The organism is Paenibacillus tianjinensis, from assembly GCF_017086365.1.
GTDB classification, from domain to species: Bacteria; Bacillota; Bacilli; order Paenibacillales; family Paenibacillaceae; genus Paenibacillus_AQ; species Paenibacillus_AQ tianjinensis.
The window spans coordinates 6,111,215-6,226,557 of record NZ_CP070969.1 but is presented as its reverse complement, the minus strand read 5'-3'; the positions used below and the strand labels follow the sequence as shown (position 1 = coordinate 6,226,557).

108 protein-coding genes and 1 riboswitch (2 of these 109 running past the window's edge) are annotated in these 115,343 nt (G+C 49.3%); of the genes, 80 read left to right on the top strand and 28 right to left on the bottom strand.

All coding sequences use genetic code 11. The features are described 5' to 3' along the window. On the top strand, nucleotides 1-389 hold the 3' portion of the coding sequence (gene cydC / locus JRJ22_RS28800) for a thiol reductant ABC exporter subunit CydC (protein WP_206102581.1). The gene continues 1,411 nt to the left of window position 1, outside the view; the window shows 389 of its 1,800 coding nt (coding positions 1,412-1,800); its start codon lies off the left edge, out of view; its stop codon occupies nucleotides 387-389. 94 nt (nucleotides 390-483) lie between these two features. Here cydC and JRJ22_RS28795 read toward each other — a convergent pair whose 3' ends face one another. Then, entirely contained in the window at nucleotides 484-1,821 is a 1,338-nt protein-coding gene (locus JRJ22_RS28795; RefSeq protein WP_206102580.1) for a DUF2252 domain-containing protein, read from the bottom strand. Nucleotides 1,822-1,923: 102 nt separating this feature from the next. Here JRJ22_RS28795 and JRJ22_RS28790 point away from each other — a divergent pair, with 102 nt between their 5' ends. Together JRJ22_RS28790 and JRJ22_RS28785 are read left to right on the top strand one after the other, a co-directional pair. Continuing rightward, on the top strand, nucleotides 1,924-3,702 hold the full coding sequence (locus tag JRJ22_RS28790) for a M3 family oligoendopeptidase (protein ID WP_206102579.1): 1,779 nt from the start codon (nucleotides 1,924-1,926) through the stop codon (nucleotides 3,700-3,702). Between the two features lie 103 nt (nucleotides 3,703-3,805). Further along, nucleotides 3,806-3,973 (top strand): CxxH/CxxC protein, encoded by a 168-nt coding sequence (locus JRJ22_RS28785; protein WP_082452016.1) that lies wholly within the window; start codon nucleotides 3,806-3,808, stop codon nucleotides 3,971-3,973. 90 nt (nucleotides 3,974-4,063) lie between these two features. On the opposite strand, the gene JRJ22_RS28780 is transcribed toward JRJ22_RS28785, so the two are convergent. Beyond that, the gene (locus JRJ22_RS28780) at nucleotides 4,064-5,488 is read right to left on the bottom strand and encodes an MFS transporter (protein WP_206102578.1); all 1,425 of its coding nucleotides are present in this window, start codon (nucleotides 5,486-5,488) and stop codon (nucleotides 4,064-4,066) included. A gap of 168 nt (nucleotides 5,489-5,656) precedes the next feature. Between JRJ22_RS28780 and JRJ22_RS28775 the strand changes: the two genes are divergently transcribed. From JRJ22_RS28775 to JRJ22_RS28740, 8 genes are all read left to right on the top strand, one after another. After that, entirely contained in the window at nucleotides 5,657-6,007 is a 351-nt protein-coding gene (locus JRJ22_RS28775) for an ArsR/SmtB family transcription factor (protein WP_206102577.1), read from the top strand. A 300-nt stretch (nucleotides 6,008-6,307) separates the two neighbouring features. After that, entirely contained in the window at nucleotides 6,308-6,787 is a 480-nt protein-coding gene (rlmH, locus tag JRJ22_RS28770; RefSeq protein WP_206102576.1) for a 23S rRNA (pseudouridine(1915)-N(3))-methyltransferase RlmH, read from the top strand. A gap of 107 nt (nucleotides 6,788-6,894) precedes the next feature. Further along, nucleotides 6,895-7,617, top strand: a complete 723-nt coding sequence (locus JRJ22_RS28765) for a response regulator transcription factor (RefSeq protein ID WP_062526036.1) — start codon at nucleotides 6,895-6,897, stop codon at nucleotides 7,615-7,617. Beyond that, complete coding sequence (locus tag JRJ22_RS28760; protein ID WP_062526034.1) at nucleotides 7,607-8,527, top strand: sensor histidine kinase; 921 nt, start codon at nucleotides 7,607-7,609, stop codon at nucleotides 8,525-8,527. Before JRJ22_RS28765 ends, JRJ22_RS28760 begins: the two co-directional genes overlap by 11 nt. 132 nt (nucleotides 8,528-8,659) lie before the next feature. After that, nucleotides 8,660-11,137: an ABC transporter permease gene (locus JRJ22_RS28755; protein ID WP_062526031.1), complete on the top strand. Its 2,478-nt coding sequence runs from the start codon at nucleotides 8,660-8,662 to the stop codon at nucleotides 11,135-11,137. An 8-nt stretch (nucleotides 11,138-11,145) separates the two neighbouring features. Beyond that, nucleotides 11,146-11,874: an ABC transporter ATP-binding protein gene (locus tag JRJ22_RS28750; RefSeq protein ID WP_232380997.1), complete on the top strand. Its 729-nt coding sequence runs from the start codon at nucleotides 11,146-11,148 to the stop codon at nucleotides 11,872-11,874. Continuing rightward, nucleotides 11,871-12,776, top strand: coding sequence for an ATP-binding cassette domain-containing protein (locus tag JRJ22_RS28745; protein WP_062526029.1), 906 nt, complete (start codon nucleotides 11,871-11,873; stop codon nucleotides 12,774-12,776). The genes JRJ22_RS28750 and JRJ22_RS28745 overlap by 4 nt, the downstream gene beginning before the upstream one ends. Nucleotides 12,777-12,783: 7 nt before the next feature. Further along, the gene (locus tag JRJ22_RS28740; protein ID WP_062526027.1) at nucleotides 12,784-13,509 is read left to right on the top strand and encodes an ABC transporter permease; all 726 of its coding nucleotides are present in this window, start codon (nucleotides 12,784-12,786) and stop codon (nucleotides 13,507-13,509) included. 191 nt (nucleotides 13,510-13,700) lie between these two features. Here the strand turns inward: JRJ22_RS28740 and JRJ22_RS28735 are convergent, their stop codons facing one another. Continuing rightward, a complete protein-coding gene (locus JRJ22_RS28735; RefSeq protein ID WP_206102575.1) occupies nucleotides 13,701-14,540 on the bottom strand; it encodes an SDR family oxidoreductase in 840 nt (279 codons plus the stop codon). Nucleotides 14,541-14,675: 135 nt separating this feature from the next. On the opposite strand from JRJ22_RS28735, the gene JRJ22_RS28730 reads away from it, so the two are divergent. Then, nucleotides 14,676-15,254, top strand: coding sequence for a TetR/AcrR family transcriptional regulator (locus JRJ22_RS28730; RefSeq protein WP_232380996.1), 579 nt, complete (start codon nucleotides 14,676-14,678; stop codon nucleotides 15,252-15,254). Between the two features lie 425 nt (nucleotides 15,255-15,679). Next, nucleotides 15,680-16,123, top strand: a complete 444-nt coding sequence (locus JRJ22_RS28725; protein WP_206102574.1) for a cell wall hydrolase — start codon at nucleotides 15,680-15,682, stop codon at nucleotides 16,121-16,123. Nucleotides 16,124-16,575: 452 nt separating this feature from the next. Here JRJ22_RS28725 and JRJ22_RS28720 read toward each other — a convergent pair whose 3' ends face one another. The 4 genes from JRJ22_RS28720 to JRJ22_RS28705 form a co-directional block, all read right to left on the bottom strand. Then, nucleotides 16,576-17,373, bottom strand: coding sequence for an SDR family NAD(P)-dependent oxidoreductase (locus tag JRJ22_RS28720; protein WP_206102573.1), 798 nt, complete (start codon nucleotides 17,371-17,373; stop codon nucleotides 16,576-16,578). Nucleotides 17,374-17,466: 93 nt separating this feature from the next. Beyond that, nucleotides 17,467-18,327, bottom strand: coding sequence for a helix-turn-helix domain-containing protein (locus JRJ22_RS28715; RefSeq protein WP_206102572.1), 861 nt, complete (start codon nucleotides 18,325-18,327; stop codon nucleotides 17,467-17,469). A gap of 356 nt (nucleotides 18,328-18,683) precedes the next feature. Then, nucleotides 18,684-19,154: a pyridoxamine 5'-phosphate oxidase family protein gene (locus tag JRJ22_RS28710; protein WP_206102571.1), complete on the bottom strand. Its 471-nt coding sequence runs from the start codon at nucleotides 19,152-19,154 to the stop codon at nucleotides 18,684-18,686. A gap of 142 nt (nucleotides 19,155-19,296) precedes the next feature. Continuing rightward, entirely contained in the window at nucleotides 19,297-20,595 is a 1,299-nt protein-coding gene (locus JRJ22_RS28705) for an MFS transporter (protein WP_332461361.1), read from the bottom strand. 207 nt (nucleotides 20,596-20,802) lie between these two features. Between JRJ22_RS28705 and JRJ22_RS28700 the strand changes: the two genes are divergently transcribed. The 10 genes from JRJ22_RS28700 to JRJ22_RS28655 all read left to right on the top strand — a co-directional run bounded on the left by JRJ22_RS28700 (nucleotide 20,803) and on the right by JRJ22_RS28655 (nucleotide 34,125). Continuing rightward, nucleotides 20,803-21,834: a LacI family DNA-binding transcriptional regulator gene (locus tag JRJ22_RS28700; protein ID WP_206102569.1), complete on the top strand. Its 1,032-nt coding sequence runs from the start codon at nucleotides 20,803-20,805 to the stop codon at nucleotides 21,832-21,834. 388 nt (nucleotides 21,835-22,222) lie between these two features. After that, complete coding sequence (locus JRJ22_RS28695) at nucleotides 22,223-24,295, top strand: sugar-binding protein (RefSeq protein WP_232380995.1); 2,073 nt, start codon at nucleotides 22,223-22,225, stop codon at nucleotides 24,293-24,295. 127 nt (nucleotides 24,296-24,422) lie between these two features. Then, nucleotides 24,423-25,220 carry a MerR family transcriptional regulator gene (locus JRJ22_RS28690; RefSeq protein ID WP_332461360.1) on the top strand — a complete coding sequence of 266 codons (798 nt, stop codon included), beginning with the start codon at nucleotides 24,423-24,425 and terminating at the stop codon, nucleotides 25,218-25,220. A 5-nt stretch (nucleotides 25,221-25,225) separates the two neighbouring features. Beyond that, nucleotides 25,226-25,852, top strand: a complete 627-nt coding sequence (locus tag JRJ22_RS28685; protein WP_232380994.1) for a GNAT family N-acetyltransferase — start codon at nucleotides 25,226-25,228, stop codon at nucleotides 25,850-25,852. Between the two features lie 7 nt (nucleotides 25,853-25,859). Further along, complete coding sequence (locus JRJ22_RS28680; protein ID WP_206102568.1) at nucleotides 25,860-26,873, top strand: alpha/beta hydrolase family protein; 1,014 nt, start codon at nucleotides 25,860-25,862, stop codon at nucleotides 26,871-26,873. Nucleotides 26,874-27,181: 308 nt separating this feature from the next. After that, nucleotides 27,182-28,090: an ABC transporter permease gene (locus tag JRJ22_RS28675; RefSeq protein WP_232380993.1), complete on the top strand. Its 909-nt coding sequence runs from the start codon at nucleotides 27,182-27,184 to the stop codon at nucleotides 28,088-28,090. A gap of 14 nt (nucleotides 28,091-28,104) precedes the next feature. Then, nucleotides 28,105-29,019 (top strand): carbohydrate ABC transporter permease, encoded by a 915-nt coding sequence (locus tag JRJ22_RS28670; protein WP_206102566.1) that lies wholly within the window; start codon nucleotides 28,105-28,107, stop codon nucleotides 29,017-29,019. 68 nt (nucleotides 29,020-29,087) lie between these two features. Further along, on the top strand, nucleotides 29,088-30,683 hold the full coding sequence (locus JRJ22_RS28665; protein WP_206102565.1) for an ABC transporter substrate-binding protein: 1,596 nt from the start codon (nucleotides 29,088-29,090) through the stop codon (nucleotides 30,681-30,683). A gap of 78 nt (nucleotides 30,684-30,761) precedes the next feature. After that, a complete protein-coding gene (locus tag JRJ22_RS28660; protein ID WP_206102564.1) occupies nucleotides 30,762-32,498 on the top strand; it encodes a sensor histidine kinase in 1,737 nt (578 codons plus the stop codon). Between the two features lie 7 nt (nucleotides 32,499-32,505). After that, on the top strand, nucleotides 32,506-34,125 hold the full coding sequence (locus tag JRJ22_RS28655) for a response regulator (protein WP_206102563.1): 1,620 nt from the start codon (nucleotides 32,506-32,508) through the stop codon (nucleotides 34,123-34,125). Nucleotides 34,126-34,186: 61 nt separating this feature from the next. On the opposite strand, the gene JRJ22_RS28650 is transcribed toward JRJ22_RS28655, so the two are convergent. After that, the gene (locus JRJ22_RS28650; RefSeq protein ID WP_206102562.1) at nucleotides 34,187-34,612 is read right to left on the bottom strand and encodes a DUF3995 domain-containing protein; all 426 of its coding nucleotides are present in this window, start codon (nucleotides 34,610-34,612) and stop codon (nucleotides 34,187-34,189) included. Nucleotides 34,613-34,621: 9 nt separating this feature from the next. Further along, complete coding sequence (locus JRJ22_RS28645) at nucleotides 34,622-34,936, bottom strand: hypothetical protein (RefSeq protein ID WP_206102561.1); 315 nt, start codon at nucleotides 34,934-34,936, stop codon at nucleotides 34,622-34,624. A gap of 283 nt (nucleotides 34,937-35,219) precedes the next feature. Between JRJ22_RS28645 and JRJ22_RS28640 the strand changes: the two genes are divergently transcribed. Further along, complete coding sequence (locus tag JRJ22_RS28640) at nucleotides 35,220-36,110, top strand: DegV family protein (protein ID WP_206102560.1); 891 nt, start codon at nucleotides 35,220-35,222, stop codon at nucleotides 36,108-36,110. 368 nt (nucleotides 36,111-36,478) lie between these two features. Then, entirely contained in the window at nucleotides 36,479-37,315 is an 837-nt protein-coding gene (locus JRJ22_RS28635; RefSeq protein ID WP_206102559.1) for an alpha/beta fold hydrolase, read from the top strand. Between the two features lie 135 nt (nucleotides 37,316-37,450). Here the strand turns inward: JRJ22_RS28635 and JRJ22_RS28630 are convergent, their stop codons facing one another. Next, nucleotides 37,451-37,936, bottom strand: coding sequence for a peptidoglycan recognition protein family protein (locus JRJ22_RS28630; protein WP_206102558.1), 486 nt, complete (start codon nucleotides 37,934-37,936; stop codon nucleotides 37,451-37,453). A gap of 10 nt (nucleotides 37,937-37,946) precedes the next feature. After that, nucleotides 37,947-40,355: a tetratricopeptide repeat protein gene (locus JRJ22_RS28625; protein WP_206102557.1), complete on the bottom strand. Its 2,409-nt coding sequence runs from the start codon at nucleotides 40,353-40,355 to the stop codon at nucleotides 37,947-37,949. Nucleotides 40,356-40,531: 176 nt separating this feature from the next. Between JRJ22_RS28625 and JRJ22_RS28620 the strand changes: the two genes are divergently transcribed. Beyond that, the gene (locus JRJ22_RS28620) at nucleotides 40,532-41,371 is read left to right on the top strand and encodes a DUF2268 domain-containing putative Zn-dependent protease (RefSeq protein ID WP_206102556.1); all 840 of its coding nucleotides are present in this window, start codon (nucleotides 40,532-40,534) and stop codon (nucleotides 41,369-41,371) included. 89 nt (nucleotides 41,372-41,460) lie between these two features. On the opposite strand, the gene JRJ22_RS28615 is transcribed toward JRJ22_RS28620, so the two are convergent. Next, nucleotides 41,461-41,901: a DUF1259 domain-containing protein gene (locus JRJ22_RS28615; RefSeq protein ID WP_206102555.1), complete on the bottom strand. Its 441-nt coding sequence runs from the start codon at nucleotides 41,899-41,901 to the stop codon at nucleotides 41,461-41,463. 260 nt (nucleotides 41,902-42,161) lie between these two features. Between JRJ22_RS28615 and JRJ22_RS28610 the strand changes: the two genes are divergently transcribed. Beyond that, entirely contained in the window at nucleotides 42,162-44,312 is a 2,151-nt protein-coding gene (locus JRJ22_RS28610) for an S-layer homology domain-containing protein (RefSeq protein ID WP_206102554.1), read from the top strand. Nucleotides 44,313-44,419: 107 nt separating this feature from the next. Here the strand turns inward: JRJ22_RS28610 and JRJ22_RS28605 are convergent, their stop codons facing one another. Continuing rightward, nucleotides 44,420-45,910 carry a peptide MFS transporter gene (locus JRJ22_RS28605; RefSeq protein ID WP_206102553.1) on the bottom strand — a complete coding sequence of 497 codons (1,491 nt, stop codon included), beginning with the start codon at nucleotides 45,908-45,910 and terminating at the stop codon, nucleotides 44,420-44,422. Between the two features lie 273 nt (nucleotides 45,911-46,183). Between JRJ22_RS28605 and JRJ22_RS28600 the strand changes: the two genes are divergently transcribed. From JRJ22_RS28600 to JRJ22_RS28570, 7 genes are all read left to right on the top strand, one after another. Continuing rightward, nucleotides 46,184-46,606: a VOC family protein gene (locus JRJ22_RS28600; RefSeq protein WP_206102552.1), complete on the top strand. Its 423-nt coding sequence runs from the start codon at nucleotides 46,184-46,186 to the stop codon at nucleotides 46,604-46,606. A 145-nt stretch (nucleotides 46,607-46,751) separates the two neighbouring features. Continuing rightward, the gene (locus JRJ22_RS28595; protein WP_206105351.1) at nucleotides 46,752-47,285 is read left to right on the top strand and encodes a P-loop nucleotide/nucleoside kinase family protein; all 534 of its coding nucleotides are present in this window, start codon (nucleotides 46,752-46,754) and stop codon (nucleotides 47,283-47,285) included. Between the two features lie 97 nt (nucleotides 47,286-47,382). Next, on the top strand, nucleotides 47,383-48,216 hold the full coding sequence (locus tag JRJ22_RS28590; RefSeq protein WP_232380992.1) for a DUF4405 domain-containing protein: 834 nt from the start codon (nucleotides 47,383-47,385) through the stop codon (nucleotides 48,214-48,216). A gap of 242 nt (nucleotides 48,217-48,458) precedes the next feature. Further along, complete coding sequence (locus tag JRJ22_RS28585; protein ID WP_206102551.1) at nucleotides 48,459-49,019, top strand: RNA polymerase sigma factor; 561 nt, start codon at nucleotides 48,459-48,461, stop codon at nucleotides 49,017-49,019. Next, nucleotides 49,019-49,327 (top strand): hypothetical protein, encoded by a 309-nt coding sequence (locus tag JRJ22_RS28580; RefSeq protein WP_206102550.1) that lies wholly within the window; start codon nucleotides 49,019-49,021, stop codon nucleotides 49,325-49,327. Before JRJ22_RS28585 ends, JRJ22_RS28580 begins: the two co-directional genes overlap by 1 nt. Nucleotides 49,328-49,374: 47 nt before the next feature. Next, nucleotides 49,375-49,746 carry a PLDc N-terminal domain-containing protein gene (locus JRJ22_RS28575; protein WP_206102549.1) on the top strand — a complete coding sequence of 124 codons (372 nt, stop codon included), beginning with the start codon at nucleotides 49,375-49,377 and terminating at the stop codon, nucleotides 49,744-49,746. Between the two features lie 15 nt (nucleotides 49,747-49,761). Next, the gene (locus tag JRJ22_RS28570; protein ID WP_206102548.1) at nucleotides 49,762-50,148 is read left to right on the top strand and encodes a hypothetical protein; all 387 of its coding nucleotides are present in this window, start codon (nucleotides 49,762-49,764) and stop codon (nucleotides 50,146-50,148) included. A gap of 105 nt (nucleotides 50,149-50,253) precedes the next feature. On the opposite strand, the gene JRJ22_RS28565 is transcribed toward JRJ22_RS28570, so the two are convergent. Continuing rightward, nucleotides 50,254-50,685 carry a MarR family winged helix-turn-helix transcriptional regulator gene (locus JRJ22_RS28565; protein ID WP_206102547.1) on the bottom strand — a complete coding sequence of 144 codons (432 nt, stop codon included), beginning with the start codon at nucleotides 50,683-50,685 and terminating at the stop codon, nucleotides 50,254-50,256. Nucleotides 50,686-50,862: 177 nt separating this feature from the next. Between JRJ22_RS28565 and JRJ22_RS28560 the strand changes: the two genes are divergently transcribed. The 23 genes from JRJ22_RS28560 (at nucleotide 50,863) to JRJ22_RS28475 (ending at nucleotide 72,060) form a co-directional block, all read left to right on the top strand. Further along, on the top strand, nucleotides 50,863-52,140 hold the full coding sequence (locus tag JRJ22_RS28560; RefSeq protein ID WP_206102546.1) for an amidohydrolase family protein: 1,278 nt from the start codon (nucleotides 50,863-50,865) through the stop codon (nucleotides 52,138-52,140). A gap of 162 nt (nucleotides 52,141-52,302) precedes the next feature. Next, nucleotides 52,303-52,382: riboswitch (glycine riboswitch) on the top strand. 140 nt (nucleotides 52,383-52,522) lie between these two features. Beyond that, the gene (locus tag JRJ22_RS28555; RefSeq protein WP_206102545.1) at nucleotides 52,523-53,896 is read left to right on the top strand and encodes an amino acid permease; all 1,374 of its coding nucleotides are present in this window, start codon (nucleotides 52,523-52,525) and stop codon (nucleotides 53,894-53,896) included. 314 nt (nucleotides 53,897-54,210) lie between these two features. Beyond that, nucleotides 54,211-56,658: a hypothetical protein gene (locus tag JRJ22_RS28550; protein WP_206102544.1), complete on the top strand. Its 2,448-nt coding sequence runs from the start codon at nucleotides 54,211-54,213 to the stop codon at nucleotides 56,656-56,658. Between the two features lie 17 nt (nucleotides 56,659-56,675). Continuing rightward, nucleotides 56,676-58,001: a daptide-type RiPP biosynthesis aminotransferase gene (mpaD, locus tag JRJ22_RS28545; protein WP_206102543.1), complete on the top strand. Its 1,326-nt coding sequence runs from the start codon at nucleotides 56,676-56,678 to the stop codon at nucleotides 57,999-58,001. A 153-nt stretch (nucleotides 58,002-58,154) separates the two neighbouring features. After that, nucleotides 58,155-58,271 (top strand): daptide-type RiPP, encoded by a 117-nt coding sequence (locus JRJ22_RS29605; protein WP_332461358.1) that lies wholly within the window; start codon nucleotides 58,155-58,157, stop codon nucleotides 58,269-58,271. A gap of 44 nt (nucleotides 58,272-58,315) precedes the next feature. Beyond that, nucleotides 58,316-58,432: a daptide-type RiPP gene (locus tag JRJ22_RS29600; protein WP_332461358.1), complete on the top strand. Its 117-nt coding sequence runs from the start codon at nucleotides 58,316-58,318 to the stop codon at nucleotides 58,430-58,432. 44 nt (nucleotides 58,433-58,476) lie between these two features. Beyond that, on the top strand, nucleotides 58,477-58,593 hold the full coding sequence (locus JRJ22_RS29595) for a daptide-type RiPP (RefSeq protein WP_332461358.1): 117 nt from the start codon (nucleotides 58,477-58,479) through the stop codon (nucleotides 58,591-58,593). Between the two features lie 44 nt (nucleotides 58,594-58,637). Further along, complete coding sequence (locus tag JRJ22_RS29590; RefSeq protein WP_332461358.1) at nucleotides 58,638-58,754, top strand: daptide-type RiPP; 117 nt, start codon at nucleotides 58,638-58,640, stop codon at nucleotides 58,752-58,754. A gap of 73 nt (nucleotides 58,755-58,827) precedes the next feature. Further along, the gene (locus tag JRJ22_RS29510; protein ID WP_269751863.1) at nucleotides 58,828-58,962 is read left to right on the top strand and encodes a daptide-type RiPP; all 135 of its coding nucleotides are present in this window, start codon (nucleotides 58,828-58,830) and stop codon (nucleotides 58,960-58,962) included. 59 nt (nucleotides 58,963-59,021) lie between these two features. Next, complete coding sequence (locus JRJ22_RS28540; protein ID WP_167347633.1) at nucleotides 59,022-59,159, top strand: daptide-type RiPP; 138 nt, start codon at nucleotides 59,022-59,024, stop codon at nucleotides 59,157-59,159. 112 nt (nucleotides 59,160-59,271) lie between these two features. Further along, on the top strand, nucleotides 59,272-60,429 hold the full coding sequence (gene mpaP / locus JRJ22_RS28535; protein WP_206102542.1) for a daptide biosynthesis intramembrane metalloprotease: 1,158 nt from the start codon (nucleotides 59,272-59,274) through the stop codon (nucleotides 60,427-60,429). 35 nt (nucleotides 60,430-60,464) lie between these two features. Beyond that, complete coding sequence (locus JRJ22_RS28530; RefSeq protein ID WP_206102541.1) at nucleotides 60,465-61,367, top strand: ABC transporter ATP-binding protein; 903 nt, start codon at nucleotides 60,465-60,467, stop codon at nucleotides 61,365-61,367. Next, nucleotides 61,364-62,602 carry an ABC transporter permease gene (locus tag JRJ22_RS28525; protein ID WP_206102540.1) on the top strand — a complete coding sequence of 413 codons (1,239 nt, stop codon included), beginning with the start codon at nucleotides 61,364-61,366 and terminating at the stop codon, nucleotides 62,600-62,602. Before JRJ22_RS28530 ends, JRJ22_RS28525 begins: the two co-directional genes overlap by 4 nt. Before the next feature lie 17 nt (nucleotides 62,603-62,619). Next, entirely contained in the window at nucleotides 62,620-63,456 is an 837-nt protein-coding gene (locus tag JRJ22_RS28520; protein ID WP_206102539.1) for an SDR family NAD(P)-dependent oxidoreductase, read from the top strand. 26 nt (nucleotides 63,457-63,482) lie between these two features. Next, a complete protein-coding gene (gene mpaM / locus JRJ22_RS28515; protein ID WP_206102538.1) occupies nucleotides 63,483-64,334 on the top strand; it encodes a daptide-type RiPP biosynthesis methyltransferase in 852 nt (283 codons plus the stop codon). Further along, nucleotides 64,306-64,893: a TOMM precursor leader peptide-binding protein gene (locus JRJ22_RS28510; RefSeq protein ID WP_206102537.1), complete on the top strand. Its 588-nt coding sequence runs from the start codon at nucleotides 64,306-64,308 to the stop codon at nucleotides 64,891-64,893. Before mpaM ends, JRJ22_RS28510 begins: the two co-directional genes overlap by 29 nt. Then, a complete protein-coding gene (locus tag JRJ22_RS28505; RefSeq protein ID WP_206102536.1) occupies nucleotides 64,890-66,263 on the top strand; it encodes a YcaO-like family protein in 1,374 nt (457 codons plus the stop codon). The genes JRJ22_RS28510 and JRJ22_RS28505 overlap by 4 nt, the downstream gene beginning before the upstream one ends. A gap of 41 nt (nucleotides 66,264-66,304) precedes the next feature. Beyond that, entirely contained in the window at nucleotides 66,305-67,048 is a 744-nt protein-coding gene (locus tag JRJ22_RS28500; RefSeq protein WP_206102535.1) for a nitroreductase family protein, read from the top strand. Between the two features lie 125 nt (nucleotides 67,049-67,173). After that, on the top strand, nucleotides 67,174-67,572 hold the full coding sequence (locus JRJ22_RS28495) for a GntR family transcriptional regulator (RefSeq protein WP_206102534.1): 399 nt from the start codon (nucleotides 67,174-67,176) through the stop codon (nucleotides 67,570-67,572). Nucleotides 67,573-67,713: 141 nt separating this feature from the next. Then, nucleotides 67,714-68,634: a polyprenyl synthetase family protein gene (locus tag JRJ22_RS28490; protein WP_206102533.1), complete on the top strand. Its 921-nt coding sequence runs from the start codon at nucleotides 67,714-67,716 to the stop codon at nucleotides 68,632-68,634. Nucleotides 68,635-68,800: 166 nt separating this feature from the next. Continuing rightward, nucleotides 68,801-68,977 (top strand): competence pheromone ComX, encoded by a 177-nt coding sequence (gene comX / locus JRJ22_RS28485; RefSeq protein WP_206102532.1) that lies wholly within the window; start codon nucleotides 68,801-68,803, stop codon nucleotides 68,975-68,977. Between the two features lie 41 nt (nucleotides 68,978-69,018). Further along, nucleotides 69,019-71,379 (top strand): sensor histidine kinase, encoded by a 2,361-nt coding sequence (locus JRJ22_RS28480; RefSeq protein ID WP_206102531.1) that lies wholly within the window; start codon nucleotides 69,019-69,021, stop codon nucleotides 71,377-71,379. Between the two features lie 21 nt (nucleotides 71,380-71,400). After that, a complete protein-coding gene (locus JRJ22_RS28475) occupies nucleotides 71,401-72,060 on the top strand; it encodes a response regulator transcription factor (RefSeq protein WP_206102530.1) in 660 nt (219 codons plus the stop codon). A gap of 471 nt (nucleotides 72,061-72,531) precedes the next feature. On the opposite strand, the gene JRJ22_RS28470 is transcribed toward JRJ22_RS28475, so the two are convergent. From JRJ22_RS28470 to JRJ22_RS28460, 3 genes are all read right to left on the bottom strand, one after another. Next, nucleotides 72,532-73,647: an IS110 family RNA-guided transposase gene (locus JRJ22_RS28470; RefSeq protein ID WP_206100438.1), complete on the bottom strand. Its 1,116-nt coding sequence runs from the start codon at nucleotides 73,645-73,647 to the stop codon at nucleotides 72,532-72,534. Between the two features lie 236 nt (nucleotides 73,648-73,883). Then, a complete protein-coding gene (locus JRJ22_RS28465) occupies nucleotides 73,884-75,500 on the bottom strand; it encodes a type 2 periplasmic-binding domain-containing protein (RefSeq protein ID WP_206102529.1) in 1,617 nt (538 codons plus the stop codon). 12 nt (nucleotides 75,501-75,512) lie between these two features. Beyond that, nucleotides 75,513-77,858 carry a helix-turn-helix domain-containing protein gene (locus JRJ22_RS28460; RefSeq protein WP_206102528.1) on the bottom strand — a complete coding sequence of 782 codons (2,346 nt, stop codon included), beginning with the start codon at nucleotides 77,856-77,858 and terminating at the stop codon, nucleotides 75,513-75,515. Nucleotides 77,859-78,065: 207 nt separating this feature from the next. Here JRJ22_RS28460 and JRJ22_RS28455 point away from each other — a divergent pair, with 207 nt between their 5' ends. From JRJ22_RS28455 to JRJ22_RS28435, 5 genes are all read left to right on the top strand, one after another. Further along, a complete protein-coding gene (locus JRJ22_RS28455) occupies nucleotides 78,066-80,639 on the top strand; it encodes an S-layer homology domain-containing protein (RefSeq protein WP_206102527.1) in 2,574 nt (857 codons plus the stop codon). A gap of 188 nt (nucleotides 80,640-80,827) precedes the next feature. Beyond that, nucleotides 80,828-81,610 carry a GNAT family N-acetyltransferase gene (locus JRJ22_RS28450; RefSeq protein WP_206102526.1) on the top strand — a complete coding sequence of 261 codons (783 nt, stop codon included), beginning with the start codon at nucleotides 80,828-80,830 and terminating at the stop codon, nucleotides 81,608-81,610. Between the two features lie 56 nt (nucleotides 81,611-81,666). Continuing rightward, nucleotides 81,667-82,614, top strand: coding sequence for a helix-turn-helix transcriptional regulator (locus JRJ22_RS28445; protein WP_206102525.1), 948 nt, complete (start codon nucleotides 81,667-81,669; stop codon nucleotides 82,612-82,614). 64 nt (nucleotides 82,615-82,678) lie between these two features. Then, nucleotides 82,679-83,224, top strand: a complete 546-nt coding sequence (locus tag JRJ22_RS28440; protein WP_206102524.1) for a DinB family protein — start codon at nucleotides 82,679-82,681, stop codon at nucleotides 83,222-83,224. An 81-nt stretch (nucleotides 83,225-83,305) separates the two neighbouring features. Continuing rightward, entirely contained in the window at nucleotides 83,306-83,902 is a 597-nt protein-coding gene (locus JRJ22_RS28435) for a Crp/Fnr family transcriptional regulator (RefSeq protein ID WP_206102523.1), read from the top strand. Here JRJ22_RS28435 and JRJ22_RS28430 read toward each other — a convergent pair. Together JRJ22_RS28430 and JRJ22_RS28425 are read right to left on the bottom strand one after the other, a co-directional pair. Beyond that, the gene (locus JRJ22_RS28430) at nucleotides 83,859-84,566 is read right to left on the bottom strand and encodes a DUF4386 domain-containing protein (RefSeq protein ID WP_232380991.1); all 708 of its coding nucleotides are present in this window, start codon (nucleotides 84,564-84,566) and stop codon (nucleotides 83,859-83,861) included. The genes JRJ22_RS28435 and JRJ22_RS28430 overlap by 44 nt on opposite strands. A gap of 168 nt (nucleotides 84,567-84,734) precedes the next feature. Next, entirely contained in the window at nucleotides 84,735-85,535 is an 801-nt protein-coding gene (locus JRJ22_RS28425) for an AIM24 family protein (RefSeq protein WP_206102521.1), read from the bottom strand. A gap of 183 nt (nucleotides 85,536-85,718) precedes the next feature. On the opposite strand from JRJ22_RS28425, the gene JRJ22_RS28420 reads away from it, so the two are divergent. After that, the gene (locus JRJ22_RS28420) at nucleotides 85,719-87,110 is read left to right on the top strand and encodes an SMI1/KNR4 family protein (RefSeq protein WP_206102520.1); all 1,392 of its coding nucleotides are present in this window, start codon (nucleotides 85,719-85,721) and stop codon (nucleotides 87,108-87,110) included. Between the two features lie 147 nt (nucleotides 87,111-87,257). Next, nucleotides 87,258-88,766: a malate dehydrogenase (quinone) gene (gene mqo, locus JRJ22_RS28415; protein WP_206102519.1), complete on the top strand. Its 1,509-nt coding sequence runs from the start codon at nucleotides 87,258-87,260 to the stop codon at nucleotides 88,764-88,766. A 145-nt stretch (nucleotides 88,767-88,911) separates the two neighbouring features. Here the strand turns inward: mqo and JRJ22_RS29380 are convergent, their stop codons facing one another. Together JRJ22_RS29380 and JRJ22_RS29375 are read right to left on the bottom strand one after the other, a co-directional pair. Beyond that, nucleotides 88,912-89,313 (bottom strand): helix-turn-helix domain-containing protein, encoded by a 402-nt coding sequence (locus tag JRJ22_RS29380; protein WP_232380990.1) that lies wholly within the window; start codon nucleotides 89,311-89,313, stop codon nucleotides 88,912-88,914. Beyond that, a complete protein-coding gene (locus JRJ22_RS29375) occupies nucleotides 89,283-89,948 on the bottom strand; it encodes a PocR ligand-binding domain-containing protein (protein WP_232380989.1) in 666 nt (221 codons plus the stop codon). Before JRJ22_RS29375 ends, JRJ22_RS29380 begins: the two co-directional genes overlap by 31 nt. A gap of 321 nt (nucleotides 89,949-90,269) precedes the next feature. On the opposite strand from JRJ22_RS29375, the gene JRJ22_RS28405 reads away from it, so the two are divergent. After that, a complete protein-coding gene (locus JRJ22_RS28405; RefSeq protein ID WP_206102518.1) occupies nucleotides 90,270-91,406 on the top strand; it encodes a glycerol dehydrogenase in 1,137 nt (378 codons plus the stop codon). A gap of 1 nt (nucleotide 91,407) precedes the next feature. Further along, a complete protein-coding gene (gene dhaK, locus JRJ22_RS28400; RefSeq protein WP_206102517.1) occupies nucleotides 91,408-93,162 on the top strand; it encodes a dihydroxyacetone kinase subunit DhaK in 1,755 nt (584 codons plus the stop codon). Between the two features lie 83 nt (nucleotides 93,163-93,245). On the opposite strand, the gene JRJ22_RS28395 is transcribed toward dhaK, so the two are convergent. Next, nucleotides 93,246-94,898 carry a histidine kinase N-terminal 7TM domain-containing diguanylate cyclase gene (locus JRJ22_RS28395; protein WP_332461412.1) on the bottom strand — a complete coding sequence of 551 codons (1,653 nt, stop codon included), beginning with the start codon at nucleotides 94,896-94,898 and terminating at the stop codon, nucleotides 93,246-93,248. A 156-nt stretch (nucleotides 94,899-95,054) separates the two neighbouring features. Between JRJ22_RS28395 and hprK the strand changes: the two genes are divergently transcribed. The 9 genes from hprK (at nucleotide 95,055) to JRJ22_RS28350 (ending at nucleotide 105,375) form a co-directional block, all read left to right on the top strand. Then, nucleotides 95,055-95,972 (top strand): HPr(Ser) kinase/phosphatase, encoded by a 918-nt coding sequence (hprK, locus tag JRJ22_RS28390; RefSeq protein WP_206102515.1) that lies wholly within the window; start codon nucleotides 95,055-95,057, stop codon nucleotides 95,970-95,972. 141 nt (nucleotides 95,973-96,113) lie between these two features. Continuing rightward, nucleotides 96,114-97,856 (top strand): sensor histidine kinase, encoded by a 1,743-nt coding sequence (locus tag JRJ22_RS28385; RefSeq protein WP_232380988.1) that lies wholly within the window; start codon nucleotides 96,114-96,116, stop codon nucleotides 97,854-97,856. A gap of 3 nt (nucleotides 97,857-97,859) precedes the next feature. After that, on the top strand, nucleotides 97,860-99,434 hold the full coding sequence (locus JRJ22_RS28380) for a response regulator (RefSeq protein WP_206102514.1): 1,575 nt from the start codon (nucleotides 97,860-97,862) through the stop codon (nucleotides 99,432-99,434). Between the two features lie 152 nt (nucleotides 99,435-99,586). After that, nucleotides 99,587-100,507 (top strand): ABC transporter permease, encoded by a 921-nt coding sequence (locus JRJ22_RS28375; RefSeq protein ID WP_206102513.1) that lies wholly within the window; start codon nucleotides 99,587-99,589, stop codon nucleotides 100,505-100,507. 39 nt (nucleotides 100,508-100,546) lie between these two features. Further along, nucleotides 100,547-101,428 (top strand): carbohydrate ABC transporter permease, encoded by an 882-nt coding sequence (locus tag JRJ22_RS28370; RefSeq protein ID WP_206102512.1) that lies wholly within the window; start codon nucleotides 100,547-100,549, stop codon nucleotides 101,426-101,428. A gap of 61 nt (nucleotides 101,429-101,489) precedes the next feature. Beyond that, on the top strand, nucleotides 101,490-103,082 hold the full coding sequence (locus tag JRJ22_RS28365) for an ABC transporter substrate-binding protein (protein ID WP_206102511.1): 1,593 nt from the start codon (nucleotides 101,490-101,492) through the stop codon (nucleotides 103,080-103,082). 214 nt (nucleotides 103,083-103,296) lie between these two features. Continuing rightward, complete coding sequence (locus tag JRJ22_RS28360; RefSeq protein ID WP_206102510.1) at nucleotides 103,297-104,316, top strand: hypothetical protein; 1,020 nt, start codon at nucleotides 103,297-103,299, stop codon at nucleotides 104,314-104,316. Between the two features lie 34 nt (nucleotides 104,317-104,350). Next, entirely contained in the window at nucleotides 104,351-104,842 is a 492-nt protein-coding gene (locus JRJ22_RS28355) for a GNAT family N-acetyltransferase (protein WP_206102509.1), read from the top strand. Beyond that, entirely contained in the window at nucleotides 104,839-105,375 is a 537-nt protein-coding gene (locus JRJ22_RS28350) for a hypothetical protein (RefSeq protein WP_206102508.1), read from the top strand. The genes JRJ22_RS28355 and JRJ22_RS28350 overlap by 4 nt, the downstream gene beginning before the upstream one ends. Here JRJ22_RS28350 and JRJ22_RS28345 read toward each other — a convergent pair. Then, on the bottom strand, nucleotides 105,372-105,950 hold the full coding sequence (locus JRJ22_RS28345; RefSeq protein WP_206102507.1) for a class I SAM-dependent methyltransferase: 579 nt from the start codon (nucleotides 105,948-105,950) through the stop codon (nucleotides 105,372-105,374). The genes JRJ22_RS28350 and JRJ22_RS28345 overlap by 4 nt on opposite strands. Nucleotides 105,951-106,425: 475 nt before the next feature. Next, nucleotides 106,426-106,962 (bottom strand): MerR family transcriptional regulator, encoded by a 537-nt coding sequence (locus JRJ22_RS28340; protein WP_206102506.1) that lies wholly within the window; start codon nucleotides 106,960-106,962, stop codon nucleotides 106,426-106,428. A gap of 379 nt (nucleotides 106,963-107,341) precedes the next feature. Between JRJ22_RS28340 and JRJ22_RS28335 the strand changes: the two genes are divergently transcribed. Next, entirely contained in the window at nucleotides 107,342-108,052 is a 711-nt protein-coding gene (locus JRJ22_RS28335) for a DUF421 domain-containing protein (protein ID WP_206102505.1), read from the top strand. 104 nt (nucleotides 108,053-108,156) lie between these two features. Here JRJ22_RS28335 and JRJ22_RS28330 read toward each other — a convergent pair whose 3' ends face one another. Beyond that, the gene (locus JRJ22_RS28330) at nucleotides 108,157-108,867 is read right to left on the bottom strand and encodes an SDR family NAD(P)-dependent oxidoreductase (protein WP_206102504.1); all 711 of its coding nucleotides are present in this window, start codon (nucleotides 108,865-108,867) and stop codon (nucleotides 108,157-108,159) included. Between the two features lie 93 nt (nucleotides 108,868-108,960). Between JRJ22_RS28330 and JRJ22_RS28325 the strand changes: the two genes are divergently transcribed. Then, the gene (locus JRJ22_RS28325; protein WP_232380987.1) at nucleotides 108,961-109,326 is read left to right on the top strand and encodes a MerR family transcriptional regulator; all 366 of its coding nucleotides are present in this window, start codon (nucleotides 108,961-108,963) and stop codon (nucleotides 109,324-109,326) included. Nucleotides 109,327-109,383: 57 nt separating this feature from the next. Here the strand turns inward: JRJ22_RS28325 and JRJ22_RS28320 are convergent, their stop codons facing one another. Beyond that, nucleotides 109,384-111,012, bottom strand: a complete 1,629-nt coding sequence (locus tag JRJ22_RS28320; RefSeq protein WP_232380986.1) for a copper amine oxidase N-terminal domain-containing protein — start codon at nucleotides 111,010-111,012, stop codon at nucleotides 109,384-109,386. Nucleotides 111,013-111,188: 176 nt separating this feature from the next. Here JRJ22_RS28320 and JRJ22_RS28315 point away from each other — a divergent pair, with 176 nt between their 5' ends. Genes JRJ22_RS28315 through JRJ22_RS28305 form a run of 3 tightly spaced genes read left to right on the top strand, consistent with a single transcriptional unit; the run spans nucleotide 111,189 to nucleotide 113,730 of the window. Then, entirely contained in the window at nucleotides 111,189-111,770 is a 582-nt protein-coding gene (locus tag JRJ22_RS28315) for a sigma-70 family RNA polymerase sigma factor (RefSeq protein ID WP_232380985.1), read from the top strand. Further along, entirely contained in the window at nucleotides 111,763-112,569 is an 807-nt protein-coding gene (locus JRJ22_RS28310) for an anti-sigma factor (RefSeq protein WP_206102502.1), read from the top strand. The genes JRJ22_RS28315 and JRJ22_RS28310 overlap by 8 nt, the downstream gene beginning before the upstream one ends. Nucleotides 112,570-112,602: 33 nt before the next feature. Then, on the top strand, nucleotides 112,603-113,730 hold the full coding sequence (locus JRJ22_RS28305; RefSeq protein WP_206102501.1) for an SGNH/GDSL hydrolase family protein: 1,128 nt from the start codon (nucleotides 112,603-112,605) through the stop codon (nucleotides 113,728-113,730). 70 nt (nucleotides 113,731-113,800) lie between these two features. On the opposite strand, the gene JRJ22_RS28300 is transcribed toward JRJ22_RS28305, so the two are convergent. Then, entirely contained in the window at nucleotides 113,801-114,580 is a 780-nt protein-coding gene (locus tag JRJ22_RS28300; protein ID WP_206102500.1) for a sporulation protein, read from the bottom strand. Nucleotides 114,581-114,651: 71 nt separating this feature from the next. Then, a protein-coding gene (locus JRJ22_RS28295; protein ID WP_206102499.1) for a sensor histidine kinase crosses the window boundary here: on the bottom strand, nucleotides 114,652-115,343 show its 3' portion. 622 nt of this gene lie beyond the right edge of the window; 692 of the gene's 1,314 nt are visible here — the last part of the coding sequence; its start codon lies off the right edge, out of view; its stop codon occupies nucleotides 114,652-114,654.

Here is a 115,343-nt window from a genome sequence, read left to right as displayed (position 1 = left end):
TCTCTTCGCTGCCCGAAGGCTACAACACTCCGGTACGCGAAGCCGGGCAGCGTTTCTCCGGCGGCGAACGCCAGCGGATAGCCCTGGCCCGGATTCTGCTGCAGAATACGCCGGTGGTTGTACTTGATGAGCCGACGGTAGGCCTTGACCCGCGCACGGAGCGCGAGCTGCTGGCCACCATGTTCGAGGCGATGGCAGGCAAGACGCTGATCTGGGTCACACATCATCTGGTAGGCGCAGAACAAATGGATGAAGTGATTTTTATGGAGCACGGCCAGGTGGAAATGCGCGGCACCCATGCCGAGCTAATGGACAGGGAACCGCGCTACCGCAAGCTGTATGAGCTGGATCGGCCAAGCGCGTTTATGAGTGCAGCCCCCGGGGAATGAATATAGCACACCAAAAGGCTCTTTTTGTCCGGTTGTGGACAGAAAGAGCTTTTTTGAAATATAAGAATCTATGTGTATTTCGTTCTTCTTCCTGTTATAGACCGTACCGTTCCACTACCCAATCTTTAAACATAGCGTAATCCTTCTCTACCTGTCCGGCGTAACTGTAAGCCCACTCTGCAATGTACCGGGTAAAGGCATCAGGATCGGGACCCATGGCTTTGGAAATCTCCTGTTCGCTATGATAGTTGAGGATTCCCTTGTCGACGTCGGCATCAGCGCGGGCATGCATTTTGGCGGTCAGGCTGCCCATCACCTCAACCACCCGGATCAATTCCCCGGAGTCTGTGATATCCTCTAGCTTGAGTCTTTTTTTGTACGGGGAACGCTCCCTGACGTAGAAGTCCCGGCCGCCCAACGTCAGGAAGCCAAGATAGGGATCAGCTTTGTGGTGCATGGCCTGCTGGGTAGCGGATACCCGTTTGCCCTGATGGGTAAAGGATTGCCAGAATGACTCCGAATACGGCATGAAATAGGCGGGAACCGGCGCGCGGACCTCTTTTACTTCCAGTACGGTATCATCCTCGCCAGCCTGCTCCAAACCGCCTTCAATTAGAATATAATAGCGGTCCAGTCCAATCGATGCCGTTCCCGAACCGCGTTTGACCGCAATGTCCTTGATCCGGAAATGCTCCTCATTCAGGCTGCGTGTGACCACCGTCTGCGTATAGAAGCTCCAGGCTTGTTCAAGCTCGGCCTGCTCGGCAGCACCGGGAATCAGCAGCTCGGAGGTCTCAAGGAACACCCGGCTGCTCTGCATTTGGGCGGTAACCTTCTCCAGAAAGTGGCTCTGCCGGCGCTTTTCCAGCTTGCGGAGCAGCTTCTTCACCGGCCCTTTGGCGGTATCCTCATTGATGACGAAGTTAGCGGGATTGTCTTTGCCTTGGGCGAAGCGGCGGATTTGCCGGGAATAGGCAGCTGCGTAGCTCTCAATCAACTTGTGCTGCTCTGAATTACTGTAGCCAAGCTGCCTGCCGACAAGGGCAATACTGACGGCCATGCGCAGCAGATCGTAGAGATAAGAGCCGACATACCCTTCGTCAAAATCATTCACGTCATAGACGATATCCCCGTCTTCACTGCGGAAGGCACCGAAATTCTCGAAATGCAGATCCCCTTGGATCCAGGTAGGACGGGCGGGTGAGCTATGGTAAGGGAAGTACTGCCTGGTCGTATCAAAATAGAACAGATAAGCGCTCCCGCGGTAGAACGAAAAGGCGCTCTGCGCCATTTTGCCGTATTTCTCCGACCGGTTGACCGGGCTTAGGGCCATAATACCGCCGTCGAACTCATCAAAAATCGAAATTAGCAGATCTCTGCGCAGCTTTGAGCGTGTGCGGATGACCCCTTCAGTAATGGACTGATTGACCATGAGCGGTGCTCCTTTCCGGATAGTATGATTATATCTATTATTTCCATGGACCTCCAAATTTGCAAGCGTGATATAATTGAAGAGTTAAGGAGAGGGTTGAAAATGCAGTTAACATGGGAATTGGACTCGATTTATCCTTCCTTTCGGTCGGAGCTGTTTCAGCAGGACCGCAGGCTTGTGGAGACACTTGCCGGGGAGCTGAGTACATGGTCAGCCTCACAGTTACATAATGGACAAGATGCCGCCGCAGTGATGGAACAGTTCCTTACACAATATAATGCTTACAAAAGCATCTACCTCCGCCTGTTCAGCTTCGCCGAATTAAGCTTCAGCGCCGACAGTAGTCATACCGAAGCGATGAATCTGATGGATGAGCTGGAGGAGGTCACCCTTGGCGCAGGAGAAGCCTTAGTAAGCTTCAGCAAATGGCTGGCCAGAATCCATCCGGATATGCTGGAGACAAGTATCGCTTCCAATGCCTATCTTGAGCAGCACAGCTTCTATCTGCGTGAGCTGCAGGGCAAATCTCAGTATTTGCTGAGTGAAGAAGGTGAAGCCGTGATTGCCCGGATGCAGGCTACCGGATCTAAAGCTTGGGAACGCCTGTATATGCGGACGTTGTCCACCTTGCGGACAGATGTGGAGCTGGACGGGAAAATGCAGAGCTTGTCGCTGGCTGAGCTGCGGAATCTCGTCTATGACCCGGATGCTGCGGTACGGAAGGCGGCGGCAGAAGCCGAACATCAAGCCTGCCGCAGTGTAGCGGAACAAAGCGCAGCCTGTATCAATGCCGTATGCGGTGAGGCAGCGGCAGTGTATGAATTGAGAGGCTATGCTTCACCGCTGCATAAAGTGCTGGCCGCTTCGCGGATGGATCAGGAGACATTGCAAGTAATGCTGCAGGCGATCCGGGAGAGTCTGCCGGTATTTCACCGGTATTATGCCAAGAAAGCCGAACTGCTGGGTTATCCCGGGCAGCTGCCGTTTTATGATGTGTTTGCACCAATAGGCGGGGAGTCTCCGGCTAACATCTCTTATGCCGAAGCCCAAGCGATGATTATTAACGGCTTCAGCAGGTTTAGCAGCGAGCTTGGCGGATTCGCCCGCAAGGTGTTCGAACAGCACTGGATCGATGCCGAGCCGCGGAGCGGCAAAGGGAACTTCGGCATGTGTGTTGATATTTTCCCGATCGGGGAGAGCCGGATGATCACGAGCTTTAACGGCAATTATATAGATGTGAGCGTGCTGGCCCATGAGATCGGACATGCCTACCACAGCAGCCGTCTTGCCGGGCAAAGTATGGTCAACACGGAATATCCGGTGCCGATTGCGGAGACGGCATCGATTTTTTGCGAGAGTCTGATAGGCTATGAACTGCTGCAGTCTGCGCCCGCCGGGGAAGCGGAAGCTATTCTGGAACGGGGACTGTCGGATGCCGGGTATTATATTGTAGATTTCTATGCCCGGTATTGTTTTGAGAGCAGGCTATATGCCCGCAGGAAATCCGGTCCTCTCTCCGTGGAGGAGCTGAATGACCTGATGCTGGAATCCATGAATGCCGCTTACGGAGACAGTGTACTGCCGGATTCGATTCATCCGTACCAGTGGATCAGCAAGGCCGGGTATTACATGTCAGGCAATGAATTCCTGAACTTCCCGTATTCCTTCGGGCTTTTGTTCTCCAAAGGGCTCTTTGCAGAGTACAAGAAGCGGGGAGCAGACTTCGTAAGCCGCTATGAACAGTTCCTCTCGGCAACCAGTACCCGGAGTATCGCAGATGCCGCGAAGCTGATGGATATTGATGTACATTCTCTGGCGTTTTGGCAGGATGCGCTCATGCTGATTGCCGGGGATATCACGAAGTTTACAGGACGGGAATAAAGCTGGATTTTTACGCTGCGGAAGGTTCCTTTTTACGGGAAAGTGTGGTAGAACAGTAGTAGAAGTATACACCGCAGCGGCACAGAAAGGGATGCTTGATTGAATGTACGTAGTGTGTAAGGAACACGTAGAGCTGGCCATCGACAAATTTGTGGACGAGTACGAGGATGCACCGGATGTTGTGGATCTGAAGGAGACCGAGTTCTCGGACTGGGACCCGCCGGCGAAATGTGCGGAATGTGAGAAGAATGCGGAATATCTGGTAGTCTAAAGGACTGCTGTATTAAAAACACCCTGCAGCCGTGAGAACGGTCTGCGGGGTGTTTTGGTGTGGGCGGAAGGATCCGGCAGGATGGGGAGATTATGCGTCTGCTGCATCCGCCATATCGGCTAGCGAGCTGCTGCGGTTACTGCGATTGCTGCCGCGCCGGTAGGCAACTGCTGAGACAATGGCAATCAGAGCGGCAATCGACAGCCCCCAGTAGATGTTGGAGTAGGCCGTGGAGAGCGGCAATCCGCGCTGCCATTCCAGGGCGCTCGCGGCCATCGCCACGCTGAAGGCTCCGCTGAAGAACTGCAGCAGCTGGAACAGCCCCATGCCCGAGCCGATCTGTGAAGAAGGCAGAATCCGCGAGATTTCGTTCGATACGCTGCTGGACAGCACGGTAAAGGAGAGGCTCATAATCATGTAGACCAACATGACGGCAATCCAGGACTGTCCGGCGAAGAAGGCAAACAGCACGGTTGCCGCCAGCACCAGCAGCGGTGCGAAGCGTAAGATGCCGCCATTGCCGTAGCGGTCGATGACCCGGCCCACGGTGCGGGAGACGAAGATCGCCAGCAGCGAGCCGGGGAAAATCACCAGCCCGGCATGGCTGGCGCTGAAGCCGAAGCGGTGGGTCAGAATCTGCGGCAGCAGGAACAAGGTAGCGAAGCTGCACAGGTAGGAGGCGATTCCCACCAGCGCCAGCACGAGATACGAGCGGTTGCGGAACAGCGCCGGCATCACAAACGGATCCGGTGTGCTGCGGATGCGGCCTACGAATAAGGCAATCGCGGCCATGCCGGCGATTAGGGCAACCCACAGGCCGCTGGTCAGAAACAGTAGGAGGCCTGTGGTGCCGACGCCGAGGAACACCCCGCCAAGCACATCGAACGAGCCGCGGGCAGGTATTTCTCTGGGCAGCAGGATCAGGAATAATGGCACCAGCAGCAGAATTGCCGCCGTTACTGCGAACAACCAGTGCCAGCCGAGATACTCGACAATGGAACCGCCTGCGACCGGGCCAAGTCCCAGTCCCAGCGAGACAGCGGACATGATTGTCGCCATTGCTTTGCCGCGGCGGGCCTGCGGGACATAACGGGTGAACAGGACAAGCGATAGAGACATGACCGCCCCTGCACCTGACGCCTGCAGAATGCGCACGATAAGCAGGAAGATAAAGTTAGTGCTGAAAAAACCGGCCACAGCCGCAAGCCCCAGCGTAAGCAGGCCGATGATCAGCAGCCGCCGGATCGGCAGAAAGTCAGACAGCCGGCTGTACGTGATCGAAGCGATCGAGAACATAATGGAGTACCCGGTAACAATCCAGGAGGCGGATGCAGCCGAGATGCCGAAAGTCTCCGTTACATCCGGCAGCGCCAGATTAAACATTGCCGTATTCATAATGACGAGAACTACAGCGATACTGAACAGCAGGGTCAGCAGCCCTTCGCGTGGAAGAGTGGCTTCCACTGCAGCGGTTGAATTGCCCGCATGATCCTCAGAGGTATGTAATGAGCTCATGTGATTGCCACTCCTTTGTTATTAATGTTTAATAGTTCGATTATTTACGAACAATTGAAATATAGCATGCACTGATGTAAAATGCAATTAGGAAGATGCAAAATTACAAAGATCTAGATACGAAGATACAATTTAAGTACTCATCTGTCTTTCAAAGGAGTCTTATTTATGAAGCTGCTTCATCATCCGGACCGCAAGGACATTCAGCTCGCTTCCGTGTTGTATGCGCTTAGTGATCCCATCCGTTTATACGTAGTATCGGAAATTCGCAAGCATGGAGAGCAGGCCTGCAACAGCTTTAAGGTGCCGATTGCCAAATCCACGATGTCCCATCATGCCCGGACACTCCGCGAAGCGGGCGTAGTCTATACACGGGCACAGGGCACCCAGCGTATTCTGTCGCTGCGCACCGATGACCTGAACGAGCGGTTTCCAGGCCTGCTTGATTCGGTCCTGCAGGCCTATGACTCCTCAGAGCAGCCCGAGCTGTTCGCCGAGCAGGAGGAAGGGCTGGAATAGCCTTACCGCGGGAAGAGTGGAAGGGGCTAGAACACAGCGGGAACAACAGGAACAGTTAGAGGACTGAAATAGCAGAGGGAACCAGTCAACAAGGACCGCTGAAATAAGGCGGGTTTTGGTTTATTTTTACCCGGAAATATGGTAAACATAAGAGGATATCAATAAGCGGAAAGGACGTAACGGATACGTCCTTTTGCTGTTTCTAGAGGAACAACGAAGGCCGGGCAGAGGACATGCATAGGGTTACGGACATTCCCAGCGGCACGATGTTTATATAGGGTTATCCCACAGGAGGAAGATATGTTCATTCAAATCATCGGCGTAGGCAAATTGAAGGAAAAATATTTGGTGAGCGGCATCGCGGAGTACGCCAAGCGATTGACCCCCTACCTCAAGTTCCAGATGATTGAGGTGGCGGATGAGAAGGCCCCGGACAATCTCAGCGACGCTGAGGTTGTCCAGGTGAAGGTGCGCGAGGGCGAGCGCATCCTCGCGCACATTAAGAGCGAAGCGCATGTCATTGCGCTCGCGATCGACGGCAAGCTCTGGAGCTCCGAGGAGCTTGCCGCTGAAATCGACCGGCTCGGCACCTACGGGACGAGCCATGTCGTCTTCGTCATCGGAGGCAGCCACGGCCTCTCCGATGACATCATGCGCCGCGCCCAGCAGCGCATGAGCTTCGGCCGCATGACGCTGCCCCATCAGCTCATGCGGCTGGTACTGGTGGAGCAGATTTATCGTGCGGTGAAGATAAATCGGGGGGAACCGTACCATAAGTGAGGCGAAAAAATCGGCATTCGGCGGAGCGGTGTGGAGAAGGGCAGTTCTCGACCTGATCTATAATGGCCTTTGAACCTGCTAGATGGATTACAAAATGGGGGGGCAATATGAATAGTCTAAAAAGAGTTATCATCGTTGATGATGATATAGAATTATGTACGGTACTGAAAAAATGCCTTGAAAGTGAAGGCTATTCTGTAGATGTGGCTCATTCTGGACGCGCAGGAATAAGCATGGTGAGAAACAATCATTATGAACTGGTTGTGTTAGATGTGATGTTGCCAGAAGTAGACGGATTACAGGTTCTCGCTGAGCTGCGTAAGATTTTTAATATGCCGGTGCTTATGCTATCAGCGAAGGATCAAGAAATGGATAAAGTATTAGGCCTGAAAGCAGGCGCAGATGATTATCTTACCAAGCCATTCAGTCTTTCTGAATTGAATGCCCGTGTGAATAGCTTGATCCGAAGGTTTACAGTATTCGGGGGTCGAGAGGATGACAAGGGGAGTCATCATGTACTTACTTTTGGAAAGTTAACAATAGATCGTGAAAGACATCTTGTTTCCAAGAATGAAACAGAAATATTATTAACTGCAAAAGAGTTTGAACTGCTAAACTTCCTGGCCAGCCATCCTGAACAAGTATTCAGTAAAAGACAAATTTATCAGAACGTTTGGAACGAGGAATATGTGTATGACGATAACAATATCATGGCGCTAATCCGTCGTACACGTAAAAAAGTGGAGGACAATTCGGACAATCCTCAGTATATTCAAACCGTTTGGGGAGTCGGATATCGCTTCCATTATGAGGCAGCCTATGACGAATAATTTAATACTTATCTTTTTCATTATTTTATTGGTTGTTTCAGTGGTATTAATAGTTCGCCAATGGCAAACTCGTAAACGTATCAAAGAAATGGAATACATTTTAGAAAAAGTATTGGATGGTCATAATAAATTACATTTATTTGCCATACCGGGAAAAGAAACGGCGAACTTATCCTTGCAAATTAATCAACTCATGGAATCCTATCAAAAGGAACGTATTCTAGTGAACCGGGAACAACAGGCCAGAAAACAATTGCTGGCAAACCTTTCACATGATGTTCGCACTCCTTTGGCTTCTGTTATTGGTTATTTAGAAGCTGTTACTGGGGAACTGGTTCATGGCAATGATCGGGAGCTCTATCTGCAAACAGCGCTGCAAAAATCATACGACTTAAAACGCCGCGTTGACCAGTTGTTTGAGCTCGTGCGGCTTGATGCCAATGAAATTCAACTGAAAGATGAAAAACTAGATATTTGTGAACTTATTCGCGGTGTTGTCATCGATTTCATCCCCCTGCTTGAAAAAAACCATTTCGATGTGGAAACGCAAATTCCTGATGAGGAATACCCTGTAAAGGTAGATCCATCTGCTTTTATTCGTGTGATACAAAACTTAATTCGTAATGTGCTTATTCATGGGAAATCAGGTTGTTATTTAGGAATCCACGTATATGTAGAGAATAAGTATGTTTTTGTAGATGTCATCGATCATGGAAACGGCATAGCTGCACAAGATATGGAGTTCATTTTTGATCGATTGTATCAAGGTGACGCGGCTAGAACAGAACATGGCGGGCTTGGTCTTGCGATTGCTTACGAACTTATAAAGAAGATGGGCGGCAACATAAATGTAAGTAGCCTGCCATCTTCACAAACGTTGTTTAAGCTGCAGCTGCCATTAGCAAGATAAGAGGAGGGAATGCTTAGAGCATTTCCTTCTTTTTGTATGACTATCAGAAAAAAATCAGAATTATATCAGTGGCGTATAGAATTTACTCCTTACAATGAAATCATGAAGTACAAATGTTAGGAGTGGAATGTTGTGGGATTATTTCTGAAATTTGTTATAACATCAGCGATGGAGAAGAAAGGGAAGTTTATCATGCTTCTATTTGCTATCCTGATGAGTGCTACTTTGTTCATTGCCAGCTTGGGAGTCACAGACGTTATGATGAATAACTACATCGAGTCCTATACTCAGGTAATGGAGAACAAAGAAATTTCAATTACAAGCAAAGATCCAACCGTTGGAATTAAATTAGATGAGGTGAATTTAAAAGGGGTACAAGATATCGTTCCTCAATTAGAGTTGAAGGGGATTTATCGCCATGATTTGGATAACAGCACTGTGACAGTCCTCGGCAGGAACACACAAGATATCATCACCAAAAACGCTAATGAAAAAAGAGTACTGGACCATTTCCAAGGTGCAACATGCATTATTTCACAGAAGGTGGGCCAAGATCTTCATTTGAAAGTGAACGATACCCTACAGCTTAGTGTGAATCATCAGGACATAACCGTTCAAGTAGTGGGCCTATTCCTGAATGAGGGGATCTTTTTTGGAGATACCAACGAAGCGTTCCAAATGATTGTACCCTACGATTTTTTGGTTGGGCAATCGAATATGCCGGGATTGTACAACAACATTATCGCTACAGGAACAGGTCCATATACTCAAGCTTCAATTGATGAGTTTAACAGTGCCAATGAAAACTATGTTGCAAGAACAAGTTTCACAGATCAACAAGGAATGCTGGGTGCAATTAAAGAAGGGAGAATCATCTGTTTTGCCCTGTTAGCCGTTGTAATGTTGCTCAGTTCGGTGATTATCTCCAGTTCTTTCAAACTCATTATTGTAGAAAGGATGCCTGTGATTGGTACTTTTTTTAGTCAAGGAGCTACGAAACCTAACATTATTAACGTTCTACTATTGGAAAGTATCCTTTTTGGCGCAATTGGCGGTGTTCTATCATTTTTAGCTGGTAGTGGAATCATCTATGGAGCAGCTTACTTTCTGTCCCTGCATAGAGAGTATGGGATATTCAAATTACCCACAATCCCCATCTATTACTTAGTATTGGCAGTTCTGTTTGGGAGCTTGTTGTCTGTTATTTCATCGATCCTCCCCATTCTGCAAATCAATAAACTATCCATCAAGGATGTCATATTGGGAGTAGCTGTAGAGAACAGAGCAGGCAATAATACAAGAACGCTATTAGGTAGTGGCTTTCTTGTCATTTCTCTCTTATTGTTTCTTGTGCAAATAGACGGGATCGTAAGCATTCAGTGTATTCTGCTCATTGCGGGGATTTTATTAGTTCTCCCGAATCTGATTCATGTGGTAACAGCTAAGCTATACGGGATTCTCAAGGACAAAGTACCTGTATCGGCTCTAGCCCTTAATAATATCCGGACTTCAAAAGAACTGTTAGGCAACATTACCTTAATGCTGATCGCAGCATTATCGGTAATTACGATCACATCCGTTGGTGATAGTGTTCAAACAGCTATGACAGATGGTTTTAACAGAAATAACTTTCAGATACAGATTACGGTTCCGTCAGAAGCTGGCAATATTGCGGATACTCTAATGAAAAATGAGCTGAACCGCAGTGATATTGAACAAGATACGCTTCAGAAGCTAAAAGTATTTGGAGGCCAGCTTAACGGAACAGCTTTTCAGATTGCGGGAATAGATAAAGATAAGTATTTAAGCTATGACGGGTATATTGACTGGACAAAGCCTAAGAACCTAAACATATATGAGGAATTCAAGAATGCCAAAGTACCTTCGGTCATTGTCTCAGAAAGTATGGCCAAAGCCCTCGATATACAAGCTGGAGATAAGCTGCCGTTAACGGTTAATCAAACTGAAAAGGAACTGTATGTTACAGGAATTGTAAATATGAAGGTGCTGTATGGGGGCTATGTTGTATTAGTAGATAATGATGTGTTGCTGCAGCAATTTAATTATGTTGGTACGAACATGATTAATGCTAAGGCAACGGGAGACGATGTGAAATTAAGAGATGACCTGCGGAAGCAACTAAGTAATTATAACGTAAAGGTAGTGACATATGAGGAACTGGAAAGAGCCAATATTGCTGAAAACGAAAAGACCATTGCGGCATTTGGCCTGTTCTCATTGATGGCCATGGTCATTGCGTCGTTCGGTGTATTAAACAACACCAAAATCAGTTATTTAAACGCAAAGAAGAACATCGCTCTGTTGCACGCAATAGGGTTAAGCAGACAACAGAAGAATAGGTTATTGCTGTTCCAGTCTATTTTCGTGGTGCTTTGGGTGACGCTCCTGCTTATCCCTTGTTCCTATGCGATGATATTTCTGACCAAAGACTTACTGAGCCTCATCGGAATGATATATGATATCAGGCTAAATCTAATGTATTTACCGTTAGTAATAGGATTCTTGCTAGTGCTAATTGTCCTTTTCACACTTCCAGTTATCTTAAATGGCAAGAAGTTTTCAATAATTAATGAAATGAAATACGAATAGAAGGATAGGTGAATGTGGTGAACAACAGCATCGAAATCATAAATTTAAATAAATCATTCTATATGGGCAAAGAAGAGGTTAAAGTATTAAATGATCTGAGCTTTTCGGTAGAAAAGGGTAGTTTTCTCTCTATCATGGGACCGTCAGGCTGCGGGAAGTCTACATTGCTATATTTGCTTGGTGGCCTGGATGACCCTACTTCTGGACAGATTATCATAAATGGAAAAGACATAGGTAAATTAAAGGAAGACGAAAAAGCAAAGATGAAACGCAGGGACGTAGGCTTTGTATTTCAATTTCATAATTTGGTGCCAAATCTGTCGGTTGAGGATAATATCCTCCTGCCCATTATATTAGATGGTAGGAGTGTAAAGGATTATCGTATAGAATTGAAGGGAATTCTTGATTTGATAGAACTGTCTCATAAGAGAACAGCAACGCCTAGAGAATTATCAGGTGGGCAGCAACAAAGAATTGCCGTCGCAAGAGCCTTGCTGTTTCAACCGGAAATTATTCTGGCTGATGAACCTATAGGTAATCTGGATTCCCGCAATGGTGCTACTATTATGGAGCTGTTTCAGAGTATTAATAGGGAATTTGGAAAAACGATTATTCAGGTTACCCATTCAGAAGCATCCACGCTATATGGCGACTCCGTTATTCATTTAAAAGATGGCGTAATTGAATCGCAGAAAACCCTACAACCCTGCGGGAGAGGATTGATCACTACTTTATGATGGTGTTAGAAACCAACGGATTGACCAAAAAATATAATAACCAGCTTGTAGTAAATAATCTCAATATGCATGTCCGGCAAGGGGAGATTTATGCTCTGCTTGGTCGTAATGGTGCCGGAAAGACGACAACTTTAAAGATGGTGATGGGTTTGGTAAAACAAACCCGCGGAGAGATTACCGTTTTCGGCGAAAAGCTGACTAGGTCCAATACAGGAGGATATAGAAGGATCGGGGCACTTATTGAAGCCCCGGCCTTTTATGAAAACTTAACTGCTGTAGAAAATTTGAACTTGATTGCTTCTTTGCGGGGTATCCATAACAAAAATGCAGTGAACAACACATTGGAATTAGTAGGATTGGAGAACGATACAAACAAGAAATCAGGAAAATTCTCTTTGGGCATGAAGCAACGCCTTGGAATTGCATTAGCCTTAATGCATGATCCTGAATTTATTATTTTGGATGAACCAACGAATAGCCTTGATCCAGCAGGTATTCAGCAAATGCGTTCACTCATTCTCAGTCTAAGCAAAGAAGCAGGAACGTCCATACTCATTTCTAGTCATATTCTAAGTGAGGTGGAACAGCTTGCCGATACCATAGGAATTATTCATCAAGGATGCCTAATTGAAGAAGTCCCCATGAATGAAATAAGGCTGCGTAATCGCCATTTTATAAAAATGGTAGTATCCAGTACAGCCTTAGCCGTACCCATTCTAGAGAAGCAGTTAGGGATTACCGATTTCGATGTTGAAAGCGACTATATTCTAAAAATTTATGAAATAGAAAGAAACATGGAGGACGTAAACAGGTACTTTCATGATGCCCATATTGGTGTTAGCGAAATCAGTATGAACAAAGGGAATTTGGAAGAATACTTTATGAAAATAACAGGGGGGTGAACTAATATTGCTTAGATTCATTCGAGCTGAGTTTATGAAAATCAAAGGCTCCAGTATAATCTGGGTTTGCCTTGCTGGTTGTTGTATTCTTCCGTTAATCGGTTTTGTTGTAAATCTAGAGGCATCTGCTCAAACCACATGGAGCTCCTATGCCGCTCAAAATTTATGGTTGGCAATATTGCTGTTGTGGCCCTGCATATTTGGACTTATTGGTACTTATATCTTCACAAGGGAATCCATAGAGAATACATACCGGAATCTGTTTATAATCCCTGTTGGCCGTGTACGATTAGCCATAGCAAAATTAGCTGCACTACTTCTGATTATTTTAGCGATGGCCTCTCTATCCTACTTGCTCAACTTTCTTGGCTTGTTTATTGGAATACCTTTTGAAACGGCTTCATTTTGGGATGGGTTGATAACCTATTTGAAGTCTGGCTTACTTATGTTCTTTAGCCTTTTACCAGTCCTATCAGTCGCGGTAATTTGCCGTAAAAGTTATCTTATTGCTATTTGTGCAACGATTATGTACGCAGTGTTATCCTTTGTTGGAGTCTGGTCATCTGTGCTATCCTCTATCTTACCCATCGTTACTATTCTGAGGGTTAGCCAGGTTACATCCATCAATATTGATTTTGCATTTCCCATGAGTGTTTCATATTCTAGTATGGCGGTTATTGGCGTTGTTTCCGTGGTCAGTATTTTATGGGTATCAAAAAAACAGGATTTATAGGTTATTTTTTCAACAATAAACCCTTGTGAGAACATACGTATTTATCAAGGGCACCCAATTGAGCACCCGAAAATTTCGCCCTATAAATGTTACGGTGAACCGTATCATAAGTGAGGCAAAGTTTAATCCAGGCTTCTTTTAGATTTTATGAAAAGGGGCTCTATTATTTTTGTGCTGGGCAACCTGAAGATTCACTTTATAGAGGAATCGGTGGAGAAAGCGAGATCTTTTTGTGCTTCCAGCGCTGCGAGCCTCTCGGTAAGCGCTTTGTGAATCGTATAGAAGGCGTCGCTGCCCAGAACAATTCTTTTCGGCGCCGGATTTTGATCGACACTCTCGATCATGATGGCAACCATTTTTGCCGGATCGCCCAGCGAAGGTGCTTTGGCTTCTTCAAGAATCCGGCGTGTATGGAAGGCCGGGGAGGCTTCATAATCATCGATTTTTGGAGCAAGCTTGGAGCTTTGGTACCGGAAATTGGTGCTTGCGCTACCAGGTTCCACAATGGTAACGCCAATATTAAAAGGGGCAACCTCATACATCACGGATTCAACAAAGCCCTCAATTCCCCATTTGCTCGCGTGATACATAGATCCGCCAGGGAAAGCGGTTTGACCACCTACAGTGGATAGCTGAATGATTCGTCCATTACCTTGCGCCCGTAGATGAGGAAGAGCCTCGCGGATCACTTGGATTGAACCAATCAAGTTCGTTTCCAGTTGATGGCGTATCTGCTCATCCGTCAATTCTTCTGCCGCACCAAATAGTCCATATCCTGCATTGTTAACTACGACATCAATATGACCAAGGGAGTGAAAAGCGTTTTTCACCACCTGACGAATAGCAGGTGTATCTGTAAGATCGAGTTTGGAAATCCATAATAACTCGTCATATTTTGCTTTGAGATCATACACAGCCTCCATATTACGGACTGTGCCGGCTACACGATCCCCGCGTTCTAAGAGTTGCTCCGCCATATGACGCCCAAATCCGCTGCTTATTCCTGTGATCAACCAAGTACGTTGAGTCATCCCAAAAACCTTCTTTCAAGTAAAATCCAGGCATCTTATAACTGTCTGGTTAGTTATAAGATATATCTATCTAACTGGTTTGTCAAATGATATACTTATTGAAATAGTGCTTTTCCCCGAAAGGATGACTCAAATATGATAAGGAACGCTGAAGCAACCCGAGAACGAATCCTGGAAGCAGCTATGGCGGAATTCTCTGCTCATGGCATTGCGGGCGCGCGGGTTGATCGCATAGCCAAGAATGCTGATTGCAACAAAAACATGATTTACATTTACTTTGAAAATAAAGAGATGCTCTTCACCACGATTCTTCAAAAGAACCTTACCCGCGTTTATGAGGAAATAACTTTTACTCCCGACGACCTTCCAGGCTACGCCGTGCGTGTGTTTGATTTCGCTATGTCAAATCCTGATTTGATGCGGCTTATGGCATGGTTTAGCCTAGAACAGAAGGCGGACAGTCCGGTAGAACGCGGACAGGTTCATGACCAGAAAGTTAAATCTTTGACTGAGGCCCAAAACTCGGGGCAGGTTGGTGCGGCCTTCCCTCCAGAATTTATACTAACAACTATTATGACGATCGCTACGGCTTGGACAGCGGCAAACCCCTTTGGACCGTTGCTCGATCCAAAGAGCATTAAAAATGTTGAACCTTTAAGAGATGCAATTTCCAGAGTTGTTCGGTTGATTTCCCTCGAGGGACTACAGAATTGAATGGGAAGCGTATAAGAGGCAGGGTGGTGAGAATAGCCCTACCCTTTTCACGGGGGGATTTTAATTTGGTTAGTATAATAATCGAAAGCAAACATCATGAAGGTTTTCGCCGTTAACCCCGTTACGCCGAACCCTACCACAAGTAGGACACTTCATGAAAGCGGGCGATTTGGAACCGTCTGCTCCAACTACTTGTAATAGTTCAAAGGCCATCCTCTGCGGGATGGCCTTTGATGTATTCGTAGGAAAGAACGTTAAGCAGCCCGGTCTCAAAATTGGCAGTAAACACCTCACTCTGGCTTACGTTTGATGCAGGAGAAGTTCTTAGGCGTAGGCAGGTAATTATTGTTTTCTTTATTTTGCCGAAGTAACACATCCGCTTCACCTAAAATATGATGAGTTTAGAAATGGAATGAGGTGAGCTAATGGCAGTGGTAAAATCCAGGAAACAGGATATCGATATGTTGGCAAGGCTGCTCCGAGCTGAGGCTGAAGCCGAAGGCGAAATGGGCATGCTCCATGTTGGAGCTGTCGGGATTAACCGGATAAGAGCGAATTGTTCCGATTTTGAAGGGATTCGGACAATTCCCCAAATGATTAACCAGCCGCATGCGTTCGAAGCGCTGCAACATGGTATGTACTATCAAAAAGCAAGAGATAAAGAACGTCGTCTAGCGCAACGGGTTGTGAATGGGGAACGGAGTTGGCCAGCCAAATACTCGCTATGGTATTTCCGCCCGGGGACGTATGACAATCCCGGACCATGTCCGCCAACTTGGTATAATCAGCCGTTTGTAGGTCGATGGAAGAAACATTGTTTTTATCAACCAACTGCAGAAGAATGCGCTAATGTATATAATACGTATTAATATCTGCATGATTTCATGAGATCAAGTATTTCGGTGGATCCCAATGAAAGAAAATACGGCAGCCACGGACAAGAGAAAAAAGTCCTAGGCGGCCGCCTTTTTTATTTAAATGATATTTTCAAATATAGAGTAAATACCAATAGACGTATTAACTTAAGGGAGCTAAACTAGGTGAAGTGAAAATGAATAGGTATATAGGAGCATACATAACGTGACAATATCAGATCACATTCCATCATGGAAAAAACTTAGTCTTTTTGCCGTTACATGGCCTATATTCATCGATTCTGTGCTTCGGATGATGCTCGGTACGGTGGATGTATTTATGTTAACCTAATGGTACTCCGATTGCGTAAAAATAAGACTCTAGCATTATATGAAACAGAACCATGAGTTAAGAGAGCATTGTGATTAGCGCCCCAAAGCGTAAGAATCGCAGCTTAAGTGGGTTCTCAATGTTTTTTGGGGCGCGAGATGCGTTCCATTATCATAGCTACTCTATGACGGGGAAGAAAACGACCCATCTGAGCTGCCATGTGATTATTTCGCCCGTCGATGATATAAATGCTGCCTTTGTCGATTCCGCGAAATCCAGCTTGCACGACTTTCTCTGGAGTGGACAATGCGCTACCCGCCGCCATGTCCCTGCTGCCGACAGCATCGAAAAAGCCTGTATCCGTCGCCCCCGGACACAGGGTAAGGACGCGCACACCGCGTCCACGGGTTTCGGCCCACAACGCTTCGGAGAAAGATAACACGAAAGCCTTGGTTGCACCGTAAACAGCCGAATAGGCGCAAGGTGCGAACGCGGCCATTGAAGCCACGTTGACGACGACTCCATCCTTGCGCTGCAGCATACCGGGCAGAAAATGATGCGTCAGGTCGACAAGAGCAGCGGTGTTCAGCATAATTTCCTCCTGCTCGCGCTCCGGATCGATCTCCTCAAAGCGGCCATGCGTGCCAACGCCTGCGTTATTGATTAGAATATCTACCGTTAGGCCGAGCTCGGCGATGGATTCGGCTAGTTGGCGCGGGGCACCTGCTTTGGACAAATCGCAGGGCAGGGCATACGCCTGCACTCCATACTTACGTTGAATTTCGCCGGCCAATGCGTTCAGCTTCTTTTCTGAGCGTGCGGCTAGTACGACATGGCAGCCTTGTGCAGCCAGCGCCCCAGCATACACTTCGCCAATTCCGGATGAAGCACCGGTGACCACTGCCAGCTTGCCCTGATATGCATATGTATTCATGACACAGCCCCCTCGTCTTGATATTGTTAAGATAATACCAACGATAGAAGGGGATAACCACTGTGTCTTTATACTATTAACGGAACTAACAGGCTAAGATTGCGGCGGCCACCCGGCGTCTTGCTCCAGCAATTTTGCTAGTCGCTCTTCCGTTCCCGAACCTGGTGTAGGAACGAAGAAGCACCATTGCAGTTCCGGATTATTGTCGAGGGCAGCGCAATGGATCGTGAACGCCAATTCCTGTCCGTCTGGAAGAAGATAATGAATCGGGGCAGAGCTTTTTTGCCGGATCTCATGCCACTCCCACAAACGTACGAAGTCTTCGCTATTCCGTCTAAGATGCTCATAGCGTTCCATGTACATGGGGTTGTTTTTGTTACTGTCGAAGCCTGCCCGGATTAACGCCGTCATGTGACGAGCAAAATCTTCCCAGTTTACAAGCTTCTTTGGGTACTCCGGATCCAGAAACACCAGCGCCACCATATTTCGTTCGCTTTCGGGCAATTGGCTGAAGTCCGCGACAACGAGCTCCACTCCTCGATTCCAGACGATCAAATCGGCAAACTCATTGGCAATGAAAGAAGGATAACGCATTTGATCCACAAGGTTTTGCAAAAATCCGTTATCGGGTTTATCTGATCTCTGGGTCATGCTGAAGCTGATTGGATCGGGTGCGGCCAGGTCGAATAAGTGCTTCCGCTCGTCTGTATCCAGTTGCAGCGCTTGGCTGATGTGGGACAAGATTTCTGGGGAAGGATTCCTCTCTCGGCCCTGTTCTAGCCAAGTATAATAAGTTACGCTGACATTGGCCAGATAGGCGACTTCTTCCCTTCGAAGTCCCGGAGTACGCCTCCTGCCAGGCAAGGGTTTGATTCCCGCATTTTCAGGTTGAAGCCGATGTCTGCGCGATTTGATGAATTCCCCCAAAGCGGATGAAAAATCATGTTTCCCCATATAGGCTCTGCCTCCTCTATTAACTAATACAATTTCGTGGATATGAGTAGAAGTCACCACTTTTGCTGATCGAACCATGTTGCGTTCCATTTTTAGTGTGGCATACATAGAGTATACTCGTTGAAATAAGGTCAATTATAAGAAAAGTTTCAAGATTTCTCAAAATTGTTGTTCAAGAGAGGATCATCCCATAAAGGGTGTCCTTAGAAAAAAACTTGCTGCTAAAGAAAGTGCGGTGAACCGTACCATAAGTAACGGCGAAAAAAGGAGTGTACGGACACTCCCTTTGAGCTAACACTGTCTATTATCAAATGTTTACTTCTCATTAATCCAATAAGGCGAACCACAAAGATCCCTTAACTTACCGTCTTATGGACAAAATCAATCTCATTTCTGATCCCTTTATGGGCGTCATTCCAGAGGCCCTTTATCAGGCGAATGCGCAGCAGGCATGTGTTAGGGTCTTCGTCGTTATTGGCTTCGTAATACCAATCGGCGAATATGGTACGCAGCTTTGTCATCATCTCCGCGTTTTGCTCGTCACATACCCAGCCCAGGTTCTCACCGATACCATCGGCCGTAAAGTTCTCGACGATGATACAAACGGCGACTTCGGGGTTCTCTGCGATCTGCTGCATCTTGCCTGAGGTCGCGTAAGTGACGGTGTAAAACGCACCGTCCTCATAATAGGCGTCCACAATGCGGGCGGCGGGGCGGCTTTTGCCATTGGCCCCCGGTTCCAGCGCGATAGTAGACAGAGTGATCAGGCCGTCCTTATTACCCACTTGTTCTTCCAGCAGCTTCATGGCTTCGTCGTACTTGCTCATTGAATTACCTCCTAAAGTGTCATAAGGCATCTATTATCAAGCTTATCATTGTAAAATTTTGGCGCATGTGAAGAATGATACGTTAAAGAGCCGCTATTCTACACGATTGTATCCTGTATACTCATCAAGGAACATTGAGATCTCATTCTTTTGACTGTGCTGCGAGCGTAGTTCCCTCATTGCCATATGGCCGCACCTGTTGTTCTGCTTGAACGGAACCCAGATTATAATCAATGCGGCATAATACTGAGACTAGCAGAAGTATGAAGGGTAAGCATCCGGCTATTATGTAGATCCACTGGATACCAATGGTATCGGAGACCCATCCCCAGACCGCCGCGCCGGTCCCGATGCCAATATCAAGCGCAAGGTAGAACATGGCACTTGCCTGCCCTCTGCGGTTGGGTGCAGCACTAAGTACAGCTAGAGCATTTAGCTCAGGCATCAACAATCCATTAGCGAATCCGAAGAGCGCGGCGGCCAATAGAATCGCCCACAGGGTGGGGCATAGACTAATGACCATGATAGAGGAGCCCAGGGCGAGCAAGCTGCAGCGGATCACCATAACCGCCCCCCATTTCTTAGAAAGATGGCCGATCACTATGCTGGATGCGGCCAGGGCAGCTGCCTGCACCAAGTAAAAAAGGCCAATACCGGGGATTCCGACAGCTCTGGAGTAAGTGGGCAAGAAAACAGTAACAGCGCTCGTCGCGATGGTTATAGAGAGCATGGTGAGCACAGGAGAAAAAGCTTTCCTTACAATAAACGAGTTCCATATGGAGTATTTAGCCGGTATCGAATCCGTTCTCGTCTCCAACTCTGCCCTGCTTTGATGTTCAGCAATTTTGGAGAGACGGCTTCGCTCGGAGGTAACGACAAGGCTAATCAACAATGCAACAACACTAAGCCCCGATGTTACACTGAAGAGTGTCGTATAGGTGGCGTGATCAATGAAATAAAGAGTCATGGAAGGAGCCAAGGCAATGGACAGGGTGCCGAACATACCGTAATAGGCCAAGCCTTGTGTCATGTGCTTCTCAGGGAGAATATCGGTAATCATAGCACTGGTGGAGGTAGAACTGGCCGAGAATGAGGCTCCGTGAATGATGCGGAGAACAATCAGGAGCGGAATCATGGTAACCAAACCGTAAGCAAAGGTGGAAAGGGCATATAGAAACAATCCTATGATCAGGAGCGGCTTCCTTCCCCGTTGGTCCAATAACGCTCCGACGAACGGACGGAAGAGCATAGCAGCGATGGTAAAGGCGGTCATGGACAGTCCGGCCACCGTAATGCTTGCCCCGAGGTGTTGGAAATAAAGAGGCATGGATATGGTCTGTACCTGGGTGCAGATACGCGTAAGCGTCATGACGGCGGTAACGAGTACGAAGTCTGTGGTCCACAGTGAGGGCGAGGTGGAAATGACGGTTTTGTTCTTCATTTTCTGGTCTCCACAACTAATAAGGTTATGCATTGCAATTTCGTTTTAACAAGCATCCTAAACGTATCACTTGGTAGTCTTAGTTGTCAAACCGAAAGGAAACTCAAACCGGTGAGATGAAGGATGGAATAGGTTAAAGCTGCGGTTTCTGATAAAATAGTAGGAGATACGCGGATAGTCGTAATCAATAAGAACAGGGTGAGATCAATGTCCACCATTAAAGAGATAGCTGAGAAAACAAACTTATCTGTTGGAACTGTGTCCCTGGTATTAAACGGCCGCGGTGATGAGATGAGGATCTCCAAGAAAACCCAAGAGAGAGTGATGGAGGCAGCGAAGAGCTACGGGTATTTACCCAATGTGGCTGCGCGGCGCCTGCGGCAGTCCGGTAACAAGAATGTCCCGGTCATTGCTGCATTCTGGCCGAACGACCTGTCCGCCGACATGCTTGGACGTTTCTTTATGGGGGCGCAGGGCGTTATGATGCGGGAGGAGAACGAGTTTGAGATGACGATCCATCCCTACCGGCGTTCCCAGATTCATAAGATGAGAAGCAAGTGCGAACAAGGATTGTTCAACGGCGTGATCTTGACAGGGATTTCTCAAGAGGATCAAGAATATCTGGAACTTAATCCATTAGGCTTGCCCACAGTCATCTTCAACCGGGAGAGCAATGTCTATACCAATGTCCATGTCGATAATTTTGAAATCGGGCGAAAGACCGCCGAGCTGTTCGCAATCCGTGGACATAGACGGGTTGGTATTATCATGCCTGATTATATGGAAAAGACCAAGAACAGCCAGCGCCAAATGGGATTCATCGAATCCTGTTCACGGTATGGATTAACACTGGATGAAGCGCACATCCAGAGTGCCCCCATGACCATGGAGGGGGGCAATAGAGCCGCTGTGCGAATGCTTGAAGGGGAGGGAGAACCTCCAACGGCTGTCTTCTTCCCAATCAGCATTATGGCAGTCGCGGCGTTGTCTGTCTTTCACGGAGCCGGCATTAAGATTCCGGACCAAATGGAGATCATGACGTACGGTGACCATGAGATCGAACGATATACGGTGCCGTCATTATCCACAATTAAGCTGCCAGTGGAGGAGATGGCTCGTGTGTCCATTAACTTGATCTTGGAGGCTATACGGGGAACGGCAGGTCACAATTCTTCGGTCGTGTTCGAGACCCCGTTCATCTTCCGGCAATCCTGCGGGGGATATACAAATGAACTGTAGTGACTTGTCAGCTGCCCTGAACAAACACAGCCAAGTTAACAGAAAAGTAACAGCAGGTCTTATGAACGAGACCTGCTGTTTTTTTTACCTTACCACCCTGAACGATATAGGAAGCTATATCAAATTCAAGGCACTTGCTTGAATCCGCAATTTGCAAACGCTTTCTGCATGTTGATTTTTAAGTTGAAATGAGATAAAATGAAGCAGCTTTGCTAAAACGTTATTGCAGTGAGGGTGGATAAGCAATTCTCGTATGATATCCCTTGTAGAAAGCGAGGTGTCATAAGCGGTGTGTATGAAAGGATAGGGTCTGTTCGATGATGAACTGGCCGCTGATTGTATGGATCTACATTCAGAACTACCAATTTCATTAACGGAGGCGATATTGTTGAAGAAAGGTACAAGACAATTCCGATTACCGATTGTGCTCCTGGCTGTTGTCGCCATGCTATTTGCGAATTTTCTAGGCTTGTGGTCCAATGCGACAGCAGCTGCAGCCAAGAAGAATCAACCTGCATTCATACACAAAGGAACCAAAGTATTGTCCGTAGGGGAAACGTTCACTTTGATGATCGCTAATCAGCCGTCCAATTCGACCTATCAATGGAGCAGCAGTGATCACTCGGTGGCCTCGGTAAATCAGACCGGAATTGTGAAAGCGCTTGCGGTTGGTGCTGCAACCATTACATGTAAGATCATTAGATATAATGAGGAGCCAATAACCTTGACTGCCAAAATTAAGGTGAACAAGAAAAACACAAACCCGCCGCCAGAGCCTAAGAAAATACCGGTAGACAGTAATGGATTAGACTCCCAAGGGAGAATGGTTGCCTACTTCGGTTCGCCGGTCATGGACGGTTCAATCGATAAGGCTTGGAATAACGCGCAGATGATTAAGCCGAAGTATGTATCAGGCAATACCGATACCACGGCTGAGTTTAAAGCATTATGGGACGATAACGCCTTGTATATTCTTGCAGAAATCAAAGATAAGGACTTGTCCGTGCAATCCGGGACGCCGTACATGCAGGATTCATTGGAAATTTTCCTGGACGAGAATAATGACAAGTCACAGGAATATGGTGTCGATGATTTGCATTTCCGGGTAAACTACGAGAATGTTCAATCTGTTGACGTTGGCAATGCCCAGCGGTTCTATACTTCTACTAAGAAAATGAAGGACGGCTATATAGTAGAGGCAAGAATCGCCTTGCAAAAGAAACCTGAAAACGGGAAAGTGATCGGAATCGAGTTACAGGTTAATGATGCTAAAGGGACGGAGCGGGTTGGGGCCATCAATGCATTTGATTCAACAGGCACTGCATGGAACGATACAGGGAAGTTCGGGAGTGTCCTGCTCACAGGCAAGACCAAAAATGACGTCAGCGGACTGAACCCTTATGACCTCCTGAACCTGATCAAGAGTACGCAAAAGCTGGATCTCACACGTTACCAAAATGCAAGCATTGTGACGAATGCTATTAAAGCTGCAGAAGGCGTTATTAACGGGAAGAAGGTTACCCAGAGCCAAATCGACACACAATACGCTGCGATCAAAGAAGCAATCGGCAAACTGGTGTTAACAGAGGAAGCGGCAAATGAGAAGGAATTCAAAGCGGTTCCGGATGAATACCGTTTAGAGAGCAGCAAGCCGGGTACAATCGAAAGCTTGTCCTACACGGCTACTAATCTTAATAATGGCAAAGACGCAAAGAAGCTGAACGTTTATCTTCCATACGGTTACAATGCTTCTGATGCCAGCAAGAAATATAATGTGCTATATCTGATGCACGGCGGCGGCGAGAATGAGAATCTCATATTCGGCGGCCCCGGCGAAAGCAAAGAGATGAAGAAGATCCTGGACAATATGATTGCCAAGGGTGATATAGAGCCGCTTATTGTAGTGACTCCTACCTTCTATGGAGGAAAGAATGAACCGGAGTTCTTCCACGAGGAGCTGATGAAAGAAATAGTTCCAATGGTAGAAACCAAATATCGTACTTATGCGGCATCCGCAAGTGTGGCCGATCTGAAGGCATCCCGGGCGCATCGGGCATTCGGCGGGTTCTCTATGGGATCTGTAACAACTTGGTACACGTTCATCAATTGCCTCGATTATTTCAAGTATTATATGCCATTGAGCGGTGACAGCTGGATTATGGGCCAGAGAGGCGGCGGAACCATGCCGAAAGAAACTGCGGCATACCTTGCCAATGTAGCCCGGCAATCCGGGTACACGCCTAAGGATTACTACGTGTTCAGCGCCACAGGCAGCCTGGATATCGCTTATCCGAATATGAAGCCTCAGATCGACGCTATGAAGCAGATCAAGGAGAGTTTCATTTACTCATCGGATACGAAGAAAGGGAATTTCTATTTTATCGTCAGCGATGGCGGCACCCATGCATGGAACTGGGTAAACCAATATATTTACGACATATTGCCGGATTTGTTTAAATAATAAATGCGACACAAGGACAGCCCCAGGATAATGGGGCTGTCTATTTTTTAGTATTTTTAGCATGACACTTGACCTTAGGTCAGACCTAGGGTGTATCGTTGAGGTATTCAACGCCGCATCCTTGGGAGTGATCGTTATCAAAAGCGAAATTACGATTAGTGAACTTGCTAAGCTGATGAATGTGTCGGTTCATCAAATCCGTTATTTTGAAGAGAAGGGTGTCCTTCAGCCTGCTTACACGGATACAAACCAGTATAGGAAGTATGGTATGGATCAAATCTACGAGTTAGCCCGTATCCTATTGCTCCGCAAATTGGAGGTACCTGTCCAGTCCATTAAAGAATGCATGATTTCCCATTCTGCAGATCAGCAACGGCAGCTGCTTCATCATTCCTTGCAGGAGATCGAAGCGGAGCTGCTGCGCCTCCAGGAACTTCGGCAGTTCATTCTTAAAGTGTTACATGAGCAGCAAAGCTACAGCTTGCAGCCCGGCCCATTCCACATTAAGAAGCGTAATTCCACATTTCTTACAAGCTTTATTCAGCTGGATTCACATATGAGGCTTAACGCGGCAGTACTTGCTGAGCAGGCCAACCACATCCTGAACTTGTTTGAAGCGGATATCCATTACTTATATGACGGTTCAGATACCGTTACCTTATATCTGGAAACTCAGGTTCCGGGAGATACTACATTACCTGAAGGAGAGTACCTTACTCTGCAATGTAATATTCAGGAGGAAGAGCTTGAGCACTGGATTGAACAATTTTTTGACTATGCTGCTGCACAATCTATCCCTTTATTGGGGCCTTTGGTTGTCATAGAAAGATCCTATTTATCTCTATTCAGTCCTGGTATGCTGCACTATGAGCTGCAGGGCTTGATCGCGCCGGCTGCAAAGTCTGAAGGGGGAGATCCATCATAGGGACAGTGCCGATTACGATAGTGCCCATGCAGTCCCGGTATAATAAACAGGTCGGACAATTACTGGCTCAAGCGTTCCATGGAAAATTCAACATGCTGACGAAGAGGAATGAGGATGAACTAGCTCGATTTTTCGAAAAGCTGCTGGAATACATCCCAACTGAACCGTCCACTCAAAGAATGGTCGCCCTGCAACAGGGAGAGGTGATTGGGAGTATAGCGATTAAACGTAAACCGATTGTTGACACAAAAAAGAGCAGGCAGAAGCTGCCGTCATGGAGGATGCTCAGCCAATTTGGCAGTTGGAGCCTGATCAAAATGCTGATCGGCCTATATGTACTAGATCATAAACCTGAGCCTGGTGAATGTTATATAGCAGACCTTGCTGTTCATCCGGACCAGCGAAGCAAGGGCGTTGGAAGGCTGCTTTTGCAATGGGCACAGCAGGTTGTGGAGATGGATCCGGGTCTGGATCGCCTAAGCCTGTACGTATCCGCTAGTAACCCGCGCGCCCAGCAGTTATATGACCAATTATCGTTCCAAACGCTGTCCCGGGAGAACCGATGGATATTGCATCTGTTATTCAACGAATCGAAGTGGGATTATAGGGTACAGAGGAGGGAGGGATTTTAAAGAAACAATGAGGAACAAGAAAATAATGATTTATGCGATGATCGTCGTACTGCTTATTGGCGGTATAGGCTTATATATTTTGGAGCAAAACCGTTTTGACATGGTAGAGCAGAGGGTGGAGATACCATCGTCCACAGGTAAACTAACGGGAACTTTGGTGCTGCCTAAGAACGCTAAGGGTAAGCTGGGGTTAGTCCTCTTTATCCATGGGGATGGACCGATAAATGCAACCCACGATGATGGATACAAGCCGCTATGGGAGCGGTTAGCTGGCCTTGGCTATGCCTCGTTATCCCTGAATAAAAGAGGGATCGGCGGGTCTGAAGGAAGCTGGCTGGAACAGAGCATGGATGATCGGGCAGATGAGGCTCGTGAGGCGATTAGATGGGCAAAAGGGCATCCGTTGATCGATCCGGACAGGATCGGGGTATGGGGCGCCAGTCAGGCGGGATGGGTCATTCCAAAGCTTGCCGGGAAGGAGCCGTTAGCCTTTAGTATTCTTGTATCGCCCGCCATTAACTGGATACGGCAAGGAGCCTATCATACGCGTGAGCAGATGATCAAGGACGGTTATTCGGAGAAAGACATTCAAGCCGAAGAAACGTATGACTACCGAGTACGACAGCTCTTAGCCAAACAGGCCGGCTATGACGAATATCTTAAGATAGCGCAGGGAAGCAGCGTGATGCCGGAGGACAGATGGACCTTTGTCAGTAAAAACTTCTTGTCGGATGCAACGGACGATCTTCGTCATTTTAATTCGCCAGTACTCCTGCTTCTGGGCGAAGAAGATATCCATGTGGATTGGAAGGAAACGGAGCGGGTGTATCGCAATAAGGTAAAGCCGGAACTGCTGACGGTTGCGGTCTTCCCTGACGCGGAGCATTCGATGTTGAGCACGAAGACAGCTGATTCCGATTTTCGGGCCGTAATGATCAGTCTCTTCATGCCCAGGCAGATCACGGTGCCGGGTTACATGGATCAAATAGAACAATTTCTCAAGAGACTCACTGCGGGCTGAGAGTGTGCCATTGACGGAGGAATCACCTTATTGAAAAAGCCAGAAGCGAACTCTTTTGAGTAAGCTCCTGGCTTTTTCTTGTATTGGCGCAGATACGTTTAAACCCAGGTATAGCAACATCCGGCTGGAACATGAGGTAACTTTTGAATAAAGGAGGTCATCTGGAAGAGAGAAGTGGTGTACCCGCGCCAACTATAATAAACTCATCCAGATTATGTAGAGCGAGGTTAGAACCTATGGCAAATTCATCAACCGTAAAAGCTTTGGTCCGGAAGCCCCTTCCACAGCAACAGAGCGGCCTTAACCGTTTGTTGCGGAATATTGTGAAATATCGTGTGCTGCTGCTCATGCTTCTGCCGACATCCATTGTTTTCTTTATTAACTGCTATATCCCAATGTTTGGATTATTTATTGCCTTCAAAAACATCAACTACGTTGATGGCATTATGGGCAGTCCGTGGGCGGGGTTTGACAACTTCCGGTTCCTCTTTGCCACATCCGATGCCCTGCGGGTGACGGCCAATACTGTAGCCTACAACGTTGTTTTTATTATTTCAGGCTTGATTCTCTCCGTATCCCTTGCCATTGCCATCAATGAAGTAACGAGCAAGCTGGCCTCACGCGTTTATCAGACGGTGATGATTATGCCGAATTTCTTATCCATGGTTGTCGTCAGCTTTATAGTTTATGCGTTTTTGCACCCGGAATATGGCTTCCTGGTCAAACACATTCTGCCCTTATTCGGCTATTCCTCAGTCAATGCTTATATGCATCCCAATGCCTGGCCTTATATATTGTGGCTAACGAAGATGTGGCACTCTATTGGCATAGGCAGTGTCATCTATCTGGCGGCGATAACCGGCATCAGCGAGGAACTGTATGAAGCTGCGGTGATGGACGGAGCCAGCAAGTGGCAGCAGATTACCCGGATCACGCTGCCGCTCCTTACGCCCATCATGGTTATTCTCACCATCCTCAACTTAGGCGGTATTTTCCGCTCTGATTTTGGACTGTTCTACCATGTTACGCTCGATTCCGGGGCGCTGCGCTCTACAACAGATGTTATTGATACGTATGTGTATAGAGGGCTGATACAGCTCAACGATCTGGGCATGTCCTCCGCGGCGAACTTTTATCAGTCGGTCATCGGATTCTTCCTTGTCATCGGAGCAAACAGTCTGGCCCGTAAGCTTAACCGTGATACGGCACTTTTCTAGAAGGGAGAAACTTAATGAATACTGCATCCAATAGTAACTCTTACTTAAAAGGCTCCAAAGGCGCGCAAATGATCCTTCATATTTTTTTCATTGCGTTCAGCCTTGCCTGTATCCTGCCTGTGCTGCTGATCGTCGCCATCTCCTTAACCAACGAAAAAGCACTGACCTTACAGGGGTATAAGTTCTGGCCTGACAAGATTGATCTGTCTGCCTACCAGTATCTATTCAACCATTCGGAAACGCTTGCCAAAGCCTATGGGGTCAGTCTGACGGTTACGATTACCGGAACCCTTTTGGCGGTCCTGTTAATTGCATTATATGCGTACCCCCTCTATCGCAAGGATTTTCCCTTCAAGAAAGCTTTTAATTTCTACCTTCTGATTACCATGCTGTTCTCGGGAGGGCTGGTACCTTTCTATCTGCTGTACGTCAACTATTTGAATCTGAAGGACTCCCTTATCGCGCTCATCCTTCCCGGACTTTCAAACGCATTCTATATTTTTATTGCCCGCACCTTCTTTCAGCAGACCGTCCCGGAAGAGATGATTGAATCCGGCAAATTAGACGGGGCGTCGGAATGGCGGATTTTCTTCCAGCTCGTTCTACCCATTTCACTGCCGGTTCTTGCCACCATTGCGCTGTTCACTACACTGATGTATTGGAACGACTGGTTCAATTCCATGCTCTTTATCAATAATACGGATTTGTACTCTCTGCAGTACGTCATGATTCAAATGATCCGTCAGGCAGAGTTTTTCAAGAATCAATTGGCTGGAAGCGGAGTAGCTCTGCTTGTACAAGAGTCGGTTCCTACGGAAAGTCTCCGAATGGCAATGGTGATTGTGTCCATTGGTCCTATCCTGTTCATCTATCCGTTCTTCCAGAAGTACTTTACCAAGGGGCTTACGATAGGCGCCATCAAAGGTTGAGGCTGTCTAACTCTGGCAAAAACGCCAGTTAGAATATATGATATTACTATTGAGGAGGGTTCATCAGAATGAAAAAAACAAGAGGTTCGGGCGCGGTGCTTGCTTGTCTGACTGCCGTCATACTGGCCGTTACCGGGTGCAGCGGGGGCAATTCAAACGCATCCACTTCGTCCAAGACGGAATCGGAGGCGACCGCCACCACTGCCGGAGAGACGGGTTCCGGCAATCCCGATATTTCAACTTTCCGCAAGCTAACCGTCTACACAGTTGGGAATTTTCCTCAAAATGACACCAAGGCGGTTGTGGAGGAGATCAATAAATATCTCAAAGAAAAGATCAACGCCGAGATTGACTTCCAGGGACTTCCCTGGTCCTCCTGGGCCGAGAAAATGGCTCTGGCCTACCAGTCCGGGGAACAGGTCGATTTAACCTTTGCTCCGAACTGGGCCGATTTCGCCAACAACGTAGCCAAAGGTGCTTTCCTGCCGCTCGACGACTTGTTAGCCAAATACGGGCAAGGAATCAAAGAGACGCTGGACCCCCGTTTTCTTGACGGCGGAACCGTAGACGGCAAAATCTACGCCATTCCAACCAACAAGGAAATAGGCGAAAGCCACACCATTATGTTCAGAAAAGATCTTATCGATAAATATGGTTTCGATGTCAACTCTATTAATACTCTCGAGGATTTGGAGCCATGGCTTCAGACTATCAAGGAGAAAGAACCCGCCATTGCACCGATCTGGCTCTCCGGCAGCGGCTCAGATACACTTGGCTACTTTGACAAAACCAAGCCGAGCATGGAAGAGAATTTCCGTTATGAGCTGGTGGCAGGCGCTCCCGCCGGAATCGTACTGGATACCAAGACAGACAAGATGATTATCAGCTCCATGGAATCCGACACTGCAATTTACCGGATGAAGCTCTACAGCGACTGGTTCAGCAAAGGCTACATCAATAAGGATGCTGCAACAACCAAGACCAGTACTGAAGACGCTTTCAAGGCCGGGAAAACCTGGATGAAATTTGGTTCGGATAAACCGGATTCCGACAAAGAGGATTCAATTGCTACCGGGATCGAGCTTGTGAAACTGAAAGGCAATGATCCCGAAATCAGTACAGCGAGCGTCAGTAATTCCATGATGGCGATTGGACGCACCTCTATTGATCCCGAGCGGACGATGATGCTGTTGAATCTTCTCCACACAGATAAGCATCTTATTAATCTGATTGATTTTGGTGTGGAAGGCAGACAGTATGTCAAAGTGGAAGGTAAAGACAATTTCATTAAACTGCCCGACGGGGTTGCTACCCGTGCAGATACAGGATGGGCACCGGGCATTGAGTGGATGTTCGGCAATCAGACGCTGACTTATTTATGGGAAGGCGAAAGCGCTGACAAATGGGAGAAGTTCAAAGCTTATAACGAGAAGGCCCATAAGGTAAAGTCATTCGGCTTCAACTTTAATACGGATCCTGTCAAAACGCAGGTATCTGTGGTCAGCAATATCATTAAGGAATTCCGTCCGCTGCTTGAAACGGGCAGTCTGGGCGTAGATAAGGTGCTTGCAGAGTATAATCAAAAGCTGAAGGCCAACGGGATTGAAGCTATCCGTGCCGAGGTTCAGAAACAATACGATGCCTGGAAAGCAAAACAACCATAAGCAGGGGAAGGGGGAAGACTGACAAAGTCTTTCCCTTTCCTGCCGCTAAAGGCGTGAATGTATCTAAGGAGTGGGACTGTGAAATTATCATTGCGATTTAAAGTAAGCGCATTGGTCTTGCTGCTGGTAACGCCTCTTTTTCTCTTTCTGTACTACACCAATATCTATTCGATCAACATCGTCCGGGAGAAGGTTGCAAAATCCGCTTCGGACACACTTACCCTTCATTTGGGCACACTCGATGAGCTGCTGGAGCAGACCAGCCATTATTTGCTGCGTACAGCAAATGAGAACATGCTGCTGGAGCTATATTCGGATAGCGGTCCGGACAGTGTCAATTATTACTTGTCCATACGCAAGCTTATGGACCAATGGTATAGCGATGTTAGCTATTACACCATCATTCGCAGTGTATTTGTGTACCATCTGGACCGGGATGAATTGTTCCTCAGCAGCCAGAAGGAGTATTACCAGGAGAAAGACATGATTACCTCAGGGCTGTCCTCGCGGCTCAAAGCCTCTAAACTTCCGGCTTCCCTTAAATGGGAAATCGTTACGATCGGCGGGGAGCCGGTGTTATTCAAAGCGCTGCCGGATAAGAGCGGACGGCTTCTTGTGGGTATTCTTGTCAGCATTGACTCATTGGCACAGCCCCTGACGCATTTGGAGTCTACAGGAGGCGGTGAGCAGATCGGCATTATTTCTAATGACGGCGCCCTGTTATGGGGCCAATTCGCCGGCGCGGATCTGGCTCTCATCCGTAATCACCTGAATGATCCACTCAGTCCATCGGGTGCTTCTATTCGTCTCAGCAACGGCAATAACTATTTACTCATAGATAAACCCTCACTTTATTCCGATCTGAATGTCTTTATCCTACTGGACGAAAAATCAATTCTGGACGAATTGCCGAGATTCCAACGGATCATCAATGCCATTCCTATTGCCATTATTATCATTCTGGCTATACTTCTGGCTATGTTGAGCCGGCTTGTGTTCAAGCCTATCCAGCATTTTATAAGCGGAATGCGTATCCTGGGCAAGGGGCAATTGGATTACCGTCTAAAGGAGGGTAACAGCAAGGAGTTTCAAATCATTACCCAGCAGTTCAACCAGATGGCCGAGCAAATCGGCAATCTCAAAATCGATGTGTATGAAGAGCAGATGAAAGTGCAACAGGCGGAATTGAAGCACCTTCAGGCACAGATTAACCCCCATTTTTTCATGAACTCCTTAAATATCGTCTTTCATCTCGTAGAGCTTCAGAAGTACAGCCTGATCAAGAAAATGATTGGCCATCTGGTGTCTTATTTCAGATTCATTATGAACACTAACGATACGTGGATAACGCTCTCCAGTGAGCTGAATCATATCCGGAACTACATTGAGATCCAAATGGTCATGTATCCGGACAAGCTGACCTATCAGGAGCAGCTTCCTAAGGAGCTTGAGCACACACTCATTCCGCCGCTGCTGATTCAGCCGTTTGTGGAGAATGCCATGAAACATGGATTCATCAATAACACGAAGCCCTTCGAGGTCGTGATTACGGTTGGAGAAGAAGCCGGAACGAACGGAGATTCGTGTATTGCCATTCAAATCAAAGATTCCGGGCCGGGCTTCTCCGAGCGCCAGCTTGAAATGCTTAATCTTGGAGTGTATGAAAAAAAACCTACTGACCGTCATCTGGGAATATGGAATGTCTACAGACGCATGATGATGTTCTACGATAACCGTGCAAGGCTCGCCTTTCATAATGCTCCCGAGGGGGGCGGGGTTGTAGAGATCAGACTGCCTATTCAAAGGGGGCTGTGACGTTTACATGTATAGAGTTTTGATTGTCGATGACCAATATTTTGCCTTGCTTGGATTGCAACAGGGTGTGAACTGGAGCGCATTGAGCGTTACGGAGGTCTGTCTTGCGGAGAACGTCGATCATGCCATTGCGTGCCTGGAACAACACTCCGTGGATTTGCTCATTTGCGATATCGAAATGCCCGGGAGAAGCGGACTGGAGTTACTGGCCTGGGTGAAACAGTACTCTCCCGGCACGCTAACGATCATGCTTACTTGCCATGCGGATTTCGAATATGCGCAGCAAGCCATCCAGCACGGGGCATTTCATTATTTGTTGAAGCCTGTGGATTATGATGAATTGATGAGAGTGGCTAGCAAAGCAATTACCGAAATCAACAAACAGAAGGAACACCAGCAGTTCGAAGCACTTATAAAAGACTACCGGAGAAAATGGGAGCATCAGCTGCCCTTGCTGGTGGAGCGGTTCTGGCAGGATATTCTTAGCGAGCGGGCTTCGCCCGTCTTGGATTCGCTGCAGATCTCCGCTAACACTTATGATTTAGATTTGAAGCCGGACGACTGTTACGTCATCGCTTTGTTAGGTCTTGAGCAATGGAAAGAAAACTTAAGTGCGCGGGATGAGACGATCATGGAATATGCGCTTCGCAACTTGGCAGAGGAACTACTCTTGGCCGGGATGGAGGGTGCAGTGCTGCAGGATCAGGTAGGCCACAACCTGGCAATCGTCTATGTGAGGGGGAACGGGAATTCCGTCAGCCCTACGCTTGAGCAGAACTGCCGGACATTTCTGAATACATGTGAACAGATGCTTCATTGCTCCTTGTCGATCTACATCAGTCCTGCCGTCTTACTACCTGAAATTATGAGTGCGTATACTTATGTAACGGAGAGGGAGCAGCGCAATCTGATCCGCTCCCGCCAAGTGTTCACTCCGGACTATCCTGCCTGCAATAAACCTCTTGATTCCATGCCCGTGGCGGCTCCAATGAACTTATTTGGAGAGTGGGCGACCATCCTGGAGCTTGGTGAACTCGGAGAGCTGGAGCGCCGTGTACAACTATGGTTCTCAAATATTGAGGCAGACCACTGGACGAATGAATTGCATCGTCAGCTTATCCATGGCATCCTCTTCATTATTCACACCGTCTTGGCCAAAAAGGGTCTATCCGCACACGAATCCGCCAAGCTAAAATACCTGATGGACAAGGAAAATTACCCGAAACAATCGGTCGCTTTACAGAACTGGGCTATGGATTGTCTTAGGGCTGCCTTACAATTGTTGCAGACAAGCAATAACGTATCATCCACCGTTGTCACTAAGATCAGACAATATATCCGTTCCCGTCTGAGTGAAGAGATTACCAGGGATGAATTGGCAGCACATGTGTATCTGAACCCGGCGTATTTATCCCGTTTATTCAAGAAAGAAACCGGTCTATCCATGTCGGATGTAATTATTCAGGAACGCCTGCAGAAGGCCAAGCGCTTGTTGGAAGAAACTGAACTCAAAATTACCGACATTGCTGAGCAGGTAGGGTACACCAGCCTGGGCAGCTTCTCCAACCTGTTCAAACGGGTGGTTGGCGTAACACCGCAGCAATACCGCGCCCGGAAAAAGAATTAATATGCCCGGTTTCATTCTCGTTATGGATAACTACAACGGCCTTGTTAACTCATGAGCCCCATCACTGGTTTGTTATAACAATAATCAGGCAGCTCCCTATGAAGAGACAGAGCGGGGAGTAGAGGACTGTATCCCGCTTGGCGAATACAGTTCTTTGTTGTTTCTTAAAGAAGCCAACCCAGCGAAAATCTCCAACGGCCCGCAGTATAAATACGCTGGCTAAGGCCCAGCCTCCATAAATAAGAAGCCAATCCGGAAACAGCACCCGCTGGACGACTTCTCCGAGCTCTAATACGAACCATCCCGCTATAGCCAATGCCACCGCCACGAAGCCGGTAGCCATCGCCGTCGGCCGAAACAATGATTCAGAACCAGTGCTGGGGATCGCAGCCAAAGCTCCGATTCTCCCGCCGGCCATCCAGTACAGATGAATTCCGCTGAGCAGAAATAATACGCCTCCCACGATCCAAGTGAACACACTCATCATTGGCCCTCCTTAGATTCTCAGCAATTGTTCCCGCAGCATGCCAATATGCCGGTGTAGTTCTTCATCCCCAATCTGTTCGTGTTTATACCGTTCATACCATCCCAAATAATAATGATATAAGATGCGGGACTTTTGCTCCGCAGCTGCAGGAACCATTCCAATCCTTACAAAAAGATCCTCTGCTTTCTCAGCTACGGATGAACTTAGGATAACTTGCTGCGTCGATATTTCCCCCCAGTGTTTCACCATCCGCGCGATATACTCATTCCTATTTTTGAAGTACCAGTAAAAGCTGCTCTTGCTGCAGCCTAACTCTGACGACATTCTCGGATTATATTCTAAATTTTAGGGAATGGCAACCTATGGGAATTGGCGGGACCAGACCCCTTTTTTTAGCCCGTACATACCATACACAGTCTATTCTTTAATAGGTATATCTATCATGTATAATGTGAATTTATGTCGAATTAAGTTGAAAAAAAGTGCCGGGATTATTCCGTAATTGCTATACGGGTGCTTGGCTTCCTGTATAATTTACGAATATGCAGATAGTTGAAGCTGCTGATTCCTGATATTAGCCAATCCCCAACGAAAGAGAGTTGTGACCTTGAAATCCATCGCCTGGGTAACTGACAGCACCAGCACAATTGATTCTGAATTTGCCCTGAATAACCATGTCTATATTGTTCCTCTCCGCCTGATTATCAATAATGAATGTTATAAAGAAAATATCGACATCACCGCCGATCAGTTCTATGATCAAATGCGCCTGAATGACAAGGTCGGCAGCTCCCAGCCGCCAATCGGCGAGTTCGTGGAATTATACGAACGCCTGAAGGAAGACTATGACGAAATTATTGCGATCCATTGTTCCTCCGAGCTTAGCGGAACCTTCCACACCTCGATGCAGGCAGCGGACATCGCTGGCGTTACTGTAATAGGCATTGATTCCAAGGTAGGCGCTTACCCGATCCGTGAGATGATTATGCGCGGCGTTTACTGGCAGCAGGCAGGCTGTTCTGCGCTGGAGATCAAGAGCAGAATCGAAAATATCATTGAAGAGATGTCTTTCTATCTGATCCCTGCCAGTCTGAGCCAGCTGCACCGCAGCGGGCGGCTTTCGGGCTCCCAGCTTCTGCTGGGCCAGCTGATGCGGATTCACCTGCTGCTGAAATTCGACAAAGGCAAAGTTGTCGTCGTGGACAAAATCCGCACCTTCAAGAAGACGAAGCAAAAGCTGCTGGAGACACTCGGCCAGGATATCCGGCTGATTCAGGATATTTGTATTATGCATGCCAACAATATGGAAGAGGCGCAGAGCCTGGAGTCGGCGATCAAGGAAATGTCGCCTTCTGTGCGTACGGAAATTATGACCTTTGTCCCGGTCGTAGGCGTTCATATGGGTGAGGGCACACTCGCGCTTTCGTGGATTAACAATACACCTATTCACAGTTTCACTGTTCAGAATAAAGTATTGGAGCCTGTGCTTCAGCATTGAGCTCCGCTCGCCGAAGTAGCTTACACACAAGAAACCAGCAGGTCCCGGAGCGGGTCTGCTGGTTTTCTTTGTTATGAATAGGTGTGATAAATGACAAAGGCCGGAAGGCGAGAATTGGTATATTAAGTCTCATGGCACGATTAAGTGAAATAGAACTTTAGTCATAAGAGTAATAGAGACTATAGTTATTTCATAGAAATCCGACAAAATAAACCATATCATTTGGGCGTTGACAGCTAGAATATTAATTGGTATATTCCGGACGTTAAGAATTTTAGATAAATTTACGGTGGGAGGGGAATCGAAGAAACGCACCACTAGCTGGAAGCTCATGGAGTCGTCAAAACAAAAACGGAGGGATGATATCAATGGCAAACGTTACAGTTGGACAGGAGAATGGAATTGCAATCGAGCTTCATTATGAGGATGTCGGGACCGGTAAGCCGGTTGTACTGATCCATGGCTGGCCGCTCAGCGGAAGATCCTGGGAGAAGCAAGTGCCTGCACTGGTGGAAGCCGGTTACCGGGTGATCACGTATGATCGCCGCGGATTCGGCCAGTCTTCCCAGCCGTGGAACGGATACGATTATGATACATTCGCTGCGGATTTGCATACATTGATTGAACACCTGGATCTTCATGATGTGACCCTGGTCGGGTTCTCCATGGGCGGAGGCGAAGTAGCGCGTTACATCGGTACTTATGGAACGGAGCGGGTATCCAAAGCGGTGCTGGCCGGTGCTATCCCGCCGTATCTGTACAAATCAGCGGATAACCCGGACGGCGGATTTGACGATGCGACTATTCAAGGATTTCAAGATGGGGTGAAGGCGGACCGTCTGGCGTTCCTGGATGATTTCACAACCAATTTCTTCGCCTCTGGGGACAGAACAGACTTGGTAAATGAACCGTTCCGCTTATACAATCGTGATATTGCAGCTTTCGCATCGCCGAAAGGTACCCTTGATTGCATCGCTGCATTTAGCTATACCGATTTCCGCGGGGACCTTGAGAAATTCAATTTGCCAACGCTAATTCTCCACGGTGACTCCGATGCAATCGTTCCTGTCGAGATTAGTGGCCAAAAAGCGCATGAGCGGATCGCAGGCAGTCAATTAGTCGTGATTGAGGGCGGACCTCACGGATTCAATGCTACCCATCCTAAGGAATTTAACCATGCATTGCTGCAATTCTTGCAAGGCTAATTAGGAGTAGGAGGATTTCAGGGCTTTTTGTGCTTCTGGATTGAGCTCCGCTTGCCGAAATTGCTTGCATACAAAGAACCAGCAGGTCCCGGAGCGGGTCTGCTGGTTTCTTTGTGCATCGACTTTCCAGGCTGGTTAGATTCGGGAAGACAATTTCATCCGTATCCAGTTCATGTCTACATGCGATCCCGGACAGCTTTTCGTTACGCCAGCTACCTCCCGGTGCCCGACCACGTCCTCCGGAGACAACTTGTACCGGTCCATCAAATAGCGGCATAGCCTCAATAACGAATCCATTTGGCGCTTGGAAGGGTGATGCAGATCCATATTACCGGACATGCAAACTCCAATGGATGTTTCATTGCGTCCCAGAGTATGAGCGCCCACATGATAACCGCGTCCTGATCTAATCTGTCCGTCTGCCACACCCGGTGCCTCTATGAAAAAGTTATATCCAATTCCGCTCCAGTTCATCGTATCCTGGTGATAGGCATGGGTACGATGAATATCCCAGCCTTCCTCCTCCGTGTGGTGGACAATGATGCTGTCTACGTCCTGCAAGGGTTGAAGCGGCTCGCGAAAGTGAAGCTTCGCTTCCGTAATCCAATCTTCTGTGCTCATTCGATCTCTCCTAGAAATCCAGATGTAAACGCGGGGGCATGGGATCCAGTCCCAGGATCTGATTCTTCGTCTGTATCGAATAACGGCTTCTATAATGGTCTTCCCCATACATGGCCCGTTTGATTTCAATCGCCAAGTCCAGTTCTTTTAAAGAATCGCCGGTTCTTCCGGCTAAATAGCAATAGACTCCAAGGTTATGGTGCAGCTTAGCCATCTCACCCGAAAACTCATGCTTCAGTTCCTCTAAAATATGTAGGGCTTTATTATAATATTCATCTGCCAGGCGGAGTTCGCTTCGTCTCAATAATATATTGCCATAGTAGAGAAATACCTGAGCCATATCCCGGTGCAGCGGCGTAAGACTGCTCTCTCTAAGAGTTAAGGCCTCTTCACAGATTGCGAGCGCCGTCTCGTATTGTTCCACGTCATGGTGAAAATAGACCAGGTTGATTTTGTAATCGGCGAGTTTGCGCGAATTATAGTTTTCTGGAAGCAAGGATATCCGGATCGCTCTTTCGTAAAGAGGCAGCGCCAAGTGGTGAAGCTTCATATCCTGATAGAGGGTAGCGAGATTATTGGCAGACATCGCGACACCGATATGATCCCCGCCAAGTACCTGTTCCCTGATCGCAAGAGCTTTACAGTACAGCGGCTCGGCTTCCTCCATCCGGCCCATATTATGATAAAGCGTGCCCAGGCCATAATAAGATTTTGCCGTAAACCGGTTTGTTTCACCATAGAGGGTAAGATGTATATCAAGCGAGATGTCGAACATGATCTCCGCTTCGGTATAGTTGCCTTCTTTGAAATAAATATAGGCCAAATCGTAGACGAGGATTCCTCTTAGGGACTGCGCTTCCGTGGTTTCCAGGGACTCCAGGTAGCTGATAAACTGCTTGAACAGCGGGATGGTTAATTCCCATTTTCCCGTGTTGAAGAACTTGGCATCCTCATGGCGGAACCAGTCTGACAAGGAGACAGGCGTACGCCATCCATTCTCAACCTGTTGAAGTCCATGGAAAAAAGCTTCATCCAACCAATCGTAGGCATCCCGCAACATTCCGGTAAAGCTGTGCTGGCTTAGCAGATTCGCATAATACTCGAACAAATACCGGTGCCCCTCCCGGATCGTGTGGACACTTTGATGATGACGCAGACTCTCCCGCATCAGGGCGTGCATTTCCCACCGGTTCGTCAACTCATTATGATGAATGAAGGAGAAACGCAGCAGCTCGTCTCTTTGGTAAAGAGGATAGCCGGTTTGAAAAGCCTGCACGATCGCTTCGAACAAAGCTTCGTCCCATGAACGGGCGATGGCCAGCAGCTCCAGTGTCTGTATCTCATAGGGCGTCAAATATTTCAGCAGTCGCTCAATGAGGAGCTCCGGCGTTCTCCAGTCTACAAAATCCTGGATAATCGGCGTTCGGGTACGTATGATTTCATTATGCAGATTTACGGCCAACCGGATGGTATAAGCGTGCCCGTAGGATTGCTTAATAATCGTATTCCGGATGTCTTCATCCGTTACTCCGGAGCGGACCAGTATGGCTGTGCTTTCTGCTTCGGTTAAAGAGTCCAGCGGACGCTGAGCGCAGACGAAGTCCCAATTCGGATCGATCTCCGCCCATCGCAGCCGTTCTCTACCTGTAATGACCCACAACAGGCCGGGATGGCCTTGAATCATTTCACGAATCCAGCTATCGACAACGGATTGGTACCCCTTCATCCGCTTATCTTCCCATAGGGCCTCATAAGTATCAAGGAAGATCACCAGCCGGCAGCCGGTTTTTTCCTGATGGGCTAACAGATCTTCAAGGAAGACATCGGGTAAGTAGGCTAACAACTCTGAAGCATCCAGCGCTGATAGCTGTGAGAAATAGTCCATTTTGGTTTTAGTCATATATTTATGTATAAAGCTCGAGGATTTACGGAACAGGTTATATACTTTTGGAACCAGGCCGAGCCCAGGTACATCCTCAATCGTATTGATGAGTTCAACTAACAGATCGCCTTCATCAAGCAGCGGAGTAATGGACTCCTTGAGCGGCAAATGTGCATACGCTTTGCTCATATATAAGGCGTACACCATATCGAATAAGGAAAAGTTGATTTTATTGCTGGAAGTGATCGATTTCCTGAGATGGATAAGTGCATTTTCCGGCTGTTGATGAGCTTTTGTCTCGAAATCAACGATGCCTACAGCGATATCCTCCCGCTGGGTAAGGCGGTGAACCATCTCTCTGCGCAATGAGGATTTGCCCGCGCCTCCCACTCCGTAGAAGCACAACACTTTGTAATCCTCCTGCTGCTGTAACTCAAGCGCATTATAGAGTTCCTCGAAATAGGACTCGCGTCCTGTGAAAGAATCCTCCTGCTTTCTCTTTAGCTTGTCCTTCAACGTCGAGCGCTGAAATATCATATGAAGACCCCTCTTCCTGCCATAACGACACGCAGTCCTGTATCCACATTACCTTATATCTCAATATTGTACTTTACCATGGAGGGGAAAAATCGACTATAACGATTATTTAACTATTTATCATGTTGTATATCCTGGATACTGACTATAGATGGATTTTATAGGAGGTATAGGGAATGGAAATTGAAATCATTTGCCCATTTAAAAATGCATGGAAGTACATTGACGAAATGAAAAAAGGTAACAAAAAAGACTCCCAGCTGTTGTGGGATGCGCACTTAATTCAGCCGTACTGGGATCGAATTTCTCAGTGGGCCCCGTTTGACCAAAGCTTCATGAAACCTGCCGGGATTGAGGACTTAGATACACTTGAACAGCAGTTGAAGTTGCTGGCGGAAATAGATGTAGATAATCTTAAGAGTGAATTCATCCGAATAAGCCGCGAACTCCCGAAGCACGATGAAGACCCCATAATAGCAGCTATTTATCCTAACAATAATGAGCTCGTAAAAGCACGTCAGAATGGAGTGGCAGGTGCATGTGTTTTCGGAAATATAATGATTAATGTCAATCCGCTAGCAGACAATTGGGAAGAATGGATTCCCTACGTTTTTGGTCACGAGTACCATCATAGCGTTTGGGGGCATCACTGGTATGTGTTGAATGGCGGATTAGAGGGGAACTTCCTGGAGTATATGATCAATGAGGGACAGGCGGATGCGTTTGCCAAAAGTCTATTTCCTGACCTACAGCCGCAATGGCTTAGGACGTTGACCGAAAGCGAAGAAATAGAATTCTGGGACAAAATCAAACCAATCCTCTTTTCCACAGACCGGCACGATTTTGATAAATATATGTTTGGAGACGAAAAGAGCGGACTCCCATGGTGTGTGGGTTACATCTTTGGTAATTTAGTAGTTAACAGCTACCTAAGGTCACATCCGCAAGTCTCTTTCACTGAATTAATAGCTGTTCACCCTAAGGAGATCCTTAATGAAAGCATTTATAAATTATAGACAAATTTCAGAAATGAACCACTAGGCATGTAATAAAAAAGGATGCTGAAATGTTCAGCACCCAAAAAGGATAGATTTTATGAGTGCCTTTATTTTTTGATGGAGGGCTTACAGACGAAGGGGCCAACGGGTTTATTGGTCAGGACTTTGGAGGCGTTACGCACTTTTCTGGCGAATACCAGTGGTTTTTGGACGGCTTCCCAATGGATGTACCAGATGTTCGGGTTCGTAAATAACCAGTGGTTATGAAGAGCAGTTACTTTAATGCCTGCTTTGCGGAGTTCAGAGATAAATGGATTGATTTCCCGGGTGAGGATCACAGATTCCCCAAGGCATAGTGCTCTGCCGTCTTTCCCAACACTCTCGAAGGAAATACCGAAAGGAAGTGTGAACAAGCCTTTTGAACGTCTGCCCAAGATCCGCACCTTAATATTAGTACGTAGCTTAGTTGCAACACATACTCCGTTAACGACCTGGGGCTCACCACCAAAAATCTCCGCAAACTGTCTACAGAGTGGACTTATACTCATTTTTATCACCATCCTTTTGATATATAGTATTTTTAAAAGGCTATCTTTGAAACGGCGTTTGCATCGATTTAGAAGAGTTAATATCCATATAGTGGAGAGGCCCTGGGTTATCAGTGCACAAGCATTTCTATATTGTTGTGCTAAAATGTTCCTGCTATAATGATGTGAGGTAATATTACATAATATACCAACTATCTTTTGGAAGGAACGATAAGATGGCGATGAAATCCCACCCATTAAAACACTTCTTATTTGCTCTCATGTTCTTAGCTCTTATCACCGGATTGTCCCCAGCATTGCCAAACGCCTTTGCGGAAAATTCAAGTGGTGAAGGTACCCCGTCCACGCAGCCGGAATTAACCTTGTTCGATGCTTCATTCAATTCGGATACGGTTATGTACCGTTTCGGTTACACTTTCCCTACAGGCCCTTCCTATGATTATTTCGATGCTGTGCTTGATGCGCGGATTGAGTTCATAACAGACGCAGGCAGTGCTCCTGCGGTCTATTTCAGGAATGATCCTAATGTAAATGCCGTTAGGATAACAGGGGATTCTTCGATTTATCTGAATCTGACTTTGCCCCGAAGCTTCTTTGATGAGCAATTGAAAGCTATGAAGCTAGATCAAGGCAGACTTGTTTTCACCCTGCACGTTCTGACGCCCGATGGAAATGATATTCCTTCGAAGGAGCAGACATATACCGGCCTGGTCGACCCTAAGCCGCTGCCCGGCTCCGGAGTAGCGTCAAAGACCAATCAAACCGATTCCAAGCCGGCAGGTCAAGCCGCTGCGAAGCCTGCCGGCTCAGCCAGTATAAGCCCTGCTCCATCGGCCACTAGATATCCTAAGGTGATATCAATCAGCGCTTTCGGTTTTAACCACCTGGCATTGAAGAATGACGGCTCGGTCTGGGAATGGGGGAATACGAAAGGCGCGGAGCAGGTATCCGGTTTACCTTCCAATATCGTAAAGGTCGCGGCGGGAACACGGCATCGTCTAGCGCTTGATTCGGACGGCAATGTGTGGGCCTGGGGTATGAATGATTTCGGGCAGCTCGGTAATGACATTAACGGCTACGCAAACTTTTATACGGCTCCTGTCAAAGCTCAGATCGAGCATGTTAAAGATATCCTCGCCTTCGATAACACCTCGTATGCTTTGAAGGAGGATGGAACGGTCTGGATTTGGGGAGATGAAGTCTTCGTATCCAACTCGATTATGGAATCCACCAAGCCTCTGGAATATCCGATCCAGATTCCAGGCATCAATCATGTGACGAGCATTGCCGGTGGCTACAAGATGTTAATGCTGAAGGATGACGGAACGGTCTGGTACTACCAAGGTAAGGGCAGTGGAAAGGTATTCACCGGACCGCACCAGATGAAGTATGTGATAAGCCCCATATTCGAAATTCTCGGAATCCGTTTTGCTACGGTGGACCCTATCCCGGAATTCACGAAAGTAGTGAAAATATGGGGCGGCGGAAATCCGAGATACGCCCTTAAGCAGGACGGCACGCTCTGGATGTGGGGGGAAAGCCAGCCAGTCCTGAAAAAGACCGCTGATATAGTAAAGCTCAGCTCCGGATATTACCACACACTGCTGCTGAAAAAGGATGGTACGGTTTGGACCTCCGGTACGAACCGGCAGGGTGAGCTGGGGTTGGGGTATGCCGATAACTCTGAGGACTACCATACGTTTCACCGTGTGACAGTCATCAAAGATGCCGTTGATATTGCCGGCGGATTGATGAACTCTTACGTTCTGAAAAAAGACGGAACCGTTTGGGCATGGGGATATAACGATAAACGGGGAGTGCTTGGCGACGGTTCAACGAACAAGCGGCTTGTCCCTGTCCGCATACCGGGACTGAACCCGCCGCATGGCTATGATATGGAGGGACATTGGGCGCAGGCTGCCATGGAGCGGCTGTATGATCAGTCGATTCTGGGCGGCTACAGTGATTATTCTGTAAAGCCGAATGCGGCCATAACGAGAGAACAATTTGTGAAGATGCTGGTGCAGGCAAAAGGGCTTGCGGCAGTGAAGGGGAAAACATCCTTCTCTGATGTGCCAGCCAAGCGGTGGTCGAACGGAGCTATTGAGGCTGCCGTCGCAAATGGGATCATTCAGCCCAATGAGTACGGCCAACACTTCCTGCCGGAGGGGAATATTACCCGATTTGAAATCGCCGCTATGGCGGCTAGAGCGCTGGGCCTCCAGCCTAATGAATCGGCACTTGCCTTCCAGGATAACGCTGATATTAAGAACCAGCGAGGGAATATCGGGGCTGCCGTGGAAGCAGGAATTATTGGCGGATTCCAGGACGGGACCTTCCGGCCTAATCAGACAGCCACCCGGGCAGAGGCGGCGGTTATCATTACCCGGATTATGGACTACGCGAAGTAACGTAGCTTGCGGCACATTTCAATAAAACAAATAGCAGCCGCACGGAGGATGATCCGTGCGGCTGCTTGATTGTGTGAATATGGATTAATTATCAAAGGGAGTATCTTTTACTGAATCCCTTTCATATACCCCTGAATTTTCTTGGAGGACAAGTAGAGCAGGATACTCAGGAGGATGGCTGCGCCTCCAATGACACCAAAGTATACCATCTCAGTGTCAGCCGAATAAAATTTAACAATCTGCGCATTAATTGCCTGGGCAGCCGCATTGGATAAGAACCATAAGCTCATGGTCTGGGCGGAGAAGGCGGAGGGTGCCAGTTTGGTGGTAGCCGACAGTCCTACAGGAGACAAGCATAATTCCCCCAGCACAACGATGAAATAGCTAAGAACAAGCCATAACGGATTAACCAGGGAATCCTCACCGCCAAAGTAAGCCGGCAACAGGATCACAAGGAAGGATAATCCGGCAAATAATAGACCCAAGGCGAATTTCTTCGGAATCGAAGGCTGCCGTTTCCCGAGCTTCACCCACAACCAGGCGAAGAGGGGGGCCAGCGTGATAACAAACAAAGGATTTAAAGACTGGAACCAGGCTGGACGAATATGCATACCGGCAAAATCGAGCTGTGTACGTTTATCTGCATAACTGGCAAGGATGGTTGACCCTTGTTCCTGAATCGCCCAGAACATAATCGCTGCAATAAACAGCGGAATATAAGCAACGAGTCTTGAGCGTTCGACGCTTGTTGTGAGCGGACTACGGAACATGACAATGAAATACAGGGTGGGAATCAGAATTCCCAGAATACCTACAACCGTTATAAAGGATTTAAACGTTAACAGACCTAATGGGATCGTAACAGCAACAATAACAGCGAGAAGTACTGCACTGATACCGAAGATAAGGAATACTTTTTTTCGTTCTGCTTGTGATAAGGGACTTGCGACTAAAGTGCCTGCTAGGCCGAGGTTTCTTTTCTTGGTAAAGATGAAGATGATTAAGCCCAGCAACATACCGACGGCTGCAATGCCGAAGCCCAGGTGGAAATTATAATCTCCGACGTATCCTACAATTAGCGGAGCGATAAATGCCCCCAGGTTGATACCCATGTAGTATATACTGAAGCCTGCATCCCGGCGCCCATCTTGTTCGCTGTAAAGCTCACCTACAATACTGGATACATTAGGCTTCAGCAGGCCCGTACCCAGCACGATCAGAACCATGGAAACAAAAAATAAGGAAATACTCCCCGGGATGGCTAAGGTGATATGCCCGAGCATGATTAATATACCGCCGTAGAATACAGCCCTTGATGCACCGAATATCCGGTCCGCCAACCAGCCGCCAATAATCCCGGACATATAGACCAGTGAACCATAAATAGACATAATGGCGAGCGCTGTGCTCTCCTCCATGCCGAGTCCGCCTTGGCTCAGCTCATAATACATATAATAAACAAGGATAGCTCTCATTCCATAATAGGAAAACCGCTCCCAAAACTCTGTGAAGAACAGAGTAAATAACCCTTTAGGATGTCCAAAAAACCCCCGTTGCGGAACACTTTCAACAACTCTTTGTTTGTTTAAATCAGCCATGCTGCTACTTCCTCCCTTGATGGTTAACAAAATTCCCTGCTTAAAGTATTACCCCTTAGTCAGAATACCCATTATGAGGTACTTTCAACTTTCCATTCCCCATATTAGTCTCTTCAGCGGGAGCAAAAAACTTAGTATACAACATTGGTGGAAGATTGGATATGACATCGCTCCAAGAAGGGAAATTTCGGGTATACCGATGATTTATCGGGTGCCGGATCGTCTATACTTATGAATCATCAATCGAATCCAAACTCGAGGAGGAACAATTTTATGACGTTAAAACTTACCCCTTATATCACTTTGGAGGGACGGGTAAAGGAAGCCATTCAGTTTTATGAACAAGCCATAGATGCAGAAGTCCTCTCCATAATGACTTACGGTGAAATGCCGGACATGCCTACTACGTTCACTGACGATCTGAGCAGTCTTGTGGCGCATGCTAAGTTAAAGGTCGGTGTGACAGAGCTGATGTTATCGGATACCCCAGGCGGTTCGACTATTGAAAGCGGGAAACGGGTGACCATTTGCATTACCACGAACGAAGTAGAACAATCCAAACGGATTTATGAGGCTTTGCGGCAGGAAGGGCAAGTCAATATGCCGTTTAGAGAAGAACCCTTTAGCCCTGGATTTGGTGATGTAACGGATAAATTCGGCGTGACCTTTCAAATTTATACGGAGCTTGAACAATAATTACAGACAAAGAGTTGCCCAGAACGTTTGGGCGGCTCTTTTTTATTGCTGGCAGAAAGTTGAACCCATTTGAAGAGATGGTATATTTGATGGGTACACGCTATATGATGTCACAGTTTCAAGTGGAGATTAGGAGGGGTACATGATGTTAGAAAAATTCGGTATCGAGCTTTTAATGGATTCAGAACGGGATCCTGAAAAAGCTGTAGTTATATTAATGTGCGGAATAGCGGGTTCCGGGAAAACGACCTTTTCACAAAAATTGGAGGAGTATGGCTATAAGCGTCTTTCGATTGATGAGGAGGTATGGTCAGCCAACGGACGGTATGGAATAGATTATCCCGTTGAAAAGTATAGGGATTATTTAAATGAAGCACACCAAAGATTACATAATAAGATCGTGCAGTTCATTCTAGATAAAAAGCACGTTGTGGTTGACTCAAGTTTCTGGAGCAGATCGGAAAGAAATGAATATAAGCAGATTATTGAAAATGCGGGTGGGGAATGGAAACTCATATATTTGAAGGTGCATCCTGATGAATTGCGGAAGCGCCTTAAGATTCGCAGCCAGCGTTTTGATGCAAATGCTGCCTTTACGATTACAGAGGAGTTGTTAACAACCTTTCTTAACGGGTTTGAAGAGCCAAGTGGTGAAGGAGAAATTGTTATAGAAAATTAGTAGGCTGGATTTTGTGGAAACTCGAAGCTCACAATTTTTAAGCTTCACTAAAGGTTCGGGCCTCATACTGAGTAAAAAGCAGATATGGGGAGTTGAAATGAAGATGAAAAAAATCAACTATGTCAAATTTGCGCTTGATATTATCATGAGCGTATTGTTTGTCTTGTTTTTCAACAAAAACGTGCTAGGCGGGTTAGCGTTTCATGAAATAGCAGGCCTCTTTTTTGCCGGTGCGTACATCACTCATATTCTTCTGAATTGGGGTTGGGTGAAGCGGGTCACTCTAAAAATGTTTAACCGCAGTTTATCCTGGAGGGTACGCGGCAGTTATGCGCTGAATTTCCTGCTGCTGGTTTCTATGACGTTCATTATTGTCAGCGGGATCCTAATTTCTCATGTGGTCTTTCCAAATATAAATGTAGGTAATGAGAATTGGTTTAAAATGACCCATATCTCGGTATCTTTCCTGGTGCTGGCATTGATCGGGATTCATGTCGGGCTGCATTGGCAGTGGGTCGTGAACATGTGTAAGAAAATAACCAGCATTAAGAAGGGCCGGGCCTGGATGCGGTATGTTGCTCAAGGCTTGACGGTGATCATCCTGCTATTTGGTTTAAACCAAATCAATCAGACATCCTACGTCTCTCATCTAAAAAGCTCGGTTTCGGCTTTCGGCGCGAGCACACAGCAAACAGGCTTGGGGGGTAAGGAGGCTTTCGGAGGCGGAGAGCGGGGCGGACTGAGAGAAGGAAGGCCTTCCGGCGGTGAAGGTCATTCTGGATTCAACCGGGGGGAAAAGGGAGGAAACGTGAACTTCGTCAACGTCATTTTGACGTATACCGGCATCATGGCCGTGTTCGTCATTGCAGCCTATTATCTGAAGAAATGGAGCTTATACCGTAAGAAGAAAATAGTTACGACCCCGAATTGAGGGGAAGTATGAATGGACAGCTTCCATAAAAGTTATCAATACATGAGGAGATGCCCAAAAGGTATCTCTTTTGTTATGAAATAACCGAAATATTTATGATGAACAATGCGTTAAGTCAACACCGGAACTATTTCAATGACTACCATTACTAGTATTAAATAACTAATTCTGTTTGTGAAATTTCGAACAATATTCCTTTATCTTTCGTAATGTAAGATGAAAGGGCAGGCGGGGAGGGAAGAATGATTAGCGACAGACAGCTTATAGAAGGTTATAAATCCGGGAAGCAAGAAGATTTTGAACTTTTGATAAACAGATATAAAGATGATTTATATCGGTTTTGCTGTCATCTTTCCTTGGATAGGCAAGAGGCAGAAGACTTATTCCAGGAGGTATGGGTGCGTATATTCCGTAAGCTGGAAATGTATGATCCGGAGCGGCCTTTTAAAGCTTGGCTGTTTCAGGTGACCATCAATTTGCATAGGGATCGATACCGGAAATTGAAAAGGCTGCGCGAACGTCTGACGTTTGCTCGGAGCTCTGAACATAGCAGATTCACGGAAATTAGTGATTCCGCACCTTTAACGGAGGAATATCTACTGAGAAAAGAGCAGGATCTGTACTTGGAACAATGTCTGCGCAATCTGCCTAAACGTTATCTGGCCCCGTTGATTCTGTATTACTATGAAGAATTCAGCTATGAGAGCATTGGAGAGATCCTTGGTATTCCACTGGGAACCGTAAAGTCTAGATTAAACCAAGGAAAAAAATTACTTAAGGCAACAATGGAGGAACTGGGATAATGTATGAACCAACGGAAAAAGAGAAGCAATTACAGGAATATTTCAGCACTCCAATAGCAGCTCCACCTTATTTAGTCCCCCATACACTTAGGAAAATTAGAGAAGGCCATCATATCGGCGTTCTGATCGGCGCAGTTGCAATGAATTTGATTATAGTTCTGATATTTGCGGTTTTTTTATTAGCCGGTCCGCTGCTCTTGTTCTTGAAAGTTGTAATATTAATGGTGTTTTTCCTGTTTCAGGCCATTGCAGTAGCGATATTGCTTTACAATTTCCTTGGAAGCACTTTGGAGCCTTCAGCGCACTAGAATAAGCGGAAATCTCAATTTCAGAAAGGAGAACTATGAATAACCGAATGAGACTTGAAAAGTTTATTTTCTGGGCGTTTACGGCAATTGTAGTATTGGGATTTGGTGCTCTTTCCTTCGCAATGGCTCCTTATATGGATGATGCATTCGAGGACGATTCTGTATGGGTCTTTGTGATAGTGGGATTGGTGGTGCTTTTTATTGCTTTAAATGCGCTAATTGCTGTGTTCATCTACAAAGACGCTTCAAAGAGAAATATGAATGCCTGGCTGTGGATGTTAGCCGTCATTTATATTCCGAATTTTATCGGACTTCTAATCTATTTGTTCGCCCGCCGGCAGCATCACTCTCTCTCGGAAACGGAACCGAGGAATAAACCGATACAATGTCCTCACTGCGGAAAGTTAATCCATTCTTAAGGGGTGTCAAAAGAGATGAAGAGGAAATGGGTGTTTTCGGGGATTTTAGTCCTTGTGATTGTAACGATGCTGGCTGCTTGCGATAAGAGGTTGATGTTTGTGGGTTCGAGCTCCAGCACTAAAAATAAGATTGCTGCTTCCTATAAGCTGTTTACTGGTACGGATGAGAAGAAGATTAGCCTGAAGAAGGGCGATACGCTTGCTGTTGACTATCAGTCCGAGGTTAAAAAAGGGGAACTGACAATAAATTTTTACGATCCCGATAATCAGCTGGTCCAGAGCATAAGTACTAACGAGTCAGGAAATGAGAAGATTGAAGTAAACAAGGACGGAAAGTACAGGTTTAAAATTAATGGTAAGCATACCCAGGGCAGTTACAAAATAACGTACAAAATTGAATAGTTCTGCGTAGAGACACCGGGCGGCTGCTTTCTCTTACCAAAAGTTACAGAAGAAAGCAGCCTTGGAGCTTATCATTAGTACCAATGAAATTCCCTGCTTTACAGGCTACATGGTCGTCTTCACTTTGATTAATAACTTCATGAAGGTCTCGCTTTCTTCCTCAGTAAGGCCCCGGGTGATGCTGTTCTCTACTTCCATGAATATTTCGTCGAATTCTTCGACGAGATCGGCCCCTTTTTGCAACAGGTATATTCTTTTTTGCCGCTCGTTCTCTTTGGGAATCTCCCGTTTAATGTACCCCTTTTTCTCTAAACCTTGCAGCATACTGGTAATACTAGCCCCTGTACGGTTAAAGTGATCAGCCAGATCCTTTTGGATCACGCCTTTGTCCTGATTTTCAAAAATGTAGCCCATCATCTGCCCTTGTTGAGTGTTAAGTCCCAGCTCCGATAATCTGGCATTGGCCATGCCTCTGATCTTCATCCCGATGTCCCGGATGGTATCGGAATAAGGGGTGTGCAAAGCTTGTTTCGTCATCCTGTGCCTGACTCCTTTGGGATAGGTTAAAACCTAATGATAAGATCATCTTAATTTTCGGAAGCTAAAATGTCAAAGGCAAACTGTTAGAATACAATTAATCTTTATATTGACAGTTAGAATTCAAATTGTTATATTCCAATCATAAATTACATTTGATTCTAGGAGGCTAAAACAATGATTACCGCAATCACCAATGTGCGTGTATTTGACGGAGAGAAAGTGATCAGACCCACTTCGGTTCTGATTGAAGGCGAACAAATTCTATCGGTAGGCGGAGAAATACCGGAGCATGCGGATATTATCGACGCAGAAGGAGGGACTTTACTGCCCGGTCTGATGGATGCTCACGTTCACACCTCCGTAGAGGGCCTGCGGGATGCACTCAAATTCGGAGTGACAACTGAACTGGAAATGATGGGCGGGTTCACCCAAAGCGGCCGCGAAGCACAATTGAAAGGGATCGAGGATATTGCCGATGTACGGTCTGCCGGAATGGCGGTCACACCTCCAGGCGGGCATCCCGATGAACTCATGCCGGGGGATGGCGAAATCCCGGATTTTGTACTGAAGGAACTGGAGAAGATGAGCGAGGAAGACCGTAGCGCCATGCTGGCCGCCCATGCGCATGCTCATGATCATGGAGAGGCACCCACGGTAACCAACCGGGAAGAAGCACTGGCATTCGTAAACGAACAAGTAAGAGAAGGAGCCGACTATATCAAGATTATGATTGAAGAAGGGACAGTATTAGCGGCTTCTGGACTGCCTGTCCTAAGTCAGGATATTCTGAGAGCCGCTGTAGAGGAAGCGCACCGGCATCACAAGATTGCGATTGCCCATGTATTGACTGCCGAATCTGCCCGGCAAGCCATAGAAGTCGGGGTTGATGGACTTGCCCACTTATTCATTGACCGGCCGGAAACTACTCCGGATCTGGTGAGAATGATTGCAGAGGCCGGCGCTTTCGTTACACCATGCCTTGTCTTGAATTCCTCGATTATCGGTAACTCTGCATCGGAATTGGCGGGGGATCCGCGTGTGAGCTCCAAGCTCAGTCCGGAATGGATCGATACGCTGAATGCCAGCTTTAATACTTACCCTCAGGGCAGCATGGAAGATAACTACCGGAATGTAATGGACCTTCATCGCGCAGGCGTAGATATCCTGGTGGGCACGGATGTATCCGTTCCGGTTCCATCGCTGGGCGGACTTGCCCATGGAGCCAGTGTGCACCACGAGATGCAGCTATTAGTAGAAGCGGGATTCACACCCGTAGAAGCCCTTCAGTCAGCCACCTCGAAAATAGCCCGCCGTTTCAGCCTGACTGATCGCGGATATATCGTAGAGGGGGCGCGTGCGGATTTGGTCTTGGTTGACGGGGACCCGACAGCAAATATCTCGGACACGTTATCGATTCGTGGAGTATGGCAGCGCGGTATCCGGAGCAATTGATTATTTGCCTGGTCTTACTGGATCTATTTGCCACCAACCTTAAGGAGACTTTTATCACTGCCGCCATACTCACATCGCAAGTAATATGTTAGAATATCAGGAAGGCATTACACTTAACTTCATAATTCGCAAGCTATGATTGCTATGGATCACACTATAGCAGGAGCAGCTTCTGGAGAGACTGCGGGTAACCGCGGCGCCGAAGGGTTCACAATCTCAGGCAAAAGGACAGAAGAGTAAGGAATATGTATTTGTTATGCTGACAGCTGTCAGCGTGGCAGGTATTATTTCATATTCTTATGAACCGGGAGATTGGATGACATCCAATCTCTTTTTTTTTTATTTGCATCATTGCATTGTATTCATTAAGGGGGAACTGGGTATGGCACAAACAGAATTAAAGAGAGAGCTGGCCAATCGGCATGTTCAGCTGATTGCAATCGGCGGCACAATTGGTACGGGATTATTCTTAGGCTCGGGCAAGGCGATTCAGCAGGCAGGTCCGTCAATTATGATTACGTATTTAATCGTAGGGATTGCGGTGTTTTTTGTGATGAGAGCACTGGGTGAGCTCCTGTTGTCCAAAGCGGGTTATCAGTCGTTCACGGATATTGCCGGAGATTATCTCGGACCCCGGGCCGCATTCATCACCGGATGGACTTATTGGTTCTGTTGGATTATGACGGCTATGGCGGATGTCATCGCGGTTGGCGTATATGTCCAGTATTGGTTTGATATCCCGCAGTGGGTACCTGCTATCGTCTGCCTGATCATTTTATTAGGGCTTAACTTATTGACCGTCAAAAACTTCGGCGAACTCGAGTTTTGGTTTGCTCTAATCAAAGTCATCACGATCCTCGCCTTAATTGGCATTGGGGTTATTTTACTGGTAATGGGATTTAAGACGGATGCAGGCTCAGTAACGGTACGAAATCTCTGGGAACACGGGGGCGTATTCCCGAACGGTGTTAAAGGGTTCTTATTTTCCTTCCAAATGGTAGTCTTCGCTTATGTCGGTGTAGAGCTGGTGGGCGTATCGGCGGCGGAAACCTCCAATCCCGAGAAAAACATACCGTCGGCTATCAACAAAATTCCTCTGCGGATTCTATTTTTCTATGTGGGCGCGCTTTTTGTTCTGCTATGTATCAACCCGTGGACGGAGCTCAATGCGTCGGAAAGCCCTTTTGTGAAAACCTTTAGCTTAGTAGGGATTCCAATCGCCGCCGGTGTCATTAATTTCGTCGTATTAACCTCAGCTGCTTCCGCTTGCAACAGCGGGATGTTCTCAACAAGCCGGATTCTCTATAATTTAGGCAAGAACCGGCAAGCATCCGCTCATTTTTCCAAATTGAATAAGAATCACGTACCTGGAAACTCGCTGTTCATTTCAACGCTTGTTATTTCGGCAGGCGCTCTATTGAGCAAACTTATCCCGGAGCAGGCTTTTGGAATTGTGACCACGATCAGTGCCATTTGTTTTATATGGGTTTGGGGCGTCGTGCTTGTGTGCCATATCAAATATAAGAAGACCCGGCCGGAATTGCAGGCTGCATCCAAATTCAAAGCGCCTCTAACGCCGGCAATAAATTATGTGGTTCTGGCTTTGTTTGCTGCGATTCTCCTTATTATGCTGATTGCCGAAGAAACACGTCCGGCGTTATTGTTTACTCCGCTATGGTTTGTTCTCTTATATATCTTGTATCCAAGACCAAGCAAAAGGGTGAAGGAAAGCAGTATAGCGACGAATATCGAATAGATAGTAGATATAAAGGACACTCGCCAACCTGTTGGCGGGTGTCTTTTTGTGGTACGCCCAGGTGCAGGCCGCAAAGCGCGGGCTTCGGGGTATAATGCCGGATGCGCGGCAAGGTTTGCGTGTTATGCGGCAGAGATGGCGGCCCGGTTGCGGTGCAAAAAGCGCAATGGATTTGTGGGAAAGCGTATATGGGTTTTCGGTGTAGAATTGGAAAAAATAGATTATGATGAATACATCAAGAACAACACGAACTGATAAATACTAGTTGATAGATGAATTCATAGGAAGCCTAAACGGAGAAGGGGCCTGAGGACATGTACGGTAGACCGTTCGGACGCGGGATGACAATCGCTTACTTTCAGCAGCATACAGCCCGCTTGTTTATAGCAGGTGACAATCTGGATTGCCGGTATGCAAGAACATACTTGAAACAGAATGGCATCACAGCAACCCAATATATGCAGAACAACTTGTCCACCTTGTATGAAGCAGCGGAAGAGCTGGCAGCTATGGGTAATGAGAGAATTGCTCTGTACGTGACTGCAGCGAACTATCGGCTGTGCCGCAGCCTGACGGAAGCAGTAAAGGGAATGGACGAAGGTATCCGGATCGTATGGTTCGGCGATGGTCTTGGCATGAACGGCATCCGGCTTCCTGCCGGCACCGCTGCCGACGGACTGATTCTCTGGGAGCCGGAGCAGACACTGCTCCACCTGGCCAAAGCAGACGACGGCTGGGAAGAGGCGGTAGAGGGCTTCATTCCGGCAAGCCGGTTCACTGACTGGAGCGGCGCAGCCGGAAAGGCAGTATCTCAGCTGGATGGCGAGGGCAGCGCTGATACCCGACTGGACCGGCTGAACGGGATATGGGAAGAGGCTTTGAAGCAGCGCTGGCCGGTGATTTCTTCTATTAAATGCGCGGATAGAAACGGGTATGGGCATAACATCCGCACCCATTCCAAGGAACGTTTCAGCGAAGATCTGAATCTTGCGCTTCAGCAGCTAGGACCGGAAAGGCAGCTGTCCCTTGAAGGATTTCATTACTTGGCCGGGAAGAGGGGCAGAGCAGCAATCTGCGAGGCACTAGAAGCGTCCAGGCAGCTGACAGCAGGGTACAGCGCCGAGATACCGTTGGAATGGCTCCTGGAGCAGAGTGAATATACCCGGTTGCTGCAAGCGGGCATTATACAGATCATTATTAGAATTCCGCTAACAATGAATAAACTTCAGTATAATGAAGCCTTTCAATTAACAGAGATTCTGAAGAGAACATCTGCCGGGGTTAAGCTGGCTGCAGTGCTCATAGATGAAACGACGGATCTTCTGGAAGACGAAGCTGAGAATACAGCAGCTCTGTTGACCCATTGGGTGAATGAAGGCCTTCTGCAGGCCGGTGATGTGCAGCTTGATACCGCAGGGCTGGCACCGGATGAGCATAAGGTTCCTGTGCCGGAGTCCATAGCAGCATTCCTGCAGCGGAATCTTCGGCAAGAAGAGGAGCAGGCGCTGATTAACGGGTTCATGGCATACATGACCGGACAATATCCGCATCAGGTGCTGGGCAGCGGAGTTAAGCATATCGGTTATCCCGAAGGAGAATGGAATCAGGCAACGGTGCAGGGGCTGGCAGAGTATTCGGCAATCAACAGCGCCATTCTCTTCGAGTATAACCCGGTCAGAGTTCCTTCTTCTACGAATACGATATACGCCGGACCGGAGGGGGTATGGAAGCGGGAGAACGAAGCTTATCTGGAATGGGAGCGCCAGTCCGAGCAGAACTCCTACTACTTATCCAATGCACACCAGATTAACCGGCTGGGCGAATGTGAATATGAGCTGCAATTAAACGACTTTCTTCATATGGAACCGCTGGAGATCCGGCAGCTGCAATATTCCCGGGCTCAGGAAATGAACGTTGCGCCATCAGGCAGAGAACCCCGCTTTCAGTTGTTAAATCTGGAAAGTGCGGAAGACATGGACCGGTTTCTTGAAGACGTAGAGCTGTTCAGCAAGTCCGGCATGTTCCGGTACGCCTATGAAATACAGGCGGATCTTATGGAGAGCTGCCGCTGGTCGGGGGTACATTCGTGCACAGCCAGACAGCTGCCCCGGATCTTTATTGACGGCGATGACCGGATATCCCCCTGCCGGGGCTGCGCCGTCATCGGCCGGGTGGGAGATTCACTGGATCAGCTGTTAACCCAGGTGTCTGTGGTTTCAGAGGAGGAGCAGCTGCTCAGGGGCTGCCGGACCTGTGAGATTAAGGATTCCTGCTCCAAGTGCAGCTTCCTGCCCGAATATTTAAACCGTCAGCAGTACTGTGAGCTGCGCAAGAAGCACAAGCTGCTCCACCGCTATATGCAGATGGTGCAGGTATTTAAGGGCCTTAGTAAGTATGCCCGTTCACTTCAGAACATCGAAGTCCACGAGCTTCGCGTCTCTCTTCCGGCATGTACACATCTCTGGAAACAGCCGGAGCCGCATAGGCCTGTGAGCACAGCGGTGCTTGAGACGGTATTCCTCTTCTTCATTGGAGATCAGCCGATGCTGTTCCATGCGGGCAGCCAGAAGCTGATGAAGCTGAACGAGCCGATGGCGCTGATGCTGGAAGGATTGATGAGCGGTGCGGAGAGAACAGAGCTGGAGCAGGAACTGATGGCACGCTATCAGTTGGATGGTGAGTTTGCAGCCCGCCTGGTTACACAAGCGCTTGGCTTGTTCGCTAAGGAAGGCTGTCTGATGCAAGCAGCGAGGGCTGTATGAAAGGAGGGGGTACCCCTATGTTAACGACAACCCGGCAATACCCGATGGTGCATCCGCTTAAGGATGTCCGGCTCGGAGACGAGGTTACTTCACTTGCAGCAGGGGAAGGCATCTACGTGCAGGATACGAACGGTAAAATGTATATCGACGGGATCAGCGGACTGTGGAATGTATCCCTGGGTTACCGTCATCCCGGAATACGCCAAGCGATCATAGAGCAATTGGATGCGCTGCCCTATGTGAATCCCGTGGATTACAGCAATCCGGTTACCCTGCAGTTTGCCGAGAAGCTGCTGCAGCTAACACCGGATAATCTGACTAAGGTTGCCTTCACATGCACCGGTTCGGAATCCGTGGAGCTGGCGATCAAACTAATGCGCAAATACCACCAGCTGCGGCATCAGCCGCATAAGAACGTCATCACCGTTCTGGACAAATCGTACCACGGCAGTTATTACGGCTCCATGAGCGCCAGCGGGATCGATCAGGAGATTTCTGAGAGCTATGGTCCGAAGGTACCCGGCTTCCTGTTCCATCCGGTGCCTGTGTGCAGGCATTGTACACCGGGCACCATCGCCGGGGATTGTCTGAGCAGACAACTCGGTCAGCTGGAAGCATTATTTGCCCGGGAGGGGCATGTGATGGCCGGATTCATGCTGGAGCCGATCATCGGCTCAGGGGGGATTATTCCTATTCCTGAGGCTTATCTGTATAGGCTCAAGGAACTGTGCCTGGAGCACGATGTGCTGCTTGCCTTTGATGAAGTGGCTACGGGGATGGGGCGTACGGGCAAAATGTTTGCCTTCGAGCACAGCGGGGTTACCCCTGATATTCTCTGTCTCTCCAAGGGGATTAACAGCGGCTATTTACCGCTGGGGGCCACCCTGTTCAGTGAAGCGATACAGCAAGCCTTTGCGCTTGCAGGCTCCCACATTGAGCATCTCTCCACGCAGAACGGCAATCCCATCGCTTGCGCAGCCGGAATAGCTACGCTGGAAGCGCTGGAACAGCCGGGCATGCTGGAAGCGGTAAGTGCAAGAGGACAGCTGCTTCGTTCCGCTCTGGATCAGGCGCTGCAAGGCAACCCTCTATATCTGGAGGTAAGGGGAAAAGGCCTGATGATCGGCGTTGCGCTGCGGAGCAGGCATCGTGCAGAGGAGTGTCTGCCGCCAGAGGAGCTGGCGGATATTGCCGGCAAGCTGAAGCGCCGGGGGTTAATCGTATATCCTTTCCACACACCAGGGTTAACCTCCGGGTTCCATCTGTTCCCGCCCTTCATTATCAAGGAGGAGGAGGTGCTGGAGATCGTATCGATCGTCCGGAAGGTACTGGGAGGGAGGTGAGAATAATGCCCCACCACCGGCATGAGCCAATGGTTTGCTGGAAACTTGACACTTCGGATAACGGAACAGAATATACAGTTTTTCGATCTGCTCTATCCTTCAGAAACATTCGGCATTAAACTCTGAGCTTGACCTTGAGAGGAGGTGAGTATCATGCAAAAGAATCTTTCTCTGCAATTCGAAGAAATGGAAGCTGTAACAGCTCCGGACTGGAAGGACATCGCAATCGGTATTGGTATCGGTGTAGGTATCGGCGTAGCGCTGACTTAATCTGAAACGACCTGTTAGCTGACCTTGAAAGGAGGTGAGTATCCATGCAAAAGAATCTTTCTCTGCAATTCGAAGAAATGGAAGCTGTAACAGCTCCGGACTGGAAGGACATCGCAATCGGTATTGGTATCGGTGTAGGTATCGGCGTAGCGCTGACTTAATTTGAAACGACCTGTTAGCTGACATTGAAAGGAGGTGAGTATCCATGCAAAAGAATCTTTCCCTGCAATTCGAAGAAATGGAAGCTGTAACGGCTCCGGACTGGAAGGACATCGCAATCGGTATTGGTATCGGTGTAGGTATCGGCGTAGCGTTGACTTAATCTGAAACGACCTGTTAGCTGACCTTGAAAGGAGGTGAGTATCCATGCAAAAGAATCTTTCCCTGCAATTCGAAGAAATGGAGGCTGTAACGGCTCCGGACTGGAAGGACATCGCAATCGGTATTGGTATTGGTGTAGGTATCGGCGTAGCGCTGACTTAATATCAGCAGCGGTAGTAACGGAGACAATGTTCACTTTATAACAAACAAAATTTATTTAATGGAGGAGAAGTTCATGATGAATCAAGCGCTGGCTTTGCAGTTTGAGGAAATGGAATCTGTTACAGCTCCGGGAGACGGTGCATTTTTGGCGGGTGTTGGCGTAGGTATTGCGATTATTACCGGTACGGCAATTGTGGTGTTGACCTAATTACGGAAATGGCCTGACCGGCTGTACTTACTAAATCCAATATGAGGAGAGAATCGAAGATGAATAATGGACTGGGTTTGCAAATGGAACTGCTGGAAGATGTTGCTGCACCGGGCAGCGGAAGAGATTTCTTTGAAGGCGTGGCCGTTGGAGTGACCATCGCTGGAGGCGTAGTCGCAGTTATTGCTTTGACCTAATAACAATTAATATTTCCTAAACCTTTGGGAAGCCTCTTCTGCTTGGAAAAGACGTATTCTGCCCGGGCAGGAGGGGGCCCCTATTATAAGCGGCTTGAGAGGGTGAGAGAGAATGGAATCTGTTACACATCTTGAATTTCATGAGACTGAAAACAACTATTTCTTAGTTCAACATATATCCAGCCACAGGTTTGTAAAGCTGGGCCTCCGGGAGACCGAGTTCCTGCGCTTTCTGTTAAGCGAAGCGGACGGAGAAGAATATTCGGGAACACTCACTGAGACTGAACGCGAATATATGACCGGGAAGTTTGCGGAGTGGGGCTTTCTGAGCCATCCCTCCGAAGCCGGGGAGTCGCCGGCAGCGCGCAAATGGAGCTGGAACTGGAAGATAGAGGATCTGACCGCGATCAAGTTTCTGACGGTTAACCCCGATGAGTGGCTGACCGCCCTGCGTCCGGTGATCCGGCGCCTGCTTCATCCGGTTACGATGGTCATCTACGTCTTGATCATTGCAACGGCTATGGGCCTGCTGGTTAATGACTCCTCCATACAGGCTATTCCACAGCTGGGTGCAGGCGGATACGTTCTGATTTATATTATGCTGCTGTTGACGACCGTTGTTCACGAGTGTGCTCACGGCATGGTGTGCATGCATTACGGAGGGCGTGTCACCAGGCTGGGAGCGATGCTCTTCTATTTCAGCCCGGCCATGTTCTGCGATGTTAGCGACACCTATACCTTCAAGAAGAAACGGCATAAACTGGCTGTTCTGTTCGCAGGTATATTCAGCCAATGGCTGATGACTTCCGTAGCGATGATTCTTTACTACAGCTTGAGTTACAACGGGATTAAAGTGCCGGTGCTGCTATATTACGGCCTGGCAAATCTGGGACTCAGTGTACTGAACATGCTCCCTCTGGTCAAGCTGGACGGGTATTGGATGCTTAGCCACGCCCTTGGCATCGTGAATCTCCGCTCCAAGGCATTCGCCCTTCTGTTCAAAGGATTGGTGCCGCGGAAGAGGGCAGTCCAGTCAGCTCCAAGTATAGCGCCGTCAGGCGCAGGAAGGAAGGAGCGCTCCATATTGCTGGCTTACGGACTGCTCGCATCGCTGTTCACCCCATGCTTCTGGGGATGGGGAATATACAGTATCCAGCAGCGGCTGTACTCCCTGATAGGGGCAGTGAGCTTCATAGTGACCGGAGTATTATGTCTGGTTCTGCTCTACCATGCAGCCAAGTTTGCGAAGAAGCTCGCTAGCGGGGTATAGAAGGCAAGTTAATGTGAAGAAAGGTGGACTACACAATGACACTTGAAGTTAAACAATTGGTCAAAACGTATGGCGAGACAAAGGTACTGCACGGGATATCCCTGAAGGCTGCCTCGGGCAAGGCGTTCGGGCTGCTCGGCGGCAATGGTGCCGGCAAGACGACGACCATCCGCTCGATTCTCGGCCTGCTTGATTATGATGCAGGCGAGGTACAGTGGGAAGGGATGCCGATCACAGCCAACCGCCCCCGCATCGGTTACTTGCCTGAGGAACGGGGATTATACCCGAAGGAGAAGGTCAGTGAGCAGCTTGTGTATTTTGCCAGACTGGAGGGCATGAGCCGGGCCGGAGCCATCCAGGCCATGAGGCGCTGGCTGGAGCGTCTGGGAATTGAGGAATATGAGCACAAAAAAGTAGAGCAGCTCTCCAAAGGAAATCAGCAGAAGGTCCAGATTATTTCCGCCCTGCTGCATGACCCTGAGCTGATCATTCTGGATGAGCCGTTTAGCGGACTGGATCCCGTAAATTCCGAATTGCTGGCCTCTGTGGTCAAGGAGCTGATTGGTCATGGAAAAACACTGATTTTCTCCAGTCACCAGATGGGCCATGTGGAGCAATTCTGCGAGGACATCTGCATCCTGAAGCGGGGACGGATGATGGTATCCGGTAATCTGATGGATATTAAACGTTCATATGGCCGAACGAATCTTCTGCTTAGAAGTGAGCGCGACCTGTTGCCCCATCTGGTGTCCTACGGGCTGCCGGCGGAACGGATATCTGTAAGTGCCCATGAATGGCAGCTGGAAATTGCCCATGAGGAGCAGGGGAATCAGCTGCTTCAGCAGCTGACCAGAGACGGGATTAACCTGCTGAAGTTCGAGATTAAGGAACCTACGCTCCATGAGATCTTTATTGAAAAGGTAGGTGAAGTATCATGAGACAATTCGGGCTGGTATTTACCTATTCCTTCATGGAACGCCTGCGTTCCAAGGCCTTCAAAATCATGACGGTGATTATGATTGTGCTGCTGGCTGCGCTGATCATCCTGCCTAAATTCCTCAGTACTGCAGCTGAGACGACAGACGGCGATATTGTAATTCTCGATCAGACCGGCATCGTGCACAATACCGACGGCTTTAAGGAACAGGTATCAGACTCTTATACGTGGCGGGTCATTCAGGGGGCCGATCTGGCTGCCGAGCAGGCTAGACTGGAGAAAGAGGATGAAGTGCTGGGGATTGTAACCATCACGGAGGAGAATCATCAGCCGGTGCTTACCGTGACAGTCAACAAAAAGGATGATTCCTCGGCTTATCTGGGCCAGCTGAATTATTACGTCCAGAATCTGTATACAATGTCCCAGCTGGAGCGGCTGGAGCTGAATCAGGCGGACAAGGAGCGGGTTACTGCCTCGCTGAAGGTACAGATCGAAGAACTGAAGGCCGGCAGTAAATCGATTACGACCACCTATATGCCGATTTATCTCATTACTTTCTTGCTCTATTTCCTTATTTATCTGTACGGCGGAAATGTCGCTACATCTGTCTCAGTGGAAAAGGGCTCGCGGGTAAAAGAAATTCTAATTACCAAGGTGAAGCCGACCCAGCTGTTATTCGGTAAAGTACTGGGCGTCGGGCTTGCCGGACTGCTGCAGTTTGCCATCATTATCGGTGCAGCCTGCCTGATGCTTTCGGTTAACGGGGGTGGCACGGACATAGAGCTGCTTGGTTTTCAGCTTGACTTCACCTTCCTTGATGTTAAAACAATCGTGGTGCTGAGCATCTTCTTCATCTTGGGCTATTTCTTCTATGCTGCATTGTTCGCCGCTGCCGGTTCGCTTGTCAGCCGCAGTGAGGAGATTAACCAGGTGACGCTGCCGGTATCCCTGCTGTTGATGGGAGCGCTTGTGCTTGCTGTGTTCAGCATGATGAATGTGGATGGATCGCTTGCGACGATTACTTCCTATATCCCGTTCTTTACCCCATTTGTGATGTTTGCCCGGGTAGGAATGTCCGATCCGAGTCTGATGGAAATCTCCGTTTCAATTGGTATCCTGCTGATTACTACGCTTGCCGCATGCTGGCTGTCAGCCAAAATCTATCAGATCGGTGTACTGCTCTACGGTCAAAAGCCGAGTCCTAAGCTGATCTACAAAGCAATGAGATCTTTATAAAAAAGAGGAGGGATCGTATGGCGCTTGATTGGATTGCCAAGGAGCCGGATTATATGCTTCGTTCGCATACTGAGGATGCTCAGGTCCATACCGGCAGGGAGCTGACCGGCCAGTGGACACTTGTTACAGGGGCCAGCCGGGGGATTGGTGCGGAGATTGCCCTTCAATTCGCCCGGGCCGGCTCCGATCTGGTGCTGACGGAGCTGCCGCAGCTGATGGATCAGCTGCTGGAATTTGCCCGAAAGCTGGAGGAAGAGCATGGGGTCGAGGTAAAGTGTGAAAGCCTGGACCTTCGCGATATCGCGGGAATTGAGGCCTGCATCAGTGCTATGGAGCAGCAGGGTGTGGAGCTTAGTTATCTGATTAACAATGCCGGAGTAAACCTGTTGTCACCGGCCCTTCATTTGTCGCAGGAGGATTGGGATTTCGTCGTCGACACCAATTTGAAGGGCACCTTCTTTCTTACCAGAGAGGCTGCAAAAAGCATGGTCAGGAAGAAACGCGGCTCCATTGTCATGATTGCCTCGCAGCACGGTGTTGTCGGCAATGAGAACCGGGCACCTTACTGTGCCAGCAAGGCGGGAGTGATTCATCTGACCAAGGCGCTGGCTATCGAGTGGGCGAAGTACGGAATTCGGGTAAATGCGGTGTCACCTACATTTGTAATCACGGATGCCAATGAGCAGCTGATCCAGGACCCGCATTTTCAGCGTTCGAATATGCCGAAGGTGCCGCTTCGGAAGTTTGCTCGTCCTGAGGACGTGGCGCAGGCCGCATTTTTCCTGGCTACGGACGGGGCAGGGATGATTACAGGCCATAATCTTGTTGTCGATGGCGGATGGACCATTATATAAACTGCAAATGAAGGAGGCAGAAGCCCATGTATTTCGGAGTTTTTCAGGAATTGCGTAATTTGAATATGCCGGGCAGTGTTGATTTTGATCTGTACGAGGGCTATTATTCTGAATTTTACGAGGCGGTTACCGGCCGGACGGATTATGATATTGCACTCATTCTGGAGCAGGCGGGGAAGCTGGCGGAAGGGCGCAAGGTACTCGAGCTTGCCTGCGGGTCTGGCAGAATATTAATGCATCTGGCCAACCGCGGATTCAGTGTAACCGGCTTGGACCTGTCTGAAGACATGCTGAAGATTTGCCGGAAGAAGCAGGCCCAGTTGCCTGCCCGGTTAAGCAGCCGGATTGAGACGGTGCAGGGTGATATGACGGATTTCAAGCTGGGTGAACGGTTTCCGCTGATTGTGCTGTCTGCTACAAGTATCAGTCTGCTGAGAGAATTACATGATTTCAAGCGGATGCTGGGGACGGTAGAGCGGCATCTGGAGCCGGGTGGACGGTTCATTTTCGATTATGTGCTGTCTAATCAGAGCCACAATTCCGATTACCGCGGCGGAAGAATTAATAGTGTTACGCTCAACCTGGGTCCTGACCACAAGCAATTCGTCCTGATCGGGGAAGAGGAGAACCTGCAGCAGCAGAGCGCCGTTATGAATTTTTATGCCGAAGTGATCCAGAACGGGGAGACCAAACGGATTTTCGGTTCTACCTTCAAAAAGTTTTTTGCTGAAGAGGCTATTCTGCAGGCGATTGAAGAGTCTGCGTTCCGCATTGCAGAGTCGCATATGTACAAACTGGAAGGCGACGAGAATGTGAGATGTCTTGTCCTGGAGAGAGAGGCGGATTCGTATGAGCAAGATCACGATCTTGTGCACTGAAGACGGCATCAATTCCGGGGACCCCATCGAGGCGCTGCTCAGCGGACTCGGTGTTCAGGTCAATAAGGTGAATCAATTTTCGGAGGTAAGTGCAGATGCGGAGCTCGTCATTGTGCTGCAGGCAGAGCAATGGGGGGAAGACTTCAACCGCTATGCGCTGGAGCATCACATCACCTGGCTGCCCGTCAGATTCTCGCATTCCGCCGGAAGAATCGGCCCCATTCTCATTCCCGGCTGCTCGGCATGCTATGAATGCGTCCTGCGCCGGGAACGCTCCCACGGCATGAGACCCCTGGAGCCGCGAAACGCCATCTTCGACTTGTCCTGGTCGGTGCTGAGCGGCATCATTGCAACAGAGGCGGCAAAATGGATCTCACGCCACACCAGCAGCTTTCCGCCGTTGTCTTTGGGCCATGTGCTTGATTTCGATGCCTTTCATCTGCAGGGAGAGATTAATCCCGTATATAAACTCCCAACCTGCCCCTGCTGCGGCATGAGACATGAGCCGAGGCTTGCCGCGCAGCCCTGGCGCGAAGCCGGGCTGGTGCTTGAATCATGAGCCGCCGGCTGGTAAGCCGCTCGGGAGGGAGCTCAGCCGGCGGCTATGCTGAGTCCTTTCCCGGCAGGCAGGATACTCTGCCGGATTACCTGCGCAAGGCCATCAGCCCCCATGGGGGAATGGTAAAGGGCTTGATGAATATAAGCCCGGATCCCGGAGATCCGGCGTTATACTTAAGCCTTGCTGCCCCCGCCAATCCGAAATTTTTGGCGGAAGGCCAGCATGGCCTGATTGATTTTTTTGCCAGCGGAATGGGATTTACGCTGGAGGAAGCAAGTGTGTCGGCCGTTGCAGAAGCAATCGAACGCTACTGCGCTGCTTATGTTATCCCGGAGCGCCTGCAGCTGGCGTCCTGGCAGGAGCTGGGGGATCGCGCGCTCCATCCGGATGAGCTGCCGCTCTTCACGAAGGAGCAATATGAGCAATGGCAGTTCCCGTACCGGCCATTTACCGAGCATACCCGGGTACGCTGGGTTGAGGGGTACAGCCTCACCGCGAACAAGCGGAAATGGGTGCCTGCGGCTGTCGCCTGGGACGCCTATCTCCCCCAGAGCGCAGAGGAAGAAGCCATTTGCTTCGGCCTGATGACTGGTTCTGCTGCCGGGGCGACGCTTGAGCAGGCGATGATTAGCGGCTTGCTGGAGATCATTGAGCGGGATGCTTTTATGATCATGTGGTATAACTCGCTGTCTCTGCCGCGGCTGGACATCCGCCATTCGGCCATTGCCCGTCCGTTTCAGGAGCTGCTGGACCGGAACAGGTTTGAGCTTACGGTTATGGATACGACCAGTGACCTCGGCATTCCCTCTGTATTCGGGCTGCTTATGACCCGGGACGGTAAAGTATCGGTCGGCGGCTCGGCGAGACTGTCGATGGAAGGCGCAATCGGTAAGGCGCTGATGGAGATCAGCCAGCTGTTCATCGGCAACAAGATGCAGATCTATTCCAAGAGCATCCCGTCGCTTCTGCCGCATCAGGTCACTGATTACGGTCTGAGGCTGCCGTACTATGAACAGCCCTTTGCCTATGAGGAGCTGATGTTTACCGCTGCTTCCTCTGCGGTAAGAAGCGTGCCGCCCCCGTCCCCGATCTCTGAAGGTAGTGAGGCGGAGCAGCTTGAGTATCTTGTGAATCAATTTGCCAAGCAGGGTTTGGAAGTGCTGTGCGTTGATCTAACCACAGACGATGTGCGGGAACTGGGGATGCATGTCGTTAAAATGATTGTTCCGGGGACGGTCCAGCTGCCTCGCAGCGAGAATGAAAGGCTGATCACCAGCAAGCGGATCTATGAGACGCCGGTGAAGCTGGGACTGCGGGCCGGCGCCATCTCACCGCAGCAGTTGAACTGCAGCCCACATCCGTTTCCATGACGTACAGCGGCTCTTATAACGAGAAGAAGGATGTGTCATGCATGCCAATCAAATATATGGACTGGAGATCAGACCAGGATATCAATGACGAGCATCTGGCGATGACCTATCATCAGAACTCTAATCATTATCCGCAGCTCGAGGTGCTCACCCGGGCAAGAATGAAAATGCTGCGCAATCTGTTTACACAGATGAACGGGGCGGTCACTCCGGCCAAGCGGTATTTCGGCGCAGAGCGGACCGGGCTGGAGAGAATCGATCCGCAGAAGCATCCGGTGATGGCGAAGCTTGCTGCAGGGATAGCCCAAGGGAATGACTCCAGGCTGCCGTTTTGGGATTACGGGCATTTACAGCAATGGGGGACGGCAGAGCAGCTGGACTCGCTTGATTTATATTTTGTATCCAAGAACCGGGTTAGCGGCCGGTATGAGGTTTTTTATTGCAGTCCTTCCGGGCATTTTGTCGATTATGTCAAAGAAGAAGCGGACTCCGGCTGGGTGCAGCTCCTGTTTACAACAGAACTAGACGTTCGCGACGGGGATTTGGCTGTCTTTATCTCTGCCAATCTGCAGCGGAGCAACCGGCTGTTCGGAGAACGCGGATACCGGCTCTCCTTGCTTGAGGGCGGCCGGTGGACAGAGCGTCTGGTCTCCTTGTCCCAGGAACAGGGGGTGCCGCTTGTTCCGGTCATGACCTTTTATGATAAGGCCGCCCACGAGCTGCTTGGACTTGACGGATATTACGATGTGATCTTGGCCAGTCTCATATACCGGGAGGAGAAGTAGGGATGCTTGAATACCAGTTTGTGAGAATTGATTAGGGCTTCGGGACGGCGAATTACTTCGAGCTGATTTTTGAACGGGAAGTCCGGGCCAAGTAACGCGGACAGCAGAGCGGGGAGCGAGGAAGAATGAGATATTTGCCGATATCGTTAGCACCGCAATCCAGTGAGCCGATCTATGTGCAAATCCGGGAACAGCTTCGCCATCTGATTGCCGGCGGAATACTGCCGGATGGCGAACCCCTGCCGTCATTACGGGAATTAGCAGAGCAATTGGCCTGCAGCCTGGTGACTGTCCGCCGGGTGTATGCCGATCTGGAGCGGGAAGGGCTGCTATCGGTACGAAGAGGAATCGGCACCTTTGTCAAAGCAGATTCGATTGAGGATGTCCGTGACTTATGTCGGGTGCAGGTTGAACACAATCTCGCCGAAGCTGTTAGATTGGGGCGGCTGTACGGCATGCCCGATGAAGAAATTGTGTTTATGCTTGATGATCAGCTGCGAAGCGGCCCTACGAGAGAGGTCTAGATAAGCCGGCTTACCCCCTGACTAGGAGGTGGAGCCGGCTTTTTTTATATTTTCATCATTAATACGGAAGGTGATATTTTATAGATATGGAATATATTATATTGCGGGTTTTTTAATGATGATGAGGCGGGGGGACAGAGAGTGGAGCAATTGGTGGATAGACTGGAGTCGGAGCTGCGGGAGGCCCTGAGATGCTATTTCAGTGTTCCGGAGCTCTACGGACATGCCTTGGCATGTCTTGAAGATAAACTGCAGGAAGCGATGCTCTTCGGCAAAATGACGGTGCTTCATTACCGGATGTTCAAAGGCGAGGATATGAAGGATATCTACAAAGCGGCTGCAGCGGTTGAACTAATGATTCTGAGTCTGGATATTATTGATGATATTCAGGATCAGGATAACGGCAAAATGGCCTGGAACCAGCTTCCCCCGGGAATCGCCTTAAATATAGGCATAGGCATGCTGTCCCTGTCTGGCCAGATGATGCTGTCTACCGGTTTCTCAGCCGAACGGCGGCAACTGGCAGCTCAGCTCATCCATCAGGGGATCATTACGGCGGTGAACGGGCAGATGACGGATTTGGTTAACAATGTGCAGACGGAAGAGGATTATATCCGGATGGTAACGCAAAAATCGGCAGCGCTGCTGGTTACCGCGGCCATGATCGGTACGGTCCTGGCAACGGGAGAATGGCGCGAGGAAGTTAAACGATATGCGGAGGAGCTGGGAATCGCCGCCCAGATCAAAAATGATATCCGGGATCTGCTGAATTGGGACGACAAAAATGATTTCCTGAACCGGAAAAAGACGCTGCCGACATTATATTTGCTGGAGGCCGTAGCCGGTGAGGAGGAGTGGATCACCGATTATTTTGAGGGCAGGCTTGATTTCGCAGATGTGGCGGATCGCCGGCAGGAGCTGGAGCAGATTATCGCCTCGACGGGTACCCTGATCTACACCTCTTTTCGGATGAGGACGCATTATTATCGTTATCTGGAATATGTCGAGCAGCTGAACCCTACCCCTTACTGGAAAGATATGATGTTATCCTTTGCCGAATAAATGCTAGGAATACGCACCGCAATTTTGCAGTTCTACCACGCAACATACCGCAATTCGATTTGCGTGAAATACTGGACTGGTTATCGTTTCCATTCTCTGAAATGGCCTGTATATTGGGATTAAGAGAAATAATCTCTTAACAACAATCCAAGTGGAGGGATTTGGAATGGTAAAAGAAATGTTCCAGAATATGATGAGCAACTCCGGAGAATGGATGAATGGCAATCGGGGGCAACTCCAATTGGCGGGTATGAGCGCATTGGAGCAGAGAGCACTTATGGATGTACTCAAAGCAAAAGATGAGATGACCGAGAATCCGATGCGTATTGGACTCTGGGGCTAAACTATAAAATGTTGTAACTCAATAGATAGAGAGGGACTATATTGAAACATCGTCTGAAGATTACGGTTTGTATCCTGCTGTTGTTTCTGGTCACCGGTTATTTCACCAATTTTGTGTACACTCATCCGTATGTCGGAGTAATGGTGACGGAGAATAATGAGGGGCAGATTATAGTATCAGAGAGTTCTCCGCAGAAATATTGGGGGTTCGGGAAAATATATACCGGCGATCAGATCGTGGAGGTAAATGGCCAGCCGGCGCAGGATTATTATCCGATCCGTATGTTCGACTCGCTGGAACAGGCGTCATCCATTGCTCTGGACCGGACAGGGCCGGACGGAGTAGTAAAGCGGGTAACCTTTGAGGTTAGCCCGCAATTACCCAGAAACGAGCTGTTAACCCATTTAATATTCCCATGGTTGGCGCTACTGATGTTCTCGGGACTCTCTATCGTGATATACCGCAGGAAGAAGTCGGACCCGGCGGCGATTCAGCTTATCTTATTCTTCTTATCCATAGGATTGGCCTACTTCAGTTCCTTTTCTTCAGGACGGGCTAATCCTGTGGGGATGATAATCTTATATTTTTCTATGTCCTCTGTCCCCATATTTTTTATTCAGTTTCTGAAATTGTATCTTGAAAGCTATCAGGAAATGCTTACAGGCCGCTTCACTATGCGGATTTTCTATCTCCTTATATCCGCCATCAATATCATAGAAATCACTAGGGTGTTCTACAGAAGCAGGTTGGGCGATTATAATTCGGGATTGATGTTATTCTACTTTGCCGGAATCAATATTTATATTGTGATTAGGCTGATTCAGAAGTTCGCCCTGCATCGCAAACAGAACAGTCCGATGCGTTCCCTGTTCAAATTTATTTTAATCGGCCATGTCTCGGGGTTCGCTCCGTTTATCTTTTTATTTGCCATTCCGCAATTGTTTGGGTTGGCGTTTATGTCGGCGGAAATTTCCGCGATCTTTCTGTTAATTATTCCTTTCGTCTATTTGTACATGTTCACGACGAAGCAGCTGTTTGACGTTGATTTTCTGCTGAGCCGTTTTTTTTACTATGCAGGCATTGCCTTTTTTCCGACAATCGCCATTTCAGTGCTCGCCTCACTTCTGTTGACCCAGCATAATCAATTTTGGGTTAGATGGGGGCAGCTGTTCCTTGTTTCTTATTTGCTTATTATTCTGATGCTGTTCCTGAAGGAATACGCCGATTTGAAGCTGCGGCCAAGCCTGAATAAGGATATGCATAATTTTCAGGGGAGCCTCGGCCGCTTCTCGGCCAGGATATCGCGCGTCATGAAGCTTGCGGATCTGGAACGGGTGCTGGAGCAGGAAATTTACCAGGTGCTGCCGGTGAAAAAAGCTGTTTTTGTTACGGTCGATACGAACCGGCTGCAGGAGCTGTCGCTGAGTGAACCGCTGGACGGTATCCGGGACTCGTTGATCGCCGCTATCCAGTCTGCTGCAGGAAAGCTGGATGTGGGTACGATTTTCAGTCTGGAACGCGGAATTGGTGTCGTTGCGGGAAAGAAGCTCAATCGGCTGCATATCCTGTGGCTGGACGACAAGGGAAGCCGGACCAAATACAATTTGGATGAATTGGCCTGGCTGCGGACGCTTGCCAACTACAGCGCGATTGTCTATGAGAACTTATATTTGGTGGAGAGCCTGGTGGAAGAGCTGGAGGCCGAATTCCGCAAAAAGAATGGAAATGCTTCATCGCCTTGGCTTTCCAGGCTAATCTTTACGCTGTCTGAGAAGGAGCGGCGGAAGCTTGCCTCCGATCTGCATGACTCCGCACTTCAGGACCAGCTGATCTGGTACCGCAACCTGGAGTCGGCTATGCTTGACCATGAAATGGAACCGGAGCTGCACCAGAAGCTGGACAATATCAAGGAAGGGTTGCTTGATGTCATTCACCAGATCCGTGAGACCTGCAATGAGCTGAGGCCTCCATTGCTTCAGGAGATGGGGATTGTCGAAGCCTTGCGGGGATTGTTCGAGCAGGCCCAGATCCGGTCTGATTTTGTAGTTGATTTTCACCCGGGAACGTTTACGGCCGATATTAATGACGATCAGCTGCTTACCCTTTACCGGATTGTCCAGGAGCTGCTGCGTAACGCCAGCAAGCATGCCAAAGCATCCACCATTAGGATAGCACTCGGGCAGGAAGGTAATCACAATATCCTGCTTACTTATAAAGATAATGGAATCGGGCTCAAGCTGGAGGAATTGCAGGATTCCTATCACCATATGGGCTTATCGGGCATCAAAGAACGGGTAAACAGTCTGGAAGGTGATATCACATTCAAGTCAGCGCCGGGTCAAGGACTGGAAGTACGGATTATCCTGCCGCTGGATTCAGCAAGATTGAGTCAGGAAGCATAGTGAAAGCAAGGAGGAGACAGGATGGTACGGATTTTACTGGTAGACGATCATCCTTCCGTTGGTGAAGGAACTAAAAATATGATTGAGCAGGACCCCGATATGCAAGTCACGGTACTGATATCGGCGATGGAAGCGCTGGAGCTGATTGAACAGGAGGAATTCGATGTCCTGTTATTTGATTTGAACATGCCTGTCATTAATGGCATCGAATTGACCAAGCGGATTATGCGGACCCGGCCTGACAGCCGAATTCTTATTTATACAGGGTACGAGATCAGCCCTAATTTTAATGTACTGGTGGAAGCAGGTGTCAGCGGTGTGGTTAGTAAGACATCTACGCGTGAACAATTATTGAATGCACTCCGCTGCGCCCTCCGGGACGAGGCTGTCATTCCGGTCTCCCTGCTGCGGCAGCTGCGGCGAAGAGATATTCGTCTTAATCAGGGCAGGGAAGAAAGGCTGATGGAGGAAGTTTCGATAAATGAGCGCGAACAGGAAATCCTTCAGGAGGTCTCAAGCGGAAGCAGCAACAAGGATATCGCAACCAAGCTGCTGATGAGCCAGCGGACCGTTGAGTATAACCTGACGCGTATTTTTGAGAAGCTGAATGTACGTTCAAGATCGGAAGCCATTGTGGAAGCGAGAAGACTGGGTCTGATCCGCACCGATGAGTTCCTTTAACGTAAAAGGGGGTGTCCCATAAGCCATAAGAAATGGCTGGGACACTCCTTCTTTTTGGAGTTGGATAGACGATTGTGCTTGGTGAGGACGCTCCGCGAACGAAACGTTGTTCCAATCGCTGATATGAACGAGACTGTCAAACGCAATAGTAACTCCTTCGTTTTTTTCTCATTCCCCTTTATGACAAAATGGGGTGAACAAGCTGAACTAGAAGGCAAAAGGTATCGACGGTGAGCAGTCTGATATTCGCGGATTTGGTATACCGCATGTTTTCCCTCCGTCTGCAGAAAGTACACCACGAACTGTTGACGTGCATCTTCACCTCTAAGGCTAGGCACATAGCGATTACGTGGATTCTCTCTTACGGCTTTTCTCTTTGCCTTCTAACTCAGCTTTTCAAACCTTTTATCTATTGGGGCTTGGGGATTTTTTTAACTCACAAACATTTTCCTCCGGCAGTTGTTTTTTGTCTTATCCCTGTCTTCTGGTTTCTTCGATTTCTCGAGCAACAGACCAAATAAACCCACTTAACTCCCTTGCTACAGCTACAATTGCTTTTCCACTAGGTTTCCCCTTGGATAGCATCGTCGTGTATTTTCGATGTAGTCGATGTTGTGCCTTCCAAGAAATCGACTGAATTTCAGGATCTTGGCCTTGCTGGCGCTTTTTTATCTCTCCCTGCAGTGCTGGTCTATAGCGATAGCTCCAAGCGGCTTCTACCAACAAGCGGCGAAGGTGAGTGTTCCCGGATTTTGTGATCTTTCCCTGCCATCGAGTCTGACCACTTGAATACTCTCGTGGAACTAAACCCGTGTAGCCCATAAATGCCTTCGCATTTCCAAATCGAGTGAATGAACATACCTCAGCTACGATACCTGTGGCTGTCGTTTCCGCAACTCCACGCAAGGTCTGAAGGGCTTGGATTAATGGAGCTTGGTAACCACTCGTAGCTTCTTTATGAATGGCTGCCTCAATCCGTTTGAGTCGTTCTTCATTTTCATCCATCTGAGATAACATTTCCTGCAGGACCAGACGCTGAGCGGCAAACTTTAGTTGAATACGCCCCAGCCATAGTCGATACTTCCTTGTCCAGCGCCGAATTGATTCCTCTGGTGAAAGATTGTGCCGAAGAAGAAACTTCCCGATTCGCTGCCGGATACGCGTTCGATCTTCCTTGATGTCTTCACGCATCCGAACCAAATCACGGAGAGCCTCTTCTTCCGGTGTAGGCACATGTACGCTTGTTAACTCACCTGCCCGAAGTAACTGAGCTAACCGCAAGGCATCTCGGCGATCTGTCTTCACCCGTTCTCCAGGGCGGCTTGGCATAAGGGATGGCGCAATGACAATGCAGTGGTATCCATGCGCGCTTAACAAGCGTACTAGCGGATATCCCGTTGGACCAGCTTCATAACAGATACTTAGTTCTTCAGGTTGGCCCAATTTTTTAAGTACCTTTAGAATCTGATATTCATTGTGAGGAACCATCCCCCAATATCGGGCACTTTCTCTGCCTTCGTCAGCAACGGCTACAGCAATTTTTTCTTTTGATACGTCTAATCCTACGTATTTCATGGCATCCTGCATAATACAGACTCTCCTTTGCAGTTTAGCTCTGCTTTTGGTTTTGGTTTAGCTCTACTACACCATTATTGCCAAAAGTAACCTAAGAAGTTGCAATTACGGGGAGTCTGTCTCGTTCATAATAACTGTTGTGTCCAGATTTTTTTCATTCTCCTTAGCGGTGAAAAGCCCGACACAAAGCTTCCCGTTATGACCCGGGCCGATTGCTTAGGCGGAATGTTGCCGATGGGCTTGCTTGGCTATTCATTCGCCTCTTGCAGTACTTCTGTTCCTCCCGCTGCCATGAACTCCTTAACGAACATCCCAAACTCCTCTATCGGCCGTTCTCCCGTGATAAAAGCGATATAGGCCTCGTTTCTAAGCTGAATAAGCTCAGGACCGTTCCTGACCAGTGCAGGAGTGGCAACCTCCAGGGCGTTGTAGATTCCGTCCTGATCCAGCCCCAGGGATGAAGCCCACTGCTCTCTCCGGTCTGCAGGCATGACCGGTATTGTCATGCCTATATTCGTGCCGATCGTATTCTGATAACTGAAGGTCTGGTCATAGGGAGGCAGCAGGACGATCTCCTTCTTGGCGCTTCCTGCCCATGCCCAATGCGTCCCCTGAACCCCGTATTTCATCGCGGCATCTGTATCCGGGTCGGGATTCGCGCTGACGTAGTCCAGAATCTGCAGGATGGCCGCAAGCTTGCCCGGCTCGCTAGCGGCATTCGCGCCGACCGCCGTGAAGCTCATCAGCATGTCGTAGGCTTTGGAGCCGCGTTTGCCCTCCGGTCCGCTAAAGGGCCGGCCGAAGACAATCCGGGCCTGCGGATTCTTGGCAGTTAATTCCTTCACATTAAAAGTGGCCTTCACCGGGACCTCTTGGGCCTTCTTCTGGCCATCATAGCTCCAGGTCATGTAATCACCATCCTGAATCCAGTGATAGTAATTGCCCATAGAGGTCATGCCGATCCGGCCATTGATAAAGGCATGGGACAGATGCTTGTAGCCGCCCTTGTTCTCCCCGGTGATAAACTCCGGATCAATCACCCCGTCCCGGTACCATTTGCGGAGATAGTGCAGAGCTTCCTTCATTTCCGGCTCCAAAGCGCCAATGACCAGCTGCTCATCCTTCTTCCCGAAGTAGAGCTGATCGGTAAAGACCATCTGTCCGAATGCGCCGAAGACCACATTCATTCCTTCCAGAGACAAGCCGTAGGTATCCTTGATGCTGTTGCCGTCGGGGTCTTCATTCGCGAAGGCGTAGATGATCTTCTCGAAATCAGACAGCGTCTGTGGCACCTGTAGGCCAAGCTTGTCCAGCCAATCCTGCCGGTAGACTACAGGAACCCGGTAGATATTAGTAGGATTGACGACAGGGATGCCGTAATACTTACCGTCGATCACGCCAAAGTCCTGGTAAGCAGGCGCATATTTCCGGATAGCTCTCATGATATTAGGCGCATACGTGTTCAGGATCTCTCTGGGGATTTCGGCGATCAGGCCCTGCTGCTGATAGTTCAGCAGATCCTGAGTCTGTCTGACCCGGAACAGATCCGGGACGGAACCCTGGACCAGCTTCAAATTAAGGAGCGTCTCGTATTTATTGTTCGCCAGATTCCAGATGTCCAGATTTACCTTGAATTTCTCCTCCACGTACCTCACCATCTCCGCATCTTCGGGCACCGGCAGGTTCTGATGCATCGTCCAGGAGATCGTGTACCTGGGGGCGGCCGAAGCTGGAGCGTCCGGAGGCTCCTGTGCAGCCGACCGCCAGTCCTGCAGTCGGGTGCAGCCGCTGCTTAAACTGAGGACAAGCAGAACCAAAGGCATGGCCATTAAGGCGGCATAACGCCGGAATGTGTTTTTTATCATGAGATACCATCCTTATCCAAAACTAGTCTCTGCTTGCAGCAGCTGTACCTCATTAACGGTACGCAGGTAATTCCCCGGCGTACAGCCATACATCTCCTTAAACCGCTTGATGAAATAAGCCGTAGTCCCATAGCCGACCGTAACCGCAATTTGATCGATGGACATATCGTTATTTGCAAGAAGCCGTTTGGCCTGTTCCATACGCCTGCCGGTGATGTAGTCTGTATAGGTGACGCCGAGCTCCTCCTTAAAAAGCTTACTCAAATACTTCGGGCTGATGAATACCTTGGAGGACACAGCATCCAGAGACAGATCCCCGGACAGGTGGCGCTCGATATATTGCTTGGCCGCTTCAATCGTAGACAGTGCCCTGTCGCTGTTCCGCTTCTCGGTCTCGGCGATGAAGGCCGTAATCGAATGGAGGAGCCACTCCCGGAAATGAAGGATATTGGAGAGGGCAATATATTCGTTATACAGATCCATGTGTCCGTGAACAGGATGCTTATAGCGGATGCTTTTCAAATAATCAGAGTAGACAAACACGGTATTCGCCAGAATGAAGTGGCAGTAATCGGCAGGGAAGCGGTCTTCGCGCATGGGAGTAATCAACTGCTCAAGAGCTGCAGCGATCTCGTCAAGCTTGCGGGCCTGGAGCTTATCTTTGAACTTCAGCAGGGCCGGCTGCGGAATTTCATCAAGACTGCTCTCCCGCTCCAGGAGGCTCCGGTCATTCAAAATAACGGTCTCGGGTAGAAAATAGGCGTATTTCATCAACGTCTGCGCCTCGGAATAGCTGATATGAAGATCAGCCACTGCGCTTACCCAGCGCCCCTGCGAGAGCTGCACCTCCATCTGGAACTGCTGCCTGCCCTCCGATACCATAAGCTGCGAGATCTGCTCCACAAGATCCCCGGATGCTTCACGTGCGCATACAATTCCAATAATCCGTTTGTCCGGGAGCTCTTCGGCAATGATCCGGATTCCCGGAAACCGGATTTCCTCCAGTTGACTGGTTATCCGGGCCATTGCCGTTTGAATATGAGTGGAGCTCATGTGTGTGTAAGCCCCCCGTGTATTCAGGAGCAGACAGCAGAAATGGGTATGCTCCAGTGAGATCCCCAGGAACTCCGGATCTATCGCCATAGGTTCACTGGCAGTACTGTTCTGCAGAAGGTTCAGGATCAGATTCTGTTTGATATGCGGGGTGCTGGCCTGCAGGGTATCTTCCAGACTGCTGACTTTATCATTTAGACGGATGAAGGCGGAGTCGATGACTTTGAACTCGTTCATGGCCTGCTCAGGCGCAGGGCCGGTGAAGTCCCTGATTGTACCGAGCAGCCGTTTGATCGGGCTATAGTTTGCTTTTGCCAGAATTCCCGACAGGCCGATGCCCAGTACAAGGGTGAACAGACAAATTCCCAGGATGAGCTGCTGGACAACACTCCATCTCTCATAGAACAGGCTGGCCGGAGCGGCGCTGAATATTTTCCAGCCGGCCGATGGCAGCGTCTGATACGAAATCACGTAAGAGGTATCGTTAATGTTCTCGCTAAAGCTCCTGGCTTCATCCGGAGAGGTCCATGCCTTCGCAATGCTGGAAGCATAGCCGGCCCTCTGAGCCATCGGAGCCTGATCGGAACCTGCCATCATGCTTCCGGAAGGGCCGGAAATAAAGGTGCTCTGATATTGCGGGGGCATCATATTCTGCATTATGGCGCGTATTGCGCTCTCTTTCACGTCTATTGCAATGATTAAATCACTGTCTGCGCCGGAGGACTGAAAGGGATAACTGTGCGCATAGGTGATCAGGTGACTGCCGCTGCCGCCCGGTACGCTGGAGCTGATATCTTCGGGCACCCAGCGTGTTTCAGTCCACAGGCTGTTGAGGGGGTTATTGCCCATTCCGTTAATCCAGTCCATCCAAAACGCTGCACCGGTCCCCTGATCAGCGTTGTATTTCAGCCCATAGAGCGAGGAGAGCATAACCTGCTGCCCTGGGGAATACAGATGCACCGCCTGTATGATGTCCGAGTTGCTGGCCACCTCCGCCTGGAGCATATCCTGAAGGCTGCTTACTTTACTGAGATTCGATTGAAAAGAAGCACCGGCGAGCAGACGCAGCGTTGCCGTCTGCTTCAGGGAGACCTCCAGATAGATCTGCTGGACTCTTTGCAGCACGGAAGCTTCAATGGTTCCGGCGGTATTTTTAAGGATCAGCTGATTCCGGCTTCTCAATTCTTCCTTATAGTGACTTGAGAAATAAATATAAAAAACAGAACAGAGCAAGAGAACAATGACAAGAACAATAGAAATGTACGATATAGCCAGGCTGGTGAATGCTGAACTCCATTTTTTCAAGGCGTATTCTCCTCCCAGGCGGATTATACACTAGTCCCTACTGCAACTATTCATGATTTATGTTAAAGGAATATAAAATTGCTAAATCCGGCTGAAATGTTCCCAGATTGATAGAATTGCGAAATTGTCATATTGAAGACCCGGGCCTGCGATGCTACATTGAGACCGATTCGAATCGAATACTAATTAGGATAGGGGCTAACACAATTGAACACACAGTCTAAAAGAAGGTTGCTATCTGTTGCTGCGGGTCTGGTTCTCCTCACTAATTCTGTCACGGTACATCCTGCGGCTGCGGCTTCAGCAGATTCTTCGATCGAACTGCCGGCTGCTCCGAAATGGGGACATTTCGTAGACAACTACAAGAACAACACTCCGGTTAATATGGCGGTCTACTCCAACCCGGCCATCGGGATTCTCTCCGGATTCCTGGAGCTCTGGACACCCGGCACATCCTGGGATAACGGCACCAAGCTGAACAGCAGCATTCTGGATGCCAACATTCAATATGTAGCTGATCTTGCTGCCACCCGTACCAAGGCAGAGGAAGAGATGGCGTATTACGATGACCGCAGGAACCAGACTTATGGAGCTGCCGACGGCCTTGGTTCGCTATCTGAGGTATACCGTGCCAAATCAGGTACGTACACGACAATTACCAGCATCCCGGCAGACGCGACTACGGTGAAGTACAATGATGGCAACGGCGCTAATAAAGGTGGTAATTCAGATTCCGAACTGGGTAAAATGGTTGACCTGATCGGAAAGATCCGCGGCAACTATGCATCAACATCCCAGGCTAAAAATTTCTACAACTATATGCGTCCGTTCCGCTGGAAGGACCCTTCGATCATCGTGCCTACTCTGGTGCCGGCAATGAGCGCAACACCGGCTACAGATGGCGGCTTCCCGAGCGGTCATACCAACGCCTCCTATCTTGCCGCATTGTCACTTGCTTACGCGGTGCCCGAACGGTTCCAGGAGCTGCTGACCCGGGCTTCAGAGATGGGGAACAGCCGGATTATCGCGGGCATGCATTCTCCCTTCGATGTGATGGGAGGGCGCGTCACGGCGACAGCGCTGGCGGCGGCGACGCTGGCTGACCCGGATAATGCAGAGCTGAAGCAGGCTGCCTATGATCAGGCCCATAAAGTCCTGCTGACAGAGACCGGCACGGCGGAAGACCGGTTTAGTGATTATGAGAAGAACAAAGCACAGTTCACCCAGAGATTGACCTACGGCTTCCCGCAGATCAACTCCACGACCAAGCCTGTGGTTGTTCCTAAAGGGGCTGAAGTGTTACTGGAAACCCGCTTGCCTTATCTGAGTGCTGAGCAGCGTCGGGCGGTACTGGCCACAACAGCAATCCAGTCCGGTTATCCGCTGCTGGATGATCCGGAAGGCTGGGGAAGACTGAATCTCTTCGCCGCAGCTGACGGATATAGCGCTTTCAATAGCAATGTCACGGTAACCATGGATGCCGCCAAAGGCGGATTCCATGCAGCGGACCACTGGCGGAACGATATCTCGGGCACAGGTAAACTGACTAAGGAAGGTACCGGCACCTTGACGCTGACGGGCAGCAATACGTATTCCGGCGGTACTGAGGTGAGCGCCGGAACTCTTAAAGGCGATTCGGCAACGGCCTTCGGCAGCGGTGATGTGCTGAACACCCGCGGCTCTGTAGTGGAGAACGTCTACGGCAAGTTGACGATCGGAGGAGGCTTCACGCAATCTGCGGAGGGCACCCTCGAGCTGAGCCTTACCGGTGCGGGTGATGTACTCGACATCAAGGGAGCAGTGAATATGAACGGGAAGCTGAAGGTGCATTTTGCGAACAACTATGTACCTGCAGGTGGACTGATCCCGCTTATTACCCATGGCGCCAGTCAGCGAAACGGAGAGTTTACCTCCGTCCAGATTGACGGTCTGCCTAGCACGCGCAGTGCCCTGATTGTCTATCAGAACAATCAGATCGGGCTTATTATTACCGACACGACCAGCAGCGGCAACCCGAATTCGGGCGGCACAAGCAACTCCCCGGGCGGGACCACAGGCGGTACAACAAGCGCCCCTGCCAATCCTGTAGTACCAGGGGTACAACCGGGTACACCAGCACCGGTACCGGCGGATCAAGTGAATCCTTTCCAGGCGGGTGTAGTCAGCCGGGAAACGGTTCGCAAAACAGTAAGTGATGCCATTGCCGCAACGAAGAATATTAACAAAACCTTCAGCGACACCACAGGCCACTGGGGCGGCAGCACGATTGCGGCAGCTGTGAAGCTGCAGATTATCGACGGGTACGCAGACGGCTCCTTCCGTCCGAATGCTCCGGTCACCAGAGCCGAATTCACAGCCATGATCGCCCGTGCCTTCGGACTGGAGGCTAAACCGGCTGGAGCTGAGTTCCGGGATGCCAGCTCGAATTGGGCCGCCGGATATATCGGCGCTTTGGCGGAGAAGGGAATCGTAACCGGCTACGCGGACGGCAGCTTCAAACCGGGGGCTACCATCTCCCGTGCCGAAATGGTGACGATCATCGGCCGTATGCTGAATCTTGGAGTGCTTCCGGCAGGCACACCGGTGAGCTTCACGGATGTGAGCAGCGATTACTGGGCTGCCGCAGCCATTAAGCAGGCTGCCTCAACGAATCTGATTCAGGGGGTAGCGGCTTCATCCTTTGCACCACGAAGCAATGCCACCCGCGCCGAAGCTGTGTCCCTTATTATCCGCGCATTGGAGACTGACAGCTCCATTAAAGCGTTAATTGAAGATTTGTAACTGTAACAGGATTCCATAAAGAGACAGCAGAGCAGCGTTTCTTCCGTTTACCGGAGAATCGCTGCTCTTTTTTGAACACGCAGATGTAGAGCCAGGGAAGGCGCCACTTGCAGGTAGCTCACGGATATATAAGTGGAAACAGACAAGGGGAAATCATTATAATAACTTAGTGAGGAGATGCTGCTGCTATGAAACCTTTAGATTATGTGAATCATATTGAACGAATGGAAATAGAGCTTACCCGGTTGAATGCAAGCCGGTCGCTGGTTCCTGTGAAGAGACAGCTCGAAGTTAAGACGGTAGGCACCGTCACCTTGCTTCGGGATTCTACGGACCCGGCGTCGGTTTACTATAACCGAATCAAGGGGTTTGGGCCTCAGATGCTTGCAGAGCTGGATGAGCTGTTGAGTTATTATGCTGGCGATGCCCCTTGCTTTGATATGTCTCCTGACCATATGACAGAAGAAGTGGCGCGGGCGCTATGCAAGAAAGGTTTTTTTCCCGCTGAGCAGCTTGTTTTCATGGTTATCAATCCGCCGCTGGACGGGCTGGAGACTCCGGCATTTCAGTTTGAACGGGTGACGGAGGAGACTGCGGAGGAATTTATAGAATGGATCGGGAAGTCTGCGGGCGGGATGAAGATAACCAGGGAGATGATTGCAAGGTCCAAGGCGTATTTCTATAGGGCGGATTTCATGAATTATATGCTAAGACTAGATGGAGAACCTGCGGCTATGGGCTCCTTGTTTCTCCATGGGGCAGAGGGCTACCTGGCAAATGATTATACCTTCCCGGCCTACCGGGGCAAAGGGTGTCAGTCGTCCCTGATTAAGCACCGGCTTGCGGAGGCCGCCAGACTTGGGTTGAAGGCGGTTTATACAGATGTGGAGTTCGGCTCGGCCAGCCATGCGAATATGGAACGGGTAGGATTCAGGACTGCGTTTCTCAACACGTATTGGATGGCAGAATGAAGTCCAGCTGCAGTTGAAGCGGCCTGTTAACAAACGCCCGGAAAGGAGGCTGCTAAATGAACAAAACGGATCGTATGCTAGCCATAGTGCTTGAACTGCAGCGGGGTAAAATGTTACGGGCGGAGGATTTAGCCGCTACATTTGAAACCAGCGTAAGAACCATCTACAGGGACATTCAGGCACTGAGTGAAGCCGGCGTATCCGTGGTAGGGGCGCCCGGGCAGGGATACACCTTAATGGACGGGTATTTCCTCCCGCCGGTCAGTTTCACGGTGGAAGAAGCCGTGACCCTGCTTATCGGGACGGATTTCATTGAGCAGTGGTTTGATCCCCATTACGGGAGCAAGTCCCGGACTTCCAGGAGGAAGATTGAAGCCATCCTGCCGGAACCGGTCCGCAGTGAGGCCGCCCGGATCCGCAAAAGCTTCCGGCTGCTGGCAACTCCTGAGGATGCAGTGCGAATTCTAGAGAGGGCCTACTTAGAGACGATTCGCCGGGCGATTGTAGAGGAGCGGAAAATAAGCTTCCGCTATGCCAAAAGAGTCGCTGAAGCGGACGGGAACCGGCGAAGTATGCGTACAGTTGCTCCCTATGGACTGGTGCTTCACCAGGGGGCATGGGTACTGACGGGATGGTGTGAGCTGCGCCAGGACATCCGTCATTTCCGGTTATCCCGGATGACAGAGCTTATGGAACTGGAAGAAGGATTTAAGCCGCCGGCGGAGTTCAGTTTAGAGGCATACCAGCCTCCGGATGAACGCAATATTCTTGTCCGCATTCTGGTTCAGCCTGATATGGCTGATAAGGTGAAGGAATCGAATAACTATTATTTAGAAACCGTAGAGGATCATCCGGAAGGGCTGCTGATGACCTTTCGGGTCCGGCAGCCGGAGGAATTGCTGCAATATGTGCTCAGCTGGGGAGGCGGAGTAGTTGTACTGGAGCCGGAATCCTTCCGGCAGCGGATGAGAAATGAATTGGAGAATATGTTAAAACGCTACTGACATAATGCTGTCAGTAGCGTTTTTGTATACTTGGGAAGAACGATGACAAAGGGAGCTGAAAACAATGGTTACAACCAAGGAAGCCTTACAACGATTTGAAGAAACAGCAGCATATTATCTGCAGGAGCTGGATCAATTCAGTCTGGATCAGCTGAAGCAAACGCCAAGTGACAACGGATGGTCCATCGGACAGATGTTTCAGCATCTCATTAATTCGGCGCTGTATATGCAGCTTCGCAATGTGGATCAATGCCTGGTACAGGCTCAAGAGCTACAGGGAGATTCAGTGGAAAAAACCGAGGCCGGTGCGGCTATTTTTGCCCAAGGCAGTTTTCCGCCCATCCGGGTTCAGGTTCCGCCTTCCCCGGAATATACGCCGAAGCAGCCGGAGAACAAGGAGCAGCTGATTGAAGGATTACACACGGTCATCCGGAGGATGAAGGAGATTGAACCTGCGCTCGCAGAAGCTTCACGGCAAAATACAGTGCCTCATCCGCGGTTCGGCGGGCTGAGTGCGGAGGAATGGTTCCTGCTTGTTGAGATGCACTACCGGCATCATCTTTTGCAGCTGGGCCGCTTAAAACAGGAATTAATTTCGGAAACGGCATAAATATGTGATTTTGGACCTGCTAAATCCTGCTACAATGGAGCATATCACCGTTCATTTTGTAGCCGGAAGGAAGGTCTGAGGATGAAGCAGCTATTGCAGCAATATATGAGCCGGCTGACCTCTTTGAGTGAGGCAGAGCAGCAAGCCATATTGGATGAAATCCTGGTGGAAACTTACTCTAAAGGAACGGTTCTGCTGAGACAGGGAGAGGTCCCGGGCAAATGTTATTTTGTCCTTAAGGGATGCGTACGGCAGCATGCCGTTGACGTTGCGGGCCGGGAAGTGACTTCCAACTTCTATACCGAAGAGCAGGCGATCTCCATCTTTAATGCGCATAAAGCGGATAAATCGTCGGATTACACGCTGACCTGTCTGGAGGACTCGGTGCTTGTCGTCGGCCCGCTGGATACGGAGCAGGAGATGTATGCCAAACACACACAGCTGGAGATGATGACCCGCCGGATGATTGAGGAGAGCTTCGGGCAGGTACAGGAGGAGTTTGCTGCTTTTATTGCTTCTACGCCTGAAGAACGCCTGAAGGCTCTGCTTCATCAAAGACCGGGGCTCATCAGCCGTGTTCCCCAGCATCAATTGGCGAGCTATCTTGGAATGACGCCGGAGTCGCTGAGCCGGATCAAGAAGCGGATTTACCGGGAACACGCGGAGCTGGAACTCTGAAGAGCAGCCATAGGCCAAGGCCCAGCTCTCCTGCAGTCATCGGCAGCATGAATATCCATTCCACCACTCTAATAACATTCTCACCACCCGGAGCAAGGGTGCGGCTTAGATGGACAACAGCATAACCGGCTGCGGCCAGCAGCAACAGAAAGGTAAGCAGCTTCGGCATGTTCCGTGATCGTAACGCCAGCAGCCCCACAATCAGCAGATGGCCCCCAAACAGAATCAGACCGATCGACCATACCGCTTCAAAGGCCCCGAGAAGCAGCATCACTTCCGCCTGCTGCTCACCGGATGTGAAGCCGGATAGCTCTTGCCCCCTGCTGCCTGTAAGCAGTGAGACGATAACCAGACAGGAGACGGCAACGGCGAGTACCGCTGTATAGGATAGACGCAGCCATGCACCCAGCAGGGACAGTCCCTTATCCACCGGCTTCAGAACCGTATACAAGGCCCAGGCGGCTATGATGTCACAGGCTATAATCAGCACCCAGCCGAGAATTTCAGCTCTGAACAGCAGAGGAGAGGCTGTCAGGTGGCTGATGGTAGCGGCAGCATCCCCATCAACAATAAGACTTCCATGAATTGTTCCGTACGTAATTGCGGCGGCCACCGCCATTAGAATAATTGAAATACCACCGGTTCGTGCCACTGCAGCAGACATCAACATGACCCCCTGTTTGAATAGATGACTCCATTGTACTCAGCAGGTAACGGCGCTTCATTGACTTAAGTCAAGAGACTGGAGTTCCAGGCAGAACAAATAGCGCGCTCCGGTATATTGCCGGGGCGCGCTTTCGGGTAGTTTACTTTCCAGCCCTTTACCGGGTCCTTATGGCCGTGCAGCGGCAGGTGTGAACGGGCTGTTCTTGTATTGCATCAGCGGTGCCAGCCAAACCATGCCGGTTCCTCGGTACACATTGACCAGTCCTTCACCGGACGCGGCAGAGCCCAGTTTGGTTTTCCCGGATTTCTCCACGGTGAAGTCCAGTGAGTTAGACCACATTAGCGCAAAATTACCATCGACTTTCAGCACATCGTTCTGCAGTTCAATCACAACAGCTTCTTCAGTGGGAATCGGCGCTTCCAAGGCCAGGATGCCCTTACCCCGGGCACTTAGATTGAATAGGCCTTCTCCGCCCAGCGCCGCAGAGGACAGATTCTTACGCGCAGCTACAGCGATCTCAAGCGTGGTCTCGCAAGCCAGGAACATACCATCATCTATGACAATATGGTCGTTGTCGACGTCAATTAACCACAGGTACTTGTAGGTGGTTTCCAAAAGAATGGTCCCCGTCCCCTTATAAAGCGGCTTGATGGCACTGCTTCCTGACACTGCACTGGATACAATATTGCGCATCAGACCGCCGACACCCTTCACACCTGAGGTCATTTCGATATTCCCCGCCATATACTGCATAGCACCCGCGCTCAGCATAACCTCACTGTTATTCAGTTCAATCATCAGCTGCTTATTGCGCATATTGATCTTGCTCATGAAGTAGTTGGCTTGTGCTTCCAGCATAGTTGTGCTGCTTAAATCCTCTTTGTATTCGATCACTGTAAATCCGCCAAGCTGCTCCTTAATCACAACATTAGGATTATCTTTGAGATTATTAATCGTAAAAGCCATAGATTCATTCCTCCCGTGGTGTGATTGGCAAAAATTGTACAAATCGCCGGTTTAGGCATAGGTATTCGACAAAAGATACGTATTTCCTTTAGCGCGAAGGTTCTGCCGATTTCCATTTGCTGTCTCCAGTCTGGTAGAATAATAGCATCATATTTTTGGACTGGGGAGGCAGGTTACAGGGCTATGGATACTATCCTGACCGCACAGCTGACAAAATGGCATGAAGACGGCGAGCATCAGCAGATTGTTGACACTCTGCTGGAGATTCCTCCGGGTGAACGGGACTACGGGATCATCAGCAGCCTGGGCAGAGCGTATAACAATCTGGAACGTTATGAGGAAGGGCTGGAGCAGTTTCAGCAGATAGCCGGGGAAGGGCAGAACGACCCGCTGTGGCATTTCCGCATAGGATATTCTTATTATTATCTCAAGAGATATGAGGAAGCTTCGCAGGCGTTCGGCCACGCGGTTTCCCTTGACCCGGATGACGGCGATTCGGCAAGATGGCTCGAATGGAGCTGGCAGAAAGCGGCTAAAGCGAAGCTGACATCAATGAGACGGGAGCTCAGCAGACAGCATAGAGATTCGGAGCAAGCGGAACCGGCGGTGCCTTTTGAAGGGATGGACTTGTCTGCCTTCTGGGATGACAGTGACTATGCTCTGAAGGAATATGTTCTGGAGCCGCCCGGTGATCAGCTGATCGCCTCGGTTGAGGAGGAACTCGGCTACAAGCTGCCGGCTTCCTATATTGCGCTGATGAAGCAGCACAACGGCGGTGTTCCGTATAATACATGCTTTCCTACAGAAGAAGCGACCTCCTGGGCAGAGGACCATGTCGCCATAACCGGAATTATGGGCATTGGCCGGGACAAACAATACTCCCTCTGCGGAGAGCTGGGCAGTAAGTTCATGATTGAAGAATGGGGTTATCCTGACATTGGCGTGGTGATCTGCGATTGTCCGTCAGCCGGACATGATGTGATCATGCTGGATTACCGCTATTGCGGGAAGGACGGGGAGCCTGAGGTTATTCATGTGGATCAGGAGGATAACTACGAAATTACGTATCTGGCGCCCGATTTCGAGACCTTTATCCGCGGGCTGGTGAATGAGGAGGTATTCGATACCTCAGAGGAAGATAAGGAAGAGGATCTGCGCAAGGTAACACAGGGCCGGTTCTCGCCTCTGCTGACGGAGCTGTGCAGCCGGGTAACAGAAGTAGAGCAGCTAGAGTCCCGAATCCGGGCGGTGTGCACGCGTATTGTCGAAGAGAAGGGGTACTTCTCTTTTCACGCAGATGAATTGTCGCTGCTCCTGTATGATGTGCAGTTCTGGCTGTATACGAATGCCTATCCGCGGCCAAGCCGTGAGGCATATCTTGAAGTGTACCCCTCGATGATTGCCTTCGGCGGCGAGTTCGGGCAGGGCGGATATGCTCCGGGTTTTGTCAGTGATTGGCTGGACAGACGGATCGGAGAAGGGCGGATTATACAAACGGGCGGCGGTCTGGAATTCACGGAGCAGGCACGCACCGAAGTAATTAGACAGCTGGAGGCAGCAGCGCTGAACTTTTGATTTTTTATTTGCTTCAAATTGTATATAATTATCTGATAATAGCCGACAACCTTTTAATAGTATCCCTGAGTGGAGCCTTGCTTCTTTTAGCCCCTGAGCGGCCCGGCTTCTTTTTTGCAAATATACAAGAGATAAGGAAGGTTTTTTATGAGCAGCGTACAGAAAAAAACAGACATTATCTTAATTGGTGCAGGAGTCATGAGTGCGACTTTGGGAGCTTTGCTGAAAGAGCTGGCCCCGGACTGGGAAATTAAAGTGTTTGAGAAGCTTGCAGGCGCGGGAGAAGAAAGCTCTAACGAATGGAACAATGCGGGTACGGGTCATGCCGCACTTTGTGAGCTTAATTATACGTCCGAGAAGCCCGACGGGTCGGTAGATATCAGTAAAGCGGTCAAAATCAATGAACAGTTTCAGCTCTCCAGACAGTTCTGGTCCTATCTGGTGGACCACAATTTAATTCGCCGTCCGCAGGACTTCATTATGCCGATTCCCCACATGAGCTGGGTGGAGGGGGAGCAGGCGGTTAGTTTTTTGAACAAGCGATTTAAAGCGCTATCAAAAAATCCGCTGTTTCAAGGCATGGAGTTCTCCGATGACCCCCGGAAGCTGAAGGAATGGATTCCGCTAATGATGGAGGGACGCACCCCGAATCAGCCGGTCGCCGCAACCAAAACCGATGCAGGAACAGATGTTAACTTTGGCGCGTTGACCCGGCTGTTATTCGATCATCTGCAAAGCCGGAAGGTTGAGGTCCATTACAAGCACGGGATCAAGGATATTAAACGGACTGGCGATGGCTTATGGAAGGTTAAAGTGCAGAATCTGGATACCGGGCAGATTGAATACCATGCGGCCAAATTCGTCTTCATCGGTGCTGGCGGCGGAAGCCTGTCTTTATTGCAAAAGACCGGTATCCCGGAGTCCAAACATATCGGAGGGTTTCCGGTAAGCGGATTATTCATGGTCTGCCAGAATCCCGAGGTTATCGCGCGGCATCATGCCAAAGTATACGGGAAAGCAAAGCTCGGTGCCCCACCAATGTCGGTTCCGCATCTGGATACCCGGTATATCGGCAATCAGAAGGCGCTGCTGTTCGGGCCGTTTGCCGGCTTCTCGCCAAAGTTCCTCAAAACAGGGTCCAACCTGGATCTGATTAATTCCGTTAAACCGAATAATCTGTTCACGATGCTGGCGGCAGGTGCCAAGGAAATGGCGCTGACCAAATATCTGATCCAGCAGCTGATGTTATCGAATGAGCAGCGGATGAATGAATTACGCGAGTTTATTCCGAACGCCAAAAGTGAAGACTGGAAAATCGTCGTTGCCGGCCAGCGTGTGCAGGTGATTAAGGATACGGCGGAGGGCAAAGGGACGCTTCAATTCGGTACGGAAGTGGTCAGCGCCGCCGACGGCTCGGTAGCCGCGCTGCTTGGCGCATCTCCGGGAGCATCCACGGCTGTCCATGTCATGCTGGAGGTGCTGGAGAAATGCTTCCCGCAGCACATGAAGGAGTGGGAGCCGAAAATTAAAGAAATGATCCCTTCCTATGGCGTGTCCCTGGCAGCCCACCCCGAATTGCTTCAGGAGGTTCTGGCGTCCGTAACGCAGTCGCTGGGCCTGCGCGAAGAAGCACCGCAAAAGCAGGCTTATTTCTGACAAAGTGCATGAACAAAGGCAGGCCTCCGATGATGAACGGGGACCTGCCTTTTATTCGAGAAATTACTTCCCGAACCATCTCGCCGGATGAAGACGCTTGGCAACCTCCATATTGCTCCTCCATTTCAACACTGTGCTGTCAGTCCTATTGTTTATTACGGTACATAGTCCGGTATACGGAAGGGGTGAGGTGTTCAAACTTTTTGAAGGTCTTAATAAAGTAGCCGGCATCACAGAAGCCTAACGTGTCGCTGATCTGATTGACGGGCTGATCCGTTATCTCCAGGAGCTGCTTGGCCCACTCGATCTTCAGCCGCGGAGCGAAGGTGGAGAAGTTCTCCCCGGTCTCTTTGGTGAAGATCCGGCTGAAATAGCTCGGGCTGATATGGCATTGTTTGGCCATGTCGTTCAGGGTAATATTCTTATGCTTATTCTGATAGAAATAATCAAAGGCAGGCTGCAGCAGCGGATTGGATGACCGGAACTGCTTCACGCTAAGCTCTTTAATCGAATGTTCTACCAGCGTATTAGATAGCTCGCTTTGCATGGCCTGAAGGTTGCCGTAGACCTGATTGGAGGCAGGAGCAAAGTCGATGGCGGGTGAGGCCGGTTCCCTGAGCAGCGTTTTTTGTACATTTGGATCGTCGTATTCTTCGAGATGGCTTCACCTACAACATAATTGCACAGGTGGAATAGCATATCTGCGGTGGTCGATACTTCTTCATAGGATAAGACCGGCAAGGACGCATACTCTGCTTCAAGCGCTGTGAACTTCTGTTCTGTATCGGCACTCGGCGGCCGTGAGACCAATTGCTCCAGCTGGTGGCCGGAATCACGGAGCCTGATCTGTCCGGCCATGACTGCTCCAATGTACTGATTATCAATGATGATCGGGATGGCAATATCGACAATGTTGAAATGGCACTGATAGATATAAGGGGCATTGAGTCTTACCGCTTCAAGACCGCCCCGGGCATCGCATTTCTGGCAGTACTGCGACAGCACGTCATCCTTCCTCACTCCCTGACAGAAGGGCTGGCAGTAGCTGTGCTTGCTGACAGGGATGCCTTTATAGTTAACGGTAATAATCGCCATCTTGGTGACGAGCGCGAGGGAGTCCTGCAGCACATGCCATTTCTCCAGGTCGATAATATTCTCCAGATTGAACAGCGGATTGCTCATGGTTGTCCTCCTTAATGTTGCGAAAGCCTAGGTAATCGGGAAATAGAGTGCAAGATTATACTACCCGACAAGTATATAACAAGAAAACACAATCTGAAAACGCTTAATTTAGTGAGGATAGTACAGTGCTTATAGATATTGGGCAGACTATACTTGACCTATAAAAAGAATTAGCAATGCTTCCGAAGCCAGTTTTGCTGCAAAGTTATTTCAAAGAAGCGGATCTTCCGTAAAACTAGGTCTATGCTTACGAAGCCAGTTTTGCTGCAAAGTATTTCAAAAAGAAGCGGATCTTCCGCAAAACTTTTAGGAGGAGTTCAGATGAGAAAAGCCTTTATCAGCCCAACTAAATATGTGCAAGGTGAGGATGAGCTGTTCAACCTCGGTTACTTTGTACAGACCTTCGGCAATTCAGCACTTCTTATCGCCCACCCGGATGACGTGAAGCGTGTGCAGGCGAAGCTTGATTTTACCGCCGATAAGTTCAAGATTACGCTCGTAGAGAGCAATTTCCGGGGCGAATGCTCCCGCGAGGAGGTCGCGCGCCTCAAGGAGCTGGCCCGGGAGAATTCCTGTTCCTGCACCATCGGACTCGGCGGAGGCAAGGCCATTGATACGGCGAAATGCGTAGCCGAAGGCGAAGCCTTGATTATCGTGCCGACGATCGCGGCGACCGATGCGCCGACAAGCCATTCAGCCGTTCTGTACACACCGGAGGGACAGTTCGATGACTATGCTTATTTCAAGCAAAGCCCCAGTGTTGTCATGATCGATACAACGGTGATTGCAAATGCGCCGACAAGATTTCTCGTATCCGGGATGGGTGATGCGCTCTCGACTTATTTCGAAGCCCGGGCGACTTCAAACTCTTACTCGAATGTCAACGCCGGCCTGCCTTGCGGTGTACGCGAGGGCGTGTGCGGACCTGCTAAAGGAACCAATACCGCCCTTGTGCTGGCGAAGTTCTGTTATGAAACTTTACTCAAAGACGGACTAAATGCCAAGGTGGCGAGCGACTGCAATCAGGTCACCCCTGCGCTGGAGAATATTATAGAAACCAATATCCTGTTATCGGGCTTAGGGTTTGAAAGCGGCGGACTTGCTGCTGCCCATGCGATTCATAACGGTCTGACTTCGCTTGAGGGTACGCACCACTATTATCATGGCGAGAAAGTGGCGTTCAGTACTATCGCCCAATTGGTGCTTGAGAATGCTGCCGGCAGCGAGCTGAACGAGGTACTGGAATTCTGTATCTCTGTGGGTCTTCCAGTCTGCCTGGCAGACATTGGAGTGGATAGCATTTCGCCAGAAGAGCTGCTGAATGTGGCGCTGAAGGCCTGCATTGCGGAAGAGTCGATTCATTCGATGCCGTTCCCGGTCACTGCAGAAGCTGTTGCCGCAGCCATTCGGGTAGCAGACCAGTTAGGCCGGAACTACAAGCTGGCCAAGGGGGTTTAAGATGAAGAAAATCATAAATACACCGGAGACAATGGTACGGGAGATGTGCAGCGGGCTGGTGCTGGCCCATCCTGAACTGGAATTCAACAGCAAGTACAAAGTCATCAAGAAGAAGCAGTTGAATCCGGACAAAGTGACGTTAATCAGCGGCGGGGGAAGCGGACATGAACCCGCTCATGCCGGATTCGTCGGGAAAGGGATGCTGGATGCCGCAGTCTGCGGCGATATCTTCGCGTCTCCCTCCCAAATTCAGGTGTACCAGGCGATCCGCTCTACGGCGGGGCAGCAGGGAACCTTATTAATTATCAAAAATTACAGCGGCGATATGATGAATTTCAAGAATGCCGCGTTTCTGGCGGGTGAAGACGGCATAGAGGTCGATTATGTGAAGGTCGATGATGATATTGCCGTGGAAGACAGCCTCTATACCGTCGGCAAAAGAGGGGTAGCCGGTACGGTCCTGGTGCATAAGATCGCCGGTGCGGCAGCGCAGCGGGGAATGTCCCTTCGGGAGGTGAAGGAAGCGGCCCAAAAGGCAATTAATCATACCCGGAGCATCGGCTTCGCCTTCACTTCCTGCACGGTTCCGGCCAAGGGAACGCCTACCTTCAAGCTTGAGGATAATGAAATGGAATATGGGGTCGGCATTCACGGTGAACCGGGTATCCGCAGAGAGCCTGTCTTAACAGCGGACGAGCTGGCTGGCAGAATGGTTTCCGCCTTACTGGAGAGCTTGGAAGCAAGCGGTGACAAGGTCCGGGAGGTTACGGTACTCGTCAACGGATTCGGCGGCACCCCGCTTCAGGAGCTGTATCTGCTGAACAACTCAGTCGTCCGTGAACTGGATGCCAGACAAATTACAGTACATAATGTACTGGCCGGCAATTTCATGACCAGCATCGATATGGCTGGGGCCTCCCTGTCGCTGATGAAGCTGGATGATCAGCTCAAGGAGCTGCTTGCTGACGAGTGTCATACCCCTGCCTTGTTCCTGCAGGGACCGTTCGAGCCGGTGAAATATACAGAGGCCGTCAGGGAGCCGGAACAGGAGGTATCCTTTACCTGTGAGACGGATGCGGATTATGCCAGGATTGCAGGAGATAAGCTGACCCTGAACAATCTGCTGTACGGCATGGATAAAATGAGCGAAATCATTATCCAGAATGAGATTCCGTTCTGTGAGCTGGATGCCCATGCCGGAGACGGCGACTTTGGAATGAGTGTCGCCAAAGGGTTCAAGCAATTAAAGACAGAATGGAAAGAGATTACAGAGAAGCATATTTCCGATATCGGAAGCTTCCTGGATGCCTGCTCGCTGGTTATTATGGAGCATTGCGGCGGGGCATCCGGCCCTATTTGGGGTTCAGGCTTCCGGGCTGCCGGCAAATATGCTGGAGCCAGAAGCGAATTATCGATGCAGGAGTTCGCTGAGATGATGGCTGCCGTAGTTAAAGGCATCCAGGACACCGGAGAAAGAGCATTTGGCAGAGGGGCTGTGGTGGGTGACAAGACGCTCATCGATGCGCTGGTTCCTTACGCCGAATCGTGGAAGAACAGTGCCCTGCAGGGCGAAGATTTCCGCACGGCTTCGGGCAAGGCGGCGGCTGCCGCTGTGGAAGGAGCCAAGCAGACCGAAACGATCGTGGCCCGGATGGGCAGAGCGGGTACGGTCGGCGAGCGGAGCCTCGGTTACCCCGATGCCGGCGCTTATGCACTGGGCGTGATTTTCACCGGGCTTGCGGAAGGCATGCACTAGCACAGGGGCTTATCAGGCTTCAATAAAAGAGTGAAGACCAGTTCAGCGGCGGATTTCTCCCGCCCGGAACTGGTCTTTCTCTTTTATCCCCTAACCGGAACAATCCGGTTGCGGCCTTGATGTTTAGCGGCATACAGGGCTTGGTCAACTGTTTTGAACAAGTCACTCAGGTAGGCGGAAGCCTCTTTGGGCTGCCGGGCCTTGAAATCACTGACACTTAGCAGCCCCATGCTGATGGTAACCGACACCGGATGGTCTATGTTGTCGATACTCATTTTATTGGATTCGATATTGGATTTGAGCTGCTCCGCTATAGCAAGCGCTTGGGCCTCATCCGTACCGGGTAAATAGATGATGAATTCCTCTCCGCCGTAACGGGCCAGAATATCATCCTGCCGCAGCGTTTGCTGGAGGACCTCGACTGTCCCGCAAATCACCGCATCCCCGGCTAAGTGACCGTAACGGTCATTCACCGCTTTGAAGAAATCGATATCGATCAGGATCAGTGCAGACGGGAGTGCATAATCCCGGCTCCGGTTAACTTCCTTCTCTAACTGCTGCGTCAGATAATGACGGTTATAGCATCCTGTCAGGCTGTCGGTGATAGCCATCTTCATAAGCTTGCGGTTCGTCTGAAATAACTCCTCCTGCACCTTAATTAAGGATTCATTTCTTTCCTGCAGAATGGTATTCTGATGATTAGTCTCATCAATGAGCCGGCGGAGCTCTGTGATATTCTGGAAGGTGATGATCCGCCCAACCCTGACTGCACTGACTTTAATAGGCGCGACATGAATACTGATGTATAACCCGCTGTCTTGATGCAGAAATTCAATTTCAGCGCTCTCATCCGGCCGGTTCAGATATTTATGCAGAAAAAGTCCTGCATGTTCTGCACTCTCCGGCAGGATGTCTTCCATATGGAACCGGTCACCGGTCTTCAGAACCGAGTAGGGGTGCAGCGCCTGATTAATCTCTACCACCCGCTCCTGGTCATCGAGCACAAGTATTCCGTATTCCATCGTATCAATAATGTCCTGATGGGCGATGGTCACAATATCAAATACTTTATCCTGTTGAATGGTAATCAGGAAGAAAATGGCGGATATCACTATACCCAGGGAAGTGAATCCCGGAATAACCGGCAGATAATCGTCGAGGACGACATTCAGGAAGATATCAAGCAGAAGAAACACAGTCACCGCAAGGATCCCTTTAAGCATGTACATGACCTGGTTTTTTATCCGGTCTGCCTGGTCAGAGACGAGCGCCACATATAGAATATATAAGGAAACAATAGCGTGGATAATGAGTATGGAAATATTGATCCAGAAAATAGGGCCATAGATTCTTTCAACATATCCGCCGTTAACCGGGAGAACAAACCAGCCGTTCGGATTCAGCACCACACCGAGCGAGGAGATGAAGGCTGGGATAAACAGGAGCATCAATATTTTCCGCTTTAGAAATTGGGTTTGGCCGGAGATCAGAATGATGAAAAAAATCCAGCCTGTAGTCAGCATAGCAGCATCCACGAAGGCAAGCTTTACATAAAACAGCTGATAGACCGGATTATCGACGGTTTTGATCGCGAACTGGCAGTAAGGCCACAGCATCATGGAAAAGTGAAAGGCTAAATATACCTTGTGTAGCTTCGTAATCGTGACAGAAGCGAATATGTATATCAACAATAAAAATAAAATAAAGCACAGGATTAAATCAACACAGGATCCCAAACTCAATACGCTACACCTTCTTGCTATTATTGGTAATTATGAAGCTTTATGGGACTAAAGTCTTATATATTGATTTTAATATATAATCAGCATGGTTAGAATACAAGCTATTTAGGGGAATCATGAAAAAAGAGAAGACGCAGGAGGAGAACAATTATGAAGTCGATCACGGTTCAAAGTCTTACTGAGAAATTTCATTTGGAAGTGCTTGCCGGAGCCAGCCGTATGGACCGCACGATTACCCGCCCGCGGACGCACAGACCGGGCCTGGAGTTTGTCGGGTATTTTGATTTTTTCCCTATGGAACGGGTGCAGGTGCTCGGACGCAAGGAAATTAACTATTTATTGACGCTAAGCGTAGAGGACCGCATGCTGCATATCGGAAACATCGTTAAATATCATCCGCCATGCTTTGTTGTCACGACAGGCCAGCAGGAAATCCCTTATCTGACCCTATTCTGCGATCAGGAGGGCATTCCCCTGCTGCGGACGACAGAGACGACGACTGAATTTATTGCCAAACTGGACAGCTATCTGGTGAAGACACTCGCGCCGGAGCTGTCGATTCATGGGGTATGCATTAATGTGTCGGGCATCGGCATCCTGCTCCGGGGCAAGTCCGGCATCGGCAAAAGCGAAACCGCGCATACGCTCATTGGCAGAGGCCACCGGTTCGTAGCGGACGATATTGTCGTGCTTAAAAAGCTGGGCCCGGCTACGCTGCTGGGAACCCATAATGAGACCACACGCGAGTTCCTGGCCCTGCGGAGTATAGGCCTGATTAACGTTGTGCGCCAATACGGCCGCACGGCATTTCAGGACGAAACCCGGATCGTCCTGGACATCGAACTATGTCCATGGCAGGAGAATTCCCTGAACAATGAACTGGAGCAGGTCACTCAGTTTAGCGAATATCTCGGGGTCCGGATCCCGCATATCGAGATTCAGCTTCAGCCGGGACGCGACATCGCCGGACTGATCGAGGCTGCAGCCAACAACTGGTACCTCAAGCAGCTCGGCTACAGCGCCGTGGAAGAGTTCATGAAGCGGATTGAGGACGGAATGCAGCCGTAACTGGAGGATTATCATACCGAATGAAGCGGAGGTAAGCTAGGTTTCCGCATCATTCCAGGCGGAAACTATAGTAACCGCTTTCAGTTCGTTGTAGAATGGATGAAACTATAAGCTGTGCCATTAACACGGAAATAAGGGAGCATGACGATGGAGAGGTTCTTGTCCAGTAAAAAGTATATCCCGTTCACCTACAAAATGATGATCCCGTATCTCATTCTTGTACTTCTGACAGATATACTGGTTGGTTATATTGCTTATACGATGCTCGTCGAATCCAGGACCGAGATGGCAGAAACGAATGTACGGACGGCCCTGAAGCAGACAAGAAACAATATCGAATACCAGACCGATGAGATCAAACGGATGAGCAATTCGCTGTTTCTCAATACGAATTTCCAGAATGCGCTGCAGTTTAGGGGAGAGCCCCTGGAGAATATGCTCAAAATGCGGGATGATATCGTTCCTTATATGAAGGCTCCTCTGCAATTATACGGAAACAAGCTGAGACTTGCGCTATACACCGTAAATGAGTCGATGCTTGAAATTACCGGTGATGAAATGTCAGCCCCCATCGGCAGAAGCGATTATTATGTGCTCCCTTCCCGGACTATCGAGAATACGGAATGGTTCAAGTCGATCGTTACGAATAATAAAGACAGCGTGTGGCTGCAGGCGGACAGCGACCGCGAACTGGGCAACATTTCGTATTTCCGCAAGCTGGTTGCCTCAAATGCTGCCCCGGCTGTTATCGGGTATATCCGGGTTACCGCGAGAATTGACGAGCTGTTCGGCAGTTTCGATACCTTTCCGGTTGATCAGGGTCTGGATCTGCGCCTGATTGACCGAACTAGCGGACTGACGCTGTATGAGCAGGGTGCAGTGGACAAGCAGGCCAAGCAGGACGCTTATTTAATCATTAGTGAAGATATTTCGTTATCGGGCTATGTCATCGAGGCACGGGTACCACACACCTATCTGAACAAGGATGCAAGCCGGATGCAGAAGGTGATCACTACCGTGTGCGCTATCAGCTTTTTGGTGATGGCGGTGATCGGCTTCCTGGTTGCCCGTATATCCGGCAAGAAAATTAAGCGGATCGTCTATTTGGCCCGCTCCTTTCAGGAAGGAAACTTTTACAAGCGGATCGGGTTTCCGGGGAATGACGAATTTGTCTACATCGCGAACAGCTTTAATCAGATGGCGGCAAGCATCCAGGAGCTGATCCATAACGTCTATGTGCAGGGAATCCAGAAAAAGCAGGCGGAGCTGGATGTGCTGCAGGCCCAGATCAGCCCGCATTTCTTATACAATACGTTGTCGACCATCGGCAGTCTGGCTAATCTGGGCGAAGTCGAGAAGGTGACGCAAATGGTACAGGGGCTGTCGAAATTTTACCGGCTTACCTTGAACGAAGGCCAGGTGTACATCTCGCTTGAAAAAGAGCTGGAGCAGGTGAGAATGTATCTGGAGATTCAGAGAGTCAAATATGCGGATGCCTTCGAGGTCTACTATGATATTGATCCGGAAATTTTGCAGGTTCCGATTATCAAGCTGATCCTGCAGCCGTTTGTGGAGAATATATTCAAGCACGCCTGGTTCGGGGAGACGATTGCAATCCGGATCACTGGAAAGCGGCTTGGCGACCGCATTGAACTCAAGGTGATTGATAACGGGATCGGCATGAGGCCGGATACCCTGCGAAAAATGCGTTCAAGCACGTTCCAGACGGGCAGCTATGGCCTGAAGAATGTTGAGGAACGGATCAAGCTGAGATACGGCAATGACTTTGGCATGCAGATCGGCAGCTATTTTGGCGCAGGAACAACCGTGCAGATTATTTTACCTGTGGAGAATGCAGAAATACGTGAAGTGATGGGGGAGTAAGCAATGGAAATAAATATTCTGCTGGTGGATGACGAGGCTATCGATCTGGAATGGCTCAGACGGCGCGTCGCGGGCAGCGAACATTTGCCTTTGCATAGCGTTATCACGGCGAAAAGCGGCTTTGCCGCATTGAAATTGATGGAACAGCACCGGATTGACATTATTCTCTCCGATATCCGCATGCCGATCATGACGGGGGTGGAATTTGCGCGGAAGGCAAAAGAGCTGAATCCTCAGGTGGAAATCGTTTTTATCAGCGGACATCAGGACTTCAGCTATGCCAGAGAGGCGATTCAATTGAATGCATCCGATTATCTGCTCAAGCCTGTGGGTGACGATGAGCTTGGCGAGATGCTGTCCAGACTCTGTACCAAGATCAAGCAGGAGAGGGAGCAGAATATATCCTTATCCGAAACGCTGTCGCTGGTCAATCAGGAGCTGCTGCTGCGCTGGTTCAATGAGTCTGCCCCGGGGCAGGTGGAGGCGCATGTGCAAAGTGTGCTTACATCTTACTTACAGGGCGCATCGGCGGTCGCCATCATTGAGATCGACGATATGGCCTGGAAGATGAAAGGCTGGAGTGAAGAAGAGCGGAGCGCATGGAGCAGCAGTGCCGGCCAGTTCATCCGGAAGTTCGCTGAGGAGCATAATTTGGGTATGGTGATCATGACCTACGACTATCACTTTGTGATCTTGGCTGCGGTACAGGAACAGTCTTTCACTGCCTTGCTGGAAGAGCTGATCCGCGCGTTTTATCAGCAGTTTAACTGCTCCATTACGATTGGAAGAGGGATGTACACCACAGAAGCGGTCAAGCTGCATGATTCCTACCGGCAGGCCCAGGCTGCGCTCAGCATTAAATGGATTGTCGGCAAAAACCGGCTCATCCAGGATGCCTCAGAGTGGCACCCGAAGGAGAGAATCGCGCCAGATTTAGAGGAAATTGTGGAACGGATGCTTAAGGCTATGCTCGATTATGATTTGACCACTATTGACGATTGTCTGCTGCAGCTGTTTGCCGGGGACAGCCCGCTCTCCCAGAAAAATGAGATTTACGATATTATTATCCGGATTACCTCTAAGCTCCATGCGGATCTGCGGCAGATGAACGAGCATTTGTATGAGATTCTGAATTGGGAATCCCATCAGCCGTTTGTACTGTTTCAGTTCGAAACGGTGCATGATATCCTGTCCTGGCTGCGGAGAAGATTCTTCGAGCTGTCGGAGCGGCTGTATTTGAAGCGCCAGCGGCAGAAACGGAAGCTGATCGATGAAATCACCGAATATGTGAAGGACAGACTGGACCAAAAGATCACTTTAAACGAGGTGGCTGCCCATTTCGACTTCACCCCCAACTATCTGGGTCATCTGTTCAAGGTGGAAACGAACAGCCTGTTCAGCGACTTCGTCGGTGAACTCCGCATGAAACGGGTATGTGAGCTGCTGCAGGATCCGACAAAAAAGGTGTATGAAATTGCAGAGCAGGCCGGCTATAAAAACATCATTTATTTCAACCGGCAGTTCAAGCAGCATATGGGAATGTCGCCCGGTGAGTACCGGAAGAAACATAAAATTTGAATACATTGGATAGGCTCCTGTTCCGGATGGAACAGGGGTTTATTTTTTTTGTCGAATCGTTGAATTAGTATTAGGTTTAGTTGTTTCGCTGAATTATCTTAACGCCCGCCCCCTCTTATAATGAGACATATAGAGAAGAGAGGGGTGCAGAAATGAAAGGGCATACATTCTGGAGCGATTTGAAAAATTACAAGGTTCTCTTACTGATGCTGGCACCGGCAGTTGCATTTTTTCTCCTGTTTGCTTATATCCCGATGGCGGGTATCGTAATTGCCTTTAAGAAATATGATTACGCCGGAGGGATCTTCGGAAGCGCCTGGAACGGGCTGGATAATTTCCGCTTTTTCTTTGAATCAGGGGATGCCTGGAGGGTTACGCGAAATACGGCACTATACAACATTGCGTTTATTACCGTGAATAACGTTCTGCAGATCTTTGCCGCGATTATGCTGTTCGAGGTCGGGGGCAAATGGTTCCGCAAAATCACGCAATCGGCGTTGTTTCTGCCTTATTTTATCTCCTGGGTCGTTGTCGGCGCGATTGCCTATAACCTGCTCAACTATGATATCGGCACAGTGAACGCGCTGCTTCGGGGCCTTGGCCTTGAGCCTGTCGATATTTACAATACACCTGCCTACTGGCCATACATTCTGGTAATCGTAGCTGCCTGGAAGAGTCTTGGATATGGTACAGTAATGTACCTGGCCGCGATTTCAGGGATCGATACCGAGATGTACGAAGCGGCCGAAATTGACGGCGCTAACATTTTCCAGCGGATCCTGAAAGTAACGATACCGAATCTGTATCCGACGATTATTATTCTGGTGCTGCTGGCGGTCGGGAACATTTTCCGCGGAGATTTCGGGATGTTCTACAACATGGTCGGCAACAACGGGCTGCTGTTCTCTTCGACAGACGTTATCGATACCTTCGTATTCAGATCGCTGATTACTTCCAATGATATAGGGATGTCGGCTGCGGCTGGCGTGTTCCAATCGGTGCTCGGATTCGTAACAATCATGACTGTAAACTACGCTGTCCGCAAGTACGACAAAGACCGCGCCCTTTTCTAGGAGTATACGAAGTTAGTTTTCTATAATGGAGGTAACGATATGAAGCAGCTTGATCGTAAAATATTTTCAGGCATTGGTTATGTATCCCTGATCATACTCGCAGTTTTATGTATCTTCCCGTTTATTCTTGTCGTATCTTCATCCCTTACTGAAGAAACGAAGATCGTAACGGATGGCTACCAGTTTATACCGACGGCCTTCTCTACCGAGGCTTATAGCATTCTGTTCAAATACCCGCAGGAAATGATAAATGCCTACCTGGTAACCATTGGGGTTACGGTAACCGGTACGCTGCTGGGTTTGTTCCTGACATCGATGACGGCTTATGTGCTGTGCCGTAAAGATTTCAAATGGCGTAATAAGTTTTCATTCTTCTTCTTCTTTACGACGCTGTTTAGCGGCGGGCTGGTTCCATGGTACCTGCTCATTGTCAACTATCTCAACATGAAGGATACACCAATGGCCCTAATCGTACCGATGATGCTCAATGTCTTCTACATCATTGTTATGAAGTCGTTTATGAGCAGCATTCCGGAAGCGATTGTCGAATCGGCTAAAATTGACGGTGCGGGCGATTTCAAGATTTACCTCCGCCTGATCCTGCCGCTCTCGAAGCCGGCGCTCGCTACCATCGGGTTGTTCCTTGCCCTGGCTTACTGGAATGACTGGTACAATGCCCTGCTGTTTATATCCGATGAGAAGCTGATGCCGCTTCAGTATTATTTGTACAAGATGCTGGGCAATATGGATGGTATGCGTAAAGCAATGATGGGTGCCGGAGCTGTAGTAACCACTGCAATTCCGACCGAGAGCCTCAAGATGGCTATGACCGTCGTAGCAACGGGTCCGATTCTGCTGGCTTATCCATTCGTGCAGAGATACTTTGTCCAAGGTTTAACGATTGGCGCGGTGAAAGGGTGAACCCGGGTATACCCGGTTTATCAATAGATTTCATATCTAACTACAAGGGGGAAGGCTTGAGATGCTAAAAAGAAATAGAATGATGTTGCTGGCGCTCGTTTTAACCTTCGTTATGATTCTGAGTGCATGCGGCGGCAATAACAATGCCAATGCACCGGCAGAGGCTACCAATAATGCGTCAGAGACCGGAAGTAATGCTACAGACACCGGGAATGCGGCAGATCCTGCAGCTTCAGATGCCATCGATACATCCAAAGAAGTGAAGCTGAAAATGATTTTTGTGGGACCTAAGCCGGTAGATTATGATAGTGTTTTTGCAGAAATCAACAAAGTATTGAAGGAAAAGATCAATGCGACTGTAGAAGGCGAGTTCCTGGACTGGTCCGACTGGGCGCAGAAATATCCGCTGAAGCTCGCGGCTAATGAAGATTTCGACCTCATCTATTCGGCGAACTGGGCCGGCTACAATGACCAGGCACTGAAGGGCGGATTCCTGGAACTGACCGATGATCTGCTTAATAAATACATGCCGGAAACTGTAGCAGCTATGTCTGATGTAAGCTGGGATCAGGCCAAGGTTAACGGTAAGCTGTACATGGTTCCGCAAAACAGAGGCGAGTCGGTTGAGAAGATGATCCTGTACCGTGAGGATTTGCGCAAGAAATATAATCTTCCTGAAATCAACAGCCCGGAATCATATGCTACTTACTTGAAGACGATCGCTGAAAAAGAAAAGGGTGTTACCCCGTTCACACCGGAAACTGGCGACTGGAAATATCATAACCTGGACCGTGTACTGTTGAAGCAGCAGAACGAATGGAATATGTTCGACCTTGACCTTCCGTTTGCCTTCAAATTAGACGATCCGACAGGCAAAGTATTCAATGTTTATGAAACACAGGAATTCAAAGATCTGCTGGTTTATTACAAGGATCTTGCGGATAACAATGCCTGGTCGAAAAACGTACTGAACAGCAAAAACGATCATCAGGCTGACTTCAAAGCAGGCAAAACCGCATCGATTACGCACAACAACGGTACCCTTGGTGCACTGATGGCGCTGATGCGCCAGGAAAATTCGCCTTATGAAGTCGCACTGGCTGACATCAACCCGGGCAAGAAGAAATCGGTAGCGATCTCGACACAGAACGGTACATCGATCCATGCTACTTCGAAGAATGTGGAACGCTCCCTGATGTTCATCAATCTGATGCAAAATGATAAACAGCTGCATGACCTGATGATGTACGGGATCAGCGGCGTACACTATGAACCGGTTGGCGATGACAAATACAAAGCACTCGACAAGAACCCGAACTATACCGGCTTCTCGAACTGGAACTTCAACTCGCCGCTTAACCGCGACAATGAAGCCTTCCCGCAGGAAGCTTCCGATTTCGTTAAAAACTGGGAAGCGGATGTTTACCACTATGATCTGGAAACATTCGTATTCGACAACAGCAAAGTGAAAACGGAAATTGCCAATGTCGGCAATGTAATGCTCCGCTACGCCATTCCGCTCGAATACGGCGTAATCGACGATATCGACAAAGGCCTTGCAGACCTGAACAAGCAGCTGAAAGCAGCAGGCGTTGAAAAAATCCAGACCGAGCTGCAAGCGCAGATCGACGCTTTCCTGGCGAATAAGAAATAAAGAACATTAAGCAATAGATCGCAATAGCTACCAGAGCCTCCGCCCATATGGGCGGAGGTTTTTTGCCGGAAATGCCTTGAGCCTACCCCGGAGACAAGTCTATGTGTCAGATTTAGAATTATTTTCCTGGAGTGAGGGTATCTGATAAAATAAGGAGGACGCTTAAGGTGGTTTTATTTCTATGGGATAAAAGAAGTGAAGGGGCGTAGTAGGAATGACAGGTAGAAAACAGTCTTATACGTTATGGGATGATTTGGAGAAATTCGACGTGGGGGATTCTGGTGCCTGTCCCTCTGAATGGAAGGGCAGAAAAGCGCTATATCTGAGTAAAATGAATTCTGCTATATTTTTGCGTGAAGAGGTGAGGTATGAGGCGTATCGGCTTCATGCTGAGGTGGCTATCCCCGGTGAAGTAGGTTTCGTTGGTTTAGTTTTTGATGCAATTGATTCCGAGAATTATGAACTAATTTATCTGGCTCCGCTTGAAATTCAATATGATCCCATTATGAACGGATCCATGACCTGGCAGATTTATAACGGGCCATTCTATCAGAGGCCGCTCCCGAACACAACTGGCGAATGGAGGGATTTAACGGTTGAAGTGGATCCGGATGGAGCGAAGGTTTACTTTGGGAATAGCTCAACAGAGCCGGCACTTGTTCTATCCAGCCTGCAGCACGGCGGGCAATCCGGAAAAGTGGGAGTATGGAGTTACTTGCCGGCATATATCCGCAACTTTTCTATTGAGGAAATTCACCCGGTACCTGCATCAAGAAGCATAAGGGCCCTGGACACACTTATATCCGAAACGTTTATAACAGAATGGCACGTATCGAATGTGTTTATGCAGGACAGGCCTTTGGAACAGCATTGGACACCTGCCTTAGTGGAGGAGAATGGCGTTCTCAACATCAACAGAATACATAAGGCGGAACCGGGAGCAACCGTTGAAGTGAAAAGTGTATTTATGGTCGATGAACAGCAAGAGACGATCCTAACACTTGGTTTCAGCGACACTATCCGGCTATGGGTAAATGATGCAGAAGTATATCAAGGTAACTGGTGCTGGGATCCGCCTGTACAGGATGGACGTATCCGTCCGGACTTTGCGAGTGTGCCTGTGCAGTGGAGAAAAGGTCTGAACTCTATTCGTGCTGAGCTATCACGGAAGGAGGACTTTGGATGGGGATTAGCTGTTAAAACAGGGTTATCAAATATGACACTCATAAGCTAACGAACAAGTTAAACCCATACAGAGGAGGGCTAGAATGATTCGATTATGCGGGAAACAAGATGAGGATACCATGTACCGGATTATTAACGATGCAGCCAAGGCATACCAGGGTGTTATTCCAGCTGACCGGTATCACGAGCCGTATATGAGCCGGGAAGAGCTGGGCCAGGAGATTGAGAATGGGGTTGTTTTCTGGGGGATCGAAGAGGACGGAGAGCTTGTGGGGGTGATGGGCATTCAGGATAAAGGAGAGGTGGCATTGATCCGGCATGCGTATGTCCGAACAGCCCGGCGTCAAGGCGGCATCGGGTCCTCCCTGTTAAGACATATTACTTCCCTTACAGAGAAGCCAATCCTGATCGGCACCTGGGAAGCTGCGTCCTGGGCGATCTCTTTTTATGTTAAGAACGGATTTGCTCTGGTTACGGCGAACGAGAAACAGATGCTCCTGCAAAAGTACTGGGATGTACCGGAGCGGCAAATCGAGACCTCTGTAGTTCTGGCTTCGGCTGATTTTCTTATATGATAGAACTGGACAAACAATTCACAAGAAGATTGGCGATCATGCTTGAATCCGGGCTGATTTGGTATGAGCACTATTTCATGTTCTGCGACGAAATCATTGAAAGGTTAGATAAACCACCCTACTGGATTATTGACCTTGCGGTAACCAGCTATAATAAGGACGCGGAGAGGATTGTGAATAATTACGCCTTTTCTGAGCCGTTCGAAGCTTTCGAGGATTCATTATTTGATCTTCATATCGGTTGTTTGTTTCTGAGGTATGAGCGGAGGGAAATATCCTGGTCAGCTTTTTTGAAGGCCTCCGGTGACTTTGCAGACGGCTATCAGACAGTGAAAAATGGATGCGGATTCTTCTATGATATGCTGAATATGTATGCACACAGCGAATACTCCGCCGATTTGGAATTTCGTCAGGCTGAGATCATCCAAGAAGACTTCAAGGATGAGATCAGTGAGGCACGAGGTTTATATGCCCCTTTTGCAGACTATTTCCGGAAGTATGTATTATCATTCAAAGGACAGAGTGAAGCTTAGTAGGCATACACATACACCTTGGTCCGCAGACGATCCTTGCAGGTTATAGTGCGGATAGGCTGCCTGCCCGGCAGGGCAAAACAGACGCTGATCACCACTGCGCCGGGCGGCAGCTCCTGCTTGAATTTCTCCGCCAGCCGTACCATTGCGCCAGGGAACAAATAACAGAGCACAATGCCGGCATCGCTATAGGAGGTTTTATAGATATCTCCCCGTTTAAAATAAACCCTGTTACGCAGACTCTCCCGCCTGCCGGCTGCCGGCAGGAAACGGGTGAGCAGCACCGTGAGCAGCTGAGAGAACCACAAAGGAAGGGTGGAATTCTCAATACCGGTCAGCCTTTTGCCGGGGCAATGGCGGATAACGTCCAGCCCGAGCGTCCCCCACCCGGAACCCGCCTCGATGATATTGCCGTACCCCGGAATCCGGTTCACCTCTGCGGCAACTGCCAGCCGGACAGATTTGGAAGTCGGCATCGGCGTGATCCCGTTTCTCCAGCTTACAAGCACAATCCACACTACTGATAGCAAAACTACGGAAGCGGCAATCCAGGGGATGATTTCAAGGACAGACATAAGCGGCTCCTTCTTGGCCTGCCTGCGGCAAGCTGTGATGTACAGAATAAACTAACTAATTTTAAGCATGGAAGCAGTGTGGCTCGTTCCAAAGGCGCTCCTTGAGAGGCACAGGGCATAGTAACGGGATTTTCTCCATCTAATTATCACTAAAAGGGACAGAGAGAGATTCTAGTGGGAAAATGTCCCGCTAATTCCTTACATACATCCCTAAATGAGCATTTTCCGGGAGTTTAGGTGGAGGTTTTCCACTTAAAGTCTGATTTACGGTGAAACTGAAAGGTTTAGGTGGAGGTTTTCCCGCTATAAATTTACTATTGCAGCCGATGCGTAACTCTACCGTTATCTTAACTATATTTTTGTGGATTGAACACCGGTGAATAGGATTGGCATTATTCAATAGGCGGAATAACCGTACATTATTTGAAGAAAATCAGCCCAGACCCCTTTTTCATGGGGCCTGGGCTGATTGTACTTACAGCGAGAATAAAGTACGCAGCAGGCTGCGTTTTTTAGGCGGTGCCTTCAGCTTGGCAGCGGCAACGGGGTGCAGCTCTTCATGGGCGGCGGCTGCCTGGAGTCCCGGCTGTTGTATCGTTTCTATGGATAACGCCAGCTGCTGAATCATCTGGCGCAGGTCTTCAAGCTCCTCGCGCTGGCGGAGCAGCTGTACAGAGACCACCTCGTCCGCTTTCTGGTCCAGCGAGTGTTCGATTTGCGTGATGCGGGACCACATTTCATGGATGGGTTTATCCTCTGCCTGCACCGGACGTGTGCTCTGCAGCGGTCCTGCAGGCTGGTTGTGGCCCGTCAGCGTAATGCGGTCCAGGGTTTCCCCCTGATCGATGCGGGTTTTAATCGATTTTAGCTGGCTAACTTCCTGCTGGGAGAAGATATAGTGCCCAAACCGGTCCTTTGGAAAGACATTAGGGAACATGGCGGCCCAACGTTTAATCGTGGTCTGGCTGACGGACAGCAGCTCTGCAACTTCCTTGGTCTTGTACATTTCCATTTTGATTCCTCCGCTTGGGGTATTTTGCTATTAACAATTCGCCTTTCGAAAGCGACTCCCTGCACGGGTGACAAAGGTGGTGCCCATTCGCTAAACAAAGTGTTATTGCGAGTAAAGGTGAGTGAAGCAGTGAACTATTGTTCTACATAAACAGGCCGGATTTTACTTTTTTCTGGGCAGCAAAGAGACCGCAGCCAGTACGGCTGCGGTCTCTTCCATACATTGTGTGCGCACCTACCTGCGGTCCTCCACCAGCAGCTCAAGAAATCAGAGTAGGAAATAACCTTTATTATATCAGTCCCTGTCCTTTAGGAGAATTTATTCTAAAGGATATGTTGTGGTTTGTGTTTGGGGATAATGTGAAGAGGAGGAGGTAAGGATGACCTATACTGAAATTTTGATCCGGGCGATTCTATCGGTGCTACTGCTGCTGTTCATTCCCAAAATACTGGGCAAGCAGACGATTTCCAATATGACCTTTCATGATTTTGTGACCAGTATTACGCTGGGCTCTCTTGCGGCCAACCTTGCGTTTAATGTCAGCCTGAAAGCCTCATATTTAGTCTTGGCCCTTGTGGTGTTTACGGCTACCGCTTTTCTGCTGTCGGTCCTGGCTCTAAAAAACCGCAAGATGAGAAGCTGGATCTCCGGCTCTCCTACCGTACTCATTGAAGATGGCAAGATCATGGAAAACAACATGAAAAAGATCCGCTATACCCTGGATTCGCTGGACCAATCCTTAAGGGAGAAGGGAATCTTCAACATCGAAGAAGTGGACTACGCCGTGCTTGAAGACAATGGAGAGGTCTCTGTATTGAAGAAGGAAGCCTACCAGTTTGTCACCAAAAAGGATATGGGAATTCCTCAGCGTGCGCAGGATTTTCCCGTGGAGCTGATTATGGATGGTGTGCTGGTAGAGGACAATCTGAAGCTGCACGGGCTGACCCGGGAATGGCTGGAGAGCGAGCTTCGGAAGAAACAGAAGGGAAAGACGCTGGCAGATGTGTTCTATGCGGTAAAAGGCACACAGCAGCAGCTGGTATTCGATTTCTATGAGGACGGAATCCGTCAGCCGCTGGATCAGGAGTAAGCAGCATAGCAGTGCAGCCGCAAGTCGCAATTGATGAAGATGCTGCTGATATACAAAAACCGGGAAAGCCTCTGCTCTCCCGGTTTTTGGCGACTGAACTCTTTTTACCAGGCGTAAACGCCATTCACATCCAAAAATTCTCCATTATGGCGCTTGCCGTCTGTGGCGTAGCCTACGATAATTGCAGCCCCGTCTTCCTTGGATTTCCCGCCTTCGGCATTGCCGTTCAGATCGGTCTTCGTGAACCCGGGGGTGACTGCGAATACCTGGGCGTTGCTGTTCTTTAGCTCTATGGCCATCGCGACGGTCATCGCATTGTTGGCTGTTTTGGAGGCGTTGTAGTCGAACGCATTCAGCGCATGCTCCGCGTGCTGCATGAAGTGAAGCGAGGCCATATCCGTCGAAACATTCACAATCGTACCTTCATTCTGCTTCAGGAGCGGGAACAAACGCTGGTTCAACCGGAAGGTTCCGAAGAAATTCACTTCAAAAGCGTTCCGCAAATCCTCCTCCCGGGTCGCGCTGAACGAGCTGGAGAACGCCCCCGGCATGCCGGCATTGTTAATCAAAAGTGCCAGATCGGAGTAGCGTGTCTGAATAGTGGCAACGGCCTGTTCAATGCTCTCCTGATTCGTCATATCCAGCTGTAGAAACTCCACATCCAGGCCCTGGCCGGTTAATTCGGCAACTGCGGCCTTACCCCGCTCTATGCTGCGTGCACCGAGTAATACCTTCCAGCCCGCTGCCCCGAGCTGTCTTGCGATTTCCAGTCCAATCCCTTTATTTGCGCCAGTTACCAAAGCTGTCTTCATCATCTTTATCCCTCTTTCCTCAGAGTAAAATCTATCAATAATCCGAAGCTTACTATGCTACACTAAGTGTAGGTCAACACTAAATGTCAGGATGTGATGAAGATTTTTACGATTGGACAGGTTGCCAAGCAGGTAGGGCTGAACATAGGAGCAATCCGGTTCTATGAACGCAAAGGATTGCTGGAGCCGGCGGTCCGCAATGAACAGAACAACCGGCTGTACAGTGAGGATGTGATCGGCTGGCTGGAATTTCTGAAATGCCTGCGTGAGACGGGAATGAGTGTGGAAGAGGTTAAGAGGTATTACGACATGGTCAAGACGGGAACGTCTACCCTTCCGGAGCGAACGAAGCTCATTGAGGACCAGAGGCAGGCGCTGCTGGAGGATATCGAGAAGAAGAAAGCGCAGCTTGTTCACCTGGAGCATAAGCTGGAGCGGTATTACCGCGGGGAGAATTATTAGACAGAAGAGGCCATCCCGCCAAGGGATGGCCTCTATTGCTATTTAGCTGCAAGCTAATTAGTGACTGTGCTCCACGCTCGCCGTTGCTGTCATCATTGACTTCGTCAGCGTAATCGCCCCATTACTCTGAGTCCACTTCACATCCCAGCCGAGCAATTCGGCGATGAAGCGCACAGGAACCTGAACGCGGCCCTTATCCAGGAAGACAGGAGCTCCGATGTTCTTGCGCTGCCCGTTCAGCTCCATGTAGGATTGTCCGGCCCAGAAGACTGCGGTGTTCGCGCCGTCCTTGATCCAGAGCGTTTTCTTAGTGTTGTCCCAGGTGACATCGACGCCAATGGCTTCGCCGAGGTAACGGAGCGGGATGAAGATGCTGCCTTTTTTCATGACTGGGGTGACATCCATCTTGCTGGTTTTACCGTTAACGGTTACAGCTGTGCTGCCTGTCATCATCGAGATGGTTGTCATGTCCGCAGCCGGTGCTGCAGTTTTCCCGTGGAACTTATCCGGGAACTGGGCGACGATGCCGCCGGTTAGCTCACTTGCCGTCATGAACATATGGGCATAGGCGGTGCGTTCGAAGGTATACGCGTTAGCGAAGTCTTTATTTACATAGCTGTTGAAGGTATCCAGCAGGTGGCCGATGTGCATCTTCAGCCCCCCGGCGATGGCTGCTGTTTCAAAGTAAGCGGGATTTGCGCTATGGAAGAACGCAGCCTGCTTCATCCGGTATTCTTCCAGCTCAGCAACGGCCTTCTGCCGTCCGGCTTCATCACCCGCCGCAGTTGTCTTTACATAATCCACAAAATATCCGATATGGGAAGTCCAGATCGTCTTAAAGGCATCGCCGGCAGCCTTGCCGTATACGGAGGCAATTGCCGCAGACAGGTCCTCGGTATTGCTGTTCAGGGCACCTGCTGCAGCGGTAAAGTCAGGTGCACCGTCGATGCCTTTTTGCATCGCAAGTGCGGCGAGGGTGGCATGCTCACCAAGCAATTGTCCAAGTCCGGCCCGCAGGTCGATTCCCGGTGAGGCTACAGACTCTGCAGGGAATTTAGCAGGGAACTGGGCCTCAATTCCGGCGGACAGTGCCGCAGCGGTCATGAACATATGCGCATAGGAAGTCCGGGTGTCCGCATAAGCACCGGCATAATCCTTATTCACATAGCTGTTGAAGGCATCCAGCAGGTGTCCGATGTGCATTTTCAGACCGTCTGCAATGGCCGCCGTTTGGAAATGCTCCGGATTGGCATTGTGGAAGAACTCCGCCTGCTTCATCCGGTACTCTTCCAGTTCAGCAACGGCTTTTTGACGGCCGGGTTCGTCTTTAGCGGCAGTGGCTTTCACATAGTCTACGAAGTAGCCGATATGGGAGGACCAGATGGGTTTGAAGGCATCGCCTGCGGCCTGCCCGTAGACGGAAGCGATCGCTGCACTGAGGTCATCTGTATTCTTGCCCAGAGCGGCGGCGGCATCCCCGAAATCTGCGGCTCCGTCATAGCCTTTTTGCATCGCAATTACAGCCAGCAGGGCATGCTCCCCGAGCAGCTCACCCAGTGTTACCTGTAAATTTGGTGCGGCCCCGTTCGTGTCCACTTCATGGGCACTGGCAAGCACAGGTATAAATAAACTCAGACACAGCATCAAGATAGCCAGCTTACTTTGCAGTTTTTTCAATTCGATCACTCCTTCATTCAAAGTTGAGCCGCTAATCAAAAGCGGTTATACTCAGTGGAACGTAGGAAACCTGGAGTTGGATCACTTTTTAGTAAATTAAATTTGAAATATATATCCATCCAACTTAGAGGCTCATGCGAAAAATCCATCTTAGAGGTTATGCAGGGGAAATGGGGGGCTTAAGATTGTACGATGTCGCTGACGACGGGCAGTTGATGGAGCTTATCAGGCAAAAAGACCCGGCTGCCCTCGAAATGCTCTACGACCGGTATGAAGGAATCATCTATAGCTTTGCGCACCGGATTGTGAAGGATTCGATGGCGGCCGAGGAAGTGATGCAGGAATTGTTTATGCGAATTTGGAAGAACGCAGAGCAATATGACTCCGCCAAGGGTAAGCTTTCGACCTGGATGTTTACGGTTACACGGAATATTGCCATTGACCAGCTCCGTAAAAAGAATTCAGGAATTCCGCAGCAGTCTGCCGGTTCTGAGGAATTGCAGCAGATCCGCGATACCGGAACCATGACCGAGGATATGGTCGAGCTGATGATGGTCGGAGAGCAGGTAAGAGAGGCTCTGCAGGAGCTGAGCCGGGACCAGCAGCAGGTAGTGGATCTGATCTATTACCAGGGTCTGACGCAGCAGGAGGTAGCGATTCGTGTTGCCGTCCCGCTGGGTACGGTCAAGAGCAGGGTCAGGCTGGCTATGAAGCAGCTGCAGAAGCGGTTAATCCACTGGGGAAGGAGGGATCATGCTCATGACTGAAGAGAGAAATGACTTATGCGAATGGGCTGAATTGTATGCGCTAGGCGCACTTCAGGATGATGAAATGGAGCGGTTCGAGGTTCATTTACAGGAATGTCCGGAATGTGAGAAACTGGTAAAGGAATACCGCCAGGTAATCGGCATGCTCCCTCTTGCCTCTGAGCCTGTTGCACCGCCGCTGGGGATGAAAAAGCGGGTTATGTCTTCTGTATTCAAGGCAGATGCACCGGTTCAAGTAGAGCGGAAACCTGTAATTGAGGCCCCTAAGCTGCCTGTAGTGGAGCGGGAGACTACAGTGGAAGCTGCTGCGCCGGCGGCCAGAAGATTGCCCGTCTGGCGCTATCTCAGCACTGGGCTCGCAGCAGCGGTTGTGGTGCTGCTCGTCTATACCGGCCAGCTGCGCGAGGATGTCGGCCGGCTGAAGCAGCAGGTAGCTGTCAGTACAGAGCCGCTGCAGGGTCTCAAGGTGAATGAGGCGGTTGCGCTGAGTCCGGCTGCCGCGGATATTGCGGCGAAAGGCCTGGCAACCATTATCGCAGACAAGAGCGGGACGCATCTTGTGGTACAGGCCGAGCAGCTGCCGGAGCTAAAGGGTACAGAGGTCTATCAGGTCTGGCTGATCAAGGGCGGCGTCCCGCAGAATGCGGGCACCTTCGTGTCACAGGGCGGCAACGGGGCGCTGTATTATACCTTTGAGCCGCAGGAATACGACACCGTGGCAATCACGCTGGAGCCGGATGGCGGCGGAGTAACCCCCAGAGGACAGATTGTGCTGGCGGCACCGATCAAGCAAGGATAAGTGAGATTAAGGCAAGTCCGGGAGGAACATGGGATGAAAGAGAACGGGAAGCTAAAGGAAGCGGCCTTATCCGAAGTTGCACATCTGAAGGTTCACGGCAGAACCACGGGGAGTCTTGCTCCCCTGACCCTGTTCTGGACAGGGAGCGCAGTTGAATTCAATGCCAAGGGCTCAGAGCTGTGGGTGGAGGTAGAGGCGGATTACGATGTCTATGAACCGTGGATCAGCATAGAGATCAATTCCTTTCCTGTCAGCAGACAGATGTTAACGGCAGGCAGGTATTGGGTCTGTGTATTCAGAGGCATGAATGAGAATGCTGTGAAGAATATCCGGATTGTCAAGGAGCTGCAAGCCATGAGCGACGATCCGCGGTGCTGCCTGCAGATACACGCCGTCCGGTTCGACGGGGAGTTCCTGCCGGTTCCGGACCGGGCGCTGAAGCTGGAGTTCATCGGGGACAGCATCACTTCAGGTGAAGGCGTGATCGGAGCGAAGGCGGAGGAAGACTGGATTCCGATGTGGTTCAGCGCAACCGGCAATTATACGGCCATGACCGCGGAAGCGCTGAAGGCGGATTACCGTGTGCTCTCCCAGAGCGGATGGGGTGTGCTGACGAGCTGGGACAATAATCCGAACCACAATCTGCCTGATTATTACGGTCAGGTCTGCGGGGTGCTCGGCGGGGAACGGAACGAAGCGCTCGGAGCTTCTCAGGGGAATGACTTTGAAGCGTGGCAGCCGGATGCAGTGATCGTTAATCTGGGCACCAATGACGGCGGCGCTTTTTACTCTCCAGAATGGACCGATCCGGTCACTGGCCAAGTCTATAAACAGCGGTTGAACGATGACGGCACCTTCAACGCAGAAGATCTGCAGGCTTTCGAGGCCGCGGCGGAGTCGTTCCTTGTGAAGCTCAGACAATATAACCCGGAGGCGCATATTGTGTGGGTATACGGAATGCTGGGACTTCCGATGATGCCGGCGATCTACCGCGCGGTTAACAGCTACACGGCGAAGTCAGGAGACCGGAAGGCCTCTGTCTTCCAGCTGCCTAATATTACAGAGGACAGCGTAGGCGCAAGGAGTCATCCCGGCAAATTAGCCCATGAGCAGGCCGCCAGGGTGTTAAGCGCCTATTTGCAAGAAATTTTGCATAGTTGAATTTATAGAACAAAGAGCTGTCCCGCGAGTGGGACAGCTCTTTGTTCACTTCATATGCTTAACGCTACAATTAAGCGTATCTGCGGATTGCTGCGAGCAGCTGGTCGGCGATATAGCCGGTTCCTGCTGCCAGTTGATTGCGGTCAAAGTGAAGCTTCACGAAGCTCTCATCCGCATCGAGCGCTTCGGCGAACAGTCCGGATAATCCGCGTGCTCTGCGGTCGACCTGCAGCAGCAGCTCAACGCCATGCTCATTCGGGTAGAACATGATTTCCAGCTCATCAAGCTGGCCGCGGAATTGGCTGGAAGGTGAGAACTCAAATTCCTGAACGAAGGGGAGTCCGTTGTTCTTGCCGTAATGAGGAGCATATTCACAGCTGACCTCACGGAGCCGGAAGCCAAGCTGGGTTACTGCATCGAGTACAACCGCCGAATGCGGATGCGGCAGCACCTGGAGATGATCCTCGTCCTTCGGATCCACGGCTTCTTTGATATCAAGCCCTGTCTGAATCCATACGGGAGTTCTGCCCATCGTTACCGGAGTAACTGCAGGAAGCTGGAAGGATACAGGGAACTCATAGACCTTCTCCGCTTCCACGGTGAATCCGGAGGCAAGCAGAAACTTGGCTATCGCCGCTTCCGCATTGCTTTTGGTATCATTATGCTCCTTCACATAACGGGTCTTGACGAAGGCGTACACATCATCAACCTTCTGATCTACGCGGCCGCCCTGAATACGGACGATTCCGCTGAGTGTATCTCCTGCTCTAACCACATCCTGATGAAGCATGAGATTAACTTCGGCGGCACCAATTCCGGCGCTTGCAAGCATTCTTTTAAACATGGACATTGCTGAGAATCTCCTCCTTCCATAATAATTCTGATACGGAAGGTTCCTTCACTTGGTTTCACCGAAAGGCTCTATTGGGACAGCTGGACATAGAACGTAGTGGATTCACCGGCCACGCTTTTCGCGTAGATCTTGCCTTTATGCTGCTGCTCGACGATCGATTTGGCAATCGCGAGACCGAGTCCGTAGCCGCCTTGCTTACGTGCACGGGACGTATCGGTCCGGTAGAACCGGTCGAAGATCCGGGTGAGATGCTCTGGAGCGATCCCCTCTCCGGTATTGGTGACGGCCAGCACTACATCGTTATACTGTCTGCGCAGAGACAGGGTCACCTCGCCTTTCGGCCCCGTATATTTCACGGCATTGTCCAGCAGAATCATGACAACCTGCTTAATCTGCTCACTGTTGCCTTGAACGGTCAGATTAGGCTCAATGTCATACTCCAGCGCGACATTCTTCTCGAAGATGACGGCTTCCATAGTCAGGATGTTATTCTCAACCGCTTCACTGATGTTGAAGGGAGCGTGAACCATGCCGGTGCGGGAATCATCCATTTCCGTCAGATAGAGCAGATCATTGGTCAGCTTCGCCATCCGCTCTGTCTCTGATTTGATATAATGCAGCCATTTGGACTGGTTAAAAATCGTGTCTTCCTCATTGGCTAACAGCACATCGGTATTGGTATTGATGATGGCCAGCGGTGTTTTCAGCTCATGGGAGGCGTCGGCGATGAACTGCTTTTGCTTATCGAAGGCTTCCTTTA

What these genes read in the sequence shown, in the direction of transcription:
- JRJ22_RS28795 (WP_206102580.1), bottom strand. Translation starts at nt 1,821, where the DNA reads ATGGTCAATCAGTCCATTACTGAAGGGGTCATCCGCACACGCTCAAAG.
- JRJ22_RS28790 (WP_206102579.1), top strand. Translation starts at nt 1,924, where the DNA reads ATGCAGTTAACATGGGAATTGGACTCGATTTATCCTTCCTTTCGGTCG.
- JRJ22_RS28785 (WP_082452016.1), top strand. Translation starts at nt 3,806, where the DNA reads ATGTACGTAGTGTGTAAGGAACACGTAGAGCTGGCCATCGACAAATTT.
- JRJ22_RS28780 (WP_206102578.1), bottom strand. Translation starts at nt 5,488, where the DNA reads ATGAGCTCATTACATACCTCTGAGGATCATGCGGGCAATTCAACCGCT.
- JRJ22_RS28775 (WP_206102577.1), top strand. Translation starts at nt 5,657, where the DNA reads ATGAAGCTGCTTCATCATCCGGACCGCAAGGACATTCAGCTCGCTTCC.
- rlmH (WP_206102576.1), top strand. Translation starts at nt 6,308, where the DNA reads ATGTTCATTCAAATCATCGGCGTAGGCAAATTGAAGGAAAAATATTTG.
- JRJ22_RS28765 (WP_062526036.1), top strand. Translation starts at nt 6,895, where the DNA reads ATGAATAGTCTAAAAAGAGTTATCATCGTTGATGATGATATAGAATTA.
- JRJ22_RS28760 (WP_062526034.1), top strand. Translation starts at nt 7,607, where the DNA reads ATGACGAATAATTTAATACTTATCTTTTTCATTATTTTATTGGTTGTT.
- JRJ22_RS28745 (WP_062526029.1), top strand. Translation starts at nt 11,871, where the DNA reads ATGATGGTGTTAGAAACCAACGGATTGACCAAAAAATATAATAACCAG.
- JRJ22_RS28735 (WP_206102575.1), bottom strand. Translation starts at nt 14,540, where the DNA reads ATGACTCAACGTACTTGGTTGATCACAGGAATAAGCAGCGGATTTGGG.
- JRJ22_RS28730 (WP_232380996.1), top strand. Translation starts at nt 14,676, where the DNA reads ATGATAAGGAACGCTGAAGCAACCCGAGAACGAATCCTGGAAGCAGCT.
- JRJ22_RS28725 (WP_206102574.1), top strand. Translation starts at nt 15,680, where the DNA reads ATGGCAGTGGTAAAATCCAGGAAACAGGATATCGATATGTTGGCAAGG.
- JRJ22_RS28720 (WP_206102573.1), bottom strand. Translation starts at nt 17,373, where the DNA reads ATGAATACATATGCATATCAGGGCAAGCTGGCAGTGGTCACCGGTGCT.
- JRJ22_RS28715 (WP_206102572.1), bottom strand. Translation starts at nt 18,327, where the DNA reads ATGGGGAAACATGATTTTTCATCCGCTTTGGGGGAATTCATCAAATCG.
- JRJ22_RS28710 (WP_206102571.1), bottom strand. Translation starts at nt 19,154, where the DNA reads ATGAGCAAGTACGACGAAGCCATGAAGCTGCTGGAAGAACAAGTGGGT.
- JRJ22_RS28705 (WP_332461361.1), bottom strand. Translation starts at nt 20,595, where the DNA reads ATGAAGAACAAAACCGTCATTTCCACCTCGCCCTCACTGTGGACCACA.
- JRJ22_RS28700 (WP_206102569.1), top strand. Translation starts at nt 20,803, where the DNA reads ATGTCCACCATTAAAGAGATAGCTGAGAAAACAAACTTATCTGTTGGA.
- JRJ22_RS28680 (WP_206102568.1), top strand. Translation starts at nt 25,860, where the DNA reads ATGAGGAACAAGAAAATAATGATTTATGCGATGATCGTCGTACTGCTT.
- JRJ22_RS28670 (WP_206102566.1), top strand. Translation starts at nt 28,105, where the DNA reads ATGAATACTGCATCCAATAGTAACTCTTACTTAAAAGGCTCCAAAGGC.
- JRJ22_RS28665 (WP_206102565.1), top strand. Translation starts at nt 29,088, where the DNA reads ATGAAAAAAACAAGAGGTTCGGGCGCGGTGCTTGCTTGTCTGACTGCC.
- JRJ22_RS28655 (WP_206102563.1), top strand. Translation starts at nt 32,506, where the DNA reads ATGTATAGAGTTTTGATTGTCGATGACCAATATTTTGCCTTGCTTGGA.
- JRJ22_RS28650 (WP_206102562.1), bottom strand. Translation starts at nt 34,612, where the DNA reads ATGATGAGTGTGTTCACTTGGATCGTGGGAGGCGTATTATTTCTGCTC.
- JRJ22_RS28645 (WP_206102561.1), bottom strand. Translation starts at nt 34,936, where the DNA reads ATGTCGTCAGAGTTAGGCTGCAGCAAGAGCAGCTTTTACTGGTACTTC.
- JRJ22_RS28635 (WP_206102559.1), top strand. Translation starts at nt 36,479, where the DNA reads ATGGCAAACGTTACAGTTGGACAGGAGAATGGAATTGCAATCGAGCTT.
- JRJ22_RS28630 (WP_206102558.1), bottom strand. Translation starts at nt 37,936, where the DNA reads ATGAGCACAGAAGATTGGATTACGGAAGCGAAGCTTCACTTTCGCGAG.
- JRJ22_RS28625 (WP_206102557.1), bottom strand. Translation starts at nt 40,355, where the DNA reads ATGATATTTCAGCGCTCGACGTTGAAGGACAAGCTAAAGAGAAAGCAG.
- JRJ22_RS28620 (WP_206102556.1), top strand. Translation starts at nt 40,532, where the DNA reads ATGGAAATTGAAATCATTTGCCCATTTAAAAATGCATGGAAGTACATT.
- JRJ22_RS28615 (WP_206102555.1), bottom strand. Translation starts at nt 41,901, where the DNA reads ATGAGTATAAGTCCACTCTGTAGACAGTTTGCGGAGATTTTTGGTGGT.
- JRJ22_RS28610 (WP_206102554.1), top strand. Translation starts at nt 42,162, where the DNA reads ATGTTCTTAGCTCTTATCACCGGATTGTCCCCAGCATTGCCAAACGCC.
- JRJ22_RS28605 (WP_206102553.1), bottom strand. Translation starts at nt 45,910, where the DNA reads ATGGCTGATTTAAACAAACAAAGAGTTGTTGAAAGTGTTCCGCAACGG.
- JRJ22_RS28600 (WP_206102552.1), top strand. Translation starts at nt 46,184, where the DNA reads ATGACGTTAAAACTTACCCCTTATATCACTTTGGAGGGACGGGTAAAG.
- JRJ22_RS28595 (WP_206105351.1), top strand. Translation starts at nt 46,752, where the DNA reads ATGTTAGAAAAATTCGGTATCGAGCTTTTAATGGATTCAGAACGGGAT.
- JRJ22_RS28590 (WP_232380992.1), top strand. Translation starts at nt 47,383, where the DNA reads ATGAAGATGAAAAAAATCAACTATGTCAAATTTGCGCTTGATATTATC.
- JRJ22_RS28585 (WP_206102551.1), top strand. Translation starts at nt 48,459, where the DNA reads ATGATTAGCGACAGACAGCTTATAGAAGGTTATAAATCCGGGAAGCAA.
- JRJ22_RS28580 (WP_206102550.1), top strand. Translation starts at nt 49,019, where the DNA reads ATGTATGAACCAACGGAAAAAGAGAAGCAATTACAGGAATATTTCAGC.
- JRJ22_RS28575 (WP_206102549.1), top strand. Translation starts at nt 49,375, where the DNA reads ATGAGACTTGAAAAGTTTATTTTCTGGGCGTTTACGGCAATTGTAGTA.
- JRJ22_RS28570 (WP_206102548.1), top strand. Translation starts at nt 49,762, where the DNA reads ATGAAGAGGAAATGGGTGTTTTCGGGGATTTTAGTCCTTGTGATTGTA.
- JRJ22_RS28565 (WP_206102547.1), bottom strand. Translation starts at nt 50,685, where the DNA reads ATGACGAAACAAGCTTTGCACACCCCTTATTCCGATACCATCCGGGAC.
- JRJ22_RS28560 (WP_206102546.1), top strand. Translation starts at nt 50,863, where the DNA reads ATGATTACCGCAATCACCAATGTGCGTGTATTTGACGGAGAGAAAGTG.
- JRJ22_RS28555 (WP_206102545.1), top strand. Translation starts at nt 52,523, where the DNA reads ATGGCACAAACAGAATTAAAGAGAGAGCTGGCCAATCGGCATGTTCAG.
- JRJ22_RS28550 (WP_206102544.1), top strand. Translation starts at nt 54,211, where the DNA reads ATGTACGGTAGACCGTTCGGACGCGGGATGACAATCGCTTACTTTCAG.
- mpaD (WP_206102543.1), top strand. Translation starts at nt 56,676, where the DNA reads ATGTTAACGACAACCCGGCAATACCCGATGGTGCATCCGCTTAAGGAT.
- JRJ22_RS29605 (WP_332461358.1), top strand. Translation starts at nt 58,155, where the DNA reads ATGCAAAAGAATCTTTCTCTGCAATTCGAAGAAATGGAAGCTGTAACA.
- JRJ22_RS29600 (WP_332461358.1), top strand. Translation starts at nt 58,316, where the DNA reads ATGCAAAAGAATCTTTCTCTGCAATTCGAAGAAATGGAAGCTGTAACA.
- JRJ22_RS29595 (WP_332461358.1), top strand. Translation starts at nt 58,477, where the DNA reads ATGCAAAAGAATCTTTCCCTGCAATTCGAAGAAATGGAAGCTGTAACG.
- JRJ22_RS29590 (WP_332461358.1), top strand. Translation starts at nt 58,638, where the DNA reads ATGCAAAAGAATCTTTCCCTGCAATTCGAAGAAATGGAGGCTGTAACG.
- JRJ22_RS29510 (WP_269751863.1), top strand. Translation starts at nt 58,828, where the DNA reads ATGATGAATCAAGCGCTGGCTTTGCAGTTTGAGGAAATGGAATCTGTT.
- JRJ22_RS28540 (WP_167347633.1), top strand. Translation starts at nt 59,022, where the DNA reads ATGAATAATGGACTGGGTTTGCAAATGGAACTGCTGGAAGATGTTGCT.
- mpaP (WP_206102542.1), top strand. Translation starts at nt 59,272, where the DNA reads ATGGAATCTGTTACACATCTTGAATTTCATGAGACTGAAAACAACTAT.
- JRJ22_RS28530 (WP_206102541.1), top strand. Translation starts at nt 60,465, where the DNA reads ATGACACTTGAAGTTAAACAATTGGTCAAAACGTATGGCGAGACAAAG.
- JRJ22_RS28525 (WP_206102540.1), top strand. Translation starts at nt 61,364, where the DNA reads ATGAGACAATTCGGGCTGGTATTTACCTATTCCTTCATGGAACGCCTG.
- JRJ22_RS28520 (WP_206102539.1), top strand. Translation starts at nt 62,620, where the DNA reads ATGGCGCTTGATTGGATTGCCAAGGAGCCGGATTATATGCTTCGTTCG.
- mpaM (WP_206102538.1), top strand. Translation starts at nt 63,483, where the DNA reads ATGTATTTCGGAGTTTTTCAGGAATTGCGTAATTTGAATATGCCGGGC.
- JRJ22_RS28510 (WP_206102537.1), top strand. Translation starts at nt 64,306, where the DNA reads ATGAGCAAGATCACGATCTTGTGCACTGAAGACGGCATCAATTCCGGG.
- JRJ22_RS28505 (WP_206102536.1), top strand. Translation starts at nt 64,890, where the DNA reads ATGAGCCGCCGGCTGGTAAGCCGCTCGGGAGGGAGCTCAGCCGGCGGC.
- JRJ22_RS28500 (WP_206102535.1), top strand. Translation starts at nt 66,305, where the DNA reads ATGCCAATCAAATATATGGACTGGAGATCAGACCAGGATATCAATGAC.
- JRJ22_RS28495 (WP_206102534.1), top strand. Translation starts at nt 67,174, where the DNA reads ATGAGATATTTGCCGATATCGTTAGCACCGCAATCCAGTGAGCCGATC.
- comX (WP_206102532.1), top strand. Translation starts at nt 68,801, where the DNA reads ATGGTAAAAGAAATGTTCCAGAATATGATGAGCAACTCCGGAGAATGG.
- JRJ22_RS28475 (WP_206102530.1), top strand. Translation starts at nt 71,401, where the DNA reads ATGGTACGGATTTTACTGGTAGACGATCATCCTTCCGTTGGTGAAGGA.
- JRJ22_RS28470 (WP_206100438.1), bottom strand. Translation starts at nt 73,647, where the DNA reads ATGCAGGATGCCATGAAATACGTAGGATTAGACGTATCAAAAGAAAAA.
- JRJ22_RS28465 (WP_206102529.1), bottom strand. Translation starts at nt 75,500, where the DNA reads ATGATAAAAAACACATTCCGGCGTTATGCCGCCTTAATGGCCATGCCT.
- JRJ22_RS28450 (WP_206102526.1), top strand. Translation starts at nt 80,828, where the DNA reads ATGAAACCTTTAGATTATGTGAATCATATTGAACGAATGGAAATAGAG.
- JRJ22_RS28445 (WP_206102525.1), top strand. Translation starts at nt 81,667, where the DNA reads ATGAACAAAACGGATCGTATGCTAGCCATAGTGCTTGAACTGCAGCGG.
- JRJ22_RS28440 (WP_206102524.1), top strand. Translation starts at nt 82,679, where the DNA reads ATGGTTACAACCAAGGAAGCCTTACAACGATTTGAAGAAACAGCAGCA.
- JRJ22_RS28435 (WP_206102523.1), top strand. Translation starts at nt 83,306, where the DNA reads ATGAAGCAGCTATTGCAGCAATATATGAGCCGGCTGACCTCTTTGAGT.
- JRJ22_RS28430 (WP_232380991.1), bottom strand. Translation starts at nt 84,566, where the DNA reads ATGTCTGCTGCAGTGGCACGAACCGGTGGTATTTCAATTATTCTAATG.
- JRJ22_RS28425 (WP_206102521.1), bottom strand. Translation starts at nt 85,535, where the DNA reads ATGGCTTTTACGATTAATAATCTCAAAGATAATCCTAATGTTGTGATT.
- JRJ22_RS28420 (WP_206102520.1), top strand. Translation starts at nt 85,719, where the DNA reads ATGGATACTATCCTGACCGCACAGCTGACAAAATGGCATGAAGACGGC.
- mqo (WP_206102519.1), top strand. Translation starts at nt 87,258, where the DNA reads ATGAGCAGCGTACAGAAAAAAACAGACATTATCTTAATTGGTGCAGGA.
- JRJ22_RS29380 (WP_232380990.1), bottom strand. Translation starts at nt 89,313, where the DNA reads ATGCAAAGCGAGCTATCTAATACGCTGGTAGAACATTCGATTAAAGAG.
- JRJ22_RS29375 (WP_232380989.1), bottom strand. Translation starts at nt 89,948, where the DNA reads ATGAGCAATCCGCTGTTCAATCTGGAGAATATTATCGACCTGGAGAAA.
- JRJ22_RS28405 (WP_206102518.1), top strand. Translation starts at nt 90,270, where the DNA reads ATGAGAAAAGCCTTTATCAGCCCAACTAAATATGTGCAAGGTGAGGAT.
- dhaK (WP_206102517.1), top strand. Translation starts at nt 91,408, where the DNA reads ATGAAGAAAATCATAAATACACCGGAGACAATGGTACGGGAGATGTGC.
- hprK (WP_206102515.1), top strand. Translation starts at nt 95,055, where the DNA reads ATGAAGTCGATCACGGTTCAAAGTCTTACTGAGAAATTTCATTTGGAA.
- JRJ22_RS28385 (WP_232380988.1), top strand. Translation starts at nt 96,114, where the DNA reads ATGACGATGGAGAGGTTCTTGTCCAGTAAAAAGTATATCCCGTTCACC.
- JRJ22_RS28380 (WP_206102514.1), top strand. Translation starts at nt 97,860, where the DNA reads ATGGAAATAAATATTCTGCTGGTGGATGACGAGGCTATCGATCTGGAA.
- JRJ22_RS28375 (WP_206102513.1), top strand. Translation starts at nt 99,587, where the DNA reads ATGAAAGGGCATACATTCTGGAGCGATTTGAAAAATTACAAGGTTCTC.
- JRJ22_RS28370 (WP_206102512.1), top strand. Translation starts at nt 100,547, where the DNA reads ATGAAGCAGCTTGATCGTAAAATATTTTCAGGCATTGGTTATGTATCC.
- JRJ22_RS28365 (WP_206102511.1), top strand. Translation starts at nt 101,490, where the DNA reads ATGCTAAAAAGAAATAGAATGATGTTGCTGGCGCTCGTTTTAACCTTC.
- JRJ22_RS28360 (WP_206102510.1), top strand. Translation starts at nt 103,297, where the DNA reads ATGACAGGTAGAAAACAGTCTTATACGTTATGGGATGATTTGGAGAAA.
- JRJ22_RS28355 (WP_206102509.1), top strand. Translation starts at nt 104,351, where the DNA reads ATGATTCGATTATGCGGGAAACAAGATGAGGATACCATGTACCGGATT.
- JRJ22_RS28350 (WP_206102508.1), top strand. Translation starts at nt 104,839, where the DNA reads ATGATAGAACTGGACAAACAATTCACAAGAAGATTGGCGATCATGCTT.
- JRJ22_RS28345 (WP_206102507.1), bottom strand. Translation starts at nt 105,950, where the DNA reads ATGTCTGTCCTTGAAATCATCCCCTGGATTGCCGCTTCCGTAGTTTTG.
- JRJ22_RS28340 (WP_206102506.1), bottom strand. Translation starts at nt 106,962, where the DNA reads ATGGAAATGTACAAGACCAAGGAAGTTGCAGAGCTGCTGTCCGTCAGC.
- JRJ22_RS28335 (WP_206102505.1), top strand. Translation starts at nt 107,342, where the DNA reads ATGACCTATACTGAAATTTTGATCCGGGCGATTCTATCGGTGCTACTG.
- JRJ22_RS28330 (WP_206102504.1), bottom strand. Translation starts at nt 108,867, where the DNA reads ATGATGAAGACAGCTTTGGTAACTGGCGCAAATAAAGGGATTGGACTG.
- JRJ22_RS28325 (WP_232380987.1), top strand. Translation starts at nt 108,961, where the DNA reads ATGAAGATTTTTACGATTGGACAGGTTGCCAAGCAGGTAGGGCTGAAC.
- JRJ22_RS28310 (WP_206102502.1), top strand. Translation starts at nt 111,763, where the DNA reads ATGACTGAAGAGAGAAATGACTTATGCGAATGGGCTGAATTGTATGCG.
- JRJ22_RS28305 (WP_206102501.1), top strand. Translation starts at nt 112,603, where the DNA reads ATGAAAGAGAACGGGAAGCTAAAGGAAGCGGCCTTATCCGAAGTTGCA.
- JRJ22_RS28300 (WP_206102500.1), bottom strand. Translation starts at nt 114,580, where the DNA reads ATGTCCATGTTTAAAAGAATGCTTGCAAGCGCCGGAATTGGTGCCGCC.